General features: G+C 41.8%; 113 protein-coding genes and 1 other RNA gene (2 of these 114 cut by a window edge). 77 read left to right on the top strand and 37 right to left on the bottom strand.

The annotated features are described in order from the left end of the window. Window positions 1–418, bottom strand: partial view of a DeoR/GlpR family DNA-binding transcription regulator gene (locus AB1A65_RS08980; protein ID WP_366588017.1) — the 5' portion only. It extends 329 nt beyond the left edge of the window; the window shows 418 of its 747 coding nt (coding positions 1–418); it begins with the start codon at window positions 416–418; its stop codon lies beyond the left edge, outside the window. A 197-nt stretch (window positions 419–615) separates the two neighbouring features. On the opposite strand from AB1A65_RS08980, the gene AB1A65_RS08975 reads away from it, so the two are divergent. From AB1A65_RS08975 to AB1A65_RS08940, 8 genes are all read left to right on the top strand, one after another. Then, window positions 616–3,579 (top strand): SusC/RagA family TonB-linked outer membrane protein, encoded by a 2,964-nt coding sequence (locus tag AB1A65_RS08975; RefSeq protein ID WP_366588015.1) that lies wholly within the window; start codon window positions 616–618, stop codon window positions 3,577–3,579. A 16-nt stretch (window positions 3,580–3,595) separates the two neighbouring features. Then, window positions 3,596–4,927, top strand: a complete 1,332-nt coding sequence (locus AB1A65_RS08970; protein ID WP_366588013.1) for a hypothetical protein — start codon at window positions 3,596–3,598, stop codon at window positions 4,925–4,927. Window positions 4,928–5,016: 89 nt separating this feature from the next. After that, the gene (locus AB1A65_RS08965) at window positions 5,017–6,501 is read left to right on the top strand and encodes a family 10 glycosylhydrolase (RefSeq protein WP_366588011.1); all 1,485 of its coding nucleotides are present in this window, start codon (window positions 5,017–5,019) and stop codon (window positions 6,499–6,501) included. A 6-nt stretch (window positions 6,502–6,507) separates the two neighbouring features. After that, on the top strand, window positions 6,508–6,990 hold the full coding sequence (locus AB1A65_RS08960) for a hypothetical protein (RefSeq protein ID WP_366588008.1): 483 nt from the start codon (window positions 6,508–6,510) through the stop codon (window positions 6,988–6,990). After that, window positions 6,987–8,267 (top strand): MFS transporter, encoded by a 1,281-nt coding sequence (locus AB1A65_RS08955; protein WP_366588006.1) that lies wholly within the window; start codon window positions 6,987–6,989, stop codon window positions 8,265–8,267. The genes AB1A65_RS08960 and AB1A65_RS08955 overlap by 4 nt, the downstream gene beginning before the upstream one ends. Then, a complete protein-coding gene (locus AB1A65_RS08950) occupies window positions 8,260–9,864 on the top strand; it encodes a glycoside hydrolase family 3 protein (protein ID WP_366588004.1) in 1,605 nt (534 codons plus the stop codon). Before AB1A65_RS08955 ends, AB1A65_RS08950 begins: the two co-directional genes overlap by 8 nt. Further along, entirely contained in the window at window positions 9,861–10,526 is a 666-nt protein-coding gene (locus tag AB1A65_RS08945; protein WP_366588002.1) for a class I SAM-dependent methyltransferase, read from the top strand. The genes AB1A65_RS08950 and AB1A65_RS08945 overlap by 4 nt, the downstream gene beginning before the upstream one ends. Next, window positions 10,523–11,611, top strand: coding sequence for an anhydro-N-acetylmuramic acid kinase (locus tag AB1A65_RS08940; RefSeq protein WP_366588000.1), 1,089 nt, complete (start codon window positions 10,523–10,525; stop codon window positions 11,609–11,611). The genes AB1A65_RS08945 and AB1A65_RS08940 overlap by 4 nt, the downstream gene beginning before the upstream one ends. Here the strand turns inward: AB1A65_RS08940 and AB1A65_RS08935 are convergent. The 4 genes from AB1A65_RS08935 to AB1A65_RS08920 all read right to left on the bottom strand — a co-directional run bounded on the left by AB1A65_RS08935 (window position 11,608) and on the right by AB1A65_RS08920 (window position 16,374). Next, window positions 11,608–12,816: a multidrug effflux MFS transporter gene (locus AB1A65_RS08935; protein WP_366587998.1), complete on the bottom strand. Its 1,209-nt coding sequence runs from the start codon at window positions 12,814–12,816 to the stop codon at window positions 11,608–11,610. The two genes, AB1A65_RS08940 and AB1A65_RS08935, sit on opposite strands and share 4 nt — an antisense overlap. Before the next feature lie 76 nt (window positions 12,817–12,892). Then, window positions 12,893–14,434 (bottom strand): acyl-CoA carboxylase subunit beta, encoded by a 1,542-nt coding sequence (locus AB1A65_RS08930; protein WP_366587995.1) that lies wholly within the window; start codon window positions 14,432–14,434, stop codon window positions 12,893–12,895. A gap of 5 nt (window positions 14,435–14,439) precedes the next feature. After that, window positions 14,440–15,882 (bottom strand): acetyl-CoA carboxylase biotin carboxylase subunit, encoded by a 1,443-nt coding sequence (gene accC, locus AB1A65_RS08925; protein ID WP_366587993.1) that lies wholly within the window; start codon window positions 15,880–15,882, stop codon window positions 14,440–14,442. A 6-nt stretch (window positions 15,883–15,888) separates the two neighbouring features. After that, the gene (locus AB1A65_RS08920) at window positions 15,889–16,374 is read right to left on the bottom strand and encodes a biotin/lipoyl-containing protein (RefSeq protein WP_366587991.1); all 486 of its coding nucleotides are present in this window, start codon (window positions 16,372–16,374) and stop codon (window positions 15,889–15,891) included. A gap of 189 nt (window positions 16,375–16,563) precedes the next feature. Between AB1A65_RS08920 and udk the strand changes: the two genes are divergently transcribed. From udk to AB1A65_RS08860, 12 genes are all read left to right on the top strand, one after another. Next, a complete protein-coding gene (gene udk / locus AB1A65_RS08915; protein WP_366587989.1) occupies window positions 16,564–17,172 on the top strand; it encodes a uridine kinase in 609 nt (202 codons plus the stop codon). 2 nt (window positions 17,173–17,174) lie between these two features. After that, window positions 17,175–17,507, top strand: coding sequence for a septum formation initiator family protein (locus AB1A65_RS08910; protein WP_366587986.1), 333 nt, complete (start codon window positions 17,175–17,177; stop codon window positions 17,505–17,507). Next, complete coding sequence (locus tag AB1A65_RS08905) at window positions 17,500–18,897, top strand: methylmalonyl-CoA mutase subunit beta (protein ID WP_366587984.1); 1,398 nt, start codon at window positions 17,500–17,502, stop codon at window positions 18,895–18,897. The genes AB1A65_RS08910 and AB1A65_RS08905 overlap by 8 nt, the downstream gene beginning before the upstream one ends. Continuing rightward, entirely contained in the window at window positions 18,890–20,998 is a 2,109-nt protein-coding gene (scpA, locus tag AB1A65_RS08900; protein ID WP_366587982.1) for a methylmalonyl-CoA mutase, read from the top strand. Before AB1A65_RS08905 ends, scpA begins: the two co-directional genes overlap by 8 nt. Before the next feature lie 135 nt (window positions 20,999–21,133). After that, window positions 21,134–21,907, top strand: a complete 774-nt coding sequence (locus AB1A65_RS08895) for an AAA family ATPase (protein WP_366587980.1) — start codon at window positions 21,134–21,136, stop codon at window positions 21,905–21,907. Beyond that, complete coding sequence (locus AB1A65_RS08890) at window positions 21,908–22,813, top strand: ParB/RepB/Spo0J family partition protein (RefSeq protein WP_366587978.1); 906 nt, start codon at window positions 21,908–21,910, stop codon at window positions 22,811–22,813. It begins immediately after the preceding gene. Further along, a complete protein-coding gene (locus tag AB1A65_RS08885; protein ID WP_366587975.1) occupies window positions 22,806–23,462 on the top strand; it encodes a DUF5683 domain-containing protein in 657 nt (218 codons plus the stop codon). Before AB1A65_RS08890 ends, AB1A65_RS08885 begins: the two co-directional genes overlap by 8 nt. Before the next feature lie 3 nt (window positions 23,463–23,465). Further along, entirely contained in the window at window positions 23,466–24,167 is a 702-nt protein-coding gene (gene dapB / locus AB1A65_RS08880) for a 4-hydroxy-tetrahydrodipicolinate reductase (protein ID WP_366587972.1), read from the top strand. Between the two features lie 48 nt (window positions 24,168–24,215). Then, window positions 24,216–25,961: a signal peptidase I gene (lepB, locus tag AB1A65_RS08875; protein ID WP_366587969.1), complete on the top strand. Its 1,746-nt coding sequence runs from the start codon at window positions 24,216–24,218 to the stop codon at window positions 25,959–25,961. 33 nt (window positions 25,962–25,994) lie between these two features. Further along, complete coding sequence (locus AB1A65_RS08870; RefSeq protein WP_366587967.1) at window positions 25,995–26,354, top strand: four helix bundle protein; 360 nt, start codon at window positions 25,995–25,997, stop codon at window positions 26,352–26,354. Then, on the top strand, window positions 26,338–27,024 hold the full coding sequence (locus tag AB1A65_RS08865; RefSeq protein WP_366588076.1) for a WbqC family protein: 687 nt from the start codon (window positions 26,338–26,340) through the stop codon (window positions 27,022–27,024). The genes AB1A65_RS08870 and AB1A65_RS08865 overlap by 17 nt, the downstream gene beginning before the upstream one ends. Further along, window positions 27,017–27,325: a DUF6122 family protein gene (locus tag AB1A65_RS08860; RefSeq protein ID WP_366587964.1), complete on the top strand. Its 309-nt coding sequence runs from the start codon at window positions 27,017–27,019 to the stop codon at window positions 27,323–27,325. The genes AB1A65_RS08865 and AB1A65_RS08860 overlap by 8 nt, the downstream gene beginning before the upstream one ends. Here the strand turns inward: AB1A65_RS08860 and AB1A65_RS08855 are convergent. The 7 genes from AB1A65_RS08855 to AB1A65_RS08825 form a co-directional block, all read right to left on the bottom strand. Then, a complete protein-coding gene (locus tag AB1A65_RS08855) occupies window positions 27,314–28,255 on the bottom strand; it encodes an endonuclease/exonuclease/phosphatase family protein (RefSeq protein ID WP_366587962.1) in 942 nt (313 codons plus the stop codon). The genes AB1A65_RS08860 and AB1A65_RS08855 overlap by 12 nt on opposite strands. A gap of 108 nt (window positions 28,256–28,363) precedes the next feature. Beyond that, entirely contained in the window at window positions 28,364–29,227 is an 864-nt protein-coding gene (locus AB1A65_RS08850) for a rhomboid family intramembrane serine protease (RefSeq protein WP_366587960.1), read from the bottom strand. Window positions 29,228–29,230: 3 nt separating this feature from the next. Beyond that, window positions 29,231–29,965 carry a rhomboid family intramembrane serine protease gene (locus AB1A65_RS08845; protein ID WP_366587957.1) on the bottom strand — a complete coding sequence of 245 codons (735 nt, stop codon included), beginning with the start codon at window positions 29,963–29,965 and terminating at the stop codon, window positions 29,231–29,233. Further along, complete coding sequence (mutL, locus tag AB1A65_RS08840; protein ID WP_366587954.1) at window positions 29,966–31,816, bottom strand: DNA mismatch repair endonuclease MutL; 1,851 nt, start codon at window positions 31,814–31,816, stop codon at window positions 29,966–29,968. Continuing rightward, complete coding sequence (locus AB1A65_RS08835) at window positions 31,816–32,100, bottom strand: riboflavin synthase subunit beta (protein WP_366587952.1); 285 nt, start codon at window positions 32,098–32,100, stop codon at window positions 31,816–31,818. Before AB1A65_RS08835 ends, mutL begins: the two co-directional genes overlap by 1 nt. Before the next feature lie 240 nt (window positions 32,101–32,340). Next, on the bottom strand, window positions 32,341–32,823 hold the full coding sequence (ribH, locus tag AB1A65_RS08830) for a 6,7-dimethyl-8-ribityllumazine synthase (RefSeq protein ID WP_366587950.1): 483 nt from the start codon (window positions 32,821–32,823) through the stop codon (window positions 32,341–32,343). A 3-nt stretch (window positions 32,824–32,826) separates the two neighbouring features. Next, entirely contained in the window at window positions 32,827–33,588 is a 762-nt protein-coding gene (locus AB1A65_RS08825) for a tetratricopeptide repeat protein (RefSeq protein WP_366587947.1), read from the bottom strand. 126 nt (window positions 33,589–33,714) lie between these two features. Here AB1A65_RS08825 and AB1A65_RS08820 point away from each other — a divergent pair, with 126 nt between their 5' ends. The 4 genes from AB1A65_RS08820 to AB1A65_RS08805 are packed head-to-tail and all read left to right on the top strand — an operon-like array spanning window position 33,715 to window position 36,059. Continuing rightward, a complete protein-coding gene (locus AB1A65_RS08820; protein WP_366587945.1) occupies window positions 33,715–34,794 on the top strand; it encodes a DNA replication/repair protein RecF in 1,080 nt (359 codons plus the stop codon). Between the two features lies 1 nt (window position 34,795). Next, a complete protein-coding gene (locus AB1A65_RS08815) occupies window positions 34,796–35,218 on the top strand; it encodes a hypothetical protein (RefSeq protein WP_366587943.1) in 423 nt (140 codons plus the stop codon). Continuing rightward, on the top strand, window positions 35,218–35,514 hold the full coding sequence (locus AB1A65_RS08810) for a DUF721 domain-containing protein (protein WP_366587940.1): 297 nt from the start codon (window positions 35,218–35,220) through the stop codon (window positions 35,512–35,514). Before AB1A65_RS08815 ends, AB1A65_RS08810 begins: the two co-directional genes overlap by 1 nt. A 20-nt stretch (window positions 35,515–35,534) precedes the next feature. Next, on the top strand, window positions 35,535–36,059 hold the full coding sequence (locus AB1A65_RS08805) for a GNAT family N-acetyltransferase (RefSeq protein ID WP_366587938.1): 525 nt from the start codon (window positions 35,535–35,537) through the stop codon (window positions 36,057–36,059). Between the two features lie 29 nt (window positions 36,060–36,088). On the opposite strand, the gene AB1A65_RS08800 is transcribed toward AB1A65_RS08805, so the two are convergent. Next, the gene (locus tag AB1A65_RS08800; protein WP_207097112.1) at window positions 36,089–36,508 is read right to left on the bottom strand and encodes a nucleoside-diphosphate kinase; all 420 of its coding nucleotides are present in this window, start codon (window positions 36,506–36,508) and stop codon (window positions 36,089–36,091) included. 50 nt (window positions 36,509–36,558) lie between these two features. Next, window positions 36,559–37,572: an alkaline phosphatase D family protein gene (locus AB1A65_RS08795; protein WP_366587935.1), complete on the bottom strand. Its 1,014-nt coding sequence runs from the start codon at window positions 37,570–37,572 to the stop codon at window positions 36,559–36,561. Window positions 37,573–37,648: 76 nt separating this feature from the next. Here AB1A65_RS08795 and AB1A65_RS08790 point away from each other — a divergent pair, with 76 nt between their 5' ends. The 6 genes from AB1A65_RS08790 to AB1A65_RS08765 all read left to right on the top strand — a co-directional run bounded on the left by AB1A65_RS08790 (window position 37,649) and on the right by AB1A65_RS08765 (window position 45,859). Next, window positions 37,649–38,665, top strand: coding sequence for a bifunctional oligoribonuclease/PAP phosphatase NrnA (locus AB1A65_RS08790; protein WP_366587932.1), 1,017 nt, complete (start codon window positions 37,649–37,651; stop codon window positions 38,663–38,665). Continuing rightward, window positions 38,662–39,210, top strand: coding sequence for a gliding motility-associated peptidyl-prolyl isomerase GldI (gldI, locus tag AB1A65_RS08785; RefSeq protein WP_366587930.1), 549 nt, complete (start codon window positions 38,662–38,664; stop codon window positions 39,208–39,210). The genes AB1A65_RS08790 and gldI overlap by 4 nt, the downstream gene beginning before the upstream one ends. Window positions 39,211–39,221: 11 nt before the next feature. Continuing rightward, window positions 39,222–40,328: a peptidylprolyl isomerase gene (locus AB1A65_RS08780; protein WP_366587927.1), complete on the top strand. Its 1,107-nt coding sequence runs from the start codon at window positions 39,222–39,224 to the stop codon at window positions 40,326–40,328. A gap of 71 nt (window positions 40,329–40,399) precedes the next feature. Further along, window positions 40,400–41,464, top strand: a complete 1,065-nt coding sequence (locus AB1A65_RS08775) for a DUF3810 domain-containing protein (RefSeq protein WP_366587925.1) — start codon at window positions 40,400–40,402, stop codon at window positions 41,462–41,464. 63 nt (window positions 41,465–41,527) lie between these two features. Continuing rightward, window positions 41,528–44,467 (top strand): amidohydrolase family protein, encoded by a 2,940-nt coding sequence (locus AB1A65_RS08770; protein WP_366587923.1) that lies wholly within the window; start codon window positions 41,528–41,530, stop codon window positions 44,465–44,467. Between the two features lie 93 nt (window positions 44,468–44,560). Next, complete coding sequence (locus AB1A65_RS08765; protein ID WP_366588074.1) at window positions 44,561–45,859, top strand: amidohydrolase family protein; 1,299 nt, start codon at window positions 44,561–44,563, stop codon at window positions 45,857–45,859. 54 nt (window positions 45,860–45,913) lie between these two features. Here AB1A65_RS08765 and AB1A65_RS08760 read toward each other — a convergent pair whose 3' ends face one another. Continuing rightward, on the bottom strand, window positions 45,914–46,717 hold the full coding sequence (locus tag AB1A65_RS08760; RefSeq protein WP_366587921.1) for a DUF6503 family protein: 804 nt from the start codon (window positions 46,715–46,717) through the stop codon (window positions 45,914–45,916). A 68-nt stretch (window positions 46,718–46,785) separates the two neighbouring features. On the opposite strand from AB1A65_RS08760, the gene AB1A65_RS08755 reads away from it, so the two are divergent. From AB1A65_RS08755 to AB1A65_RS08685, 15 genes are all read left to right on the top strand, one after another. Next, entirely contained in the window at window positions 46,786–47,586 is an 801-nt protein-coding gene (locus AB1A65_RS08755; protein WP_366587919.1) for a TrmH family RNA methyltransferase, read from the top strand. A gap of 3 nt (window positions 47,587–47,589) precedes the next feature. Further along, complete coding sequence (locus AB1A65_RS08750; RefSeq protein ID WP_366587916.1) at window positions 47,590–48,822, top strand: M48 family metallopeptidase; 1,233 nt, start codon at window positions 47,590–47,592, stop codon at window positions 48,820–48,822. 44 nt (window positions 48,823–48,866) lie between these two features. Next, a complete protein-coding gene (locus tag AB1A65_RS08745; protein WP_366587913.1) occupies window positions 48,867–51,071 on the top strand; it encodes a RelA/SpoT family protein in 2,205 nt (734 codons plus the stop codon). 40 nt (window positions 51,072–51,111) lie between these two features. Then, the gene (locus AB1A65_RS08740) at window positions 51,112–51,567 is read left to right on the top strand and encodes a transcriptional repressor (RefSeq protein WP_366587911.1); all 456 of its coding nucleotides are present in this window, start codon (window positions 51,112–51,114) and stop codon (window positions 51,565–51,567) included. Between the two features lie 12 nt (window positions 51,568–51,579). After that, on the top strand, window positions 51,580–52,848 hold the full coding sequence (locus AB1A65_RS08735) for an adenylosuccinate synthase (protein ID WP_366587908.1): 1,269 nt from the start codon (window positions 51,580–51,582) through the stop codon (window positions 52,846–52,848). A gap of 107 nt (window positions 52,849–52,955) precedes the next feature. After that, window positions 52,956–55,070 carry a glycoside hydrolase family 97 protein gene (locus tag AB1A65_RS08730; protein ID WP_366587905.1) on the top strand — a complete coding sequence of 705 codons (2,115 nt, stop codon included), beginning with the start codon at window positions 52,956–52,958 and terminating at the stop codon, window positions 55,068–55,070. Between the two features lie 150 nt (window positions 55,071–55,220). Next, window positions 55,221–56,915: an OstA-like protein gene (locus tag AB1A65_RS08725; protein WP_366587902.1), complete on the top strand. Its 1,695-nt coding sequence runs from the start codon at window positions 55,221–55,223 to the stop codon at window positions 56,913–56,915. Next, window positions 56,916–58,112 carry an aminotransferase class III-fold pyridoxal phosphate-dependent enzyme gene (locus AB1A65_RS08720; protein WP_366587899.1) on the top strand — a complete coding sequence of 399 codons (1,197 nt, stop codon included), beginning with the start codon at window positions 56,916–56,918 and terminating at the stop codon, window positions 58,110–58,112. Between the two features lie 86 nt (window positions 58,113–58,198). Then, window positions 58,199–59,599, top strand: coding sequence for a tetratricopeptide repeat protein (locus AB1A65_RS08715; RefSeq protein ID WP_366587897.1), 1,401 nt, complete (start codon window positions 58,199–58,201; stop codon window positions 59,597–59,599). Window positions 59,600–59,627: 28 nt separating this feature from the next. After that, entirely contained in the window at window positions 59,628–60,545 is a 918-nt protein-coding gene (locus tag AB1A65_RS08710) for a DUF368 domain-containing protein (RefSeq protein ID WP_366587894.1), read from the top strand. 17 nt (window positions 60,546–60,562) lie between these two features. Then, window positions 60,563–61,600 (top strand): DUF368 domain-containing protein, encoded by a 1,038-nt coding sequence (locus tag AB1A65_RS08705; protein ID WP_366587891.1) that lies wholly within the window; start codon window positions 60,563–60,565, stop codon window positions 61,598–61,600. After that, window positions 61,554–62,306 (top strand): shikimate dehydrogenase, encoded by a 753-nt coding sequence (locus tag AB1A65_RS08700; RefSeq protein ID WP_366587888.1) that lies wholly within the window; start codon window positions 61,554–61,556, stop codon window positions 62,304–62,306. Before AB1A65_RS08705 ends, AB1A65_RS08700 begins: the two co-directional genes overlap by 47 nt. A gap of 141 nt (window positions 62,307–62,447) precedes the next feature. Beyond that, entirely contained in the window at window positions 62,448–64,502 is a 2,055-nt protein-coding gene (locus AB1A65_RS08695) for a DUF349 domain-containing protein (RefSeq protein ID WP_366587885.1), read from the top strand. Between the two features lie 74 nt (window positions 64,503–64,576). After that, a complete protein-coding gene (locus AB1A65_RS08690) occupies window positions 64,577–65,206 on the top strand; it encodes a cation transporter (RefSeq protein ID WP_366587881.1) in 630 nt (209 codons plus the stop codon). Window positions 65,207–65,249: 43 nt separating this feature from the next. Then, window positions 65,250–66,074: a class I SAM-dependent methyltransferase gene (locus AB1A65_RS08685; protein WP_366587879.1), complete on the top strand. Its 825-nt coding sequence runs from the start codon at window positions 65,250–65,252 to the stop codon at window positions 66,072–66,074. 3 nt (window positions 66,075–66,077) lie between these two features. Here AB1A65_RS08685 and rny read toward each other — a convergent pair whose 3' ends face one another. The 4 genes from rny to AB1A65_RS08665 form a co-directional block, all read right to left on the bottom strand. Next, window positions 66,078–67,649, bottom strand: a complete 1,572-nt coding sequence (gene rny, locus AB1A65_RS08680) for a ribonuclease Y (protein ID WP_366587877.1) — start codon at window positions 67,647–67,649, stop codon at window positions 66,078–66,080. Between the two features lie 52 nt (window positions 67,650–67,701). Continuing rightward, a non-coding RNA gene (ssrS, locus tag AB1A65_RS08675) (6S RNA) lies at window positions 67,702–67,811 on the bottom strand. 55 nt (window positions 67,812–67,866) lie between these two features. Then, entirely contained in the window at window positions 67,867–68,160 is a 294-nt protein-coding gene (locus AB1A65_RS08670; RefSeq protein ID WP_366587875.1) for a cell division protein ZapA, read from the bottom strand. Window positions 68,161–68,173: 13 nt separating this feature from the next. Then, window positions 68,174–68,464 (bottom strand): hypothetical protein, encoded by a 291-nt coding sequence (locus AB1A65_RS08665; protein ID WP_366587873.1) that lies wholly within the window; start codon window positions 68,462–68,464, stop codon window positions 68,174–68,176. Between the two features lie 168 nt (window positions 68,465–68,632). Between AB1A65_RS08665 and AB1A65_RS08660 the strand changes: the two genes are divergently transcribed. The 3 genes from AB1A65_RS08660 to AB1A65_RS08650 are packed head-to-tail and all read left to right on the top strand — an operon-like array spanning window position 68,633 to window position 73,460. Beyond that, the gene (locus AB1A65_RS08660; RefSeq protein ID WP_366587870.1) at window positions 68,633–70,324 is read left to right on the top strand and encodes a M23 family metallopeptidase; all 1,692 of its coding nucleotides are present in this window, start codon (window positions 68,633–68,635) and stop codon (window positions 70,322–70,324) included. Window positions 70,325–70,328: 4 nt separating this feature from the next. Next, window positions 70,329–72,797, top strand: coding sequence for a carboxypeptidase-like regulatory domain-containing protein (locus AB1A65_RS08655; protein WP_366587868.1), 2,469 nt, complete (start codon window positions 70,329–70,331; stop codon window positions 72,795–72,797). 9 nt (window positions 72,798–72,806) lie between these two features. Then, window positions 72,807–73,460 carry a hypothetical protein gene (locus AB1A65_RS08650; protein ID WP_366587865.1) on the top strand — a complete coding sequence of 218 codons (654 nt, stop codon included), beginning with the start codon at window positions 72,807–72,809 and terminating at the stop codon, window positions 73,458–73,460. 1 nt (window position 73,461) lies between these two features. Here AB1A65_RS08650 and AB1A65_RS08645 read toward each other — a convergent pair whose 3' ends face one another. Further along, on the bottom strand, window positions 73,462–74,610 hold the full coding sequence (locus tag AB1A65_RS08645) for a cysteine desulfurase family protein (RefSeq protein WP_366587862.1): 1,149 nt from the start codon (window positions 74,608–74,610) through the stop codon (window positions 73,462–73,464). A gap of 110 nt (window positions 74,611–74,720) precedes the next feature. On the opposite strand from AB1A65_RS08645, the gene AB1A65_RS08640 reads away from it, so the two are divergent. After that, complete coding sequence (locus AB1A65_RS08640; RefSeq protein WP_366587860.1) at window positions 74,721–75,248, top strand: hypothetical protein; 528 nt, start codon at window positions 74,721–74,723, stop codon at window positions 75,246–75,248. Window positions 75,249–75,250: 2 nt separating this feature from the next. Here AB1A65_RS08640 and AB1A65_RS08635 read toward each other — a convergent pair whose 3' ends face one another. Further along, entirely contained in the window at window positions 75,251–75,793 is a 543-nt protein-coding gene (locus tag AB1A65_RS08635) for a Smr/MutS family protein (protein ID WP_366587857.1), read from the bottom strand. 80 nt (window positions 75,794–75,873) lie between these two features. On the opposite strand from AB1A65_RS08635, the gene AB1A65_RS08630 reads away from it, so the two are divergent. The 4 genes from AB1A65_RS08630 to AB1A65_RS08615 are packed head-to-tail and all read left to right on the top strand — an operon-like array spanning window position 75,874 to window position 77,213. Beyond that, a complete protein-coding gene (locus AB1A65_RS08630; RefSeq protein WP_366587855.1) occupies window positions 75,874–76,194 on the top strand; it encodes a DUF2752 domain-containing protein in 321 nt (106 codons plus the stop codon). Window positions 76,195–76,205: 11 nt separating this feature from the next. Beyond that, window positions 76,206–76,532 (top strand): CCC motif membrane protein, encoded by a 327-nt coding sequence (locus tag AB1A65_RS08625; RefSeq protein WP_366587853.1) that lies wholly within the window; start codon window positions 76,206–76,208, stop codon window positions 76,530–76,532. 14 nt (window positions 76,533–76,546) lie between these two features. Beyond that, complete coding sequence (locus AB1A65_RS08620; protein WP_366587851.1) at window positions 76,547–76,831, top strand: CD225/dispanin family protein; 285 nt, start codon at window positions 76,547–76,549, stop codon at window positions 76,829–76,831. Further along, entirely contained in the window at window positions 76,818–77,213 is a 396-nt protein-coding gene (locus AB1A65_RS08615) for a DUF2752 domain-containing protein (RefSeq protein ID WP_366587848.1), read from the top strand. The genes AB1A65_RS08620 and AB1A65_RS08615 overlap by 14 nt, the downstream gene beginning before the upstream one ends. Here AB1A65_RS08615 and AB1A65_RS08610 read toward each other — a convergent pair. Then, on the bottom strand, window positions 77,210–79,411 hold the full coding sequence (locus tag AB1A65_RS08610; RefSeq protein ID WP_366587846.1) for a RecQ family ATP-dependent DNA helicase: 2,202 nt from the start codon (window positions 79,409–79,411) through the stop codon (window positions 77,210–77,212). The genes AB1A65_RS08615 and AB1A65_RS08610 overlap by 4 nt on opposite strands. A 186-nt stretch (window positions 79,412–79,597) precedes the next feature. Here AB1A65_RS08610 and AB1A65_RS08605 point away from each other — a divergent pair, with 186 nt between their 5' ends. Genes AB1A65_RS08605 through lptB form a run of 4 tightly spaced genes read left to right on the top strand, consistent with a single transcriptional unit; the run spans window position 79,598 to window position 82,543 of the window. Then, on the top strand, window positions 79,598–80,563 hold the full coding sequence (locus AB1A65_RS08605; protein WP_366587843.1) for a KpsF/GutQ family sugar-phosphate isomerase: 966 nt from the start codon (window positions 79,598–79,600) through the stop codon (window positions 80,561–80,563). Then, window positions 80,563–81,405, top strand: coding sequence for a twin-arginine translocase subunit TatC (gene tatC / locus AB1A65_RS08600; RefSeq protein WP_366587841.1), 843 nt, complete (start codon window positions 80,563–80,565; stop codon window positions 81,403–81,405). The genes AB1A65_RS08605 and tatC overlap by 1 nt, the downstream gene beginning before the upstream one ends. Then, window positions 81,392–81,745, top strand: coding sequence for a carboxymuconolactone decarboxylase family protein (locus AB1A65_RS08595; protein ID WP_067033472.1), 354 nt, complete (start codon window positions 81,392–81,394; stop codon window positions 81,743–81,745). The genes tatC and AB1A65_RS08595 overlap by 14 nt, the downstream gene beginning before the upstream one ends. A 57-nt stretch (window positions 81,746–81,802) precedes the next feature. Next, complete coding sequence (lptB, locus tag AB1A65_RS08590) at window positions 81,803–82,543, top strand: LPS export ABC transporter ATP-binding protein (protein WP_207097074.1); 741 nt, start codon at window positions 81,803–81,805, stop codon at window positions 82,541–82,543. Here lptB and AB1A65_RS08585 read toward each other — a convergent pair. Then, on the bottom strand, window positions 82,540–83,271 hold the full coding sequence (locus tag AB1A65_RS08585; protein ID WP_366587839.1) for a CDP-alcohol phosphatidyltransferase family protein: 732 nt from the start codon (window positions 83,269–83,271) through the stop codon (window positions 82,540–82,542). The genes lptB and AB1A65_RS08585 overlap by 4 nt on opposite strands. Window positions 83,272–83,371: 100 nt before the next feature. Here AB1A65_RS08585 and AB1A65_RS08580 point away from each other — a divergent pair, with 100 nt between their 5' ends. From AB1A65_RS08580 to AB1A65_RS08545, 8 genes are all read left to right on the top strand, one after another. Then, the gene (locus tag AB1A65_RS08580; RefSeq protein ID WP_366587836.1) at window positions 83,372–84,535 is read left to right on the top strand and encodes a DUF4105 domain-containing protein; all 1,164 of its coding nucleotides are present in this window, start codon (window positions 83,372–83,374) and stop codon (window positions 84,533–84,535) included. Window positions 84,536–84,558: 23 nt separating this feature from the next. Further along, window positions 84,559–86,430, top strand: coding sequence for an ABC-F family ATP-binding cassette domain-containing protein (locus AB1A65_RS08575; protein ID WP_366587833.1), 1,872 nt, complete (start codon window positions 84,559–84,561; stop codon window positions 86,428–86,430). Window positions 86,431–86,626: 196 nt separating this feature from the next. Further along, window positions 86,627–86,983 (top strand): hypothetical protein, encoded by a 357-nt coding sequence (locus tag AB1A65_RS08570; RefSeq protein WP_366587830.1) that lies wholly within the window; start codon window positions 86,627–86,629, stop codon window positions 86,981–86,983. 16 nt (window positions 86,984–86,999) lie between these two features. Next, window positions 87,000–87,161, top strand: coding sequence for a hypothetical protein (locus AB1A65_RS08565; RefSeq protein ID WP_366587827.1), 162 nt, complete (start codon window positions 87,000–87,002; stop codon window positions 87,159–87,161). Between the two features lie 67 nt (window positions 87,162–87,228). Beyond that, window positions 87,229–87,786 (top strand): cob(I)yrinic acid a,c-diamide adenosyltransferase, encoded by a 558-nt coding sequence (locus AB1A65_RS08560; protein ID WP_366587824.1) that lies wholly within the window; start codon window positions 87,229–87,231, stop codon window positions 87,784–87,786. Between the two features lie 125 nt (window positions 87,787–87,911). Continuing rightward, window positions 87,912–88,136, top strand: coding sequence for a DUF2795 domain-containing protein (locus AB1A65_RS08555; RefSeq protein ID WP_013551418.1), 225 nt, complete (start codon window positions 87,912–87,914; stop codon window positions 88,134–88,136). A 135-nt stretch (window positions 88,137–88,271) separates the two neighbouring features. Then, complete coding sequence (gene secA, locus AB1A65_RS08550) at window positions 88,272–91,634, top strand: preprotein translocase subunit SecA (RefSeq protein WP_366587822.1); 3,363 nt, start codon at window positions 88,272–88,274, stop codon at window positions 91,632–91,634. A 167-nt stretch (window positions 91,635–91,801) separates the two neighbouring features. Continuing rightward, complete coding sequence (locus tag AB1A65_RS08545; protein WP_366587820.1) at window positions 91,802–93,019, top strand: sensor histidine kinase; 1,218 nt, start codon at window positions 91,802–91,804, stop codon at window positions 93,017–93,019. 158 nt (window positions 93,020–93,177) lie between these two features. On the opposite strand, the gene AB1A65_RS08540 is transcribed toward AB1A65_RS08545, so the two are convergent. Continuing rightward, window positions 93,178–93,414 carry a hypothetical protein gene (locus AB1A65_RS08540; RefSeq protein WP_366587818.1) on the bottom strand — a complete coding sequence of 79 codons (237 nt, stop codon included), beginning with the start codon at window positions 93,412–93,414 and terminating at the stop codon, window positions 93,178–93,180. A 406-nt stretch (window positions 93,415–93,820) separates the two neighbouring features. On the opposite strand from AB1A65_RS08540, the gene msrA reads away from it, so the two are divergent. Next, a complete protein-coding gene (gene msrA, locus AB1A65_RS08535; protein ID WP_366587815.1) occupies window positions 93,821–94,513 on the top strand; it encodes a peptide-methionine (S)-S-oxide reductase MsrA in 693 nt (230 codons plus the stop codon). Window positions 94,514–94,612: 99 nt separating this feature from the next. Here the strand turns inward: msrA and AB1A65_RS08530 are convergent, their stop codons facing one another. The 4 genes from AB1A65_RS08530 to AB1A65_RS08515 form a co-directional block, all read right to left on the bottom strand. Then, window positions 94,613–96,055: a hypothetical protein gene (locus AB1A65_RS08530; RefSeq protein WP_366587813.1), complete on the bottom strand. Its 1,443-nt coding sequence runs from the start codon at window positions 96,053–96,055 to the stop codon at window positions 94,613–94,615. Continuing rightward, complete coding sequence (locus AB1A65_RS08525) at window positions 96,027–96,632, bottom strand: hypothetical protein (RefSeq protein WP_366587810.1); 606 nt, start codon at window positions 96,630–96,632, stop codon at window positions 96,027–96,029. The genes AB1A65_RS08530 and AB1A65_RS08525 overlap by 29 nt, the downstream gene beginning before the upstream one ends. Beyond that, on the bottom strand, window positions 96,616–97,158 hold the full coding sequence (locus tag AB1A65_RS08520) for an RNA polymerase sigma factor (RefSeq protein ID WP_366587808.1): 543 nt from the start codon (window positions 97,156–97,158) through the stop codon (window positions 96,616–96,618). The genes AB1A65_RS08525 and AB1A65_RS08520 overlap by 17 nt, the downstream gene beginning before the upstream one ends. A gap of 151 nt (window positions 97,159–97,309) precedes the next feature. After that, on the bottom strand, window positions 97,310–97,735 hold the full coding sequence (locus tag AB1A65_RS08515; protein ID WP_366588072.1) for an Ohr family peroxiredoxin: 426 nt from the start codon (window positions 97,733–97,735) through the stop codon (window positions 97,310–97,312). A gap of 208 nt (window positions 97,736–97,943) precedes the next feature. Between AB1A65_RS08515 and meaB the strand changes: the two genes are divergently transcribed. Genes meaB through AB1A65_RS08500 form a run of 3 tightly spaced genes read left to right on the top strand, consistent with a single transcriptional unit; the run spans window position 97,944 to window position 100,835 of the window. After that, window positions 97,944–98,987 (top strand): methylmalonyl Co-A mutase-associated GTPase MeaB, encoded by a 1,044-nt coding sequence (gene meaB, locus AB1A65_RS08510; protein WP_366587806.1) that lies wholly within the window; start codon window positions 97,944–97,946, stop codon window positions 98,985–98,987. 35 nt (window positions 98,988–99,022) lie between these two features. After that, window positions 99,023–99,985, top strand: coding sequence for a glycosyltransferase family 2 protein (locus AB1A65_RS08505; RefSeq protein ID WP_366587804.1), 963 nt, complete (start codon window positions 99,023–99,025; stop codon window positions 99,983–99,985). Then, window positions 99,978–100,835 carry a lysylphosphatidylglycerol synthase transmembrane domain-containing protein gene (locus AB1A65_RS08500; RefSeq protein WP_366587802.1) on the top strand — a complete coding sequence of 286 codons (858 nt, stop codon included), beginning with the start codon at window positions 99,978–99,980 and terminating at the stop codon, window positions 100,833–100,835. Before AB1A65_RS08505 ends, AB1A65_RS08500 begins: the two co-directional genes overlap by 8 nt. On the opposite strand, the gene AB1A65_RS08495 is transcribed toward AB1A65_RS08500, so the two are convergent. From AB1A65_RS08495 to AB1A65_RS08480, 4 genes are read right to left on the bottom strand one after another with little or no spacing between them, the layout of a single operon-like run. Next, window positions 100,832–102,490: a glycosyltransferase family 39 protein gene (locus AB1A65_RS08495; RefSeq protein ID WP_366587801.1), complete on the bottom strand. Its 1,659-nt coding sequence runs from the start codon at window positions 102,488–102,490 to the stop codon at window positions 100,832–100,834. The genes AB1A65_RS08500 and AB1A65_RS08495 overlap by 4 nt on opposite strands. After that, complete coding sequence (locus AB1A65_RS08490; RefSeq protein WP_366587799.1) at window positions 102,487–103,056, bottom strand: phosphatase PAP2 family protein; 570 nt, start codon at window positions 103,054–103,056, stop codon at window positions 102,487–102,489. The genes AB1A65_RS08495 and AB1A65_RS08490 overlap by 4 nt, the downstream gene beginning before the upstream one ends. After that, window positions 103,056–103,283, bottom strand: coding sequence for a hypothetical protein (locus tag AB1A65_RS08485; protein WP_366587797.1), 228 nt, complete (start codon window positions 103,281–103,283; stop codon window positions 103,056–103,058). Before AB1A65_RS08485 ends, AB1A65_RS08490 begins: the two co-directional genes overlap by 1 nt. A gap of 3 nt (window positions 103,284–103,286) precedes the next feature. Then, window positions 103,287–104,687, bottom strand: a complete 1,401-nt coding sequence (locus tag AB1A65_RS08480; protein WP_366587794.1) for an MATE family efflux transporter — start codon at window positions 104,685–104,687, stop codon at window positions 103,287–103,289. Window positions 104,688–104,978: 291 nt separating this feature from the next. On the opposite strand from AB1A65_RS08480, the gene AB1A65_RS08475 reads away from it, so the two are divergent. Continuing rightward, window positions 104,979–105,371 carry a hypothetical protein gene (locus AB1A65_RS08475; protein ID WP_366587791.1) on the top strand — a complete coding sequence of 131 codons (393 nt, stop codon included), beginning with the start codon at window positions 104,979–104,981 and terminating at the stop codon, window positions 105,369–105,371. A gap of 201 nt (window positions 105,372–105,572) precedes the next feature. Here AB1A65_RS08475 and mazG read toward each other — a convergent pair whose 3' ends face one another. Then, entirely contained in the window at window positions 105,573–106,346 is a 774-nt protein-coding gene (gene mazG, locus AB1A65_RS08470; protein ID WP_366587788.1) for a nucleoside triphosphate pyrophosphohydrolase, read from the bottom strand. Between the two features lie 162 nt (window positions 106,347–106,508). On the opposite strand from mazG, the gene AB1A65_RS08465 reads away from it, so the two are divergent. The 3 genes from AB1A65_RS08465 to AB1A65_RS08455 are packed head-to-tail and all read left to right on the top strand — an operon-like array spanning window position 106,509 to window position 109,644. Then, window positions 106,509–107,384: an alpha/beta hydrolase gene (locus AB1A65_RS08465; RefSeq protein WP_366587785.1), complete on the top strand. Its 876-nt coding sequence runs from the start codon at window positions 106,509–106,511 to the stop codon at window positions 107,382–107,384. Between the two features lie 25 nt (window positions 107,385–107,409). Next, entirely contained in the window at window positions 107,410–108,054 is a 645-nt protein-coding gene (locus AB1A65_RS08460) for a GDSL-type esterase/lipase family protein (protein WP_366587783.1), read from the top strand. A 15-nt stretch (window positions 108,055–108,069) separates the two neighbouring features. Beyond that, window positions 108,070–109,644, top strand: coding sequence for a family 20 glycosylhydrolase (locus AB1A65_RS08455; protein ID WP_366587781.1), 1,575 nt, complete (start codon window positions 108,070–108,072; stop codon window positions 109,642–109,644). On the opposite strand, the gene AB1A65_RS08450 is transcribed toward AB1A65_RS08455, so the two are convergent. The 3 genes from AB1A65_RS08450 to ruvX form a co-directional block, all read right to left on the bottom strand. Beyond that, window positions 109,645–110,088, bottom strand: a complete 444-nt coding sequence (locus AB1A65_RS08450; protein WP_366587778.1) for a DUF5606 domain-containing protein — start codon at window positions 110,086–110,088, stop codon at window positions 109,645–109,647. A gap of 187 nt (window positions 110,089–110,275) precedes the next feature. Beyond that, complete coding sequence (gene def, locus AB1A65_RS08445; protein ID WP_366587775.1) at window positions 110,276–110,866, bottom strand: peptide deformylase; 591 nt, start codon at window positions 110,864–110,866, stop codon at window positions 110,276–110,278. 3 nt (window positions 110,867–110,869) lie between these two features. Further along, on the bottom strand, window positions 110,870–111,280 hold the full coding sequence (ruvX, locus tag AB1A65_RS08440) for a Holliday junction resolvase RuvX (protein WP_366587771.1): 411 nt from the start codon (window positions 111,278–111,280) through the stop codon (window positions 110,870–110,872). Between the two features lie 100 nt (window positions 111,281–111,380). On the opposite strand from ruvX, the gene AB1A65_RS08435 reads away from it, so the two are divergent. Together AB1A65_RS08435 and AB1A65_RS08430 are read left to right on the top strand one after the other, a co-directional pair. Next, a complete protein-coding gene (locus AB1A65_RS08435) occupies window positions 111,381–112,196 on the top strand; it encodes a 2,3,4,5-tetrahydropyridine-2,6-dicarboxylate N-succinyltransferase (protein ID WP_366587769.1) in 816 nt (271 codons plus the stop codon). Window positions 112,197–112,464: 268 nt separating this feature from the next. Next, the gene (locus AB1A65_RS08430; RefSeq protein WP_366587767.1) at window positions 112,465–113,268 is read left to right on the top strand and encodes a glycosyltransferase family 2 protein; all 804 of its coding nucleotides are present in this window, start codon (window positions 112,465–112,467) and stop codon (window positions 113,266–113,268) included. On the opposite strand, the gene AB1A65_RS08425 is transcribed toward AB1A65_RS08430, so the two are convergent. Next, a complete protein-coding gene (locus AB1A65_RS08425) occupies window positions 113,250–114,083 on the bottom strand; it encodes a glycosyltransferase family 2 protein (RefSeq protein ID WP_366587765.1) in 834 nt (277 codons plus the stop codon). The two genes, AB1A65_RS08430 and AB1A65_RS08425, sit on opposite strands and share 19 nt — an antisense overlap. Before the next feature lie 66 nt (window positions 114,084–114,149). Here AB1A65_RS08425 and AB1A65_RS08420 point away from each other — a divergent pair, with 66 nt between their 5' ends. Together AB1A65_RS08420 and AB1A65_RS08415 are read left to right on the top strand one after the other, a co-directional pair. Then, window positions 114,150–114,965, top strand: coding sequence for a zinc-binding alcohol dehydrogenase (locus AB1A65_RS08420; protein WP_366587763.1), 816 nt, complete (start codon window positions 114,150–114,152; stop codon window positions 114,963–114,965). A 3-nt stretch (window positions 114,966–114,968) separates the two neighbouring features. Then, window positions 114,969–115,343 carry the 5' portion of an L-threonylcarbamoyladenylate synthase gene (locus AB1A65_RS08415; protein WP_366587760.1) on the top strand. The gene runs 186 nt beyond the window's last position, so 375 of the gene's 561 nt are visible here — the first part of the coding sequence; the start codon lies at window positions 114,969–114,971; its stop codon lies off the right edge, out of view.

Below are 115,343 nucleotides of genomic sequence, written 5' to 3'. Positions count from 1 at the left end.
CAATGAATATGATTTCAATATTGGGTTTTGGAAGCAGTTGCATGGCAATAGGCAAACTAGGAGTAAAACAGGTTATCTTAAGATAGGGCGGAATCAACCTTGCAATTTCCAAATTTGTGGTTCCACCACTGAGCAACACCACTTGTCCCGCTTTTAAGATGGACACCGCCTTTTCTGCTATTTTTGACTTCTCCTCTAAGGAATAAATCTCCCGATTTACATAGTTATAATGATTGAAGCCCAAAGAAATGGCTCCACCATGAACACGTTTTAACTTGTTGTCATCGTGTAATTCCTTAATATCCCTACGAACTGTATCTGGTGAAACCTTTAAAAGTTCAGCGATATCCGTCAATAAAACCTTGTTATGAATCCGGACCTCGTTTAATATAACCTGATGGCGTTCTTCCTTTAACATGGGAGTCTTGTTTAGTCAAATGTACGTGTAACTCTTCAGTAAATAAATGCAAAAAATCGCTTCAATAAAAGAAATGATTATAAAAAATTGCAAAAAATTGCATCTTTTTCGATTATTTGCATATTTTTGATTACAACGGAACTAGTTCCATAAAATTCGACTAATCAAAATTCATTGCTAACTCAAAATTAAACTTTATGAATGGAAAAATTTTGCGCCAACTACTGCTTCTGGTGTGCATGGTAGTGAGTACCAGCGCATTTTCCCAAAGCCAGTTTACCTTCACTGGGACATTGACCGAAAACGGCAATGGTCTTCCAGTATCAGGAGCTTCAGTTTTTATTGCTGACACTTCTTTCGGTACCATTACCGATTTTGACGGAAATTACAGCTTTACGGCCACTTTACAGCCTGGAGCGTACACACTGACTTTTAGCTCATTGGGCTTTTCAACACAAGAAGTATCCATTGATGTTGGTGGCAGCTCCACCATTACCACAGATGCTGTCCTAAATGAAGACCTCCTGAGCTTGGATGAGGTTGTTATTACAGGTACAGGTGCGGGAGCCAACAAGAGAACACTGGGGAATGCTATTTCAACAGTAAAATCGGAAGATTTGGTGAATAACGGTGCCATTGCCGTAGACCAAGCCATTTCCGGTAAAATCACAGGTGCCCTCGTACAACAAAACTCAGGGGATCCTGCTGGGGGTATCAGTATCCGATTAAGGGGGCCAAGTACCGTTTTGGGAAATTCAGACCCACTCTATATTGTTGATGGGATTATTGTAAGTAATTCAAGTAACAGTAATGCCCTTGTGGACCTTGGAGGCAACTCCCAAAACCGTTTGGTAGACTTAAACCCTAACGACATTGAGCGCATCGAGGTCATCAAAGGTGCCGCCGCTGCCGCTATCTACGGGTCCCGTGCAAGTAACGGGGTAGTTCAGATTTTCACCAAAAGAGGCCGTACCGGCGACCCTAAATTCAATTTTTCAACCAATGTACGGGTCAACGAACTTAGAAAGGAAATTGACTACAACACCGTTCCATTGGCATGGGTAGACCCATTTGATCGTAACAATTTGGAAACTGTACCAGTTGAACGCTTCAACTATCAAGACAGTTTCTTTGAGACCGGTTTTGGTATCGAGAACAACCTTTCCGTTTCTGGCGGAAATGACAGAACTTCCTATTACATTTCTGGTTCCTTTCTTGACAATGAAGGAATCATCAAGAACACTGATTTTCAACGAGTAGGATTTAAAACAAATGTTACCCAAAAAGCCTGGGATTGGTTGGAAATCAATGCTGGTTTAAATTTCACGCGTAGCGTTAGCAATGATATTCCAAACGGGGGTATCAACGCTGCCTATGGTGCTATTACTGGCTTTGTGTTCAGTGAAAACTCTATAAATCCAAACCCCGATGAGTCAGGTGTTTATCCTGTAACCTCACTGCTCGTTCCACGAACAAATCCGTTGGAAGCTGTGGATCGTTTTGATTTTGGACAAAAAGTAAACCGTGTCATTACCAGTGTTGGACTTAATGCTGATATTACCAAGAACCTAAAGGCCAGTTACCTATTGGGCCTTGATTTTTACAATCAGTCGGCAACCGCATTTATTCCCATAAACAACACGTCACCAAATGGTGATGGATTTGCAAGAAGGGCAGATATAAACAACTTTCAATATAACAGTGACCTGAACCTCACCTACACTATCCCGATCAACGAGGACATCCAATCCACTACCACTTTGGGAGGTTCTTGGCAATATGAGGAATTTGACAGGGTTGGAATTGAGGCCGATGGTTTGGCTCCTGTTGTTGAAGTTGCGACCAATGGAAGTATTTTGGCCCAGGGTGAAACCCGCTCCCAAATATCCTATTGGGGTACCTTTTTACAGCAGTCTTTTAGCTATCGGGATAAACTTTATGTTAACGGAGCTGTACGCTTGGATGGTGCATCGACTTTTGGTGAAGATGAGCGGAACCAATTGTATGCCAAAGCAAGTGTTTCCTACGTAATATCTGAAGAGGATTTTTGGAGAGACACTTTTGGCGATGCCTTTAACACCCTTAAACTAAGAGGATCATGGGGACAAGCAGGTAACCTAACCGCTTTATCCGCATTCCAGAGGTTTACGGTTCTAAACCCATCATCAATCAATGGTTCTCCCAGTTTAATACCAAGTCAGCAACAAGGTGATTTAAATATTGCTCCAGAAAGACAGGAGGAAATTGAATTTGGTTTCGATGCAGGGTTATTGAACAATCGACTGGGTATTGAATTCACCTACTACAAGCAAGACGTTTCAGATTTATTGCTACCTCGTGAACTTGCCCCATCTGCTGGTTTTAATTCTAGAATTGAAAATGTTGGTGACTTGGAAAATAAAGGTATTGAACTCCTTTTAAGAGGTGCACCAATTAAAAGTGATGATTTTTCATGGGATGTTACCGCAACATTTTCAAAAAATGAAAATACAGTGACCAATGTAGCTGGGGGAGGCCAATTTGCTTTGGCCGGAAGCTTTGCTACAAACTATGTAATTGAAGGTGAGCCTCTAGGGGTGTTCTTCCGTCAATTTTACGCCCGTGATCCTGATGGTAGTATTTCTTTGGATGATAACGGATATCCTTTTGCTGGAACCAACGAGGATGGAACGGGATCAAAGGTTATTGGAGATCCCAACCCAGATTGGTTTGGGTCATTGATCAATGAGTTTTCCTATAAAAACTTTAAGCTGAGAGTACAATTGGACGCTGTACAAGGATTCGACATATTCAACTGGAACCGAAGACTACTGGACAATGTTATCTTCGGAGGTGGCTATAACGTAGGCCAAGAGCTTTTGGGTAATCGCCCCAAAGGATTTGGAGGTGCCCAAGCAGGTATTTTTGAAGAATTTGTTGAAGATGGCTCCTTTGTAAAGCTTAGGGAATTGGCACTAAGCTATAACTTTAAGCCACCATTTGATCATATCGACAATGTGCAGTTGAGCCTCGTCGGACGAAATCTTATTTCGTGGGACGACTATAGTGGATGGGACCCTGAAATAAACACACCCGGACAAAGTAACGGTGTGCGTGGATTCGATTTTGCCGGAGTACCCATTCCCAGAACCTACCAATTGGGAATCAATGTAAGTTTCTAAATCAAAAAAAAGTACAATGAAAAACTATATAAAACTATTTAGCGTTTGCATTTCACTTACTTTGGTATTGGTGTCCTGTGAAACGGATTTTGAAAATCCAAATGCAGCTACCCAAGACCAGGTATTTTCCTCAAGGGAAGGAATCTTTGCCGCAGCAGTAGGTATGCAACAACTTTATTCGGATACAGGTCTTCGATGGATTGTGGAGACCCCGGCCATCACAACACGTGAGGGAGGTATTACCACAACTTTTCAAAACATGATAGAATTGGAAGATGGAGGCTCTGTGCTGCCCAATTTCAATTCCAATGTGCAAGGATTATGGTCCTCAATGCTTAGAATCATGAAGATTGCTGAAGATATTGAGGCAAATGCCAATACCATTGAGTTGGAAGCCGGTACACAAAGTGCATTAATAGCGCATGCAAAACTGTTTAAGGCCATGGCTATTGGAAGTCTATCGCAAAATTATGAGCAAGTAATTGTTCAAACCAGCCCTGACAATGATGCGGCCTTCGTTTCAAGAATTGTTGGTTTTGAGACCGCGATCACACTGCTCAACGAAGCTGCAGCAGCAATAGCAGCCAATGCGCCCAGTTCAGAATTCATCAACGGAATTACTCTGGACAACATTGATTTGGAAAACACCATCGCGGCAATGACAGCCCGATATAATCTCTTTGCAGGGAATTACGATGCAGCAATTGCAGCAGCAAGCTCCGTTGACCAAAACGTTACTTCCGTTTTTGCTTACGATTCACAAAACCAAAACCCAATCTGGGCCCGAATCATCCAAAACGATGCCCCCAACTTTAAACCAAGGGACAATTTTGGACTTCCTGCAGAATTTGTATTCGACCCAGCAGACGGTAGATTGGCTTTTTATCTGATTCCGTTGGATGAAACCAACCAAAATGGATTACCTATTGAGGATGTTTCCGGCTTTTTCAATGAAATTACAGAGCCTATCCCGGTGTATTTGCCAGATGAGATGAACCTGATCATAGCAGAAGCTCAAATACGTCGTGGCTCACCAGATTTAGCCGCAGCTACTGACGCGCTCAACGAGGTATTGACCGATAACGATGATCCCTTTGATGTAAACGCAAACGTAGCGGCCTACTCTGGGCCAAATACTGCAGAGGCCTTACTGGATGAGATTTATAAGAATAGACGCGCAGAACTTTTCCTTACAGGGATGAGTTTGGAAGACAGCCGTAGGTTCGGCAGACCTCAACCCAGTGGTGCAGCCATGGACTATGACGAAGAACGCAATAGAAATTTCTATCCATATCCTGATTTGGAGCGAAACAGTAATCCAAATACACCTGATGATCCATCTATTTGATATGGTCATATTTTGAGTTTGTTTGTTAGTTTTAATTTATTTAAGCGAAAGGCCTACTTTTAAAATATGTAGGCCTTTTTTTCAACTCTATGAAAAAACTAGTATACTTATTTCTTTGCCTATCAATAACCAATTGTGCGGTGCACCATATTCCGGAGGAAGAATTTAGAGGGTTCTGGATAGCTACCGTAGTAAACATTGATTGGCCTAAAGACCCCACAGATATTACATCCAAAAAGAAAACGGATTTCATCCAGCTATTGGATTTTTATCAAGAAATGAATTTCAATGCTGCCATAGTCCAAGTACGGACAGCAGGGGATGCCTTTTACGAAACCGATTTGGCACCATGGTCCAGATACCTCACAGGAAAAGAAGGTAAAGCACCAGAGAATTTTGAGAATCCACTCCAATGGATGATCGAGGAGACCCATAAACGCGGCATGGAATTCCATGCATGGTTGAATCCGTATCGTGCCACATTTGATTTGGACACCTTGGCCCTTTCACCAAACCATGATTTTTACCAACACCCAGACTGGATGCTCAAGTACGGCAAAAAATACTATTACAATCCTGGATTGCCCGAGGTCCAAGAAAAGTTTGCCAAAATTGTGGAAGAACTGGTCGTGAATTATGAATTGGACGCCATTCATTTTGATGACTATTTCTATCCCTATAAAATAAAAGGAGAAGTATTTAAGGATTCATTGACGTTTCAAACCTATGGTTTGCCCAATCAGTCCTTGGAAGATTGGCGGCGCAGCAATGTAGATTCGCTTGTAAAAAATGTATACCAAACCATTAAGAAGAATAAACCATGGGTTCAGTTTGGCATCAGTCCATTTGGCGTCTGGAAAAACAAAAGTACCGACCCCGACGGCTCTGACACACGTGCCGGACAAACTACCTATGAAGATCTCTATGCTGACCCTGTGCTTTGGGTCAATGAAGGTTGGTTAGATTATTTGGCGCCCCAAGCCTATTGGAGTATGGACTATCCTCCTGCTTCCCACAAAGCTGTAGGTTCTTGGTGGGCCAATGCTACGCCAAATACGAATCTCTACATCGGAAATGGTACTTACAAAATCAAAAATAACAGTGACAAGGCTTGGAAAAAAAAGAAGGAGATCCCAAAACAGTTGACCTTTGCCAGAAACCAGAAAAACATTGATGGTAATATTTTTTTCAGTGCCAAATCGCTGATTGGTCAGCATGAGAAAGTGGTAAAAACCCTGAAAAAGAAATTTTATCCACTTCCTTCAAAAAACCCATCTACACTGAACAAAGTTTTAAGGGAAATACAACTTCCCGGAATCGAATCGGTTAAAAAACAAGACGAAGTAGTGGAGCTTTGTATCGCACATACTGATTCCATTCCCAGATTCCTGAATTACTATCAACTTAACGGTAACGAAAAACAACTCATTGGAAAGAACTATATTTCTGAAAGTCAAAATTCGGGTTGCTTTCAGCTCAAATTGACCAAAAAACAACGAAGAAATAAGGTGGTCATTTCCATATCCGATGCCTTTGGCAATGAAAGCGAATTGTTGCCTTTGAACTTAAAATAAATCAACATGCAAGACATGCTCGTAAGGCTTTTTGACCTTCCGGATATTTCAGAAAAGGAAAAGGAGCTGCTGGAATCTGAAAAAGTGGTATTCAGAAGACCTATTCCACCCGAAAAAAGTATTGTTGTCGGCTGGGTTAAAAAGCACTTTAGCATTAACTGGGCAGACGAGACTGAAGCAGCCTTTAGTTCGCTTCCTGTAAACTGTTTTGTGGCCCAACGTGGGCAGACCTTGCTCGGTTTTGCATGTTTTGAGTCCACTGCGAAGAACTTTTTTGGCCCAACAGGGGTCATTACGGAAGAACGCGGCAAGGACATTGGAAAAGTACTTTTGGTGAAATCGCTTGTCGCACTCCGCGAAATGGGCTATGCCTACGCCATCATCGGAGGGGTTGGTCCAACCCACTATTACGAAAAAGCAGTCAATGCAAGGGTAATAGCAAATTCCGAAAAAAGTATTTATCAGAACCTTTTAAAACATAATGGATGAACGTAGCGCCTAAGGACAAAAATGCATGGCTTTGGATTCCCTTCCTCTATTTTACCCAAGGAATCCCTTATATTTTGGTTGTGACCGTATCCGTGATCATGTACAAACGTTTGGGTATTGGCAATGCTGAAATTGGACTATATACCAGCTGGCTGTATCTACCTTGGGTGCTAAAACCACTTTGGAGCCCTCTTGTGGATTTGAATGGCACCAAAAGGACTTGGTTTTTGGTGATGCAACTCATAATCTCATTGGCATTTTTGGGCATAGGTCTTTTCCTTCCCTCCAATTCATTCTTTATCATCACTTTAGCCTTCTTTTGGATGGCCGCCTTTGCTTCTGCCACCAATGACATCGCTTCGGATGGCTACTATATGTTGGGCCTCACCCAAAAAAAACAATCCTTTTTTATAGGGGTTCGAAGCACCTTTTACCGGTTGGCAATGGTTACCGGGCAAGGGCTTTTAGTCATTTTTGCTGGATTTTTGGAGAATAAATACGGAGACAACACCAAAGCTTGGTCGTTGACTATGATCAGTGCGTCAGCTCTTATGTTCATATTGACCATTGCCAATTTTTTTAGCACGCCCAAGTTTGAAAACACAAAAGTTGAGCCCGCCGAGAAGCCCGAAGGGTTTTTAGAGGTTTTTGCATCCTTTTTTAAGAAAAATCAAATTGGAATTGCGCTGTTGTTCATCCTCACCTATCGATTGGGTGAATCACAGTTGGTAAAAATGGCCTCGCCTTTCCTATTGGATAAGTTGGAAGTTGGCGGCTTGGAATATTCCACAGAAGCTGTGGGCACCATCTATGGCACAGTTGGCATTATCATGCTATCCCTTGGCGGAATTGTTGGGGGTATTCTGATTTCCCGGGATGGATTGAAAAAATGGATGTTGCCCATGTTGTTGGCACTTAACCTACCCAATGCCCTGTATGCCATTTTAGCCGTAACCCAAACAACCAGCATCTACGCGGTGGTGGGAACCGTGGTTCTGGAGCAATTTGGCTATGGGTTCGGATTTACTGCCTTTTTAATGTACCTCATCTTTGTGGCCGAAGGCATCTCAAAAACTTCGCACTACGCCATTGCAACCGGGTTTATGGCCTTGGGCATGATGCTTCCGGGAATGGTAAGTGGTTACATTCAGGAGTGGTTGGGGTACGATGGTTTCTTCATCTGGGTGGTAATAGCTGCCATTCCCGCCTTTTTAGTGCTCAAATTCTTAAAGTATCCTGCCGATTACGGCAAAAAAACCATTGAATCAAATGTATAAAGAAATACCTCCATATTCCATCGCAAATCAACAACTGAGCATCCAACAAAAAGTGGGGCAATTGTTCATGTTGGCCGTGTTCATTAATGATACCGAAGAGGCCGTCCAGGAAATGGAACAAATTATCCAGAAACACCATATTGGCGCATTGTGCTTTTTTCATAGCAGGGCCAGTGCAGCCACCAATTTTGAAGGCAAGAAAGCAGTTCTCCATAATGAGAAAAGCTATGACCGTCTCAAAGATCTCATCGCCCGCTATCAAAACGCTGTAAAATATCCTTTGCTGATAGCCATGGATGCCGAATGGGGACTTGCCATGCGCATTGAAAACACCCCTCAATACCCCTATGCCATTACGTTAGGGGCTATCCAAAACAATGACGAACTCATTTTTGAGGTGGGACAACAAATTGGCTTGGATTGCAGGGAAGCAGGCATCCATTGGAATCTTGCTCCTGTGGTGGACATCAACAGTAATCCTGAAAACCCAGTAATTGGTTATCGTTCGTTTGGCGATGACAAAGTACAGGTTTGTGCCAAGGCTGAAGCGTATGTTAAGGGAATGAAAAGCGCAGGAATCCTTAATTCCATCAAACATTTTCCAGGACATGGTGACACCGCCACCGATTCCCATTTGGGACTTCCTGTCATTGATAAATCTCTGGCAGAACTAAAGGAAAATGAACTATTCCCATTTCAAGAATTGATTCAAAAAGGAGTTGACTCCGTAATGGTGGGGCATTTATTGTTACCCCAGTTGGATGACAAAGAACCTTCCACAACTTCCTTCAAAATCATTACAGAATTACTTCGCAAGGAAATGAGGTTTGAAGGCGTAATCATCTCGGATGCGTTGAACATGCATGCCGTTTCCAGAAAATATCCAGAAAAAGGGAAATTGGAGGCCACCGTTTTTGCTGCAGGAATGGACATGCTGTGTTTTAGCGAAAATCCACTTGAAGGCATTGAAATGATATCGAATACTGCTTCCGAAAACCGGATTGAGGAAAGCTTCAAACGGATTTGGCAGCTTAAGGAGAATGTTTTTGTAAAGGAAAAGAACGTCCAACGCAATAGCACTGAAAATGCCTCCCAATTAAACAGGGTGCTTGCCCAAAATACCATTACAGAGCTGTATACCAGTTCCGAACTGGTGCAACAAATAAAGAATTCTTCTTTCTTGAATCTTTCGTTGGCTGTAGAGGAAAAAAATATCTTTTCAAAACATTTAGAGGAAGCTTATGGTCAGAAGAAATGGGAATTGACCACCCATTTGTCAACTGTGAAAAAGAAACTCAACACACATCAAAATGTGGTTCTTGCTCTTTTTCCACCTGCGGTAAAGCCTAAGAATCAGTTTGGTTTTGATGCTGAACTATTGGCCTTCATTCAACAATTGATTACAGAAAAAAATGTATTGATTTACCTTTTTGGGAACCCTTACGTATTGGATATTTTGAAGTTGACATCCAGTTCCAATGTGGTGGAGGTCTATCAAGATTATGTGGAATTCCAAGAGGAAGCTTTTTTGCATTTTAAAGGAGCATCCATAGCTCAAGGTAGACTTCCCATCAAACTTAAATTCGCTCAGCTATGAAAAAAGAAATCATCACTTCTTGGGAGAAAAATGCATCGGAATGGATCAAAACGGTACAAAGCAATGCCATTCCTTCACGAAAATTTACAAATCCAGCTATTTTGGAGACCCTAAAAACCTTGGAAGGCCAAAAAATAGTCGATGTGGGCTGCGGTGAAGGCTGGTTGACCCGCGAAATGGGAAAAATGGGTTGGGAAGCCACAGGGGTTGATGCCATTGAAACCCTAATCCAAGAAGCGAAAAACAAAGGTCATGAGGCCTATCATGTGCTTACGTTTGAAGCTATTGTAGCAGGCACACCCATCCCCAATGGCCCCTTTGATGCAGCCATATTCAATTTTTGCCTCTATTTAAAAGAAGACTTGGTTCCACTACTAGAGAATACCTTGAAGCATATTTCCAAAAAAGGAAGCATCATCATACAAACCTTACATCCGTACTTTTTGATTCAAAATGAATTGGCGTACCAAAGTCAATGGTTGTCCGACTCATGGAAAGGACTTCCGGGGAACTTTGAGGACGGGCATTCGTGGTATGCAAGAACCCTTGAAGATTGGATCACCGAGCTGAATTGTATAGAAGGAATCCAATTTTCCTTAAAAGAAATTGTGAACGATGCAAAAAAGCCAGTTTCCTTACTCATTAAGATTACTAAACTATGAACACGAGCATATATAAAGTACTGGGACTCATGTCCGGCACCTCTTTAGATGGACTGGATATGGCCTATTGTCATATTTGGGAAGAGACAAATGGATGGAAATTCACCATTGAACAAACTAAAGAGATTCCCTATTCCGAGGAGATGCGCGAATACCTCAAAAATGCCATTTACTTGTCCGAAGAAGACCACGCCCAACTCCATGAAGATTATGGGAAATGGCTGGGGGAACAAGCGGAGGCTTTTATAGAGGAAAGTAATATTGAAGTTGACTTCATTGCCAGCCATGGACATACCTCCCACCACAGACCGGAAGATGGGGTTACTTTCCAATTGGGCTATGGTCAGATTTTGTCCAATATTTCCGGTAAACAAGTAGTGTGCGACTTTAGGACAAAAGATGTTGGTTTGGGTGGACAAGGGGCACCCTTGGTCCCCATCGGTGACCGGCTTTTGTTCCATGACTATGATTTCTGCCTGAATTTAGGGGGCATCAGCAATATTTCTTTTGAAAAAGAGGGTAAACGAATTGCTTACGATATTGGAATGGCCAATATGCCCCTGAATTACATTACCCATAAAATGGGTATGGATTATGATGAAAACGGAAAACTGGCCCGAAGTGGAAAATTGGATGAACCGTTGCTAAAAAAACTCAATAGTCTTGACTATTATCGCCTACCCTACCCCAAATCTACAGGGTATGAATGGTTTACCTCCAAAATTATCCCATTAATTGAAGCCTCAGAAAGTTCGGAAACCGACCTTTTGCATACGTTTATCCACCACAATTGCGAGCAGATTGCTTTGCAAGTACATAAACATACCAATCAACCAAAAAACAAATTACTGGTCACCGGCGGTGGCGCTCTCAACCAATTTTTCATCGATACCCTCCAAGAAAAACTAGGGGCAAACATAGAAGTAGTCGTCCCAAGCAAAATCTTGGTTGCCTACAAAGAAGCTCTTGTTTTTGCGCTTATGGGGGTTCTACGGCTGAAAGGCACCACCAATGTGTTGAGCTCCGTTACGGGAGCAAGGGAAGACTCTTGCAGTGGTGAAGTTTTCTTTCCCGAAACCTCCTAAACTGTCGCCAAACGTTTAGGTCTTTTTACCATCGTAAAAATAAGAAGCGAAGCTAGACCACAAATACCCAATCCTACAAAAAGGGGCCAAACACTGTGCTCTACAAATTCTCCAATAAAAGTTGCAATTGGAATGGCCACTATTGTTGAAACGCATCCGTTAATGGCTGCCCCGATTCCAGCAATATGACCTATGGGTTCCATGGCAATGGAACGGAAATTCCCCCACATAAAACCCAAACAAAAGAATTGTGCCGATAGAAAGGGCACCAATACATAAATGCTGGGGTTTGGCGAATTCAAGAACATAACAGTATACATCAACCCAATGATGGTAAATGCCAAAGTGGCCATCCAAGACAGTCTCCGCATGCCAAAGCGCATTACCAAAGTTCCGTTTAAAAATGTGGAGAGACCAATGGAAATGGCCAATCCCGCAAAAATATAGGGAAAGGTTTCTTTTAAGCTATAGATATCTTCAAAAATATGTTGGGCCGAACTTAAATAGACCAAGAAAGCACCTGTGACCAACCCTGAGATAACAGTAAAGGCTACCGTTTCCCTGTACTTCATAAATTCCTTAAGTCCATCGATGAACACATGACTTGAAAAAGGAATTTTGTGTTCGGGCCGCAAGGTTTCCGATTGTCTTTGCCAAAACCAAATCGCAACAATAAGGGCGATAATAAGCTGGACATAAAAAATGGCCTGCCATCCAAAAGCATCCAAAATGACCTTTCCAATGGCGGGGGCCACTACGGGCACCAAAATAAAGAAGGCTACCACAAAAGACATAACCTTGGCCATATAGTCGCCTACATACGTATCACGAATAATGGAAATAGCCATGGTCCTAGGAGCGGAAAGTCCAATTCCTTGCAGGATTCTTCCAACAATCATAATCGCTAATGACGGAGCAAACAAACAGATAATACTTCCTATCAAAAACAGGCCAAAACCCGAATAAACAATGGGTTTTCTTCCATAGGAATCGGAAAGAGGGCCAAAAAACAACTGCCCTAGCCCTAGTCCCAGAAAAATCATGGTCACCAGCATTTGGTTATCGGTAGAATCCAAGCTATTTATGGCAATGCCTATATTGGAAATTGCAGGTAAAATTGCATCAATGGCCAGTGCTACAATGGACATCAAAGCAGCCATTAATGCGATAAATTCAAAGTTGGGCTTCTGATTTTCTTTTTGCATGGTGCAAAATTAGACATACCCCATGGATTGGTGAAGCTTTTAAGAAAGTATTAGTGTTATGTTTTTGGTACGTAGTTTACAACGGAATATTCCCATGCTTCCGCTTCGGTGGGTCCACCTTTTTCTTTTCCAACATGGCGAAGGCTTTGAGCAATTTTCGTCGGGTGTTTTTTGGTAGAATCACCTCATCGATAAACCCGCGTTCTGCAGCACGATACGGGTTGGCGAACTTTTCCGCGTACTCGGCTTCTTTTTCCTTCAATTTGGCATCCGGGTCTTCCGAAGCGGCAATTTCCCGCCTAAAAATGATTTCACTAGCTCCTTTGGCTCCCATCACAGCGATTTCAGCCGAAGGCCAAGCAAAATTGAAATCGGCCCCTATGTGTTTGGAATTCATTACATCATATGCACCGCCATAGGCTTTTCGGGTGATGACGGTAACCCGTGGCACTGTCGCTTCACTTAGCGCATACAACAATTTAGCACCTTGCATAATAATGCCACTCCATTCTTGGTCCGTTCCGGGCAAGAATCCAGGTACATCCACCAAGACCAACAAGGGAATATTGAAAGCATCGCAAAAACGGGTGAAACGGGCTGCTTTTCGAGAACTATTCACATCCAAAACCCCTGCTAGGAACATAGGTTGATTGGCTATAACACCAATACTGCGCCCCCCCAATCGGGCGAAGCCCACAATGATATTTTCAGCATAATCTTTGTGGATTTCGTAGAAGGAGTCCAAATCGATAATCCCGTTGATCACTTCATACATATCATACGGTTTATTGGGATTATCCGGGACAATATTGGACAGCTCATCCCGAAGTTCCTCTCCCAACTCATAGTCTAGAAGTGGTGGCAACTCTGTACTATTCTGGGGCAAGTACGTCATTAATTTTTTGATATCATCCAAACAAGCCGCATCATTGGACGAAGTTTTATGAGCCACCCCCGATTTAACGGCATGTGCACTGGCACCCCCCAATTCCTCCGAGGTCACCTCTTCGTTGGTCACTGTCTTTACCACATTGGGACCCGTCACAAACATATAACTGGCCTCCTCCACCATGATAATAAAATCCGTCATGGCCGGAGAATACACTGCTCCTCCAGCACAAGGTCCCATAACTGCAGATATTTGCGGAATCACACCCGAAGCTTGCACATTTCGGTGAAAAATATCGGCATATCCTCCCAAGGACCGCACACCTTCCTGAATTCGTGCACCGCCAGAATCGTTCAATCCAATGATAGGCGCACCCACTTTCACCGCCAAATCCATCACCTTGCAGATCTTTTCAGCATGGGTTTCGGATAAAGCACCGCCAAAAACCGTGAAATCTTGGGCATATACATATACCAATCTACCATTAATGGTTCCATATCCGGTGACCACACCATCCCCATAATAAACTTCCTTGTCCATACCAAAATCAGTGGTACGGTGGGTCACCAAAATGCCCATTTCCTCAAAAGAGCCTTCGTCCAACAAATAATAGATGCGCTCCCTTGCCGTAAGTTTTTTCTTTTGGTGCTGTTTTTCTATGCGCTTTTCCCCACCACCCAAACGGGCCAGGGCCATTTTCTCTTCCAGTGCTTTTATTTTGGGGTCCATTGAGCTCAATTTATAGGAATTTGTAGTGTTTTCTTGTCTTCAAAATATTGAAATAGGGCAGCCAGTGCAGCAATTTCAGCTTCCTTGGTATTCTTTTGATGGATTATTTCCGGAGAATAATGCTCTTTTACAAAATGGGTGTCAAAATTCCCTGAACGGAAGGCTTCGTGGGCAAAGACAAAACTTCCAAAGGGCAATGTGGTCTGAACGCCCTTCACCTTATAATCCTGAATAGCTTCCAGCATCAACTCCATGGCCTCTTCCCGGGTTTTACCATAGGTAATCAGTTTGGAAAGCATGGGGTCATAGTAAATGGGAATGTCCATGCCTTCCCTAAAGCCATTATCCACCCGAATTCCATCGCCCTCAGGCAATTCATAGGTCTCCAAAATGCCTACGCTGGGTAGAAAATCATTCAAAGGGTCTTCTGCATACACCCGAAGCTCCAAGGCGTGTCCATGAATTTTTAAATCCTCTTGTTTCATGGGAAGTGCTTCGCCACGGGCCACTTTTATCTGTAATTCCACCAAATCCACCCCAGTGATCAATTCAGTAACTGGATGTTCCACCTGTAAACGGGTATTCATTTCCAGAAAATAGAAATTAAGGTCGGCATCAATTAAAAACTCCACGGTACCGGCACCCACATAATCACAGGCTTTGGCTACCTTGGTAGCGGCTACGCCCATTTTCTCCCGAAGCTCAGGGGTAAGAACCGATGATGGTGCTTCTTCCACCACCTTTTGGTGGCGTCTTTGGATGCTGCATTCCCGTTCAAAAAAATGGAGCACATTGCCATGGGTATCGGCCATGACCTGTACCTCAATGTGTCGTGGAGAGGTCACATATTTTTCCACAAAAACAGAGCCATCGCCAAAGGCGGACGTAGCTTCACTAATGGCCCGTTTCATCCCCGATTCCAAATCCTTTTCTTTCTCAACAATCCGCATTCCCTTTCCACCTCCACCGGCCGAAGCTTTTATCAAAATTGGATAACCGACGTTCTTGGCAATTTTTTTGGCTTCGGAGACATCGCTTATGGCCTCATCCACACCCGGTACCATAGGGATGTCGTACTTCTTTACGGCCTCCTTTGCCGCCAATTTGCTCCCCATAATCCGGATGGCCTTGGATTTAGGCCCAATGAAAATTAGACCACTTTTTTCAACAGCTTCGGCAAAATCAGCATTCTCACTCAGAAAACCGTAGCCTGGGTGAATCCCATCTGCCTTTAGTTTTTTGGCCACATCTATAATTTTGTCTCCTTTTAAATAGGATTGATTGGATGGTGCCGGGCCAATACACACAGCTTCATCAGCAAAAAGTACATGGGGTGCATTTCGGTCCACTTCAGAAAAAACCGCAACGGTACGAATACCCATTTTTTTGGCAGTTTTCATAACACGAAGCGCTATTTCACCCCGATTGGCGATGACTATTTTTTTCATGGGATATTATTCAAATTCTATCAAAAGTTGCTTTTTGTCCACGGCATCACCTTGGTTTACGGCAATTTTCTTGATGACACCGTTTCTGGGGGAGGTAATACTATTTTCCATTTTCATGGCCTCCAAGACCAAGAGTTGCTCATCTTCCTTGACTTCTTGGCCTTCTTCCACAGAAATATCCAAAATTAACCCCGGCATGGGGGCTGCAATGGAATCGATATTCTTGGCCCCATTGATGGCAAATCCCATTTTTTGGATCAAATCATCCAATGGAGTATGGATGGAAACTTCATGTTCATTCCCATTGACATTGACCGTGTACAGTCCCCTGGTAAAATCCGAAGAAACTATTTTAACGTGATACGATATGTCCTCCTTTAAAATATGAAAACTGTCCTTTTTAGACTTTATGATGTCCAATTGGGAAACATCGCCATTGGAAAGAGGAAAGTCGAAATTACCATCAATCTTGACTGTGTATGAATCGTCCATAAAAAAATGTCATGGGTTACCTAGCTAAATATAAGATTAAGATCAAACCCACACAAAGCTACCGCCATTAACTTTCGGGGTTTACGATAACCGACATGCATTTTATAGAAAATAAGCCTGAACTATGTAAAAACATAGGTTGATGACAAATCTTATCAAATGCTTACTTTTGAAATTAAAATAATATAAATGCTTATCATAGGGATAGCGGGGGGCACTGGATGTGGGAAAACCACGGTTGTCAACCAAATTGTGGACCAATTGCCGGAGAACGAAGTAGGTGTAATCTCCCAAGATTCCTATTATAATGATCTTTCTCATTTGACGAGGGAGGAACGCGGGAAAATAAATTTTGACCACCCTAATTCTATTGATTTTGACCTGTTGATCTCGCATTTAAAGCAATTACGACAAGGGAAAACGGTGGATATTCCGGTCTATTCGTTTGTTGAAGAAACCCGCTTGGAAGAGACCATCCCTACGCCTCCACGGAAGGTAATGATCGTAGAGGGCATTTTGGTACTGAGCAATCCACAGTTGCGGGATATGTTCGATATTAAAATTTATGTGCATGCGGATTCGGATGAACGATTGATACGACGATTGCAACGTGATATTCGCGAACGGGGCCACGATTTGGAAAAAGTACTGACCCGTTACCAGACCGCGGTAAAACCCATGCACCAGCAATTCATTGAACCGTCAAAGGAATTTGCGGACATCATTATCCCCAACAACCATTACAACACGGTGGCCGTGGATATGGTTAGGACCATTATCAACAATAAATTGGTGTAAGTATGGGGCTAAAGGAATTGCGACAAAAAAAATGGTTTAAGCTCATGACCAATATGTACATTTTGGTATTGACCATTTTTGTGATTTGGATGGCTTTTTTTGATACGAATTCACTGTTGATTCATTTGGAACTCAGACGCGAAATAAAGAAACTGGAGGAACAGAAAGAATTCCTGAAGGGTGAGATTGAAAAAGATAAGAAGGTATTGGAAACCTTATCGGATAAAGAAGAGCTTGAAAAGTTTGCCCGGGAAAAATATTATATGAAAAAGGAAAAAGAAGAAATTTTCTTGATTGAATATGAAGACAGCTTAAAAAACAAGGAAGATGAGTAACGTCGGTTTGTCTGATGAATTCCCCCCGATTTCTGCAAAACAGTGGAAGCAAAAGATTCAATTTGACCTGAAAGGTGCAGATTATAACGACACTTTGGTCTGGGAATCCTTGGAGGGCATCAACGTAAAACCGTTTTACCATTCCGAGGATTTAGAGGGATTAAAAACCTTCCATCTTCCTAAAAATCATAGTTGGCATATTGCACAGACCCTTTATGCCGGAGATGCCAACAAAGCCAATACCAAAGCTTTGGAAATCCTGGAAAAAGGGGTGGAAAGTTTGGTTTTCACGGTTCCGAATGAAACTATTGATTTTGCCACCTTGTTGAAGGGCATTGATTTGGAAGACACTCCCATTCATTTTAATTTTCAGTTTTTGGCCGCGGGACCCATCAAAAAATTGATGACCTATCTTGGGGACAATGCGGTCCAAGTTTACCTGAACATTGATATTATTGGAAACCTCGCCCGAAGCGGAAATTGGTTTCATAGTTTGGATAAAGATCATGCCATTTTGGAAGAAATCCAATCCGTAACATCAAAAAAAACAGGTATTAAGGCCATTAGAGTTGATTTATCCCTTTATCAAAATGCTGGGGCCAATATGGTGCAGCAATTGGCCTATGGGTTGGCCCATGCCAACGAATATTTGAATCATTTAAGCAATGTCATCCCGAGCGCAGTCGAGGGACATTTCCCAATCACTTTTAAAGTAGCTGTTGGCGGCAACTATTTCTTTGAAATAGCCAAGCTCAGGGCACTGCGCTGGCTATGGAACAGTATAGCAAAAGCATATGGTGTTGAAAGCGATTACCACATTATGGCCTTGCCCTCAAAACGGAACAAAACGCTTTACGATTACAATGTGAACCTGCTTAGGACCACTTCGGAAAGTATGTCTGCCGTTTTGGGTGGGGCCGATACCATTTGCAATCTCCCTTACGATGCTATTTACCATAAGGACAACGACTTTGGGGAACGCATAGCAAGAAATCAATTGTTACTGCTGAAGGAAGAAAGTTATTTTAAGACGGCTGCCCAAGCTTCCGAAGGAACCTATTACATTGAATCCCTCACCGAGCAATTGGCCGAAAAAGCATTGACTCTTTTCAAACAGATTGAAAAATCAGGTGGTTTTTTGGATGCGTTGAAAAAAGGAACCATTCATCAAAAAATCAAGGAAAGTGCTGCCAAGGAACAACAATGGTTTGATGAGTCTCAGCTCGTTCTCGTCGGAACCAACAAGTACCAAAACAAGCAAGACCGTATGAAGGAAAATCTGGAACTGTATCCTTTTGTAAAGACTCAGCCCAGAAAAACCTTGATGGAGCCCATAATCGAAAAACGATTGGCAGAAACCCTTGAACAAAAACGATTGAACGATGAGTAGAAAAGACCTTCAACAGTTGGAATTGAGTTCAGAGTTCAGAGTTCAGGGTTCAGAGTCGGATAATACTCATAACTCAAAACTCAAAACTCCTAACTTTACTCATTCAGATTTTGCTGCAGGTATCTCTCCATTCCTACGTGGCCCCTACTCCACCATGTACGTTCGCAGACCTTGGACTATCCGTCAATATGCGGGATTCTCCACCGCGGAGGAAAGCAACGCCTTTTACCGAAGAAATCTGGAGGCAGGCCAAAAAGGACTTTCCGTAGCCTTTGACCTCCCCACCCATCGCGGATATGATTCTGATAATGAACGCGTTGTTGGCGATGTCGGCAAAGCCGGAGTTGCTATCGATTCTGTTGAGGATATGAAAATTTTGTTCGATGGCATTCCCTTGGATAAAATGTCCGTTTCCATGACCATGAACGGGGCCGTTATTCCCATTATGGCCTTTTACATTGTGGCCGCCCAAGAGCAAGGTGTTTCCATGGAACAACTCTCGGGAACCATTCAAAATGATATTTTAAAGGAGTTTATGGTGCGGAACACCTATATCTATCCTCCTACTCCATCCATGCAATTAGTGGCCGATATTTTTGAGTTTGCCAGTCAAAATATGCCCAGATTCAATAGCATTAGTATTTCTGGGTACCACATGCACGAGGCAGGCGCCCCTGCCGCCATGGAATTGGCTTATACTTTGGCCGATGGGATTGAATACATTCGCACGGGAATCAAAGCGGGGTTAAAAATAGATGAATTTGCCCCGCGACTCTCCTTTTTCTGGGGCATTGGTATGAATCATTTCACAGAAATTGCCAAAATGCGGGCCGGTCGGATGCTTTGGGCAAAATTGGTAAAGCAATTCAATCCCAAAAATGAAAAATCAATCATGCTCCGTACGCACAGTCAGACCAGTGGCTGGAGCTTGACCGAACAAGACCCCTTCAACAATGTGGCTCGAACCACCATTGAGGCCATGGCAGCAGCTTTTGGTGGCACGCAGAGTCTCCATACCAATGCGTTGGATGAGGCCATTGCTTTACCCACAGATTTCTCAGCGCGGATTGCTCGGAACACCCAAATTTATTTACAGCAAGAAACCCACATTACCCGTACCGTTGATCCTTGGGCCGGAAGCCACGTAGTGGAAAAACTTACCCAAGAAATCGCGGAAGAAGCTTGGAAATTGATTGAGGAGGTGGATAAATTAGGGGGAATGACCCAAGCCATTGAAAAAGGGATTCCCAAAATGCGGATTGAAGAAGCCGCCGCCAAAAAACAGGCTCGCATCGATAGTGGTCAAGATGTGATTGTGGGTGTGAACAAATATCGATTGGAGCATGAAGATGAGCTTCAAATATTGGAAGTGGACAATGCAAAAGTCCGCCAACAACAAATGGCTCGACTAGAGAAAATTAAATCCACCCGTAATGCATCCGAGGTAGAAAAAGCCCTGGAAGCCATCCGTATCGCATCCAAAAAAGCCACTCAAAACCAAACCGACCGCGGAAATTTGTTAGCTTTAGCGGTACAAGCGGCCAAAGCTCGTGCTACATTGGGTGAAATCAGCGATGCCATGGAGAGTGCTTTCGGACGATACAAAGCTAAAATTCAATCCTTTACCGGCGTGTATTCCAAAGAAATCAAAGACGATAAAAGTTTTGCAAAGGCCCGAAAAATGGCCGATGAATTCGCATTGCAAGAAGGTCGAAGACCTCGAATCATGGTGGCCAAAATGGGCCAGGATGGGCATGACCGCGGTGCAAAAGTCGTCGCTACCGGCTATGCGGACCTTGGTTTTGACGTGGATATCGGTCCGTTGTTCCAAACTCCATCCGAAGTAGCCAAACAAGCCGTGGAAAATGACGTGCACATTCTAGGTATTTCATCCTTGGCCGGGGGGCATAAAACCTTGGTTCCCGAAGTAGTTCAAGAACTCAAAAAACTAGGAAGGGAAGACATCATGGTCATTGTAGGTGGTGTTATTCCAAAACAGGATTATAAGCATCTTTTGGACAAGGGTGCAGTGTCCGTTTTTGGACCCGGAACAAAAATCAGCGATGCTGCCCTAGAAATCTTAACGATTTTAATGGATTAATCGCCCATAACGATCTCATAAATATAACTTTAACTTTCTTTAACGCAGATTGCCCCAGTTATTCACCCCCTGTTAACAAAATACATTTTATAGCATCTCAAATAATCGTATTTTTAGCACCTAACTTACTATGAAATGGGCAAGATTATTGCTATTGCAAACCAAAAGGGCGGTGTGGGCAAAACAACCACTACGGTAAACCTTGCTGCTTCCCTTGGTGTTTTGGAAAAGAAAGTGTTGCTGATTGACGCCGACCCCCAGGCAAATGCCACATCCGGTTTAGGTATTGATGTGGATTCTGTGGAACATGGAACCTATCAGCTTTTGGAGCACACTATGCGTGTGGAGGATGTCATCATCCAAACCGATTCCCCAAATGTGGATTTGGTCCCGGCACATATAGACCTTGTGGCCATTGAGATTGAATTGGTGGACAAGGACAACAGGGAGTATATGATGAAGGAAGCCCTCAAAAATTTGGGTGATCGATATGATTTTGTCCTTATTGACTGTGCCCCATCTTTGGGATTGCTCACTTTGAACGCCCTAACCGCGGCAGATTCGGTGATGATTCCCATTCAATGTGAATATTTTGCGCTTGAAGGACTTGGTAAATTATTGAATACCGTAAAAAGCGTACAAAAGATACACAACAACGATCTAGATATTGAAGGTATGTTGTTGACGATGTACGATTCCAGGTTGAGACTATCCAACCAAGTTGTGGAAGAAGTAAAGAAACACTTTGCCAATATGGTGTTCGACACCATTATCCAACGAAATGTTAGGCTGAGTGAAGCACCAAGTTATGGCGAAAGCATCATAAAATACGATGCGAGCAGCAAAGGGGCCTCCAATTACCTTAACTTGGCCAATGAAATTTTAAAGAAAAACAAGGAGAAAGTTTAGATGGCGAAAGCAACAAAAAAACAGGCTTTGGGAAGAGGCCTGTCCGCTCTATTGAAAGATCCTGAGAACGATATTCAATCTGTTTCGGACAAAAATGCGGACAAGGTCATAGGTAATGTTGTGGAATTGGAAATTGATTCCATTGAGATGAATCCGTTTCAGCCCCGTTCCAATTTTAACGATGAAGCCTTGGAAGAATTGGCCAGTTCCATCCGGGAATTGGGCATTATTCAACCCATTACCGTTCGTAAGCTCGATTTCAACAAGTTTCAGTTGGTATCCGGGGAACGAAGGTACCGTGCCTCCAGATTGGTGGGTTTGGAAACCATACCGGCCTACATCCGAATTGCCAATGACCAAGAGTCCTTGGAAATGGCTTTGGTGGAAAACATTCAACGTCAGGATTTAGATCCCATTGAAATTGCTCTTTCCTACCAACGATTGATTGACGAAATCCAAATCACACAAGAAAAATTGAGCGACCGCGTAGGTAAAAAACGCTCCACGATCACAAATTACCTCCGACTATTAAAATTGGACCCCATCATCCAAACCGGAATGCGGGATGGTTTCATCAGCATGGGACATGGACGGGCCCTTATCAACATAGACAAAAAGAAGGAGCAAATCGCCGTTTATGAGAAGGTGGTTTCCGATGGTCTTTCCGTTCGTGAAACGGAACAACTGGTTAAATCCTTGAAGGAGCCCAAGGGTGCATCCGGAGCTTCCAAAAAGGAATTAAAAAAAGTACCCAGCTTTGCGACCAAGGGAGCTGACGTGCTGAAAGAACATCTTTCCACCAAGGTGGACATTACCGCTTCCGCAAGTGGAAAAGGTAAGATTGTGATTCCATTCCACTCTGAAGAAGAATTCCAGCGTATCAAAAAACTATTGACAGGTGAATAAAAACCTTCTTTTGTTGTTCTTTTTCTTGTTGTTTCTTCAAACTGGTTTTTCCCAAGAGGAGGAGAAAAAAGAAGAGGAGGTGCAACCCCAACCCACGGCTGTTGATTCCTTGGCTCAAAATCTTGAGGATAAAGGTATTACCGTACAGGAGGTCACCTATGAAAAAAAACGCATCAACCCATTGGCACCCAGCAAAGCGGCTTTTTACTCTGCGATTCTTCCCGGATTGGGTCAAGTCTACAACAAGCGCTACTGGAAAGCTCCAATAGTCTGGGGAGCAATAGGTACGGGAATCTATGTTTATTCCATAAACAATACAAACTACAGAAGTGCCCGAAATGCCTTCAAAAGAAGACTTGCGGGTTTTGAGGATGACGAATTTTTTGATATCAATGGAGATGGAAACGGTCCTGATGTTTCTGATGAAGCATTGCAAGATGCCCAAGAACGTACGCAACGGGATAGAGATTTGGCCTTGGTAATCACCATTGCCCTGTATGCCTTGAATATTATTGATGCCAATGTGGATGCGCATCTTAAACAATACAATGTGGATGATAATCTAGCGGTGGACTTTAAGCCATACTTGGATTTGAATCCTGTGACTAACCAGCCCAACTATGGAATGGCTCTGGTCGTAAAATTTTAGAATATGAGGATAGGTCTGTTCGGTTATGGCAAAATGGGTAGAATGATTGCCGAAATTGCACAAAGCAGGGGACATAAAATTGTTGCAAAAGTAGATGTTGGCACGCCTGATATTGACTACGCCTCCATGGATGTGGCCATTGATTTCAGTACGCCAGACTCAGCTTTCGATAACATTACGGGGTGTTTTAAAAATGGAGTCCCCGTAATTTGCGGTACCACAGGATGGTTAGATCAATATAATGAAGCCGTGGAACACTGTAATAAAAACAAGAGTGCATTTATTTACGCTTCAAACTTTAGTTTGGGGGTAAATATTTTTTTTGAGCTGAATGCACATCTAGCCAAAATGATGTCCAAATTGGAACAGTATAAAGTTTCTATGGAAGAAATCCATCACACCCAAAAACTGGATGCCCCCAGCGGAACGGCCATCACTCTGGCAGAAGGAATCATTACTAACACAGCATATACCGAATGGCAACTTGAAAAATCCGGTGATAAAATCATACCTATTACCTCAAAACGAGAAGGAATGGTTCCTGGAACACACAGTATTTGCTATGAAAGCAATGTGGATAGTATTGAAATAAAACACACGGCACACAACCGGGAAGGTTTTGCTTTGGGGGCGGTCATAGCCGCCGAATGGATTCTGGGAAAAACAGGGGTTTTCTCCATGAAGGATGTGTTAAACCTAAGCTAAAAAACGTAACAACAATTTAGGCGGACAGTCTAACTAAGAAACTTACACATGAGCGGCACACAATGGATCATTTTTATCTTGATCATTCAAGTCATCCATTTTCTAGGGACTTGGAAGCTTTATATCAAAGCAGGACGAAAAGCATGGGAAGCGGCAATTCCAATTTATAATGGTGTTGTTTTAATGAAAATCATCAATCGCCCTTGGTGGTGGGTCATTTTGTTATTCATCCCCATCATCAATTTATTGATGATTCCCGTAGTATGGGTGGAGACCATCCGAAGTTTTGGAAAAAACACTCTATTGGATACATGGTTGGTGATTCTTACCCTAGGACTTTATATTTATTACATCAACTATGCGGAAGATGTAACCTATATTGAAGACCGAAGTCTAAAGCCACGTACAGGATTGGGAGAGTGGGTCAGTTCCATTGTCTTTGCCATAGTAGCGGCGACCCTTGTTCACACCTATTTCATTCAACCGTATGTGATTCCCACAGGTTCCTTGGAACGCACGCTTAGAGTTGGGGATTTCCTTTTTGTGAGCAAGTTTCACTATGGGGCCCGTGTTCCAATCACCACTTTGGCTGCGCCCATGGTACACGATACGCTTCCTGTTTTAAAAACAAGATCATATTTGGCCGATGTAAACCCGGAGACCCATAAAACTTCCTGGATCAACAAGTTGCAATTGCCCTATATGCGTTTGCCCGGCTTTGAGCGTGTGAAGAAGAATGATATTGTAGTTTTCAGTCTTCCTTCCGACACACTCTACCAGTTCTTCAAGGCAGAAAAAGCAGTGAAAAAACCGATTGATAAAAAATCGAACTACGTTAAACGCTGTGTAGGCACACCCGGGGATTCTTTGGCGGTGATTGATGGCTATGTGCATATTAATGGCACCCGATTGAAATTGTCTGACCGTGCCAAACCCATGTATGATTATGAAATTTACGCTAAAAACGGAGTTTCAAGCCGGTTTTTGGAAGAGGTGGAAGCTTCGGATTATTTAAGGACTTATATTTCCGGTCCGCTGAACCAAAATCAATACAATGCTCTAACCCCTTATGTTCTGGGGGCCAACAGAACCCAAGATGGGAAGATTGAACTTATCGCAAATGAGGATGGTATCCCTATTGATGTTATCCGTCAATTGAGACTTTCCCTAACCGAGGAAAAGCCACGTTCAAGAATGGCCAATATGACTGATGAAATGGTGTTGCGGCTCCGGGAAAACCCAGCGATTGATTCTGTTGTTAAGACCGAAGAGCCCAAAGGCAGGTATGGCGGTGCGTTCCCGCAAAAACCGAATCTTTACCCTTGGAATAATGACAATTTTGGCCCAATTTATATTCCGGAAGCTGGCGCTACGGTTGAAATCAACTCCAAAACAATTCCGCTTTACAAAAAAATTATTCGCGATTACGAGCATAATGATGTAAAAGTGAGCGGTCAGAAGGTGTTCATTAATGGCGAAGAAGCCAATTCCTATACCTTTAAACAGGATTATTATTGGATGATGGGCGATAATAGAGACCACTCTGAGGACAGTAGAACATGGGGCTACGTGCCTGCCGACCACATCGTTGGAAAACCAGTCTTTCTTTGGATGAGTTTCGATAATTTTACTGAAGGTATTGCCAATTGGAGGCCACGTTGGGAAAGGGTCTTTACCACCGTTGGTGGAAGTGGAGAACCAGTGTCTTATCGTTGGTATTTTGTTGCATTGATTGCGGGTTGGTTTGTGTTCGACTTTTTCAGAAAACGAAGAAAGAATAAAGAAAATGGTTAATTTGTTCATCTGTTTATCTGAACAACTTAACCTATGTACACCTATTCTTTTGAAAAACTTGAAGTATGGAAAGAATCCAAAGATTTTACTAAAGAAATCTATAATGTAACATCTACCTTTCCAGATGATGAAAAATTTGGGTTGACTTCTCAAATGCGAAGAGCAGCAGTTTCAATCTGTTCCAACATTGCAGAAGGTTCAGCTCGGAAGACCAATAAGGATAAAGCGCATTTTACCACAATTTCTTTTGGTTCTTCGGTTGAAGTGCTAAATCAGTTAATTTTAGCACTTGAATTAGACTTCATTGCAATGGATACTTATCAAAATCTCAGGAAGCAATTGGAAAGCATAACAAACAAACTCAATTCCTTGAGAAATCACCAAACCAAGTAAGCAACTGATAACCACCATCATAATCGAATCAACAAATCAACAAATACTAGTCCATCCCTGCTATTTTCCAAGTATTGCCACCTTCGCCGCATTGGTGCAAGAAGATGTGATTTGGGAAGCTAATGACAATTTTCAAAAGCAAACCTATCGCAATCGATGTTATATCTGCACAGATAAGGGCAAGCACATGCTCAATATTCCCATAAAACATGTGGGAGGCGCTGAAGGTCGCCAAAAATACACAGATGTTGAACTGGACAATACCTATAATTGGAAGAAGATACATTGGCGTACCTTGGAAACAGCCTATAGGACCTCACCTTTCTTTGAGTTTTATGAAGATGACATAAGACCCTTATATGAGGGAAACGACGATTCACTATTTGAGTATAACCTGAAAACCATACATACCATAGCCGATTGTCTGGGAATTGAATTTCCAACGGAAAAGACCTCCAGATATGAGCCTGAACCAGGGAACTATTTTGACGCGCGATTTTTGGTCGAGGCCAAAAAAGAAGCTCCCTTAAAAATTGAGCCCTATACCCAGGTTTTTGGGGAACGCCATGGTTTTATACCTAATCTAAGTGTTTTGGACCTTTTGTTCAATGAAGGTCCCAACACGCTTTCCTACTTGAAAAGTCAGTCTTTAGATTTTTTGGATGTATAGACACCTCCTACATTACGGAATCCATTTTTTGGTTCCCATCCTCATTGCTTTTTTCTTTTTTAAAGAAAACAGAATAAAAATTGCGCTTATTCTCTTGATGGGAATCGTAATCGATGTAGATCACTTTTGGGCCAATCCTTTGTTTGACCCAAATCGGTGTAGTATCGGTTTTCACCCATTGCATTCGTACTGGGCTATTTTGTTGTATTGCATTCTACCCTTTTTTAAAGTAACCCGAATTGTTGGGCTGGCAATGATTATACATATCATTGCGGATATGACGGATTGCCTACTGCTTTGAAGAAAGTCGTAAAGTGGCCATGACAGGATAGTGATCGGATAATTTTTCGTTGAAGTTTTTATGGGCGACTACTTCAAAATCGGAATCAGCAAAAATATAATCAATACGCAAAGGAAATCCCAAAAGATCATATGTTCTTCCAAAACCAGAACCTTTTTCCATGTAGGTGTCGTTCATGTCTCCTTTAATTATATGGTAAATATTGGAGTACTGTGTGTTATTGAAGTCTCCCACCACAATTTTCTTATGAGAGGTTTGCGCCATACTTTTCCTTATTAAGTTGGCTTGTTCATATTGTTTGAGCATTACCCTCCTTGACTTGGAAAATAATATTGAAGATTCCTCATTTTTGATGGTATTCAACCCAGGAACAATCCGAAATGATTGGAGATGGACATTATAAACCCTAACAGTATCCATACCTATCAAAATATCTGAATAAATCGCATTATTAAAGCTTTTGGGGAAACTTAGGGAATCTATTTTAATGATTGGGAACTTGGAATAAACAGACTGGATTACTTTTCCTTTGTGTTTTCCATAAATAAAATCCACGTATTTGTATTTGTACTGAGACAGGGCATTGTTACGCTTCATTACATAATATGTTTCCTGAAAACACACAATGTCCGGGTTCTTTTCGGTAACAAAGTCGTAGATAAGACTATCTATATTTTCGACATCCAATTGTTTGAGTTCATTAAAGCTCCTTGCATTGAAGCTCATAATTGTAAAAGAGTCATCATCATTGGTTTTCTCCTCTTTTCCTGAAAATCTATAAAAAGATCCCAATACCACATACCATAAAACCAATAAAACACCTGATAGTAAAAAATGTCTTTTTTTTCTTAGAGACCAATAGACCACAAAAACCAGATTCAAAACAACCAAAAACTGAGCAACCAAGCTGATGACTGACAATGAGGGCACCCAATTTGTTGGAATGAAAGGTACCAACAGTGCAAGTAAAAGTAACAGAGCAAAGACACCGTTCAGAAAAAAAATAATTTTATCGACAAATGATAGCTTTTTCACAAATCAATCTTCCTTACCTGCTTTGAACAAATAATCCTTTTCCTCTTTGGACAGACTCTCATAACCCGACTTACTAATCTTGTCCAAAATGGCATCTATTTTTCGCTGATGGGCCTCCTTATCGTAATCGGATGCGCCCTTCTTTGCTGCATTTTTTTTGTATACGGTTTTTAAGGGTGCTTTTTTCTCTTTGGGTTTAAAGAGTTGAACTATGCCGTCCCAGAGTTTGCTGAATCCTGAACCAATATCCCTTCCATTCAGTAATTGTCTGGCATAAATGTACCCCAAAAAAGCGCCGCCCAAGTGTGCTAACCTTCCTCCTATATTTCCACCATACGGAATCTGAATCAAGTCGACCAAAACAAAAAATGCCCCTACATACCATAACTTCACATTAAAAAATATGATTCTAACCTCTTGATTGGGAATGTAGGCACAAATGAAAATGAGTACGGCGGTAACCCCGGCAGAAGCACCAATCAAAGCTGTATTTGTATTCAATAGGGTTGGAAATACATTATAGCTAAGAAGGAATACCAACCCACCAATGATGACCCCTAAAAAGTAGACATTTATGAATCGCTGCGCATCAAAAAGATTGAGGAAAATCCTTCCTGTAAAATAGAGCATAAGCATGTTCCAAAAAATATGCCCCAGCCCTCCGTGAAAAAAGGAATAGGTGACCAAGGACCAAGGCTGGCCAAAAAAATCCATGAAACCCTTGGGCAAATGGAACCATTGTGACACGGAATAGCCCAGTAGAGCCAAGGAAAGACCATCCAAAATAAAAACAAGTACGTTGATGGCTATCAGCTTTTCAGCGATGTTCATCCTTGCGATATAATATTGTATTCCTCCACTCGCCATAGATCAATCCCAACGATTATTGTTAAACTGGTTTTTCTTCCAATACCACATCATTATGAACCCAATTAAGGCACCTCCAATATGTGCAAAGTGTGCGACACCGGTATTTACATTGCTGATACCGAAGATTAAATCCCCGGCAATCAATAAGGGTACAAAATATTTGGCCTTGATAGGCACAGGCAGAAATATCAGCATGAGTTTGGCTTCAGAATAGACAAAGGCAAAGGCTACCAAAACCCCATAAATAGCTCCAGAAGCGCCAACTGCCGGTGTATTAAAGGCGGTGAGCATACTGTCAACAGTATTTCTGGGAACAACATTGTACCAATCAGGACTATATTGGCCACTGGAAATAATATCCATCACTTGGGCCTTTGCTACACCTGCACTTTCCAAAGCATTTAAACCTTCGCTAAAAAAATAATAGTTCACCCCGGTATGAAGCATAGCTGAACCCAATCCCGCCGAAAAGTAAAAGAAAAGGAACTTATTCCTTCCCCACATTCGTTCCAATGGGGTTCCAAAAGCCCATAATGCATACATGTTGAACAAAATATGCATCAATCCACCATGCATGAACATGTGGCTAACTATTTGCCACCATTCAAAATTGGCATTCTTGGGAAACCAAAGTGCTAACCATTGAAACAATTGATCCCCATATAATTGTGTGGCAAAAAACAAGATCACATTGATGATCAGCAGGTGTTTTACTGCCTCGGTCATTCTACCCATCTAGCTAAATTTTTTATCGATATCTCCTTCAGAGATAATGGTATATGTCAATTTTTGAAACGGACTCAACGTGGGTTCCTTGCAAGCGAACAAATTGTTCACCAACGCCTGTTGCGATTCTTGATCCAGAAATTCTCCAGTGCGTACCGCCAAGTTCTTGGACAGCACCTTGGCCAATACTTCGGCCTGAGAAAGGGAACCCTCCATAAACCCCTCTTTGTAATCCGCTATCAAGCGATCCAATACCGTGCCAATTCCACTTTCGGGAACCACCGGCGGAACGCCTGTCACTTTTACCGTTTCTTCCTCCAAACTTTCAAAGGCAAAACCAATGTTTGTCAGGCTATCCTTGATTTCTTTTAAGATGCCCAACTCCTGTTTGTTGAAAGTGAGTTCCAAAGGAAACAAAAGTTGCTGGCTCACGCCTTCTTTTACGGTGATTTCTCCCAAAAATTTTTCAAAAAGGATACGTTCATGCGCCCTTTTTTGATGAATCACCAACATTCCAGATTTCACAGTGCTCACCACATACTTACGTCGCAATTGAAAAGTGGCGGCCAAATGCTCTTCTGCCAAATGGTCCTCTTCATAAATGGTCCCCTGGATTTCTCCTTCGGATTCGATGGCCACACTACTGAATTCCTCAATATCCACATCCTTTTCAAGGCCTTCGTATAATCCTTCCCAGCCTTTACTGCTCTTTTTTTGGAAACTGCCTCCACTACTCCTTCCCGTTGAAGAATCCTGAAATGGATTAAAGGTTGGGTCTACCGTAACCTTGGGCAGCGTTGCCCCTTTTTCTTTGTAGGCATAGGGTGTATCCAAATTGGGGTCATGATTAAAATCCAAGACTGGAGCCACGTTAAACTGACCCAAACTGTGTTTTATGGTTGACCGAAGAATGGCATACAGTGTATTTTCATCATCAAATTTGACCTCGGTCTTTGTGGGGTGAATGTTGATATCGATGGAAGACGGGTCCACTTCCAAATACAAAAAGTAGCCCGGGTACATATCCTGTTTGATGAGCCCTTCAAAAGCTGCTACCACCGCATGATGCAAATATGGGCTCTTGATAAATCGGTTGTTGGCAAAGAAAAACTGCTCTCCCCTGCTCTTTTTAGCAAACTCGGGCTTACAGATGAATCCCGAAATCCGCACCACCTCGGTTTCCTCATTTACAGGAACCAAACGACTTTCCATTTTACTTCCAAAAATATGGGCAATTCGTTGTCGGTGCTTGCCCTTGGGCAAGTTGAAAATCTCAGAACCATTATTGTAAAAATGAAATTCGATGTTGGGATGCACCAAGGCCACCCGATGGAACTCATCCGTGATATGACGAAGCTCCACTTGATTTGACTTCAAAAAATTACGTCGCGCTGGAATATTAAAAAAAAGATTCTTTACCGAAATGGAGGTGCCGACTGGAGTTGCCACAACCTCTTGCGAAACAATTTTGCTTCCTTCAATCTTTAAGTGTGTCCCAACTTCTTTGGATTCGGTTCGGGTCTGCATATCCACATGGGCAATGGCTGCAATGGAAGCCAAGGCCTCGCCCCGAAATCCTTTGGTCTGCAAATTGAACAGATCCTGGGCAGAGGATATTTTGGAGGTGGCATGTCGTTCAAAAGACAAACGGGCATCCGTTTCACTCATACCAATACCATCATCCACAACCTGAATCAATGCCTTACCACCATCTTTAACTATCAATTTAATGCTTGTAGACCCAGCATCGATGGCATTCTCCAATAATTCCTTAACAACAGAGGCTGGCCGCTGTACCACCTCCCCTGCTGCAATCTGATTAGCAACATGGTCCGGTAAAAGTTTAATAATGTCGGCCATTATGGATTCAGGAATATCGATAAATCAAAGTCGATCACAAAAAGGAACAACAGGACCAAAATGGCCACGATGATGAGAAAACGAAGTTTCAGGTTTTTGTCCCCCTCCACTTTAAGGTCATCCATGGCAGAGGTAACCTTGTTTTTGAGTCCCCGTTTTGTATTTGCGGTACTTCTGAATTTATCTAGTTTGTGTTCTATTTTAAAAGGATTGCCCTCACCCTTGTAATAGCGTGGTGAATAATTGAACGACTTATTTTTCCTGAGCTTCAGCGGGTTTCGCATGATATCCTTTTCCGTGTAACTTCAAAGGTACTTAAAATAGAAAAAAGGGGTAAAGCCCTACTGCCAAAAAATGTTAACAGCGGACAAGTTCAAGTGCAAGTTTCAAGTGCAAGAGTCAAGAAATAAGAACAGACACTAGATAGACTAGCTCTTATTCTTGGGCAGTAGAAATATTGAACTGTTGGTTTTTTTTGAGCTTTGCTCTTCCTTTGAACTTGAGCTTGAAACTTGAACTTGAGGTTACTTCCCCAACACGGCCATTTGAATGGCCGCGATAGCAGCTTCTGTTCCTTTATTGCCATGCTTACCTCCACTGCGGTCCTTGGCCTGTTGCATAGTGTCATCCGTCAGGACACAGAAAATTACGGGAACATCATAGGCTACATTCAAGTCTTTGATGCCTTGAGCTGTAGCACTGCAGACAAAATCAAAATGACTGGTCTCCCCACGGATTACACTGCCAATGGCAATTACTGCATCCACTTTTTGGGTCGTAATCATCTTTTTGCTTCCGAAGGTGAGTTCAAAGCTTCCAGGCACATCCCATTTTAGGATATTTTCTGCCCTGGCACCACAATCAATTAAGGCATCAAAAGCACCTTTGGCGAGAGCCGAAGTAATTTCAGTGTTCCATTCAGAAACAACAATCCCAAATCGAAGGTCCTTCGCATTTGGGATTTTAGTCTTATCGTACGTTGATAAATTCTTGTTCTCGGTGGCCATAATTTAATTTTGGGCCATTCCAATAAGGCCGTCAATACCAATACCCTCAGGGGATTTTGGATATTCCTCCTTGATACGTTCAAAATATCCCAAAGCCTTCTCCTTCTGATTCATTTCCATGGCAATAACACCTGCTTTATATAAGAATCTTGGTGTAGTGAACTCATTATCACTATGTGCAATTGCCTTTTCATAGTAATCCAAAGCATCTTCAGGCTGGTTCAATTGTGCAAATGCATCACCGATGCCTCCTTTTGCCATGGCACCCATGATAGCATCATCGGATGAGAAATTCTCTAAATGGGAAACAGCCTCTCCATATTGCTGAAGGTTTAAATAAGTCATTCCAGCAGAATATTCAGCTAAATTAGCGGCTTTGGTGCCACTGTATTCTTCGATGATATCCAAAAATCCGTATTTTCCCTCTGCACCGTTCAAGGCCAAAGTAAACAAGGAGTCCTTGGCAGTTTCACTCGCCAAAGCCTGATCAAAATATTGTTGTGGATAGTACAATTCATTGGCTGCTTGGGCCTCTTTAGGCTTTTGTATGAATTGGTGGTAGGCCAAAAAAGCCAAAACCCCAACAGCTACAGCCCCAATTACCCCTAAAATATAGTTTTGGTTCTTCTGAACCCATGCTTCGGTCTTGGAAGCACTTTCATCAAGGGTATTGAATACTTCAGCCGTTGTGCTGTCATGTTCTTCAACTTGAGCCTCTTCAGCCTTATTTTTTGGCTTAAAGCCTCTCTTCTTGTATGTTGCCATGCGTCATTTAATTGGTCGCGCAAAAATAAAGTTTTTATCCAAAACCAAAAGGCAATTTATTCGTTATTTTTGGAATCTTTAATTGGTTCCCAAACCCTAAAAATCCATTTGTTCCACTAACTTTTTATGTTTTTAAGACATTTATCTTTAGTCAATTACAAAAATTTTGATTCCAAATCGCTGGATTTTGACCCAGTCATCAACTGTCTTGTGGGCGATAATGGTGTGGGGAAGACCAACATTTTGGATGCTATTTACCACCTCTGTTTTGGCAAGAGTTATTTTAATCCGGTGTCCACTCATAACATAAAACACGATACGGATTTTTTTGTGGTTGAAGGTGAATTTGAGAAGGAAGGGCGTACCGAAAAAATACTCTGCTCCTTTAAAAAAGGCACAAAAAAAGTCATTAAACGCAACGGTAAGACCTATGAAAAATTCTCAGAGCACATCGGGTTTTTGCCGTTGGTCATCATCTCGCCTTCGGACCGGGATCTCATTCTTGAGGGAAGTGACACGCGACGAAAATTTATGGATGGTGTTATTTCGCAGTCGGACAAAGCGTATTTGCAGACCCTCATTAAATACAACAAAGTGTTGGTACAGCGGAATTCGCTATTGAAGTATTTTGTGGCCAACCACACCTTTGACCCCAACACGCTTGCAATCTATAACGAGCAACTGCATCAGCTTGGAACAGAAATCCATAAAAAAAGAACAGCTTTTATTTCCTCTTTTATTTCGATTTTTCAAGAACAGTACGCCCATATTTCGGATAAAAACGAAGAAATCATGCTTGCGTATGACAGTCAACTTTCCGAAGGAAGCCTACTGAAACTTTTAGAAAGCAACATCGACAAGGACAGGGCGCTGCAATATACTTCGGTGGGCATCCATAAAGACGATTTGAACTTTACCATAGCGGGACATCCTATTAAAAAATTCGGTAGTCAGGGGCAGCAAAAATCATTTTTGATTGCATTGAAACTGGCCCAGTTCCATTTTATTAAAGAACTGGCCAGCACCACACCAATTTTACTGTTGGATGACATTTTTGACAAGCTGGACGAGAGTCGGGTATCACACATTGTTGGACTGGTTAAAAATGAGAATTTCGGACAGATTTTTATAAGCGACACCCATGCCGAGCGCACGGAAAATGTTGTTAAAACCATTCACCAGAGCTATAAAATTTTTACCTTGTAGTATGTCTCGAATTCTTCCTTTTTTCCTGATTTTGATGATGTTGGGCTGCAAAAAAAACACGGTTACCGAGGCGGACCTTCATTATTTGAACGGCTATTGGGAAATTGATGAGGTCGTTTTTCCGGACGGTAGCGTAAAAGAATATGGAATGAACCCCAGCATCGATTTTATACAATTAAAGGAAAACAAAGGCTACAGAAAAAAGATGCAGCCAAAATTTGATGGCAGCTACGCGACTTCAAACGATACCGAGAATTTCTCGATTGAGGAAGTGAGCAACGGTTTTGCCATGCACTACCAAAACAATCTTAGTGATTGGAAGGAAACTCTGGTGGAACTGGATTCCACTTCGTTCGCTGTGGTCAACCAAGAAGGCGTCACCTATTTCTACAAACGATTTGAACCCATTAAAATCCCCCAATAATGGCAAAGCGACAGAATTCAAATTTACCCTTGAGCGAAGCGTTGAACGAGTTTATCAAAGAAAATAAGCTCCAAAAGGGCATGGACAAGGTGGATGCGCGGGAAGCTTGGGCCAATTTGATGGGAAATGGGGTTAACAACTACACCACAGGTGTGGAGCTTAAAAATGATACACTTTTTGTGTCGTTATCCTCTTCCGTTCTTCGTGAAGAATTGAGTCTGGGCAAAACCAAAATCATTGCCATGATCAATGAGGAATTGGGAAGGGAATTGGTGAAGAAACTGGTACTGCGGTAAATGAACCAATACTAAAAGTCGTGAAAACCATTCTAGAAACCGAACGACTGCTTATACTGGAAGCCAGCCATAACGATGCCGATTTCATTCTACAATTGCTAAACAGTCCAAGCTGGCTTAAATTCATCGGTGACAAGGGGGTAACAACCAAGAAACAGGCCCTGACCTATATTGATGAGAGTTTAATCGATTCCTATAATAAGAATGGCTTTGGACTTTATAAACTTTGTTTGAAATCGTCTTTGATTCCTGTTGGGCTCTGTGGATTTTTGCAACGCGATTATTTAAATCATCCGGATATTGGTTTTGCCTTGCTTCCCGAATTTGAAGGACAAGGATTGATGTTGGAAGCATGTCATGTCCTAATGAACCATGCTGAGTCCACTCTTAAATTCGAATGTGTTATGGCCATTGTACTGCCAATAAATGACAAATCTTGCCGATTATTGGAAAAAATTGGATTGCGTAACGTAGGAACCATTACGTCAAAAACAGGAGGTGAGAAATTGCTATTGTTCTCCAATAAAAAAAGCCACTCAAATTGAGCGGCTTTCCCTTTAATTTTCATTTTCAATTAAAATACTTCCCTTCCTGAAAAATGGAAAGCACCTTCTATGGCTGCATTGTCATCGCTATCAGAACCGTGAACGGCATTCTCTGCGATGTCATTTGCGTATAGTTTACGGATGGTACCTTCGGCAGCTTCAGCTGGATTGGTAGCACCGATCAATGCGCGAAAATCATCAACGGCATTGTCCTTTTCCAATATGGCTGCCACAATGGGGCCACGGGTCATAAATTCAACCAACTCTCCAAAAAATGGACGCTCTTTGTGGATGCCATAAAATTCCTCTGCATCTCTTTTGCTCAACTGCGTGTACTTCATGGCCACAATCTTAAAGCCAGCAGCTGTTATTTTTTCCAAAATCGCACCAATGTACCCGTTCTCAACAGCATCGGGCTTAATCATGGTAAACGTTCTATTTCCAGTCATTTACTTTAAATTTTGCGCAAAAGTACGCTTTTTCAAATAACGGGCAAGGCTTAATAGGTCTGTTTTAATTCTTGCAAAACCACGTCATTGTCACCCATTATCCTGAAATCAACTTCTCTATTTCTTAAATCTAAGGTTATTATTCCGTAACTCTTGCCGGATATTACCTCTCCAACCCGATACCGATTAGGCTCCCCACTAAAGCTGAAATACGAATGGGTAAGCCCACTGCTGGTAAAGTCAATCAATGGATATGTCATTCCGGAAAGTGTCTTTTTAGAGAACTCGGAAATATGTCGGTCTCCAGACAAAATAATCACCCCTTTTGCCTTGGAATCCACAATCATGTTTTCGAGTTTTTCCACTTCTTTTGGAAAATTGCCCCAAGTTTCAAACCCATGTTCCCTTGATAAAAACTGAATACTGGACATGATAAGATTGAAATCAGCATCAGAAGTTTTCAATTCGTTTTGCAGCCATTTCCACTGCGCTTCACCAAGGACGGTGGCATCACTGTCCAAATTGGGTTGGTATCGTCGGTCTGGGTCTTCATCCTTCACCAATTCACTTCGGAAATAGCGGGTGTCCAAAATCAAAACTTTCACTTTACCCTCTGGGGTCTCATAATTATGGGAGGTATAAACGCCTTCTTGATTTCGTCGCTGGCTATCTTTGGAAACCCCCATAAAATCCAAAAACACCTGTTGGCTTTCTGCCTTAATGGCAAAATTAGACCCACCATCGTTGACACCAAAGTCATGATCATCCCAAGTACCGATGATGGGAATTTCTGCCTTCAAAGCAGCATATCCTGCCACGGTATCCTGCATAGCGTATATGGTTCTTAACCTTTCCACATCATCCGTATCGGCGTAGACAATATCGCCGCCCCAAATCCAAACATCTGGGTTTTCTGCTAGAATATCATCCCAAAACAGATTGGATTCCTGTGACATATTACACGAACCAAAAGCCACGACAAAAGTGGAATCCTTTGGATTTTCCTTCTTTTTGCATCCAGAAAGAAGCACAAGGGCACATAATGGAACAGAAAAAATCTTCATTACTTTAAACTTCACAAAAAACAAAAATAGGGCATCAGGAGTTACCTCTATATTATATTATTGTATATTTGGCCGCATGAATTTAGCGGATATCACGACAGTTAAGTCGATTCTTTCCCAGCCTCAAAAAATCGTTATTGTACCCCATAAAAACCCCGATGGTGATGCCATGGGCGCTTGCTTGGGTCTTTGTGGTTTTCTGAAGGGAATGGGGCAAACCGCTCATGTGGTCTCGCCCAATGATTATCCCAAATTCTTGAAATGGATGCCCGGCAATGATGAGGTTGTGAATTTTGAATGGCAGCCTCAAGAAGCCTACGCACTTTTGGATGAGGCTACGGTTATTTTTACGTTGGACTTTAATGATCTATCTAGAATTGGGTCCATGGAAGCTGCTTTAAAAGACAGAGATGCAGATTTCATCATGATCGACCATCACCAACAGCCCAGTGACTACGCGAAAGTGACGTATTCTGATGTCACCATGAGTTCTACCTGTGAGATGATCTATAATTTTATTGAATTTTTGGGTCAAACCAACAGCATCACTGCTGATATTGCCACCAATCTCTACACGGGTATTATGACAGATACGGGTTCGTTTAAATATCGTTCCACTTCAAGTAATACCCATCGCATTGTTGCCAATCTTATTGACAAAGGTGCTGACAACATGGAAATCCATCGTCAAGTTTTTGACACAAATTCACCCTCTCGCCTCCATTTGTTAGGAGTGGCCCTTAGCAATATGGTCATTCTACCAGAATACAGAACGGCCTACATTACGTTGACACAAGAGGAATTGGACCAATACGATTTTAAAAAAGGTGACACAGAAGGGTTCGTAAACTATGGTTTAACGCTGGAAGGCATTATTTTTGCCCTAATTTTTATTGAAAACAAGGAAGAGGGCATTATCAAAATTTCATTGCGTTCTGTTGGGGATTTCTCTGTTAATCAATTTGCACGCGAACATTTTGATGGTGGTGGACATGACAACGCCGCGGGCGGAAAAAGTGATCTTTCCATGCAGGAAACCATTGACCGTTTCAATGAAATCCTGAAAAACTATAAAAGTGAGTTGAATCCATGAGACCCATCTTGATTCTTTTATTCGCACTGCTGTGTTTGAGCTGTGGAGGCCCAGAACCTCGCCGACCCATAGAAGTAAAATCTGGAAGTTTTTTCAAGGAATCTGTGGAACGGAACAAAGCGTTATTGGCCAAAGAGGAAAAGCTGATTCAGGAATTGATTGCCAAGGACACCATCCACGAATATTTAACAAGTCCCAACGGATTTTGGTATTATTTTGAAACCAAAAACGATACCGCCACTTACGCTCCACAAACCAATGACCAAATATTGTTCTCCTACAATGTAATGTCTTTGAACAACGACACCATTTACAGTGCGGAGGAGGTAGGTCCTACATCGCATGTGGTGGATAAACAACAACTTTTTCCGGGACTTCAGAACGCCGTAAAACTGCTCAAGATCAGTGAAAAGGCAACCTTTGTTTTCCCATCTTTACAGGCATATGGCTATCAAGGTGACAATAATGCCGTAGCGCCTCAGACCCCGATAAAATCATCAGTGGAACTTCACACCATTATCATAAATAAAGACAGTATAAATTAAAACGTATAAAAATGAAACAATCCTTATTGCTGATCACATTGTTTTCCATGGTTCTTATTGGATGTAAATCCAGTAAGTATGCCGAATTGGGGGATGGTATCTTTGCCGATATCCAAACCACCAAAGGAGACATTATTGTGAAATTGGAATATGAAAAAACCCCGGTTACCGTAGCAAATTTTGTATCCCTTGCCGAAGGCAATAGTCCTTTTGTAAACGATGAGTATAAAGAAAAGAAGTTCTATGACGGCGTCATGTTTCACCGAGTCATTAAAGACTTCATGATTCAAGGGGGTGATCCATCTGGAACCGGAAGTGGAAATATTGGGTACACTTTTAAAGATGAATTCAACGATTCTTTGTTGCATTCAAAAAAAGGAATGCTTTCCATGGCTAATCGTGGTCCAAAGACCAACACCAGTCAATTCTTTATAACCCACAAGGCTACCCCATGGTTAAATGGCAAGCATACGGTTTTCGGAGAAGTGGTGAAAGGTATGGATGTAGTTGATTCCATTGCCAATGTTGAAACTGCACCAGGCGATAAGCCCAAAGTACCCGTTGTCATGAACAAAGTAGAAATTGTACGCAATGGCAAAGAGGCCAAAAAGTTTGACGCCATACAGATCATGAGCAACTACTTTGAAGAGGCCAAAGCCCAAGAAGCTGCGTTTAAAAAAATGAAGGAAGATTTGGTTGCAGAATTTGCCCAACAAAAAGAGGAAGCCGAAGAAACTCCAACAGGATTGAAAATCTATTCCTTGGTCAAAGGCGAAGGTGAGCAACCCAAAGAAGGACAACAGGTAATGGTCAATTATGCAGGATATTTGTCCAATGGAGACCTATTTGACAGTAACATGCAAGAAGTAGCCGAAAAATTCAATCAATTAAATCCAGCTCGAAGAGATCAGGGTGGTTATGCACCATTTCCTATGGAATATGGTCCTCAAGCTCGATTGATTCCTGGTTTTAAAGAAGGACTCCAAACTATGAAAGTTGGAGATAAGGTTCGACTGTTCATTCCTCCACATTTGGGCTACGGTGCACAGGGCAGTGGACCCATTCCACCAAATTCTGATTTAGTATTTGATTTGGAAATCACCGAGATTCAAGAGTAAACCAAATTGAAAAACCATAGAAAAAGCCGTACTTTTCCGTGCGGCTTTTTTTTATTCTCGTACGCTTAGCAATGGGACGAAAAACCAAGACAATCATAGCCCTCGCCCTACCCCTACAAATCCTTTTGGTAAAATGGATGGGTAGTTACCCCAATTTTGTGGAAGAGTATTATAGCAATGGACTATACCCAACTATTTCAAAAGTGTTGCGGCTACTTTTAGGTTGGATTCCCTTTTCATTTGGGGATTTGCTCTACACCCTCTTGGCTATTTTGGCATTTCGATACATATACAAACACTGGAAATCCATCAGAACAAAGCCATTATTTTTTCTGAAGGACATTGCGGTCGCATTGTCCATTACTTATCTTGCGTTTCATCTGTTGTGGGGGATGAATTATTACAGACAACCCATTACATGGAAGCTGGGCATTGAAAAAGAATACACTTTGGAAGAATTGGTAACCTTCACCGAATATATGGTGGAAAAGACCAATTCCTACCAAATGCAAATTACTGGTGATAGTCTAAACGCTGTGGAAGTTCCCTATTCCCGAAGAGAAATTTTCCAGAAAACCGAAGAAGGGTACATTAAACTGCAAAATGATTATCCCGATTTTGAATACCGTAATCACAGTTTAAAATCATCCATTTACAGTATTCCACTCACGTATATGGGCTACGGAGGGTACTTGAATCCCTTTACCAACGAGGCCCAAGTGAATGGAATTATGCCATTTTTTAGGTTGCCCGCAGTAAGTGGCCATGAGGTGGGACATCAATTAGGCTACTCGGCTGAGGATGCTACAAATTTTATCGGGTTTTTGGTGACTTCCAATAGTGATGACATTTATTTTAAATATTCCGCTTACAATCATGCTTTGGGATATTGCCTTTCTGATTTAGCCCGAAAGGACAAAACTAAATCCAAGGAAATCATAGCACAGTTGAATCCTGGAGTCAAAAAAAACTATCAAGAGTTGCGGAGTTTTTGGGAAAGCTACCAAAATCCAATGGAACCCCTATTCAAGTCGATATTCAATACTTTTTTAAAGGTGAACAATCAGAAAGAGGGAATTCTTAGCTATCACTCCGTGGTTGGACTCATGATCAATCACCATAAAAAAACGGGTTGAGTTCAACTTGTGCAAAACACACGCTTCCGTTACCTTTAGTCCGACTAATTCAATACCGGATATATGAAAATCAAACTAACAGCTCTGCTCCTATTTTTAGGAAGTGCCTCCCTGTTCGCACAGGAGTACTTTCCAAAGAATGATGGAGTCAAAGCCAAAAACAGCAATTACCGGGCATTTACCAATGCCAAAATTTACGTGACCCCTTCAGAGGTCATCCAAAACGGCACTCTTCTCATTCAAAATGGAAAAGTGGTCCAAGTTGGAAAATCAGTCAATATTCCCAAAAATGCCATTGTTGAAGATCTACAAGGAAAATTTATCTACCCTTCATTTATAGATGTTTTTTCTGATTTTGGAGTGAAGAAGCCCGAAAAAGCAGATGCTAAAGGCAGATCTTCCCAATATGAACCCACCAGGGAAGGCTATTATTGGAACGACCATATTATGCCAGAAAATGATGCTATTGCCCAATTTTCCTATGATGCCAAGAAAGCCGAAGAGCTGAGAAAAGTTGGTTTTGGGGTAATGAATGCCCACATTCAAGATGGAATTGCCCGTGGAACTGGAGTTTTGGTTTCACTCAACGACGAAGCCAGTGAAGCGCAGCGTATCCTGGAGGATGAATCAGCCCAGTATTTTTCTTTTGATAAGAGCATTGCAAAAACGCAATCCTATCCCACTTCAATTATGGGTGCCATCGCCTTGATGCGCCAATTATACTATGATTTGGATTGGTACAGCAAGGGTAAAGTGGACACCAAAGACCTTTCTTTGGAAGCCTTGATGGAAAACAAGGGACTTACCCAAATTTTTGCAGCAGGCGATAATGGAAATGTACTACGTGCCGACAAAATTGGGGACCAATTTGGAATACAGTACGCTATTTTGGCGGGAGGTGATGAATACGAGCGTATTCAGGATATAAAAGCTACAAACGCCAAGTTGATTGTGCCCTTAAACTTTCCAGATGCATATGATGTTTCCAATCCTTACGAAGCCCAATATGTTTCCCTAAAAGATATGAGGCATTGGAACTTGGCACCTTCCAACCCAAAAGCACTTGAAGACAATGGGGTTGAATTTTCGTTTACATTGCACAATTTAAAATCGCCTTCCGACCTTAATCCCAAACTACAAAAAGCTATTTTGTATGGACTTTCTAAAACCAAGGCTTTGGAGGCACTCACAACAACTCCAGCTTTAATCCTGGGCAAGTCAAATGAAATTGGTTCCCTAAAGCCCGGCAGTCAGGCCAATTTTTTAGTTGCATCTGGAGACATTTTCGATAAAGGGACCACTCTTTATGAGAACTGGGTACAAGGGTCTAAAAATGTGATTCAATCCAAAGATCAAAAAGATATCCGTGGAGATTATAGCCTCTCCGTTAATGGTCAAACCTTTTCAGTTTCCATAACTGGCGAAATAAGCAAACTAAAAGTTGAGGTCAAAAAAGGAACGGAAAAACTTGAATCTAAAATCGACTACAGTGGAGATTGGTTGAATGTGGCCTTTTCAGAAAATGAGACCACTTCGTATCGTTTAATTGCCCAAGTTATTCCAGCTTCAGAGAATATTTCAGCTACGATAGCACTTTCCAACGGAAGTGAAACCAACGTAAACCTGACCAAAACTGCTGGATATAAGGCTGAACCCACAGAAGCAACTTCCGGAAAACCAAATTTGATGGCGCTTTCCTATCCAAATGTGGGGTATGGCTACAAAACCAAGCCCAAGCCAGAAAATATCCTCTTCAAAAATGCCACTGTTTGGACAGGCACAAGCGTTTTGGAAAACACAGATGTTTTGGTGAAAAATGGAAAAATTTCTAAGGTTGGACAAGGACTCAATGCTGGTGGTGCCACTACTATGGATGCCACGGGCAAGCACCTTACCGCTGGAATCATCGATGAACACTCACATATCGCAGCGATAACCATCAATGAAGCGGGACATAACTCATCTGCTGAAGTTCGGATGAAAGATGCCATTGACCCAGAGGATATGGACATCTATAGAAACTTGGCCGGTGGGGTTACCACTATTCAGCTTTTACACGGTTCAGCCAATCCCATTGGTGGCCGTTCAGCCATTCTACGATTGAAGTGGGGTGAAAATTCGGATGGTTTAATCTTTCCAAATGCACCCAAGTTTATAAAATTTGCATTGGGTGAAAATGTAAAACAATCCAATTGGGGCAGTGTTTCCCGTTTCCCACAAACGCGAATGGGTGTGGAGCAGGTCTATGTGGATTATTTCCAGCGCGCCAAGGAGTATGATGCCAAAAAGAAAAGCGGTCAACCCTTAAGGCATGACGAAGAGATGGAGGTTCTTGCTGAAATCTTAAACGGCGAACGCTTTATTAGTTGTCATTCCTACGTACAAAGTGAAATAAACATGATGATGAAAGTGGCGGAAAAATTCGATTTTACCGTGAACACCTTCACCCATATTTTGGAAGGCTACAAAGTGGCCGATAAAATGGCCGAGCACGGAGTGGGCGGCTCCACTTTCAGTGATTGGTGGGCCTATAAGTTCGAGGTAAACGATGCCATTCCCTACAATGCGGCCATCATGGCCAGCCAAGGAGTTACCGTGGCCATCAACAGTGATGATGCCGAAATGTCCCGCAGATTGAATCAGGAAGCCGGAAAAACCGTAAAATACGGAGGCATGTCCGAAGTGGAAGCTTGGAAGACCGTTACGCTGAATCCTGCGAAACTATTGCATATCGATGACCGCGTAGGAACCGTGGAAGAAGGCAAAGATGCCGATTTAGTCCTTTGGAGCGACCATCCCCTTTCGGTCTATGCCAAAGCCGAGAAAACGCTTATTGAAGGTGCAGTTTATTTCGATTTAGAAAAAGACAAAATACTTCGTGAAACAGTTCAAAAAGAACGAAACCAACTCATTAACATGATGTTGAGCGAAAAGGAAAATGGGGCAAATACCCAAACTCCGGTCCAGAACAAGAAAGAACGATTTGAATGTGAAACCCTTTAATGTAAGATGATGAAATTTTCAGATATAAATTCAAGTAATCATTGTCCCCTTGAGGCCTGTCTGCCGGTTAGACAGGGGACTTTAGGGGTGTTTTTGAGGCATCTAATCTTTGTAGTCTCACTAGTGTTGAGTTTAACAACTTTCGCACAGCAGACGCCTGCTCCACCCCAATCCGAACAAGTTGCCATTTTTGGAGCAACCGCGCACATTGGAAATGGAGAGGTCATTGAAAACTGTACCATCATTTTTGTGGATGGAAAAATCACGGCTGTTGGGGCTGATCTTATGGCGCCAACCATAGGCACCATGATAAATGCCGAAGGAAAACACGTCTATCCCGGATTCATTGCCCCAGCCAAATCATTGGGATTGGTAGAGGTTGATGCGGTACGGGCCAGTAAGGATGAGGATGAAATAGGTGATTTTATTCCTCATGTACGTAGTATTATTGCATATAATGCGGAATCAAAAGTGGTTGAAAGCATGCGTCCAAACGGTGTTTTATTGGGACAGGCAACACCACAGGGTGGAAGAATCTCCGGAACTTCATCCATTGTTCAATTTGATGCTTGGAACTGGGAAGATGCCGCTGTTAAAACCGATGATGGCATACATCTAAACTGGCCGTCACTTTATAGGAAAGGAAATACGTGGCAGGGTGAACCCAATGCTTTTATTCCCAATAAGAAATATGAGGAGCAGGTAGTTGAGGTCAAAACCTTTATGGAGAATGCCAAAGCTTATGGAATGGCGGACCCAAAAGAAACCAATCTACCATATCTGGCCATGCAAGGTCTATTTGATGGTTCGCAACGGCTGTATATTCATGCCGATGGTGAAAAGGAGATGATTGATGCTGTTTCCCTAGCTAAAAAATCAGGAATACAACATACAGTGATTGTGGGTGGATATCGTGCACATAAAATTACCGCATTCCTTAAAGAGCACAGAATTCCCGTTTTGGTCAGCGAAACCCATGCACTAACAAAATTCGATGACGACGATTACGACTTTCCATATAAATTACCCAAGTTGTTGGTGGAAGCAGGGCTGTTGGTAGGTTTGCAGAACGAATCCATGGCCAATTTCCAAACCCGAAATCTTGCTTTTTATGCCGGTCAGGTGGTTGGTCAAGGGATGGATAAAGAGACTGCCTTACAGCTAATAACAGGCAATACCGCTAAGATATTGGGTATTGATGCTGATTACGGCACTCTGGAAGTAGGTAAAAGTGCCACCCTTTTTATTTCGGAGGGTGATGCACTGGATATGCGTACCAACCAGCTCTCTAAGGCTTTTATTGATGGTCGGGATGTTTCGCTGGAAACCCATCAAACCAAACTATGGAAACGATATATGGGTAAATATGAAAGGGAAGTAAAAAGTGAATAAAAAGGAAAGCGGCGTTTTAAAGAACGCCGCTCTTATAATAACTTCCTTTTTCAATTAATTCACTTTTGGTTCAATCACGGTTGCACCCTCTGGCTTAGCATAAAAATTATCCGGTTTTGGTGTGGTACTAATGGAAGCTTCTTCAAAAGAAACCGTACTGCTTGGATCTAAGATATCTCGCCCCTCATAATTGTACCATGTAATGGATTTAGGCAACAAAACTCCATTTAGGTCTTGCCAGTCGTTATAGCGAATCCATTTCACATTATCCGATTTCTCTCCAGTTCTATAGGTGACTGTATAGCCCAACCATGCCATTTGGTGGGTTTCTGGATCAAAATGAATCACGTATTCATCCTTTGAGGAAATCCCAACTCCAGAATTATATCCTATATGGATGCCAGGATAACTTTTCCCTTCAAACACCAAGTCTTCCGTTTCACTGTACACTATGCCATCATCTGCTAGCAAAAATGGCATTCCGTAGAAATAGAACATTAGGTTATGGTAAAAAGCGGGGTCACCCTCGTATTTTTGATTGGGGTCCAAAAGCCAAATATCATTGCCGTCAAATCCCATTGAAAAATTTTCGAAATCTATTCGGTCCTTTCTAGACCAAAGATCCACCGTATGGGTTTCAGGATTCTCTGGTTTGGGTAAAATGTACGTCAAAGTGCGCTGTTGTTTCCATTTTTTAATTCCTCCATGGGCATCAAAAACTTTAGACAAAGCCTCAGGATACTGTGGTTGAGTTTCCACTGTCTTTTCTTGGACCGTCTGTTGGGTTTCTTCTTTTTTAGGGGTAGGTTTACAGGCAGCAATGGCCAATAAGAGTAATAGGGTGGTCGTTCTTTTCATGGTTTATAGTTTGTCACTTGGTCGAAAAGCCCTTTGTTAAATTACAGGAATCTCTATTTTTGATTTGTATGGAAGCCAAAATCATTAGCAGTGTCCAGAATTCCTTGGTCAAGAAAATCCTGTTACTCAAGGACAAATCCAGAGAACGGCGGAAGACCGGACTTTTTGTTGCGGAAGGGCAACGCGAGTTGGAATTGGCCTCGAAAGGCGGATACAATTTTGAAACGCTACTTTATTGTCCTGAGATTTTACCCCAGTTGGATTCACATCTGATTTCCAAAAATGGCAATGCTGAAATAGTCCAGATTTCTAAACAGGTTTACGAAAAAGTAGCTTACAGGGAAACCACAGAAGGTATTTTGGCCATTGGCAAAGCAAAAAAGCATAGCTTGGAAGACATCCGTTTCACAACGAAAACCCCGTTGGTGTTGGTGGCTGAAGCCCCAGAAAAACCGGGAAATGTTGGCGCACTACTAAGAACAGCTGATGCCGCAGCAGTTGATGCGGTCTTGATTGCCAATCCAAAATCTGACCCCTACAACCCTAATATCATCCGGTCCAGTGTGGGCTGCGTGTTTACCAATCAGATTGGAATAGGAAGTACTACAGAGATTATTGATTTTCTGAAAAAATATCACATAAGAATCAATTGTGCAGCGCTAACGGCTTCCAAAAATTATGTGGAGTGTGATTTTACTGGTGCTACCGCACTTGTCGTAGGCACAGAAGCTACTGGATTAAGCCAAGATTGGCTCCATAATTCGGACCAGAACATCATTATACCCATGCAAGGGGAAATCGACTCAATGAACGTTTCCGTATCAGCCGCAATACTTATATTTGAGGCGAAGCGGCAACGCGGATTTTAAGCTATGGAAAGAAATTACTTGTTCTATATCATTTTAATTATTTTGGTGGTACAATATCTGGTTCATCAAGTATTGGAATACCTTAATGCCCAAAAATTCAAATCTACTGTTCCCGCTGAGCTCTCCGATGTTTTTGATGATACGGAATATCAGAAATCACAGGAATACAAGCAAACCAACTATCGCTTTGGTCTACTTTCAGATGGTTTTTCCTTAGTGCTTACGGTCTGCTTTTTATGGTTTGGTGGATTTGAGTGGGTTGATAAAATTGTCCGTTCCATCACTACAGATACCATTCCCATGGCTTTGTTATTTTTTGGAATAATTGCAATGGGCAGTGGGGTGTTGGGACTTCCATTCTCCTACTACAAGACATTTGTGATCGAAGAGCAGTACGGTTTCAACAAAACCACTAAGAAGCTGTTCTTTTTGGATAAAATCAAATCGGGAATTTTGACAGCGGTTCTTGCCGGAGGCATTCTGTCCCTTTTCATTATTTTTTATCAATGGACAGGGGCTCATTTTTGGATATACACATGGATTTTAGTGGCGGTCGTCATTCTCTTTACCAATTTGTTTTATAGTCGATTGATTGTTCCCTTGTTCAATAAACAAACTCCTTTGGATGACGGAAGTCTAAAAAATGCTATTGAGAATTATGCCCAAAAAGTGGGGTTTGAGCTTAAAAATATTTTCGTTATCGACGGTTCCAAACGTTCCACAAAGGCCAATGCTTATTTTTCAGGTTTTGGAAAGGAAAAACGAATTACATTGTATGATACTTTGATCCAAGATTTGAGCGAAGAGGAAATTGTGGCCGTTTTAGCCCACGAGGTTGGGCATTACAAACGGAAGCACATCATTTTTAATTTGACGGTCTCCCTCGCATTGACCGGTTTTACGCTCTACATCCTCTCATTGTTCATCAATAATCCAGAGATTTCACTGGCCATTGGTGTTTCCACACCCAGTTTTCATGCAGGACTGGTGGGTTTTGCGCTCTTGTACAGCCCCATTTCAGAAATAACTGGGCTTGCCATGAACTATCTGTCCCGAAAATTTGAGTTTCAAGCCGACGATTTTGCCAAAAACACCTTTGCGGCCAAGCCATTGGTCACTTCGCTCAAAAAGCTTTCCAAAAACAGTTTAAGCAACCTTACCCCTCACCCTGCCTATGTTTTTGTGCATTACTCACACCCTCCGCTTGTGGAACGCATCAAAAACTTAAAGGCATAATTTTTGTTGTTTACCAATAAAGATTGTGGTAATTTTAATATGCTATGACAGAGGCTGCCATTGAAAAAGAGAACAAGGAGATTGCTAAGCAGTACAAGGAATTGCTTCGCATCAGCTATCAAACCTTGACCGATGAGGACAAGAAGTTGATACGCTCTGCCTTTGATGTGGCCGTAGATGCGCACAAAGACCAAAGGCGAAAATCTGGAGAGGCTTATATTTTCCATCCCATTGCCGTGGCCAAGATTGTAGCTTCCAAAATTGGTTTGGACGCAGTTTCCATTGCCTCTGCCCTACTCCATGATGTTGTTGAGGATACGCCCTACACACTGGATGATATTGAACGCATGTTTGGGGAAACCGTAGCGCGTATTGTGGATGGTCTTACCAAGATAGCCCATTTAAAAAAAGATAAGGATATCAGTCAACAGGCGGAGAATTTCCGCAAGATGTTGCTGACGCTGCACGATGATGTTCGGGTAATCATCATCAAAATTGCCGACCGCTATCACAACATGCTCACTATGGATTCCATGCCAGAGCATAAGCAGGTGAAAATTGCTTCGGAAACACTATACATCTATGCGCCTCTAGCTCACAGAATTGGCCTCTACAACATAAAAACACATTTAGAGGATTTAGCTTTAAAATATACCGAGCCCGATGTCTATTACGACATTCAAGGTAAAATTGAGGATAACGAAGAGGAAAACATCGCCTACATTGAAGCCTTTTCCGACGTCATTCGAAATTCTTTGGATAAGGAAGGCCTCAATTACCAAATTAAGGGGCGGATGAAGTCCATTTTCTCTATCCGAAGGAAAATGAAGGCCCAAAATATTCCTTTCGATGAGGTGTATGACAAATTTGCGATCAGAATTATATACAAATCGGATAGAAAGAATGAAAAGTTTCTTGCATGGAAAATCTACTCCATTGTAACGGATCACTTTACCCCTAACCCTATTCGACTTCGGGATTGGATCACTTCTCCAAAGTCCACAGGATATGAAGCCCTGCACATTACCGTAATGGGGCCCAAGGGAAAATGGGTAGAAGTTCAAATACGAAGTGAGCGAATGCATGAAATTGCCGAAAAAGGCTATGCGGCCCACTTTAAATACAAACATGGCGACCAAAAAGAACAGGGTATTGAAGAATGGTTGAATCGATTGCAAGAAGCTCTGGAAGGTGCCAACGGTAATGCGGTTGATTTTGTGGAAGAGTTCAAACTTAACCTGTATTCCAAGGAAATCTTCGTCTTCACCCCTAAGGGTGAACTCAAATCCATGCCCAAAGGGGCAACAGCATTGGATTTTGCATTCCACATCCACACCGAAATTGGTATGAAGACCCGTGGTGCCAAGGTCAATGGAAAATTGGTGCCCCTTGGCTCCGAATTGCAAAGTGGCGATCAAGTGGAAATCATCACTTCAGAAACGGCAAAACCCACACAAAGTTGGTTGGATTACGCGCAGACCGCTAGAGCTCGATCAAAAATTAAATCTTCCCTAAAAGAAGAGAAAAAGAGTGTTGCCGAGGAGGGCAAGGAAATCCTTCGAAGAAAACTCAAATCACAAAAAATCAACCTCAACGAGGATACCGTCAACAAATTGGTCACCTATTTTAAATTAAAGACCAGTTTGGACCTGTTCTATCGAGTAGGCATTGGGGTTATCGACAATGAAAAACTCAAGGATTTTGCATCCTCGTACCATAATGCCTTCCTAAATTTCTTTAAAAACCGCATCCGAAGAACACCTGCGCCCAAGGATGTGGATAAGGATGAAATCACCACCAAATATGACATGCTCGTGTTTGGTAAAGAGGAAGAAAAGCTGAATTACAAACTTTCGCAGTGCTGCAATCCCATTCCCGGCGACGATGTTTTTGGTTTTGTGAGTGTGACTGACGGTATTAAGGTGCACAAAAAAAATTGCCCAAACGCCATTTCCCTTCAATCCAACTATGCCTACCGAATCATCAGTGCCAAATGGATAGATTCCACCCAGGAAGAGTTTTCGGTGGATATTCAACTTACAGGAATCGACAACTTAGGATTGGTCAATGATATTACCAACATCATTTCGGACAACATGCACGTGAACATGAGAAACCTAAATTTCACTGCGGATGGAGGGACCTTCAAAGGTAAAATTACCCTTATGGTTAAAAACAATATGATCATAAAAAAATTAATGGACAACTTAAAGCAGGTAGAGGGAATCGACAAAGTAACCAGAATTTAATTTTTAGCTGTACCTTTGTGCATTAGCATAGGTAAAAGCCATGGGAAACAACAAAAATCAGGAAATTGTAAAAAACGTGTTCACCACTTTTCTAGAGGAAAAAGGACATCGCAAGACCCCTGAACGCTACGCCATTTTACAGGAAATTTATGATAGTGACGATCATTTTGATGTGGAATCCCTCTACATTAAAATGAAAACCAAGAATTACCGTGTAAGTCGAGCCACGTTGTACAATACCATTGAACTTTTACTGGAATGCAAGCTGGTTCGAAAGCACCAATTCGGGAAAAACCAGGCCCAGTACGAAAAATCTTATTTTGATCGCCAGCACGACCATGTTATTTTAACAGATACCGGTGAAGTTGTTGAATTTTGCGATCCCCGTATCCAATCCATCAAAAAGACCATTGAAGAGGTTTTTGACATTAAGATCAATAACCATTCATTGTATTTTTACGGGACCAGAAACAAAGAAGAAAACCTAACTGAATAACCAATACATTTCATGGTAGATTTATTGCTTGGACTCCAATGGGGGGACGAAGGAAAAGGAAAAATTGTTGATGTACTAACCAAGGAATACGATATCATAGCCCGATTTCAAGGAGGTCCCAATGCAGGTCATACTTTGGAGTTTGATGGTATAAAACATGTTCTGCACACTATCCCATCTGGAATTTTCCATAAAAACGCCATGAATGTGGTTGGCAATGGTGTGGTCATTGACCCTGTGATTTTTAAAAAGGAGTTGGACAATCTGAACAAATTCAACATTGATTTTGTCTCCAAGCTGCTCATTTCCAGAAAGGCGCACCTAATTCTGCCCACCCACAGATTGTTGGATGCTGCTTCCGAAGCATCAAAAGGAAAAGCCAAAATTGGTTCTACCCTAAAGGGTATAGGCCCAACCTATATGGACAAAACAGGTAGAAATGGAATGCGAGTAGGTGATCTGGAGTTTGACGATTGGAAGAAAAAATATAGAGCATTGGCCGATAAACACGAGGCCATGATTGATTTCTACAATGTGGAACTTGAGTACAATTTGGCCGAATTGGAGGCTGAATTTTGTGAAGGTGTGGAAACCCTTAAAAAACTCACTTTTATTGACAGCGAGGAATACATTTTTAAGGCACAGGCCGAGGGGAAAAAAATTCTTGCAGAAGGTGCCCAAGGTTCCTTGTTGGATATTGACTTTGGAACGTATCCCTTTGTGACTTCCTCAAATACTACCGCCGCTGGTGCGTGCACCGGATTAGGAGTTGCTCCCAATAAAATTGAAAAGGTATTGGGAATCTTCAAGGCGTACACCACTCGCGTAGGAAGCGGTCCCTTCCCTACTGAACTTTTTGACAAAGATGGCGAGACCATGGGTCGCGTAGGGAATGAATTTGGTGCAACTACGGGTAGACCCAGACGCTGCGGCTGGCTGGACTTGGTCGCACTAAAATATGCGGTACAAATCAATGGCGTTACGGAGTTGATGATGATGAAAGCCGATGTTTTGAGCGGATTCAAAACCATCAAAGTTTGTACAGCTTATAAATACAAGGGTGAGGAAATACAACATCTTCCGTATAACATAGAGAGCAAAAACGTAACTCCTGTCTACACCGAAATGAAAGGGTGGGACAAAGACCTTACCCAAATGACCAAGGCTCATGAACTGCCTCCCGAACTCAATGATTATATAGCTTTCTTGGAGCAACAATTGGATGTTCCGGTGAAAATTGTTTCCGTAGGGCCAGACCGATTGCAGACCATACACCGATAATTCCCTGGCATTGTTTCTTTTTTAGTATTTTTAAGAGGATAGAAGCCTCTCTCAATACTGTTGGTTATGCTTCTTTCTGCACAGACTAACTAACTAACAATGCTATCATGAACAAACTACTAGCACTCTTTGGTGTTGCAGGGCTTCTCGTTTCCTGTAACCAACAAGAAACCGTAACGCTTTCAGTAACATCGCCTGGCAAAATCAATACCATCGACTTTCAACTCTCTGCCAATGGAGAGCTTTTTTATCTCATCAGCCATAATGATAAGCAGATTATTGATGCTTCTTCCATGAGCTTTGATTTTAAAAATCAAGAACCTCTAAAGGATAATCTCAAAATCTTAGGTTCAGAAAAAAAAGCAGTCCATAAAACCTGGGAAATGCCATGGGGCGAGCAACGGGAAGTTGTGAATGCTTACAACGAAATGTTGGTTGAGTTAGAAGAGGATAAAGCACCCCATCGTAAGATCAACCTATATTTTAGGGCATATGATGACGGTATTGGTTTTCGATATGAGTTTTTGCCCCAACAAGGTGTAGACAGTTTGGTAATCACAGATGAAAACACTGAATTTCAACTTACAGAGGACTATACGACATGGTGGATTCCCGGGGATTGGGATATTTATGAGCATTTGTACAACACCACAAAAATTTCTGAAATCGATGCCACCACTAAACGGAACAATCCAAATTTAGCACAGACCTATATCCCAGAAAATGCTGTGAACACTCCCGTAACCATGCGGGGTAATGATGGTATCCACCTCAGCTTTCACGAGGCCAATCTTACTGACTATGCGGGTATGACCCTTAAAGTTGACAACAAAAACTTAAAACTGACCAGCGAATTGGTCGGTTCCGATAGATTAGGATATAAAGTGAAGAGGGCACTGCCTTTTAAAACACCCTGGCGCACAATACAAATAGCCGACAAGGCCACAGAACTCATTGATTCAAAACTGATTGTAAACCTAAACGAACCCAACAAGATTGGGGATGTCAGCTGGTTCAAACCTAAGAAATATGTGGGTATTTGGTGGGAAATGCACATCGGCAAATCCACTTGGGATTATGCCGGTTCCCAAGACATGAATACCTTCAGCAAAGATTTAAAGCCTACAGGAAAACATGGTGCCACAACGGAGAATACCAAAAAGTACATCGATTTTGCGGCCAAAAATGGCATAACCGGAGTTTTGGTGGAAGGCTGGAACACTGGTTGGGAACATTGGATTGGCTTTGAGGACCGTGAGGGCGTTTTCGATTTTGTAACCCCTTATCCCGATTACAATTTGGAAGAAATTAATCAATATGCAAAGGACCAAGGGGTAGAAATCATTATGCACCACGAAACCTCTGCGGCACCTCGCACTTATGAGCAACAATTGGACACAGCATATCAACTGATGCACAAATTGGGTATCCACTCTGTGAAAACCGGTTATGTAGGCAAAATCATCCCCAAGGGCGAATACCACCATGGTCAATGGATGGTGAACCATTATCGGAAAGTCTTGGAGACTGGGGCCAAGTATCAAGTGGCCATTAATGCCCATGAGCCCATTAAGGACACTGGAATACGGAGAACCTACCCCAATGCCATAGCTCGGGAAGGCCTTCGTGGACAGGAATTCAATGCTTGGTCCGCTGATGGCGGAAATCCACCAGAACATTTACCCATTGTTGCATTCACCCGTATGTTGGCCGGCCCCATAGACTTTACCCCTGGGGTTTTCGAGATTGGTCTTCCCACTATGGAAGACAACCATATCAGTACAACCCTCGCACAGCAATTGGCTCTGTACGTAGTTGTTTACAGCCCTGTTCAAATGGCCTGTGACCTCCCCGAAAATTATGAAGGTCAACCCGCGTTTCAATTTATCCGGGATGTGGGCGTGGATTGGGACCAAACGGTGGTCTTGAATGGTGAAGTTGGTGACTTTGTCACAATCGCTCGAAAAGAACGGGAAACAGGGGATTGGTTTGTTGGGGGCATCACCGATGAAAATAAAAGAGAGATCAGTATTGATTTTAACTTCTTGGATGAAGGTGTTACCTATGAAGCCGTTATCTATAAAGATGCTGAAGATGCCCATTACAGTACAAATCCAACAGCAATTTCCATTGAAAACATGGAAATAAATAGGGAAACATCGCTTTCTCTATCCTTGGCGGAGGGCGGTGGATTTGCCATCAGTTTAATTCAGAAAAAGTAAGGTATACCATCTACCACTAACAAGTTGCAACAGAATTTGACTCCCTTTGGGAAAAGTGCGTAAAAGAATACGGGCAACCACCCAATTCCCAAACCTTTCTAAAGGGAGTATGCCACTTTGGTTAAAAACCCTACTTTTGGGCAAAATTCCATGGATTTGAAAAGGATTTCTTTTTTCCTTCTGTTCATCACTTTTTTTATGGCCACTGCCCAAGTAGAAACCCAAGGCAGACAAATCAATATTGTCTATGGGGCCAACTTCACCAAAGATGAGGCGCAATTTCCCGGGGCATCCATTTTTCAGAAAGATGATGAGCGGCAGGTGCAATTTGAACATCAAGGAGCCGACCTTTGGTGCGACATCGCTATTTTTTATACCAAAGAGAATCGACTCAAGGCCATAGGCAATATACGCTTGCAACAAGGAGACTCCATTGAGATGAACAGTGGCAAGATGGATTACGATGGAAACACAAAACTGGCAAAGGCTTGGGAAAAGGTATACTTGACCAACGGTCAGATGAGTTTAACAACGGACACTCTCTATTTTGATCGTGAAAAACAGGAATCCTATTACAATTCAGGCGGAAAAGTGGTGGATTCGGCCAATGTACTCACCAGTAAGGTAGGCACCTACTTTATGACTCCAAAAAAGTATCAGTTTCAGCGTAATGTCCATATCGATAATCCTGAGTACACAATAGATTCGGAACAGCTGGATTATTACACAACATCCAAAAATGCGTATATGTACGGTCCTTCCACCATAATTGGGGAAGAGTACAAGATTTATTGTGAGCGTGGCTTTTACGACACAAAAATTGAACAGGGGTACGGTATCAAGAATACCCGCATTGACTACGACAACAAAATCATAAAGGGTGACAGCCTTTATTTTGACAAGCTTACGGAATTTGCGTCGGCAACCAACAATATAAAAATTACGGATACCATCAACAATGGTGTCATCAAAGCTCATTATGCCGAGGTTTTCAAGGCCAAAGATTCCGTTTTTGCCACAAAACGAGCAGTTTCCATCAGTTTGGTGGAGCAGGATTCTCTCTACATGCATGGCGACACCCTTATGGTCACTGGTAAAGAAGATAGTAGAATTTTAAGGGCGTTCCGAAATGCCAAATTTTACAAGACCGATTTGAGCGGAAAGTGCGATTCCATCCACTTTAGTGAAAAAACAGGGATCACCCAATTGATTACGGACCCCATTCTCTGGAATGTGGACAACCAAATTACCGGGGATAGCATCCACCTAATTTCGGACATGGAGACTGAAAAATTGGATTCCCTAAAAGTGATAGAGAATGCCTTCATCATTTCATTGGACACCATAAGTAACGAAGGATATAATCAAGCCAAAGGGAAGAATCTACTCGGAAAGTTCATTGAAAATGAACTGAAAATCATAGACCTGATTCAAAATACGGAGGTCATATACTACGTATACAACGATGATAATGAATTAGTAGGGATAGATAAGACCATTTGTAGCAAGATTAGGCTGCTCATGGCCAATAATGACATTGAGGACATCACCTTTTTTGTAAATCCCGATGGGGATATTTTCCCGGAAACCGAGCTGCCAGTGGATAGCAGAAAATTGAAGGGTTTTGTTTGGCGCGGTGAGGAACGTATCATGAGCAAAGACGAAATTTTTGATGAGGACGATAACAATATTGAATTAGTAACGATTCGGGGAATTGACAACCCCATCGACATTGATGCAGAGGAGAATGAGCGTCAAAATAATGAAAATGACCCCGTTAACACACCAAACACCAAGGCTGTACAGCCCAAAAAGACCCAAGTAAAGAAAGCACAGAGTCCCTAAATGAACAGAGACGACTTTTTCACATATCAAGCCCAGACCACCCCACACCCCTTAGGCTTGGAGATATCCCATGCCAATGGAAGTTATATATACGATACCAAGGGGAAGGCCCATTTAGATTTTGTGGCTGGTGTCTCTGCATGCGGATTGGGGCATAGTCATCCGCGGGTAATCAATGCTATTAAAGAGCAGGTGGACAAATACATGCACGTTATGGTTTATGGTGAATACGTGCAGCAGCCTGCGGTGGAATTCACCAAGCTTTTGGCTTCCCACCTTCCCAAAAATTTGGAGACCACCTATCTGGTCAATTCGGGTACAGAAGCTATGGAAGGGGCCCTAAAATTAGCGAGGCGTTATACAGGTCGTTCCGAAATTATTTCCGCCAAAAATGCCTATCACGGAAATACCATGGGCAGTCTAAGCCTAATGGGATTTGAAGAGCGTAAAAGCGTATTTAGGCCGTTGATTCCTGATGTTCGGTTTATATCCTTCAATATGGAAGCGGATTTGCAAAGGATTACGACAAAAACTGCTGCGGTTGTCCTGGAAACCATTCAAGGTGGTGCCGGATTCATTCTTCCAGAGAATGGATATCTGGAAAAAGTCCGAAAACGTTGTGATGAAGTTGGCGCCCTTCTAATTTTGGATGAAATCCAACCTGGATTTGGCAGGACCGGTAAACTCTTTGCTTTTGAACATTTCAATTGCATCCCTGATATTTTGGTCATCGGAAAAGGCATGGCCTCCGGATTGCCCGTTGGAGCATTTGTAGCTTCCAAAGAAATGATGGCCACGCTTCAAAACAGTCCAAAACTGGGCCATATCACCACATTTGGCGGAAATCCCGTGATAGCGGCTGCCAGTCTGGCAACTTTACAGGAAATCACTGAATCACAGCTCATTGCTGAGACTTTGGAAAAGGAAAAACTGTTCCGTAAGCTTTTGGTACATCCTTTGATTGATGAAATACGAGGAAAAGGATTAATGCTGGCATTGTTGATGAAAAACAAAGAAATTGCGGACCATCTCATACTTACTGCGGCCAAGGAAGGCCTCATACTTTTCTGGTTGCTTTTTGAGCCAAAGGCCGTACGAATATCACCACCATTAACACTTTCCGTGAAAGAAATTGAACAAGGTTGCGACCAAATCATTGCTATTTTAAATCGGTATAAAGCTGCTACTGTTAACTAATTTGTTGATAACATACCCCAAAATGGGACTTAAACACCTAAGCAAAGGGTTAATTTTAAGTCCATAGTTAAACCAAACACGTTCCTATGGCGTTAGATTCTAACGAGTATCCTGACAAATCCATAAGTAAATTTGAGTCCATGCTGAAGACGGATGACGTCTACTTCTTTGATGCAGAGGACTTTGAAGAAATCATACACCATTACCTGAACAACGGCAAAATCTCCTTGGGCAAAAAGGCCATTCAGATTGGTTTGGAACAACACCCCAATTCTCTGGAATTAAAGCTTTTACAGGTAGAGGTATTGACTTTTGAGGACAAATATGAAGCTGCAGAGCGATTATTGGATGAAATTCAGAATATAGATGCCCACAACGAGGAAATCTATATCCAAAGGGCCAATATCCAATCCAAAAAAGATAATCACCAAGAGGCTGTAAATCTGCTTTTGGAGGCCTTGCACATCAGCGAGGATAGCTTTGACATCCATTCTCTTTTGGGCATGGAGTACCTTTTTATGGATGATTACGAAAGGGCAAAGCGTAGCTTTATGCGCTGTGTTGAGTTTGATGACAGCGACTATTCGTCCCTTTACAATGTTGTGTACTGCTTCGAGTTTTTGGAGGATTTTGATGGCGCCATTCTTTACTTAAATGATTACTTGGAACGAAATCCATACTGCGAGGTAGCATGGCATCAACTGGGAAAAATGTACTACGCCATGGATTTATTTCCGGAAGCGCTTACCGCTTTTGATTTTGCTATAATCTCTGATGATTCCTTTATTGGCGCCTACTTTGAAAAAGGAAAGGTACTTGAGAAGTTAGGTCGATACAACGAGGCCATCGAAAATTATGAAACCACCATTTCCATAGAGGATCCTACGTCGCATGCCTTCCTTCGCATAGGAAAATGTCATGAGAAATTGGGCAACTATGACTTGGCCAAATATTATTACTACAACACCGTTCATGAAGACCCCCTTTTGGACAAAGGCTGGTTGGCCATTACCAATTTCCATTACAAATTAAAGGACTACGTAAAAGCACTTTACTACATCAACAAAGCCATAAATATTGATGGGGAGAATCCTTTGTATTGGAAAAAAGCGGCCAAAATCTATTTGGCCATGGATAATTTGGATGAAGCGGATTTTGCCTTTAAACAAGCGGTAGATTTGGGAAACTATGAGCTGGACACTTGGCGAAATTGGGCCGAGGTCTTGAAGAGAATAGGAGATTTTGAATCTACCATCCAAGTCTTGATCCAAGGATTGGAGTTCTACCCAGACAATGCGGTACTCACCTATAAGTTGGCAGGAGTTTACCTAAAAAACAGGGACACCAAGCGGGCCAAGGAAAAATTAACGGAGGCCATGAAATTGGATATTGAAAAATTACAACTGTTCGATGAGGAATTCCCCGAGTTTAGCGAAGTAAAATGGTTACAGACATTGGTTTCCCAAATTAAACGGACTTCTACGTAACTTTGCGTTTCCATACGTACCCGAATCCATGAAAGCACGTCGATTAATTGACTATATTTTTATTACCCTAAAAGGAATGGCCATGGGGGCTGCTGATGTGGTTCCCGGTGTTTCAGGAGGCACCATTGCATTTATTTCGGGTATCTACGAAGAACTTATCACTTCCATCAACAACATTAACCTGTCACTTTTTAAAATCCTAAAAAAAGAAGGACTCAAAGTTGCTTGGGAGAAGGTCAATGGCAATTTCGTGTTGGCCCTGTTCCTCGGAATATTCATAAGTGTGTTATCCTTGGCTAAATTCCTGAGCTGGCTACTCGAAAATAAACCGGTACTCCTCTGGTCCTTTTTCTTTGGATTGGTCTTGGCCAGTATTTTTTTCGTTGGAAAGGAGATTACCAAGTGGACCATTGGCACCGTAGTTGTCTTTATTCTGGGTGCCGCAGTGGCATTTTTCATCACGGAGTTACCACCCAACGAAAATGTAGGCAGTCTTCCCTATCTTTTTCTGTCAGGAGCTTTAGCTGTTTGCGCCATGATACTTCCCGGCATATCCGGTGCTTTTATCTTGGTACTTTTAGGGTCCTATAAAACCATTTTGGATGCTGTCCACGAGCGAGACATCAAGATTGTGCTCATAGTAGCGGCCGGAGCTATTTTTGGCCTTTTGAGCTTCGCCCGATTGCTCAAATGGATGTTCAATCACTACAAAAACATAACGTTGGCATTGCTTACCGGATTCATCCTTGGTTCCTTGAACAAAATATGGCCTTGGAAAGAAGTCTTGGAAACCAAAACATTTGGGGAAAAAACCATAGTAGTGGATGATATGAATGTATTGCCGACAGCCTTTGAAGGGGACAATCAGTTAATCCTTGCCATAATCCTAGCCATGATAGGTTTTTCGCTTATTTTTATCCTGGAAAAAATTGCTTCCAAAAAATAAGAAACCCTATTGGCCACATGCATCAACCAAGATCATTTCTGGATAATTTCTTTTTGGTGATAAAGGGCCTTTGTATGGGTGCGGCCAATAAAGTGCCTGGTGTTTCGGGGGGTATTGTTGCCTTTGTGGGTGGTTTTTATGAAGAATTTATCTACTCCCTGCAAAAACTCAATTCCAAAGCAATAAAACTGCTTTTCAATGGACGATTCAAGAGTTTTTACCAATATACCAATGCTCAATTTTTAATATTGCTCATCTTTGGCATGTTGGTGAGCTATTTCAGCGTTTCCCGAATCCTCGATTATTTTTTGGACCGTAATGAGCTATTTGTTTGGGCCACTTTCTTTGGAATGATTTTGGGCTCTATCTACTACATTGCCAAAGATTATGATTCGTGGAACAAGCGGACCATTCCCTTTGGAATTTTAGGATTGATTATAGGTGTTTCCATCAGCTTTTTGAGTCCTGCCAGAGAAAATGACAATTTGTTCTTTATTTTTTTCTGTGGTATCATCAGTGTTTCTGGAATGACACTCCCGGGGCTTTCAGGTTCGTTTATTCTGATTTTGTTAGGGAATTATGTGCTGCTTTTGGTTGATTCCGTCAACGCTCTGTACGATACCTTTTCCGAAATCTTTTCGGGTGATTTTAGCTTTGTTGAAAATACTGAACGCATACAAACTCTAAAAATCCTGGGTATTTTCACATTGGGCTCCGCTACGGGATTGGTTACTTTCTCACATTTACTGAGCTACGTGCTCAAACATTACAAGGCAACGGCCACAGCTGTTATTTTAGGATTTATAACGGGCTCTTTGGGTGTATTATGGCCCTGGAAACGCACCATGTACAAAATGGACGAAATGGGCAACCCTATTTTGGATTCAAATGGAGATAAAATTGTTCGCAACTATGAGCGCTACTTTCCCGATTTTGGATATGCCGAAACTTGGTGGGCCGTTCTTTTTGTGATTTTGGGAATTTTGGTATTATTGCTACTGGATTGGTATGGGAAAAACAGAAAAGAAAGAAAACAGGTACGGACTGCTCGGTAAAAACATTTCATATTCCTTCTCTCAAGGATATTTTACCAAAAAATTTGAACAACTTGGGTTGAACGACCACAGTTATGAAAACTTTGATATACCCGATATTTCCGAATTTAAATCGGTGTTGGCAGAGGCCAATCTCAAAGGTCTCAACGTTACCATTCCCTATAAGCAGGATGTAATCCCTTTTTTGGATGAACTGGATGCTAAGGCATCCAGAATTGGTGCAGTGAATACCATAAAATTCGTTGACAATGGACTCAAAGGCTTCAATACGGATGCTTATGGATTTAAGGAAGCTCTCCAGAAATTTCTGAAACCCCACCATAAAAAAGCATTGGTTTTGGGGACTGGGGGAGCCTCAAAAGCCATTTGTTTTGTGCTGGATGAATTGGGCATTGACCGTACCTATGTCTCCCGAACTCCACAGAAGAATCAATTTACTTACGGAAATCTCACTAAAGAGATTATGGAAGAATACACCGTAATCATCAATTGTACGCCGCTTGGCACCCATCCCAATATTGACAATAAACCGGATGTACCTTATCAACATATTGGAAATAAGCACCTTCTTTTCGATTTGATCTATAATCCTGAAAAAACTACATTTCTGACTCTTGGTGAAGCCAATGGCGCCACCATTTCAAATGGATTGGAAATGCTGTTGGGGCAAGCTGAAAAGGCTTGGGAAATTTGGAACACCCCTTAAAAACGGCGACCAATATATCATTTTCACCTGTCTGTACATTAAAAATCCAGCACAAAAGAAGATTCAATACTTTTGTTATTAGGTAATTTAGTTGTTAAATTGGCTATAATTATCATCAATCCAAAGGAAAGGAGACTACTAATGCAGGAAAATGATCATAAACTTCAGCAAGCTGAAGGTGGTACTGAGCAAATATCGGACAACACTAAGACTCCATTGGAAGAAAGCCCCATTTCTGAACCAAACGAGTCCGATGCCGCTGTAGCTGAAAATACGGAAGAAACCAAAACAGAAAAAAGCTCACCGCCCGAATCCAAAGATGAGGCGGATAAAGCTTCCACCAAAGACGATTCCAACGAAGCCATTGATGAAATAGATGAGTCCAACGCAGAGGATGCAGAGGATGCCGATAATGAAAAGCGGCATTACATCCCCATGCTGGACTACCATGCCATGTCCATGGAGAATCTTGTGGGTGAACTACAACGATTGGTCAAAAATGAAAAAGTACAGGCCATCCACAAGCATGTGAGCTCCATTAAATATGAGTTCGACCAAAAGTTTCAGGAGTTTTTGGAACACAAAAAAGAAGAGTTTATATCCAAAGGTGGAAACGAAATAGATTTCAGGTATAATTCGGTTGCCAAAAGACAGTTCAATGAAGTGTACAGTGATTATCGTGAAAAACGGGATCATTACTACAAGCAACTGGAACAAAACCTAAAAAGTAACCTTCAGAATCGACTTCATATCATTGAGCAATTGAAAGGGCTCATCGATGTTGAAGAGGATATCAATACCACCTACAAGAATTTTAAGGAGCTTCAAGAAAACTGGAAAAATGCGGGTCCCGTTCCGCGGAGCAGCTATAATGATGTATGGCGGACCTACCACCACCACATGGAAATCTTTTATGATTTCTTGCACTTGAACCGCGAGCTGCGCGATCTGGACTTTAAACATAATCTTGAAGAGAAACAAAAATTGGTGGAGCGTGCCGAAGCCTTGGCCGATGAGCCCGATTTAGGCAAAGCATTCCGAGAACTCCAGACCCTTCATAAAATCTGGAAGGAAGATATAGGCCCCGTGGCCAAAGAACAGCGGGAAGAAATTTGGGAGCGTTTCAGCAATGCTACCAAGGCCATGCACCAACGTAGACAAGAACATTTTCAAGAACTGGAAAAAGTCTACGAGAAGAATCTGGAGAAAAAACAGGAAATCATTGCCGATATTGCCAAAATTGCAGGGAATGTTGCCGATAACCATAGAGGTATTCAACAGCAAATCAAGGAGGTAGAGGCACTACGCGATTCCTTTTTTAAGGCAGGCAAGGTTCCTCAAAAAGTAAATGAAGAAACGTGGGGTTCCTTTAAAGAAGTTGTCCGAAAATTTAATCGGAACAAGAATGCCTTCTATAAAAACCAAAAAAAGGAACAGCACAACAATCTTGAAAAGAAAAGAGAATTGCTGGAGTTGGCCGTGTCCTTGAAAGATAGTGATGATTGGGCTACCGTTACGCCGCAGATGAAACGTATCCAAAGCGATTGGAAGAAAATAGGCCATGTGCCCCGAAAGTACTCTGATAAAATTTGGCATGAGTTCAAGAATGCATGTAACCACTATTTTGACCGTTTGCACGCTGAAAAGAACGACGCCCATAAAGAAGAGTACGAGAATTTTGAAAAAAAGAACAGTTGTCTGGAACGCTTAAAAGCCTTTCAATTAAGCGGCGATAAAAAGAAAGATTTAGCAGCCATCAAAGAATTTTTGGATGAGTGGAAGCAATACGGACGGATTCCGTACAACAAAAAACACATTAATGGCAAGTTCAACAAAATCATTGATGCCCTGTTCAAAAAAGTTGGTGTAAGCAAGCAAGAATCCGAATTGCTCAAATACGGCAACAAGGTTCAAGAACTTGCCAAAACAGAAGACAACCGCGCCATTGGGAACGAAAGGGTCTTTATTCGAAGGAAAATCAACGACAGTAAGTCGGAGATACGTCAATTGGAAAACAATTTGCAGTTCTTCTCGGATGACTCTGAGGACAATCCATTGGTCAAGGAGGTGATCAATAACATCAATAAACAGAAAGAGGCCCTTCAAACATGGAAGGAAAAACTCAAGAAACTGAATATCCTCGAAAACAAGCTGAATCGGGAAGCTGAGGAGGATGACAGCTCTGAAGAAGAATAAACCAACTTCCTTGCCACTTGTGGATTTCCGTTTTCTGTTTTTCTTGAGCTTTTGAAATGTAAATGGATTCCAAAATGACAGCTACCGGAAAATATTATCGAATCGCCTTCGGACTAGCAGTTTTCACCATTATTTACAACATTCTGGAAGGGTTGATTTCCACCTATCTTGGATTTGAAGACGAAAGCTTGGCTCTGTTCGGGTTCGGTGCGGATAGTTTTATTGAGGTCATTTCTGGCCTCGGGATTGCCCATATGATTGTACGCATCCAAAAACGACCCGATAGCAATCGAGATAACTTTGAGCAAACCGCTTTAAGAATCACAGGCTTTGCATTTTACGCTTTGGTAGTGGCCTTGGTAGCTACAAGCCTATACAATATATGGACAGGACACAAGCCACTGACCACATTTTGGGGCGTGGTCATTTCCATAATTTCCATTTTGGTGATGTGGGCTTTAGTCATGGGAAAAAGGAAGGTGGGTAAAGAACTGGACTCTGCCCCTATTCTGGCCGATGCCAATTGTACACTGGTCTGTGTATATATGTCCATAATTCTATTGGTAAGCAGTGGCATCTATGAACTTTGGGGCATTGCCTATATTGATAGTCTTGGTACCCTAGCCCTTTCCTATTTTGCCTTTCACGAGGGAAAAGAGTGTTTTGAAAAAGCCAATAGCGAGAAATATTGCGGCTGTGAGTAAGAGCAAGAAGAATTTCACTACCAATACCAAATAGTAGAGTACAATGAACCATCTTGACCAAAAAGTAGCAGAACATTATCACAAAGACGGCTTGTTTGAAGAAATTTTGACCCGTCTTGAAAAACAAAATCTGGATATAACCCAAATAAAGCGAGAAGATATAGCAAGTGTGGATGAATTTCATGTGCGAGGCGCTACAGTTTCCAAAGAACTGGCGAAAACCATTCCCATTGAAGGTAAAACGATACTTGACATGGGCAGTGGTATTGGAGGGCCATGCCGAATGCTCGCTGACGAATACAACTGTACGGCCACTGGAATTGATTTAAGCCCAGAATTTGTTCGTACGGCCAATGCACTTTCCAAACTGGTGGGATTGGAAGACAAAACCTTTTTTGTGCAGGGAAGTGCCATGGACCTTCCTTTTGAGGACAATTCCTTTGATGTAGTCTGGACACAACATGTTCAAATGAACATTCCTGACAAGAATGCCTTTTATAGTGAAGCTCACAGGGTTTTAAAACCCGGAGGTCATTTTTTGTATTATGACATCTTTCGAAAAAATGATGGAAATGTTTTGTACCCCATGCCATGGGCCTCACAAGAACCCATGAGTTTTCTCATAAAAAATAATGAGATGGCCCAAATTGTTGAAGGCTTAGAGTTGAAATCCATCTCTAAACAAGATCAGACTACAGCAGGGATTGATTTTTTTAAATCATTATTGGCCAAAGTCAAAGCATCTGGACCACCCAAATTAGGGTTAAATGTGCTGATGGGCGACTCCACGATTCCAAAACTCACCAATTTATTGGCCCATTTAGAAAAAGGACTATTGATGCTGGAGAGTGGAGTTTACCAAAAGTAAATCCTACTTGGCCACGTTCACGGAACGGGTCTCACGAATTACAGTAACTTTTACTTGACCGGGGTAGGTCATATCAGTTTGTATTTTTTGTGAAATCTCAAAAGAAAGCTCCGCAGCTTTGTCGTCACTCACCTTTTCACTTTCCACAATCACACGAAGCTCTCTACCTGCCTGAATAGCATACGCTTTTTGAACCCCGTTGAACCCAAAGGCAATATCTTCCAAATCCTTCAGTCTTTGAATGTAGGAATCCAAGACTTGTCTTCTTGCTCCGGGACGTGCACCACTGATAGCATCACATACTTGAACAATGGGTGAAATCAAGGTGGTCATTTCTATTTCATCATGGTGGGCTCCAATGGCATTGCAGACCTCGGCCTTTTCACCATATTTTTGTGCCCATTGCATTCCTAAAATGGCGTGGGGGGTTTCAACCTCAACCTCGGCCATGGGTACTTTTCCAATGTCGTGCAGCAATCCGGCGCGCTTGGCCAATTTTGGATTCAGCCCTAATTCGGCGGCCATAACACCACAGAGTTTAGCCACTTCGCGAGAGTGTTGTAATAAGTTTTGTCCATAAGAGGAGCGATATTTCATTCGTCCCACAGCTTTGATCAATTCTGGATGCAATCCATGGATGCCCAAATCGATGACGGTACGTTTTCCGATTTCGGCAATCTCCTCATTGATTTGTTTTTCGGTCTTTTTTACAATTTCTTCAATTCGCGCAGGATGGATTCGCCCATCGGTCACCAAGCGGTGCAAGGAAAGTCGGGCCACTTCCCTTCGAACTGAATCAAAACAAGAAAGAATAATGGCTTCTGGGGTATCATCTACAATAATCTCAACACCAGTGGCAGATTCAATGGCGCGAATGTTTCGTCCTTCGCGACCAATGATACGTCCTTTTACGTCGTCAGATTCCAAATTGAACACGGAAACGCAATTTTCAACAGCTTCTTCGGTTCCGATGCGCTGAATGGTATTAATCACAATCTTGCGTGCCTCCTGCTGAGCGGTGAGCTTTGCTTCCTCCAGCGTGCTCTGCATGTAAGCCATGGCATCTGTTTTTGCCGTTTCTTTCAAAGATTCAAGCAACTGACTCTTGGCATCTTCGGCGGACAGTCCAGATATAACCTCTAATTGTTGTACTTGACTTTTATGTAGTTTTTCAACTTCGGATTGTTTCTTGTCAAGGATTTCACTTTTATAATTGACCTCCTTGATTTGCTGCTCCAACTGATCGTTAAGCTTTTTGTTTTTGGCCAGTTCGCTGCTCACTTGGGACTCTTTATCTCTAGTGCGTTTTTCGGCCTCGCCTATCTTTTTATCCTTATTGATGATAACCTTTTCATGTTCCGCCTTCAGCTCCAAGAATTTTTCCTTGGCTTGAAATATCTTGTCTTTCTTAATGCTCTCCCCTTCCTTCTTTGCTTCATTTATAATGCTCGCTGCTTCTTTTTTGGCATTTGCAATGGTCTTTGTAGCCTTTCCCTTCTCCATCATCTTGGCTATTGCAAATCCTATCGCCAACCCTACAACAGCTGCTACGACAATTACTATGATAGTATCCATGTTGAATTATATTTGGTTATAAAAAAAGCCCACATTGATTGAAGTTTTGTACAAACTCCTAATTACAGGTTTAGGGCTAACAAGCTGCTCAAGGATCCCTATACAGGTAGGGCCTGCTTTTACAACTTAAACTCACCCTTTCTAATTGTTATAGTGTTGAGTTTGTCAAAAAATAATTACCAATGTGGGCAGTAACAATAATTTTATTTAAAAGAACTTATTCCCCGAGTTTGGAATGTACCAAATCGTCCAACGCCTTTAGGCGATCGAAAGCAGCTTTGGCACCTTCCGTGCGGTCTATACCGCCTTGCTCAATTTTAGAGGCAAACTGAAGGGCACACATGGCCAGAACATCCTGTTTGTCCCTAACCGCATAGTTTTGCTCAAATTTTTTAGCCAGATTCTCAATGTTCTTGGCCGCTTTACGCAATCCTTCTTCCTGCTTTGGGTCTATCGTCAACGGATACACCCTGTCAGCAATGGAAAGCTTTATTTTGAGCTTCTCATCCATAATTTCGGTCAGTCTAATCCGCTAATTTGGCTATACAAATATCCAATTCGCGAATCAGTGTATTTATTTTGAGCTTAGCTTCTGTTTTGCTAGTATTACCACCCAGCATTGAGCTTGCCATTTTTAAGGAATTGTACTTTTCTTCCCATTCCAACACGGCGTTCTGCTGAACTTTGTTCTCCTCTTTAGCGAGGTTCAATTCTTCCTTTAACTTGGCATTGGCCTGATGCATCAATTCCATTTTGTGCAGCAGTTTGCTAACCTTGTTCTCCAGAGAATCAACAATCTCAACTAGTTCGCCCATAATTGCAAACATCAATGCGTATGATACAAAGTTAACCATCCTTGGGTAACCTCGCAATAGTTTTCGTATATATTCTTAAAGTCTTGGTTTAAGTTCTGTAACGTATCTTAAATCTCTTTTTACAAATAAAAACATTGGTTATTTTCGTAAACTATAACAGAATTGACTATGCGCCGTACTATTTTTGGAGTTATTTTTTTAATGGTTTTTAAGCTTTCTGCCCAAGAAAAATATCCCCAAGGCGTGTTTCAACCCCCATTGGATATTCCCTTGGTACTGGCCGGCACTTTTGGCGAATTGCGTTCTAATCATTTTCATGCTGGAATGGACATAAAAACCCAGCAAAGGGAAGGGCTGCCCGTTTACGCCATTGCAGACGGGACCGTTACCCGGATAAAAATTTCTCACTGGGGCTACGGTAAGGCGTTGTACGTAGCACACCCCAATGGCTACACTTCGGTGTATGCCCACCTTAGAAAGTTTGGTCCCGAAATAGAGGAGTACATCAAAAAAATACAATACACCAAACAGTCTTATGAAGTAGAGGCTTTTCCCGATTATGGAGAATTAAAAGTGGCAAAGGGCAGTGTCATTGCATACACTGGAAATTCGGGCAGCTCAGCAGGCCCCCATCTCCATTTTGAAATCAGAAGCAGTGTGACCGAAAAACCTACCAACCCCCTGCTCTATGGCTATGATGTTAGGGATGCCACCAATCCAACCCTACTCGGGTTATACGGATATCCGTTGTCCGAAGATGCAGTGGTGAACCAAAGCGCTAAAATGATACAACTCAACTTCACCCGTCAACCCGATGGTTCGTTTTTGGCGGATAAGGTCAATGCGGTAGGGACCATCGGATTCGGAATCAATAGTTTTGACCGTTTGGACATGGCTGCCAATAAAAATGGGGTGTATTCGGTGAAGCAAACGGTGAATGGCAGGGTGTACACCGAATTTGATTTTGAAACATTCTCATTTGGGGAGACCCGCTACATCAATACCCTGATTGATTATGGTTATTTTGGAAAATATAGGGAGCGCATCCAAAAATGTTTTAAGGAGCCTTACAATTACTTGGGCATCTATAAAGAACTCTATAATAATGGTAAAATAGATGTGGAAGAGGGTATGTCCTACTCCGTTGAGATTCTTATCTCGGACATCGCAGGAAACGAAACCAAATTGGTCATTCCCGTGGAGGGTAAGCGGGAAATTCCAAAAATCAAAAAAGAAGAAGCAACAACAGAAAATTTTATCATCGCCAGCAAACCCAATAATTTTGATTTAGGGGCTGCCAAAGTGTATTTTCCTGCCAATACGTTTTATGACGATTTTTATATCAACCTAAAGAAAGGCAAGGACACGGTTACCATCCATGACAATAGCGTGGCAGCACACCGAAACTTTACAATCAGTTTTGACCCCTCGCAATATCCCTTGGAAGAAAGAAAACAATTGTTTATTGCTAGGCTGGACGACCGCCTTAGGCCCTCCTATGCCACCACCTATAAAAGGGATGGGGCCTTTACCACCCGAACCCGGAACCTTGGGGTCTATACCTTGGCAAGGGACAGTGTTGCCCCTACCATAACCCCTAAAAACTTCAAAGAGAAGCAATGGCTGAGCAATTACAGCTATTTGAGCTTGGAGATATCAGACGATTTAAGTGGAATTGACACCTATAGGGCCACATTGAATGGAAAATGGATTCTAATGGAGTACGAGCCAAAGACCAATACCATCACTTATAATTTTGATGATAATATCGTAGATGAAGCACAATGCGAGCTTGAAGTCATCGTTACAGACAATGTAGGCAACAGCAGTACTTTTACCAGTACCTTTTTTAGAAAATAACCTATTGATCCAGTCAAAGCCCATAAACCTTTTCATTTTACTGCTGTGGGCTACCGTTCTTCAGGGTCAGACCGCGACCGTTCTGGGAACCATTCTAGATGAAAACAACGAACCCATCGCCAACGTCAATATTTCTTCAGAGAATTTGGGTACGGTTTCGGATGAAAATGGCAATTATGTTCTGGAACTTGTGGCCGATGTCCCCAACACCATCACCTTTTCCCATATTGGCCATGCCGATGTGGTCTTACAAAACTTGATATTGACCACGAACGAAACCTTTGAGTTCAATCCGGTGATGAAAACGGATGCCATTCAAATTGCGGGTGTGGATGTTTCGGCAACTGGAAGAAAAAGCGTTGACGGGATTACCACGATCCCTCCAGAAATAGCCCGAAAAATTCCAGGAGCCAATGCAGGAGTGGAAAACATTTTAAAGTTGTTGCCAGGGGTATCCTTCAACAATGAGTTGAGTACCCAATACAATGTCCGTGGTGGCAATTTTGATGAAAACTTGGTGTATGTCAATGGTATTGAAGTTTATCGTTCATTTCTGATTCGGTCAGCCCAGCAGGAAGGGTTGAGTTTTGTGAACAGTGACTTGATTTCCGACTTACAAATCTCAGCAGGAGGGTTTCAAGCCAAATATGGTGACAAACTATCCTCGGTTTTGGACATTACCTACAAGACCCCTACCTCATTTGAGTTGCGGGCAGATGGAAGTTTGCTAGGTGCCAGTGGAAGCTTGGAAACCATTTCCAAGAACAAAAAGTTTACGAGCATTTCTGGTGTACGGTACCGAAATAATGGCCTTTTCTTAAACAGTTTGCAGACCCAGGGTAATTTCAACCCGCGGTTTTTAGACATTCAAAGTCATCTCACCTACCGGTTTTCAGAAAAGTTCCATCTTAATTTTCTTCGGACATTCTCCATTAACGATTACACCAATGAGCCGTTGACGCGTCAAACTAATTTTGGCACCTTGAATGATCCAAGGGCACTTTTGGTCTTCTATCAAGGACGGGAACGAAACAAATACACCAACACATTGGGTGCGTTAAAGGCCGATTTATTTCCCAACGACCATACAAAGCTTGAGTTCATCGCATCAACCTACCATACCCAAGAACAAGAATATTCTGATGTAATTGCCTCTTATGAGCTGGGAGAAGTAGATACCAATCTTGCCAGTGAAACCTTGGGCGAAGTGGTTAACCCACGGGGTATCGGTTCACAATTCAACCGCGCAAGAAACCAATTGGACGCTTTAATTTTCAATGTTTCCCATAGGGGCAAAGTTGCCAAAAAGGGAAAGGTATTGGAATGGGGGGTAAAATTCACCCATGAGGATATCAATGATCGCTTTCGCGAATCTGAATTCATCGACTCGGCCGGTTATATCATCCATCCACCAAATTCAGAATTGGTAAACAATCAGCCGGAAGAACCCTTTACCGGGGATATTTTACCCTATGAAAGTGTTCAAGCCATCAACGATGCCCAAACCAATAGATTATCCGGTTTTTTGCAATATGCCAAGCACACCAAATGGGGCGAACACGATATCTATTTTAATTTGGGAATGAGGACGCACCATTGGGTGTTAAAAGGAGATGGGTTTGAGAAAAATGCCCAAACCCTATTTAGTCCAAGGGGACAATTTTCCATTAAACCCAACTGGAAAAATGATATGCTGTTCCGTTTGGCCATTGGAAGTTACCAACAACCCCCATTTTACAGGGAACTCCGCGATAGCAATGGTAACATCAACCCGAATGTAGAGGCGCAAAAATCCACTCATTATGTATTGGGAAGCGAATATAGTTTTACGCTTTGGGACAGGCCGTTTACGCTTATCAGCGAAGCGTATTACAAAGATATGACGAATGTGAATCCTTATACCGTTGAAGATGTCCGTATTCGGTATGCCGCCCAAAACAACGCCACGGCCTATGCGCTTGGTTTTGATTTTAGATTAACCGGGGCTTTTGTGCCCGGCACACAGTCATGGGTTAGCTTGGGCTACCTTAAAACAGAGGAAAATTGGGACAATCGAGGAAATATTTCAAGACCAACCGACCAACGTTTTAAGTTTGCCGTACTTTTTCAGGATTATGTGCCCAGCATACCCAACGTTAGGCTTTACCTAAACCTAGTATACAACACAGGGGTACCAGGCGGAAGTCCCAATTACGCAGACCCCTATAATTTTCAGAATAGATTAAGAGATTATAGAAGGGCCGATATGGGAATTTCCTATATTTTTGCAGACGAAAAAAATAAACACCCCAAAGGACATTGGCTCCACAGGTTCAAGGAATTCAGTGTTGGTTTTGAAATTTTTAATATGTTCAACAACCAGAATTCCATTACCAATACATGGGTGCGGGATGTAGATACCCAAACCCAGTTTGCCGTGCCCAACTTTTTAACAGGGCGTATTCTTAATGTAAAGTTTGGAGTGCGTTTTTAAATAATATCCATGAAGAAAGTCGTTTCCATGATTGTGTTTTTGACCGTTGCCTTGGCATCGGCCCAGAAGAACATTTATGAGAACAGAAAATTTGATGAGCTTACGGATGAGCATGAAGTGTTGGCCATTATGCCCTTTATTGCCCATTTGGAACTGAAAGAGGTGGTTGACCGTGATGAGTTGAGGGTATTGGCCGAACGCGAAGGATACGCCGTTCAGAACGCATTGGAAACTTATTTCTCAAAGCGGAAGAAGCGGAAAAAGTTCAATGTGGACTTCCAGAACATCGTAAACACCAATGCCATTCTGGCCCAAAACAATATCACCTACGACAATATCGATATCCACACCACCCAAGAGTTGTGCAAGATTCTTGATGTTGACGGAATCATCAGTGGGAACCTCAACCTGAACATTCTACTTTCTGAAGGTGTTCCTACAGACTTCAACCTACTCGATTATTTTAGTGGGGATGCCAACTACGGGCGAATTGGTGTGAAAATCAGTGATGGTGAAACGGGAAAATTGCTGTGGAAATACGAAAACGAAATCTCCAAAAAAACCGGCAAAAACACCAATGAACTCATCGATAAAATGATGAAAACGGCTTCCCGTAAATTTCCCTACGACAAGGAGAAAAAACGAAAGAACAAGGACGGATAATTTAGCTTTCGGCAAATTCCTTGAGCACCTGAACGGTATAGTCCAGTTCTTCCTTGGTATTGTACATGGAGAATGAGAAGCGTAAAGAAGGTTTTTCCAACTCCTCTTCTGGTAGGATTTCCGTAAGCACATGAGATCCCAAATTGCTTCCGGATTGACATGCACTTCCTTTGGAACAGGCAATGCCCTTCATATCTAAATGAAATAAGAGCATCAATCCTTTTTGCTTATCAAAAGGTAATCGCACATTGACCAACGTATAGGTGCTTTTCTCTAAATCCGCAGAAAGTCCATTGAAAACCGCATCTGGAATTTCTTGCTTTACCTTTTCGATGAAATAGTGCTTCAATTCCTTAATAGTTTTAATCTCTTCATCCAGATGTTCATAAGCTTGTACAAAAGCTTCCTCCAATCCAACAATATTATGGAAAGGTTCCGTACCAGCCCTAAAACCACGCTCTTGAGAGCCTCCAAAAATCAGGGGTTTCAAACCAGAGTTTTTACGGATAAAAGCAAACCCAATACCTTTTGGACCATGAAATTTGTGTGCAGCCGCCGTCATAAAATCTACCGGTACGGTTTGTACATCCCAAGGGTAATGTCCAATGGATTGTACCGTATCTGAATGAAAAAGTGCTCCATGTTCATGACATAGCTTTCCAATGGATTTAATATCGATGATATTCCCTATCTCATTGTTCACATGCATTAAACTGACCAGTTTTTTGGAATCATCTTGGGTCAACAAGGTTTGCAAATGATTCAAGTCAGGGTTTCCATCTGCATCCAGCCCCACAAACTTGAGCGAAATGCCATATTCCTTTTCCAATTCTTCTGCCGTATGCAGCACGGCATGGTGTTCAATTTTGGAAGTAATCAAGGTTTTCACACCCAAATCACGAACCGCACAACGTAAAATCATGTTGTCCGCCTCGGTTCCACCGGAGGTGAAAATAATTTCTGATGGTTGTGCATTCAAGGTTTTGGCAATGGTTTTTCTTGCTTTTTCCACTGCGGTCTTTGCCGATCTTCCAAAACTATGGGTAGATGATGGATTTCCGTAGTACACGGCCAGGGCCTCTTGCATTTTTGCAATGACTTCATCCCTTACCTGTGTGGTTGCCGCATTATCCAGATACACTTTTTGCATGGGCTGCAGTTGTTTTTTGAGGGTTCAAAAATACGGGAAATAAAGTTAATTTCTTTTAAAGTATTCATCTGGATTGGGCTATTAAATTGGAATTGCTTTAAATTTGGCGCATGGGAAAATATTTCTTTTTGTCCCTCTTGGCAGGGATACTGTTTTCTTGCAGTGATGGCGACCTACAAATTGAGACTATTGATTTTGATAGCGTTGCCATTCAGTTTTGCACGGCACCACAAACGAGCGTGAAAAATATTATGTTCAAAATAAATGATGACGAGGCCCTAATTTTAGAGCTTCAAAGTGGCGTATTGAATAAGGGTGTCGTTGGAGAAACGATTATCACTGAAAGTTCAGTTCCCAGTCAATCGCAAGTTACGTACCGAATTTTTTCTGATGCTGTCACCAAAAATTACTTCTGTGATGCCATCCCTACTACCGAACCTACGGTGGTGGATGAAATTGAAGCCGAGGATGGCACCGTAATCATTCAAACTGTTGCCAACGAAGACAATACCGAGTTTGTGCATACCATTCAGTTGAGTGGGATTTCCTTTGTGACGGATACGGATGAACGGATTACCGACCTTACCATTAGTGAGTTTGGCGAGGTGACCACCGCCGTACCCGCACCAGCGGAATAGAACTACCCATTCTGAAAAATATAGACCTCCGTAGCACCCAATCCATATTTTTGGTACTCGGCATCATAAAACTTCAGGTTGTCATACTTATTAAAAAGGTAACAGAGCTCTTCTTTTAGGATTCCTTCTCCCACACCATGAATAAAAATAACTTTTTGGATGCGTTTTTCAATGGCGAAGTCTAATTGTCGCTTGGCCGTTTCAAGTTGAATGTTGAGCATATCAAAATTACTGAGGCCTTTGCTGGATTTCACCAATTGGTGAATGTGCAGGTCCACCTCCATTTTAGGAGCATTACGTTCTTTTGGCTTTAGGGTAGGCGCTTTCCTTTTCTTGGGTTGTTCCTTTTCTTTTTTCACCTGAATCACTTCATAATTGGAGACTTTTATCCCTTTTTCCACCTTCACCAATTCCTTTATTGGATAGCTTAGGGGAAAGCCTTCTGAGGTCAACAATGTGGCCCTATCCCCTTCAATGGATTCCACCCGGCCAGAAATGGCTTCGTCCAATACCTCTACTTTATCACCAACCGCAATTTTGCCCATACATCAATCTCAACTAAAAAAATCTTGAAAAGTTAATCCCATAAACAAAAATAATAGTATTTTTCTTCTCAGTTACAGTGATGATGTACCTACAACCAACCATTTTTTTATTCAATCTAAAGGATTATATGCTCCCTTGCCTCAACAAAAAGTTATTTGGGCTGGAGTGTCCTGGTTGCGGTATGCAGCGTTCGGTACACTTGCTTTTTCAGGGTGATTTTGTGGGAGCTTTTAAGATGTATCCTGCTATTTATCCCATTTTAATTTTATTGGCCTTCTTGGTTTCCAACATTTTTGTGAAGTACAAATTTGCGGACCAAATAAAATTGATTCTCATGCTCACCACAGCTACGGCCATATTAGTGAGCTATCTATTAAAAATGAACAACCTTTTTAATTAAAAACTTAAATTATGGAACAACAAAAACTCCCTAACGCAACGCTGATACTTGTCTTTGGTATCATCTCCATTGTTACATGTTGCTGCTATGGGGTCTTAGGGCTAATTTTTGGAATTATCGCACTGGTCCTTGCCAATAAAGCTATGAAACTTTATGCGGAAAACCCCGAAATATATGAAGGCCTCCAGAATGTAAAGACCGGTAGAATCTTGGCCATAATTGGTATTGTGCTCAATGTAATATACCTCATACTGAACATCATTTTAATTACAACCTTTGGGTGGGAAAACATGCAAGATCCTGAAAGGATACGTGAAATTCTAGAGCAATATCAATAAATACTATAAACCACATGGAAAACAACCAAAACATGCCGCCAAAGCCAAACAACTATATGGTTTTGGCCATTTTAAGTACCATTTTCTGCTGCATCGCTACGGGAATAGCCAGTATCATTTACGCTTCCAAAGTAAATGAACATTATGCAAGGGGTGAATATGCAGAAGCAGAAAGCGCATCAAAAAACGCGAAGATGTGGGCCCTAATCGGGTTAGGTGCTGCTGCGTTGATATGGATTGTCTATTTTGCCATCTTTGGCTTTGCACTCTTGGGCGGTCTAGCAAATGCCAACTATTAAAAAATCGGTATTGCTCATAGGATTGGGAGTATTGTCAGTTTTGGCAATACTCCTTTATTTTTCCTTTAATCCCGAAAAAGGGCTGTTCTTTCCGAAGTGTCCTTCCTATCAATATTTAGGGATTTATTGCTCTGGATGTGGAAGCCAACGGGCCATTCATGACTTGCTCCATTTTCGTTTTGGGGAAGCCATTAGTCACAATTTACTTTTGATACCTGCGCTTTTTGTGCTTGTACAACATGGACTTGTAAAGGTCAAGGTACTCAAAACCAAAAGTTTCTTGAATTACAGATATGCACCCATCATCGTATTGATCATCGTGCTGCTCTTTATGTTCCTTCGGAACTTAAAAATGTATCCGTTTGAATATTTGGCCCCTTAATTGGCCACTTCGCTAATGAATTTTAGGCGGTATAGCCTTAGTTCCTCATCTTCATAATCGCCCTCAAACTCTTCAACCGCATCTGAAATGGAATCGGTGTCTGCTTCCAAAAAATAGTCGTGGATTTCCTCTTGCTGGTCCTCATCCAAAATCTCATCAATCCAATACCCAATATTGAGTTTTGTGCCACTGAATACAATCTGTTCCATTTCTTTGATAAGTTCGGGCAGCTCCAATCCCTTTGCCGAAGCAATATCGTCCAACGGCAGTTTTCTGTCCACGCTTTGGATCACATAGAGTTTTAAAGCCGAATTGGCCCCCGTGCTCTTTACCACAAGGTCATCAGGGCGGACGATGTCATTCTCATCCACATATTGCGCAATTAGACTAATGAAGGGTTTCCCATATTTTTTGGCCTTTCCTTCCCCAACACCTTGAATATTGAGAAGTTCATCCATGGTGATGGGATACTTGAGTGACATATCCTCCAAAGAAGGGTCCTGAAATACTACAAATGGTGGCACCCCCAATTTTTTAGCTTCCCTTTTGCGAAGGTCTTTGAGCAATTTGAGTAAGTTTTCGTCTGCCACAGCCCCACCAGACTTACCCGCAGTTACCACGGCATCTGTGCCTTCTTGAGTATACTCGTGGTCCTTCGTCATCTGGAAGGATTCTGGATTTTTGAGAAAGTCCTCTCCAGCTTTGGTCAGATGAAGGATGCCATAACGCTCAATCTCTTTTTTCAGCAGTCCAGCCACCAAAACCTGCCTGGTCAAGGCCATCCAATACATTTTATCCTTCCCTGCACCACTACCAAAAAATTCTTTTTCATCGGTTTTATGGGAAGATATCATGGCGTTGGTCTTACCTACCAAAATGCGGACAATTTCCTTGGTCTTGAATTTCTCATTGGTATCACGCACAACACTCAATAGTTTCACTACCTCATCCTTGGCCTCTTCTTTGGGCTTTGGATTTCGAGAATTATCATCCATATCGGCACCTTCACCATTGACTGCGTCAAAGTCTTCTCCAAAATAATGGAGAATGAACTTTCTACGGGAAATGGAAGTCTCGGCATAGGCCACAATTTCCTGCAATAGTGCATTACCAATTTCTTGCTCGGCCACGGGTTTACCGGACATGAACTTTTCCAGCTTTTCCACATCTTTATAGGCATAGAAGGCCAAACAATGTCCCTCGCCCCCGTCTCTTCCGGCACGACCTGTTTCTTGATAATAACTTTCAATGCTCTTGGGAATATCATGATGGATAACAAAACGAACATCCGGTTTGTCAATACCCATACCAAAAGCAATGGTAGCCACAACAACGTCCACTTCTTCCATCAAGAACATATCCTGATACTTTGATCGGGTTTTCGCATCAAAACCGGCGTGGTAAGGCACGGCACTAATCCCATTGACTTGAAGTACTTGGGCCAATTCCTCCACCCGTTTTCGGCTTAAGCAATAAATAATGCCTGATTTCCCTTGATTCTGTTTTACAAAACGAATAATATCGGCATCCACATTCTGGGTCTTGGGTCTTACCTCGTAGAACAAATTAGGTCGATTAAAGGATGCCTTAAACACCTTGGCGTCCGTCATGCCCAAATTCTTAATGATGTCCTCCTGAACTTTTGGGGTAGCCGTTGCAGTAAGTCCAATAATGGGAATGTCATCTCCCAATCTATTGATAATACCTTTAAGGTTTCGATATTCCGGCCTAAAATCATGTCCCCATTCCGAGATACAGTGTGCTTCATCCACCGCCACAAAAGAAAGGGTGACATTTCGCAAAAACTCCACATTTTCCTCTTTGGTGAGGGATTCAGGGGCCACATACAAAAGTTTAGTGACACCGTTGGCCACGTCTTCCTTCACTTGCCTTACCTCGGTCTTGGTTAGGGAAGAATTCAACACATGGGCTATACCTGTCTGTTCGGAGATGCCCCGAATGGCATCCACCTGATTCTTCATTAAGGCAATTAAAGGAGAGACCACAATGGCCGTACCTTCTTTCATAATGGCCGGTAGCTGGTAACAAAGGGATTTTCCACCTCCGGTGGGCATTATTACAAATGTATCTTTATTGTCAAGTATATTCTGAATTACTTTTTCCTGTAGCCCTTTAAACTTTGAGAAACCAAAATATTTTTTCAGGGAAGCATGTAAATCGGTATCCGTCAAACTCATTTCCGCATTTTTCAATTTATTGTAAGCCACCTCCAAAGGTAGTTGAAGCTCATATTTTTTACATCAATCAAAAGTAGGAAGTATTCTATCTTCCATAATAGTACATAAAAGATAGTTTGATTAGTTTTGTAATCTTAAATATAAGACATTCTTTTAGGAATACAATTAGATAATCTGTTTATTACCTTGAACGACGCCAAGTCTATTTTATCCATCGCCAAAAGAACCCTTGAGATTGAAAGCAAGGCCATCTTCAACTTGATTGACCAGCTTGACGACCAATTTGCCCATGCTGTACAATATATATTGGAATGTAAGGGAAGAGTTGTGGTTTCGGGTGTTGGAAAAAGTGCCATTGTGGCCTCAAAAATTGTAGCTACCCTAAACTCCACTGGAACACCCGCCTCTTTTATGCATGCTGCGGATGCAATTCACGGTGATTTGGGAACCATTCAGGAAAACGACGTGGTGGTATGCCTTTCCAAAAGTGGCAATACCGCAGAGATAAAAGCATTGCTTCCACTGATAAAAATTGCCAAAAACAAATTGATCGGGATTACCGGAAACATGGACTCCATTTTGGCAAAACAGGCCGATTTTGTCCTGAGTACTTTTGTGGAAAAGGAGGCATGCCCCAATGATCTTGCACCAACTACCAGTACTTCGGCGCAGATGGCCATGGGTGATGCCCTTGCCATATGTCTGTTGGAATTAAGAGGTTTCAGTAGTGCTGATTTTGCCAAATACCACCCCGGCGGGGCATTGGGCAAAAAACTATATTTACGGGTGGCGGACATTGTGGTAAACAATCAGAAACCGCAGGTGGATGTCAATACAAGCGTTAAGGAGGTTATTGTAGAGATTTCTGAAAAAATGTTGGGCGTAACCGCCGTGATGAAAGAAGGAAAAGTGGTAGGTGTGGTCACCGATGGGGATATCCGTAGAATGCTAAGTAAATACGATAACATCAGTGGACTGACCGCGCAGGATATTATGACCTCCAATCCAAAAAAAGTTGACGTGGACACCTTGGCTGTAAAAGCATTAAAAAAACTCCAGGAAAGTGGAATTTCACAGCTGTTGGCATTTGAGAATGGAAACTATGCTGGTGTGGTCCACATCCATAACCTTATAAATGAGGGAATCCTATAATGGCAAAAAAGAATAAGAAAAATCCAGATGAAATGTCCTTTTTGGACCATTTGGAAGAATTACGGTGGCATTTAATTCGGTCTACTTTGGCAATAGTCATTATTGCCTGCGTTGCATTTGTAATGAAAGACTTTGTCTTTGGGATTATTTTTGGCCCAAAGAGCATGGATTTCCCCACCTATCGCTTCTTTTGCAACATTGCAACTTCTTTTGGGATTGATTCCGAGTTTTGCGGTGATGAGCTTCCGTTTACCATACAGAGCAGGTTGATGGCCGGTCAGTTTTCGGCCCACATCTGGACCTCAATCTGGGCAGGTGTAATCATTGGTTTTCCTTACATTTTGTGGGAAATATGGCGATTCATAAGTCCAGGTCTTTACGAAAAGGAACGAAAATATTCCAGGGGATTTATTTTCACTGCTTCCTTGTTGTTTTTCCTTGGAGTGCTCTTCGGATACTATGTGGTTGCCCCCCTATCCATCAACTTTTTGGGCACATACCAAGTCAGTGATGTAGTAAACAATGAGATTGACCTAGCTTCTTATATTGGCACTGTGCGTGCGGCGGTTATTGCCTGTGGAATTATGTTTGAATTGCCCATTGTCATTTTCTTCCTGACCAAAGTGGGATTGGTCACCCCAGAAATTCTCAGAAAGTATCGGAAGATTGCATTAGTAATTGTTTTGATTCTCTCTGCAATCATTACCCCACCAGATATTACCAGTCAGATTGTGGTGGCCATTCCAGTACTGATTCTATACCAAATAAGCATCTACATTTCCAAAATAGTAGTGAAACGAGAGGCTAAAAAAGAAAAAGAGAGAAAAAATGCCAAACCATAAAGTAGACGAATTCAATGCGTATCGTTCTAAAATGAACGAGAAACTGTTAGCTGACAACAATAAGCTCATTAAACGCATTTTCAATTTGGACACCAACGCCTATATGGCAGGAGCCCTGGACGTAAAAACCAAGGAACTTTTAGGATTGGTTGCTTCAGCAGTACTCCGCTGTGACGACTGCGTAAAATACCATCTGGAAAGCTCCAAAAAGGCAGGCGCCAATAAAGAGGAGGTCATGGAAACTTTGGGCATCGCTACTTTGGTGGGCGGTACCATTGTGGTTCCCCATCTACGCCGAGCCTATGAATTTTGGGAAGCCTTGGAAGAAAACGAAGCTTAAAAAAATCCCAAAGACCCTTTTGTTGAAGGAGAATATGTTTAGTTTTGGCAAATTCCTATGAAGCTACGCGCAGAAAATATCATGAAGGCCTACCGCGGCCGAAAAGTTGTTAAGGGTATATCGCTTGAGGTCAATCAAGGAGAAATTGTAGGGCTTTTGGGTCCAAACGGTGCCGGAAAAACCACCTCATTTTATATGATTGTGGGGCTGATAAAGCCCAATGGGGGTAACATCTATTTGGACAAGATGGACATTACTTCTTTCCCCATGTACAAAAGAGCACAGAACGGTATTGGCTATTTAGCACAGGAGGCTTCCGTTTTTCGTAAGTTGAGTATTGAAAAAAACATTCTCAGTGTCCTCCAGTTGACCAATTTGAGTAAGAAAGAGCAACACATGAAAATGGAATCGCTCATTGACGAGTTTGGTCTGGGACATATTCGTAAGAACCGGGGCGATTTATTATCCGGTGGGGAACGACGTCGTACCGAAATTGCCCGTGCCCTTGCCACCGACCCTAAATTCATACTATTGGATGAGCCTTTTGCAGGTGTCGACCCTGTTGCCGTGGAGGATATTCAGCGTATTGTGGCCCAACTAAAGAACAAAAACATCGGTATTTTAATCACCGACCACAACGTACAGGAAACCTTGGCCATTACCGAACGCTCCTATTTAATGTTTGAAGGTGGAATCCTAAAAGCTGGCGTTCCAGAGGAACTGGCGGTGGATGAAATGGTCCGTAAAGTGTATTTGGGGCAAAACTTCGAGCTCCGTAAAAAGAAGTTGGATTTTTAATCTCCTTTTCTGGCAAGAATCAGTAAAGATGCCAATACATAGAATACGATAATCAAGGGTATGGCCAAAAACTTTAAGGTCAATAGCATCACCAAGCTTCCAATCAAAAACAAATACTTGACCCCATTATCCTTAAAACTCCAATTCTTGAATTTTAAAGCGAAAAGTTCAATGGAAGAATTCAGTAAATAGGCACTAACCACCGTTAAGCCCATCAAAAACCATTGATTAAGAATTATATTGCTCAACACTTCATTGTTGTGGTACAGCAAAATCAAAGGCAGTGAAAGAATCAATAGTGCATTGGCCGGTGTAGGCAATCCCCTGAACGAAGAAACCTGATTTTCATCCACATTGAACTTGGCCAATCGGTATGCAGAAGCAAGTGTAATCAAGAATCCAAAAAACGGTAGTACGGTCATTTCATCATCATGTCCAAAAAAGCCGAGGTTCCATCCGCCCCGTTCGGCCATATTTAACAATTGAAACATAACAATACCGGGCACCAATCCACTGGTAATCACATCGGCCAAAGAATCCAATTGAAGTCCAACTTCACTTTTTACATTCAGGGCACGTGCGGCCAATCCATCAAAAAAATCAAAAAATATTCCAATAAAAACAAAGAGTGCCGCCAATTCCAAATGATTGAGCACCGCAAAAACAGTGGCAATGCATCCACTCAAAACATTGACCAAGGTTAGCAAATTGGGAATATAGGACTTCATAAAGTTCGGTTTCCGTAAAAATAAGAGAAAAAACAAACTGTTGACTTTTGATATTCGGCTGCATTGTATTTATTCTGATATTTGCGAGACAACAATAAAAATGAGACAAAGGCTTTTCCTAATCATACTCTTGGTTGGATCTTGGGCATTTTCCCAAGCACCACAACTTTCAGAGAAATCCCAAATAAGTCTTCTCACATGTGCAGCTGGTGATGAATTATATTATGCCTTTGGACACAGTGCGTTTCGCGTTCAGGATCCCGTTTTGGGAGTCGATGTTGTCTACAACTACGGAACCTTTGATTTTAACCAACCCAATTTCTACCTCAATTTTGTTAAAGGTCGAATGATCTATTCGCTCTCACGTAGAAGTTTTGATGATTTCCTTTTTGAGTATGAGTTGGAAAAAAGATGGGTCAAAGAACAAATTTTTGACCTAACCCTAGAAGAAAGAAACCAGATGCTCGCTTTCTTTGAAGAAAATTACCTGCCTCAAAATCGAGATTATCTATACGACCCGTTATTGAACAATTGCTCCAGCATTACAGGAACCATTTTAAAACAACAATATGGGGATACCATTGTTTTTGAAGATTCCCATTTGGAAGAACGCTATAGTTTTAGGCAACTGGTAAGGCAGTTTCTTGATACCAATTCATGGTCAATGTTTGGTATTGATTTAGCCTTCGGGTCTAAAGTAGACAGAACCGCAACCGTGCGAGAACACATGTTCCTACCCTATTACGCCATGGTTCAAATACGGCATACCACAAAAGACGGAAAACCTTTGTTGAAACGAGAGCGGACCATCTTGGATTATGCTGAGCATACAAAACAGCATTTTTTCCCCCTTACACCACTGTTCTGGTTTATATTACTCTTGATTTTTACAGGTATTGTCACCTATTTCGATTACAAACACAAGGTAAGAAGTCGATGGTTGGACTTTTCGCTGTTTCTCATCACAGGTTTGATTGGAATATTTTTGCTGTTTCTCTGGTTGGCCACCGACCATACCTCTACCCCCAACAACTTTAATGTATTATGGGCCTTTCCGCTCAATGCCATTGTGGCTTTCATCTTGGTGTTTGAGGACAAGTTACCTGATTGGTCTCCGAAATACATGTACGCTATGTTGGGCCTTATAGGATTGATGCTGGTGCTGTGGATATTCCACGTACAGATTTTTTCACTCGTAGTGATTCCCTTACTTTTGACCTTGGCCATCAGATACGTTTATCTAATTCTATATTCCAAATTGTAGAATTGGCAATTAATTGATTACCCATGAACTTACTTACGGTAGAAAACATATCGAAATCCTATGGGGAATTGGTGCTATTTTCCAATATTTCCTTCGGAATAAATAAAGACCAAAAAATTGCATTGATTGCCAAAAATGGAAGCGGTAAGACCTCCATTCTCAACATCATGTCGGGTAAGGACGCCTCGGAAACAGGTCAGGTAACCGTTAGAAAGGACACCAAAGTAGCTTTTTTGGAACAAGAACCCAACCTGAATCCCAACCTCACCATTGAAGAAACCATTTTCACTACCGACAATGAAATCCTAAAAGTGATTGCCGCCTATGAAAAGGCCATGGAAAACCCTGAGGACACGAACCGTTACCAAAAAGCTTTCGAGGCGATGGAACGGCACAACGCCTGGGATTTTGAAACCCAATACAAGCAAATCCTGTTCAAATTGCAACTGACCAAGCTAGATGCCAAGGTCAACACCCTTTCTGGGGGACAGAAAAAACGTTTGGCCTTGGCCAATGTGCTCCTAAATAAACCCGATTTGCTTATCATGGACGAGCCCACCAACCATTTAGACTTGGAAATGATCGAATGGCTTGAAGCGTATTTTTCCAAGGAGAATATTACGCTCTTTATGGTGACGCACGATCGTTATTTTCTAGACCGGGTCTGTAATGAGATCATAGAACTGGACAACAATCAGTTGTACACGTACAAAGGCAACTATTCGTATTATTTGCAAGAAAAAGATGCTCGAATGGAACGCGAAGCCGTTGAGCAGCACAAATCCAAACAATTGTACAAAAAGGAATTGGATTGGATGCGCAGACAGCCCAAGGCACGTACCACCAAATCCAAATCCCGAATTGATGATTTCACTGAAATCAAAAAGAGGGCACACCAACGCCGAAAAGACCACCAAGTAGAGCTGGAACTGAACATGGAGCGGTTGGGGAGTAAGATTTTGGAGCTCCACAACATCTCCAAATCCTATGATGACAAAGTGATTCTCAACAAGTTTGACTACAATTTTAACAAAGGGGAGCGTGTGGGCATCATTGGAAAAAATGGTACTGGAAAATCCACTTTTTTGAATATACTTACCCAACGCGAAGCTGTGGACGGCGGAAAAGTGGTAGTGGGTGATACCCTAAAATTTGGATACTATACCCAAAAGGGTATTCCTGCAAAAGAAGGCCAAAAGGTCATTGATGTCATTCGCGAGTTTGGGGATTACATTCCACTAAAAAAAGGAAAGCAAATTTCAGCTCAGCAATTGTTGGAACGCTTTCTGTTTGACCGAAAAAAGCAGTACGACTTTGTTGAAAAACTCAGTGGTGGAGAACGAAAACGACTTTACCTCTGTACCGTTCTTATTCAAAACCCTAACTTTTTGATTCTGGATGAGCCCACCAACGATTTGGATATTGTGACCCTAAATGTCTTAGAAAGCTTTTTGTTGGATTTCCCAGGATGTTTGATTGTGGTATCACACGACCGGTATTTTATGGATAAAATTGTAGATCACTTGTTTGTTTTTAAAGGAGATGGAGTGATAGAGGATTTCCCCGGTAACTACACCGATTATCGGGTTTATGAGAACAGCAAAGTCATGGAAGAGCGGGAAAATAAAACCACTTCTACGGAAAAAACCGAAAACAATTGGCGGGATACCAGCGGGGGTAAACTCTCCTATTTGGAACAAAAAGAGTACAAACAGTTGGAAAAGGATATTCAGAAATTGGAAGAAAAGAAAGCTGAACTTCAAAACAAATTTATGAATCCAGAATTGGATGGCGATGCTATTGCCCAACTATCCATCGATCTCAAAGAAGTGGAGAACGGCATAGAGGAGAAAACCGAACGCTGGTTTGAACTTTCTGCTATTTTAGAGGGATAAATTGTCCCCTTGAGGCCTGCCTGCCGCAGGCAGGGGACTTTAGGGGTGTTTTATGTATTTTAAACTGATTGCTTATCTCAAATTTCTCCTCAAATCCACCAATGAGCATGGGGTACACTCCCCTTTTGTATTTAATTTTGTAACAAAATGTTTGTATTCAAAACAAAGCCTGCACCGCAATAAGACTATCAATGTTTTGCTGAATAGCCTTAGTTTCTTCAATTATAAAAATGTTGAAATTGAGAATTCCGAAGAGATTGAAAAACTTGTAAAAACCACTTTTCCAGACATCTCTGTTGATACTGTACCGATAGACATACTGTACACCGACGCGATGGATGTTTCGAAATTCGTTGAACTACTTTCTAAAGGCAAATTCCATAACGATAGCATGGTTTTAATCTGCGGGATACATCAAGATAGAGAAAAACAAAACGAATGGGAAAATTTGGTTGTTTTACCCCATATCACCGTTAGTATTGACATGTTCCATTGCGGTGCCATTTTCATCCGCCAGGAACAGGAGAAGGAACATTTCACCATTCGGATTTAAAAAAGTATTTTTAAGTATGGAAAGTGCAACAACAGACAACACCATTTGGTATGTCCTCGTAGTTTTGGGGCTTATTTATTTGATTATTTTATTCCGAAATAAAAAAGCTACCCGTCGTAGAAAATCCCGTAGATTCATGGAAGGCAAACGTATGCATGACAGGGACAATGAACAATAAACAATTTACAATGGGCAGTAAACAATAAACAATGAGTAATTGTTAATTGCTAATTGATTACTGAAAAATGAAGATTTACACCAAAACTGGAGATAAAGGTACCACGGCATTGTTCACAGGGACAAGGGTACCCAAACATCACATCCGTATTGAGAGCTATGGCACCATTGATGAACTTAATTCGTTTTTGGGATTGCTTCGTGATCAAAAGATGGATACCCATACCAAAGAAATATTGATGTTGATTCAGGACAAACTGTTCACTGTGGGCTCCATTTTGGCCACCGAACCTAAAAGAGACCATCGGCTCAAGATTCCGCGGATTAGTGAGGATGACATCGAACTTTTGGAAAAAGAAATGGATCTAATGAACGAAAGCCTTCCAGAAATGACACATTTTATCCTACCTGGCGGACATACCACCGTGTCATACTGTCATATTGCCAGAACCGTTTGTCGTCGTGCAGAGCGCATGATCTCATATTTAAACGAAAATGAGCCTGTTCCAGCTTCGTTACTGTCCTACATCAACCGCCTATCCGATTATTTGTTTGTATTGGCACGAAAGTTGTCAAACGACTTAAAAGCCCAAGAAGTCAAGTGGATTCCAAAGGAGAAGGACTAAAAAAATCGCTTTTTTACCGCAATTGTTTTGTCAACTCCAAAATAATTTTTAATTAATACTGTTTTTACTTGACTAATTGAGTTTAAAAATTATTTTTGCAAAAAATTTAAAATCAAACCGTTACTATGTACTGGACATTAGAACTAGCCTCATATTTAAGTGATGCGCCTTGGCCAGCCACCAAAGACGAACTGATAGATTACGCAATCCGTACCGGAGCACCATTGGAAGTTGTGGAAAACCTCCAATCCATGGAAGAAGAGGGCGGCGAGATATATGAGTCCATTGAGGAAATATGGCCCGACTATCCTACCGAAGAAGACTATCTTTGGAATGAGGATGAATATTAATTTCGGAAAACACAAAGCACGTTAAAAAGTCTCTTTTGAGGCTTTTTTTTATGTAATTTTGACAGCCCAGCAAAAGAATTCCACCTTATTCTCATCAATGGAACAGCTTTTGCCATTCTAACGAAAAGACATTTCATGAGTTTGATTAATTCCGTACTGAAGGTTTTTGTAGGAGATAAATCAGAAAAGGACGTTAAGGCCCTACAACCTTTGGTAAAAGAGATAAAATCCTTTGAGCAAGCACTCGAAGGATTGAGCCACGATGAACTAAGACAGAAAACCGTTTCCTTCAAAGCCCAGATTGCCGAAGATTGCAAAGAAATCAATGATAAGATTGCAGCACTGGAGCACGAAGTGGAAAACTCCAATGACATAGACCGCAATGAAGAAATCTATTCTGAAATAGACAAGCTCAACGAAGAAGCCTACCAAATTTCAGAAAAGACCCTCAATACTATACTTCCCGAAGCCTTTGCGGTGGTAAAAGAAACCGCCAAACGCTTTGCGGCCAATGAAACCCTTACAGTTACTGCCACGGAGTTTGACCGTGCTATTTCAGGAACCAAGGATTACGTCAACTTGGATAACGATAAGGCCATTTGGAATAATTCCTGGGATGCCGCAGGGAAGGAAGTCACTTGGGATATGGTTCATTATGATGTGCAGTTGATCGGTGGTATATGTCTCCACCAAGGAAAAATTGCCGAGATGCAAACGGGTGAGGGTAAAACATTGGTGGCTACGCTCCCACTCTATTTGAACGCATTGGCCGGAAAAGGAGCCCATTTGGTGACCGTGAACGATTACTTGGCCAAAAGGGACAGTGCATGGATGGCTCCCATTTTTGAATTCCACGGACTTTCGGTGGATTGTATTGATAAGCACCAACCCAATTCTGATGGACGAAGAGCTGCTTATAATGCCGATATTACCTACGGTACCAATAACGAATTTGGTTTTGATTACCTGCGTGATAACATGGCACACACCCCAGGCGATTTGGTGCAACGCCCGCATCATTATGCTATTGTGGATGAGGTGGATTCCGTATTGATCGATGATGCCCGTACCCCTTTGATCATATCCGGTCCCGTTCCAGAAGGTGACCGACACGAATTCAACGAGCTCAAACCAAAGGTTTCGGATATCGTTCAAAAGCAAAGACAACATTTAACGGGTGTGTTGGCAGAGGCAAAAAAACTTATCGCTGCAGGAGACACCAAAGAAGGAGGGTTCCTCTTGCTTCGGGTACACCGTGGACTACCTAAAAACAAGGCACTCATTAAATTTTTGAGTGAAGAGGGGGTAAAACAGTTGTTGCAGAAAACGGAAAACTTCTACATGCAAGACAACAATCGGGAAATGCCCAAGGTAGATGCCGATTTGTTGTTTGTGATTGATGAGAAGAACAACCAGATAGAATTGACCGATAAAGGTGTTGATTATATTTCCAGGGATCAAGACAAGGATTTCTTTGTGATGCCCGATATTGGCAGTGAAATCGCCAAGATTGAAAATCAAGACCTTGAAATTGAAAAAGAAGCCGAACTAAAGGAAGAACTGTTCAAGGATTTTGCTGTAAAAAGTGAGCGCATCCACACTATGACCCAATTGTTGAAGGCCTACACCCTCTTTGAAAAAGATGTGGAATATGTGGTCATGGACAATAAGGTGATGATCGTGGACGAGCAGACGGGCCGTATCATGGACGGTAGACGCTATTCAGATGGATTGCATCAAGCTATTGAAGCGAAGGAAAACGTGAAGATTGAGGCCATGACCCAGACCTTTGCCACCATCACCCTACAGAACTACTTTAGAATGTACAACAAGCTTGCGGGAATGACAGGTACAGCTGTTACCGAAGCAGGTGAGTTCTGGGAAATCTACAAGTTGGATGTGATGGAAATTCCAACCAATAGGCCTATTGCCAGAGATGACCGACACGATTTGATCTATAAGACCAAACGTGAAAAATACAACGCCATCATAGATGAAGTTACCAAACTCTCCCAATCAGGTCGACCAGTATTGATTGGTACAACCTCGGTAGAGATTTCAGAATTGCTATCCAAATTGTTGAGCGTTCGTAAGGTGCCCCACAATGTATTGAACGCCAAATTGCACAAAAAGGAAGCTGATATTGTTGCTGAAGCGGGTAAATCTGGTATTGTGACCATTGCCACCAACATGGCCGGTAGGGGTACCGACATTAAATTGAGTCCAGAAGTGAAAAAAGCAGGTGGTTTGGCCATTGTGGGCACAGAACGACATGATTCACGCCGTGTGGATAGACAGTTACGTGGTCGTTCTGGACGACAAGGTGACCCAGGAAGTTCGCAGTTCTATGTTTCCTTGGAAGACAACCTGATGCGGTTGTTCGGCTCAGACCGAGTGGCCAAAATGATGGACCGTATGGGCTTGGAAGAAGGCGAGGTCATTCAACATTCCATGATGACCAAATCCATTGAGCGGGCCCAGAAAAAAGTTGAGGAGAACAACTTTGGTATCCGTAAACGTTTGTTGGAATATGATGATGTAATGAACGCCCAAAGGGAAGTCATCTATAAACGAAGAAAGCATGCTCTGCAAGGAGAACGACTTAAAGTGGACATCGCCAACATGATCTACGATACGTGTGAGGTCATTGCTGAGACCAACAAAATGGCAGATGACTTCAAGAATTTTGAGTTTGAACTTATTAAATACTTCTCCATTACCTCGCCCATCAGTGAAGAAGAGTTCAAAAAAATGAGCTTCCAACAAATCGCCAACAAAATCAATGATGAGGCCTACGATTACTACAAACAGAAAATGGAGCGTAGTGCCACCGTGGCGTTTCAGGTCATCAAAAAGGTATATGAGGATCAAACCAATAAGTTTGAACGTATTGTGGTGCCCTTTACCGATGGCATAAAGACCCTTAATGTAGTCACCAATCTGGAGAAAGCCTACAATACTAATGGCAAACAGTTGATAACGGACTTTGAAAAAAACATTACACTGGCCATCATTGATGATTCTTGGAAGACCCATTTGCGTAAAATGGATGAATTAAAGCAATCCGTCCAGTTAGCCGTCCATGAACAAAAGGACCCACTATTGATTTACAAGTTCGAGGCTTTTGAACTTTTCAAGGAGATGATTGACAAAGTGAACAAAGAAGTGATTTCGTTCCTGTTCAAGGGTGAATTGCCTTCAGAAAACACCAATCAAATCCAAGAGGCAAGAAGCGTTCGAAGACCCAAGGAAAATTTGAAGACATCTAAGGAGGAGATTCCAAATAGTGACGAGTTGGCCGCACAGAACAGAGCAGCAGGACAAACCCAGCGCCAACGACCTCAGGTTACGGAAACCATAGTTCGTGAAAAACCAAAAATTGGTAGAAACGATCGTGTTACCATCAAAAATGTCATGTCTGGGGAGAGCAAAACCTGCAAGTACAAACAAGCAGAACCCCTAATTGACAAAGGTGAATGGGTGCTTGTTGAGGACTAATTCCCTTGAATTCAAGAAATGCATGCGGCAGCTAATTATAGCTGCCGCTTTTGATTATATCAAAAAACATATTTAGATTTACATCCGAAACACCCCGTAATAAGCTACTTTTACTACTCCATTTTTCAACCTTTAGTGTAGTAGAGCAGAACAATCAAGCGCAGTATATGAAGGCTCCTGTCAAGGATAAACAACTTTTGCAAGACAAAATCGATTTGATACTAAAGGTTAACTATAGCTCTTCTTTATTTGCGTTCATTTTGGGCCTCATCTGCCTGTTTTTTTTAAACATTGAAGGTATTATTCCGTATGCCTGTTTTAGTTTTGCCATCTTAAACCTAGTAAATACACTACTTTATAAGCAGCACGAGAATTTAATATTCACGTATAATCTCACCTCAATCCTCGCCATGATCGGGGCAACCATTGTTACCGTATATAGTGGTGGCATACAGAGTCCTTTCGTTTTTGTTCTGGCCATTGTGGTCTTTGCCGGGTACGTGACAACAAGGGTCTTTGGCCAACTCTATCTCATCGTTAACCTCTCTGTACTTGCCATTTTGTTTTTATACGATACTGGTGATTTCCGGATTTCTGAGAACACTATTCCTTTGGAATCCCAAAGTTGGTTTGCATTTTTGAGCGCTGTTTTTGCCGTGTATTTATTGGGAGGTGTTTTTGGAAAAAATCTATTGAGGGCACATCATAAGTTGTACAAATCCAGAAATGAGATTCAGGAACGTATAGAGGAAAAGGAAATACTTTTGAAAGAAGTACATCACAGGGTTAAAAATAATCTACAGACCGTTTCCAGCTTGTTGAGCCTGCAATCCAGGGCCATTGCTGATGAAAAAATCAGCAATATCATAAAAAGTAGTCAAAATAGGGTGGTTTCCATGGCCATGGTCCATGAAATGCTGTACAAACGGGATGATTACCTTTCCAAAGTAGAGTTGCAGCCCTATGTAAAAGAATTGTGTGATTATTTGGTGCGTTCAGTTAAGGGGAACACCAACAGTGTAAAGGTAGATTTGGATATTGACGACTACAAACTCAGTATAGATACGGTAATCCCTTTGGGGCTCATTATAAATGAAACCATCACAAATGCCTTAAAATATGGTATTTCGGAAGGACAGGGTGGAGAAATACATGTTTCATTGCATAAATTGCCCAATAACCGATATGAAATGTATCTGGGTGATAATGGCGTTGGATATTCCGAGGATATCAACCCAAGAACCTCCAATTCCCTTGGTTTAAAATTGATTTATAACCTGGCCCGTCAACTACGCGGCACCATAACAAGGGACTACGAAAAAAAGGGTACCTATTACCGTATTGAATTCGAAGAAGTCATAGAAGAGTTCAATTCTGTAGATTAGTTCCACTTACAAACTTTCTGGCTTGCCAAAAGCCGATTTCAAAAACCTTGGGAAGAATTACGTAAATTTTCTGGTGCGCATCGAAAAGATCAGCGACGCAACAACAAAAGCCAAACTTAGGAAAAGTGCAAAAGGTAGTAACAGCCCCATTATCATGATTAAGCCAATTTTGCTTTGTTTCTTTTTGTAGTGAAAGAAAGTTCTTTTTTAACCCTAGAGTTTTTGAATTTGTACAATCTGGTCATTTTTCTGTCCTTCTTGATTTCCTTCTCAATTGCAATATTCAACTCCACATCAGCAGTATTGGTTTCAACCTTTACCTCTTTAGAAATATCTTGAGCCATGGCCATTGTTCCGAAAAATGTTACTGCGATGATGGTTAAAATTGTTTTCATGATTTGGGTTTTATTTACAATGTAAAGCTACCCTCAGATGCCCTCAGATTGGGAGATATATCGGCCAAATCCACTTTTCTGTCGGTGGAAATGCTCCGCTCAGGATTAAGTGCATTTTATCCTCGATGAACGTTTTTGGGTCCAAATACAGCATGGCGACGACATGTGCATTTCATCGATCATTGAAATGACCGTTCATCTGTAACTTACTGATATAAAGCTTGGTATTTGTAGGAAAAAGAGTACCATAAGTAAGAATTAGTTGTAGTAATTCATTGCATATTATCCTTCAAAATACTTTTCGGATTACTGGTCAGCCTACTCTGTTTTCATTCCGATTAACAAAATTTAACAGCATTTCAAGTAATTGTTGCTAACTTCTTCCCACTAAACAAAAAACGCTAAAATGAAAATTGTGGGAATTCCATTTTTACTACTATTGCTTTTCACCTCTTACGGGTGTCAATCCAAAGACAAATCCAAAAATCAAGAGCTTGTACAACAAGAGCACCTGGAAGCGCCAAAAAAAGAATCGCTCACCGCATCCCAACTGCAGGAATATGAAACCGCCTATTTTGCCAGTGGGTGCTTTTGGTGCGTAGAGGCTATTTTTGAAAGCGTAAAGGGAGTAAAAGAAGTATACTCCGGATATTCCGGTGGAACCGAAAAAAATCCAACATATGAGCAAGTTTCCTATGGTAGGACTACCCATGCCGAAGCTGTAGAAGTTTATTATGACCCTAAAGTGGTTTCATTCACCCAATTGGTACAGGTGTTCTTTGGTTCCCACGACCCAACCACCCTAAACCGACAAGGACCTGATAGAGGACCACAATACCGTTCCATAGCATTTTATAAAAATGAGGATGAGAAAAAAATCATAACCAACTACATGGCCAAGTTAAAAGAAGAAATGGTTTATGACAGACCCATTGTTACTGAAGTAAAAAAATTCGATACATTTTATATGGCCGAAGAGTACCATCAGGATTACGAAAGAAACAATCCGAACAATTCCTATATCAGAAACGTTTCCATCCCCAGATTGAACCGGTTTAAAGCCAATTTTCAATCGTACCTTAAAGAGGACACGCATTAAGGATATCAGTAAGAAAAAGTGTTGTAATTATTTGCTGACCAAGGATTTGGTCATAGGAAAGAAGTAGGCGTTTAGTTTGGGACAAGAGTGCAAGGCCTATTACTCCTTTAAGACCACCTCACTGTACTTGGAATTGATGGTAATGGATTTACCATTCTTATCGGCCATATGATAGCCTTTATGCACATTGGTGTTGAAATTTTTTGACGTTCCTATGGATATACTCTTGGGATAAGTAAATTCTGATGAGGTCTCATTGACATAGATTTTAAAGGGAACGTTGGGCACCTTGCAGTCCACTTCACCATTTTCTACCGTTATATCAATGTTGGAAAACCCTTCGGCTACGGAACCGATGTTCAGCGCCCCCAGACTACTGGTCACCAAAATATTATCTGCTAACCTTCCAATGACCACGTTGGAAGAGACCGAATTCAATTTCAGTTCTTTTACTTCTTTAAGATTTACCTCCTCCGAATAATCCGTTTTTAACTGTCCGTAATTCCATTGTTGCACCACAACGGGCGAATATGAGGCCTGGATGCTGGTTTTATCGCCATCAATGGTAGAAGCATGCAAGCTTGCGTATGACAAGCTTGCATTGATGTTCTTTGTATTGGCAGCCAATTTTACCTCACCATGCCGTACATCCATTTTTAGTTTGACGCTCTTGGGCATTTTAATCTTGATGCGCTTTTTTACTTTGTATTTCTTTCCCTCACCATCATCCGATGAGAAATAAAACACATTGGGCTCACCATTATTAATACTGATAACATGTCGTCTCACTTCTGCCTGCTGCTTCCTAACTTCCTCTCGCTGCTTTCGCATCTCTTCACGGGCTTCTTTACGTAGTTCCTGTTGTTCTTCAATCATCTCCTTGCGTTCTTCCATAAGTTCTTTCCGGTCCTCTTCAATATGCTTTCTATTTTCGGCATGTTCCTTGGCCACTTCCGCCATGGTTTCGCTCCACTCCTTAAAACGCTCTTTATACTCTTTATCAAAATTTTTGTCGAAGTCCTTTTTCCATTCCTTCAAATATTTGTCGCCGTCCTTTTTGTATGCATCATAATCAAAATCCATGTGTGGCATTGGAGGCATGGGCGGCATAGGAGGCAAATTTGGCATCACAATGATTTCTGGAAGCTCTGGGATTTCAGGGATTTCTGGAATTACAAAATCAAAATCCGGCATATCAAAATCATAGACAAAAGAAGCGTTACCCCCCCAAAAAGTCTCCCCTGTAGTGCGGATGGTAATTTCCTTGCTATTTCCTTTGATGGCCACCTGATCTTTCTCAAAATAGGATTTGATCTCCTCATCGGTAGCACCTTCCAACTCCACCACAGCGGTAACAACTACTTGGTCTTTGTCCCAAGTTTCAAACTCAATGTCCGCATAACTTGTATTAATGTCGATGACGGCATCTTTCTCCACATTGAAGGTTTCCGTGTAGGTTTTTGATTTCTCCTGCGCCTGACAGACCATTCCTGTCAGCACCAAGAGAAACCCACTAAATAATATTCGATGATTCCTGTTCATTTTTTGATGATTTTAATTGGTTTAACTTTGATTTCAATTTTTGTAGCAGTTGCAAGCGCAACTGTAGATTTTTAACCAGTGCCCCAATGGTTTGGTCATTGGGTCCCATTTCATTCAATTCTTTGTTCAATCGATTATATTCCCTATCCAATTCGGCCAATCGTTCCATATAACTGTCCATAACCTCCTTATTATTGGCATCAATTTCCAAATCGGACAACTCAAGATTGATGTTGGTTAGGTAATAATTCTCTACCTTCTTTAAATCCGGCGAAAGGTCTCCCAAAGAAATGCCCTCATATCCACCTTTGTCATTATTCGTTTCCACAACTTGGGAATCAGTGGTTTTTACATCACCCTCCTTGCTTGAAAAATAGTAGAAGGTTATCCCCAGAGCAACCACAACCGATGCTGCTATCTGCCACCAAACAGCATACCTTTCCTTCTCCTTAGTAGGTTCCTCCGATGGTATCTTTTCATCCAACTTGGATAGGAACCGGGCCTCATGCCCCTTTTTCATTGCGTAGGTCTTTTCCTCCCGTTCCTCCGTGAACATTTTTCTAAGATCCCGTGCCATACGTTTTTTCTTTTAATGATTCCTTTAATTGTAGCTTGCCCCGTAACAATCTCGTGCGCGAAGCCGCTTCCGTTATTTTCAATATTTGGGCTATCTCACCGTGGTCATACCCCTCCACCAGAAAAAGTTGAACCACATACCTATATTTATCAGGCAGCTCTTCAATGGTCTTTTTAACCTCTTCCAAGGAAATACCTTCATCAACATGCCAATCGGCCTCATCGGTAATGTGCAAATAGCTCTCGTTCAATTCCACCGTTCTTTGATTTTTTGATTTTAAAAAATCGATGCTCCCGTTCACCACAATCCGTTTTAGCCAAGCTCCGAAAGTTACTTCGCCCTGGAACTGTTCAATTCGTTGAAATGCCTTAATAAATGATTCCTGAACCACATCCTCCGCATCGTTTGAATTTTTCAAAAACCGCATGGCAACACCAAACATACCATCACAATATTGACGATACAGTTTTAACTGCGCCTCTCGGTCGTTGCGCTTACATTTTTCTACCAGTTCAATTTGAAACACGGTCAGTTTGCTGTTTTGGTTCGTAGTGGTTCTCCTTAAAGACGACGAAAAAAATGGAACGTTTCAGAATTTTGGATTTTAGATTGATTTTTAACAAAAAAATCCCGTTGATACATCAACGGGATTCTATTTTTCAAGGTGTTAGCTGAATTTATTCGTCCATCAACAAATTTAAATGCACCGTAATATTATCCCGAGTAGCCTTGCTATACGGACATATTTCGTGCGCAGCATTGATTATTTTTTCACCCATTTTTTTATCTACTGTGGGTAAATACGTGTCCAACGTGGCCTCTAAGAAAAACCCTTCTTCTTCCTTATTAAACGCTATCGTCGCTGTTACGTTAAAATCCCCAAGGTCATCCACTCCATGTTCCTTGGCCACAACCTCCAACGCACCCGCAAAGCAAGTGGAATAGGCAGCAGCAAAAAGTTCTTCCGGATTTGTGGATTTTGGGTCGGGTTTTCCTTTGGAATTGGGCATGCTGATATCAAAATCGAGAACACCGTCCTCACTTTGCACATGTCCTGCCCTTCCTCCTGTATTTGTGGCTTTTGCTTCAAAAATTGTCTTCATCATCTAATGTTTATAAGGTTCAAAATGTACCGGTTGACCAAAATCAACCATACCTAAGATGTAAAATACCATTTTGATTCTGGAACACCACCAAATCTGCTATTAAATTTTTGTGAAATGAAAAAACAGGACAAGACTGCTTGAATCCTCCTATACCATAACCCACAAAAACTTTATACCTTAGTGGTTAATCCGATGACCGTTACCCTTGGCAACCAAAAAAACGACACCACCTGATACTGTTTCCAAAATAAAGGCACTTCGTAAACAGGAAATTTCCGTTGAAGCCCTTACCGAAGGCATTTTTAACAATGACAAAGCCCTGTTGGCCAAGGCGATTACCCTATTGGAAAGTACCAAAGTCGAACATTATGAAAAGGCCAATGCTGTAATTGAAAAATGCCTATCCGTACCCAACAACAGTATTCGATTGGGAATTACCGGGGTCCCTGGGGTGGGAAAAAGTTCCTTTATTGAAACCTTGGGCACCACATTGACTTCCATGGGTAAAAAGGTGGCGGTTTTAGCGGTGGACCCTACCAGTTCCTTGAGCAAGGGCAGTATTTTGGGTGATAAAACCCGCATGCAGACCCTTTCCAAAGATTCCAATGCGTTTATTCGGCCTTCCCCTTCGGGGAATTCTTTGGGTGGTGTGGCCCAAAAGACACGGGAGAGTATTATGCTATGTGAAGCAGCGGGCTATGATGTGATTTTGGTGGAAACCGTGGGCGTGGGCCAGAGCGAAATTGCCGTGCATAGTATGGTGGATTTCTTTTTATTACTGAAACTTTCCGGTGCAGGGGATGAACTTCAAGGCATTAAACGGGGCATTATGGAAATGGCCGATGCTATCGCTATCAATAAGGCTGATGGTTCCAATCTGGAACGGGCCAAGCTGGCCGAAACTGAATTTTCAAGAGCGCTACATCTTTATCCGCCCAAAAAAAATGGGTGGGTTCCTAAAGTGATGCGCTGTTCAGCCACTGAGAATACTGGAATTAAGGAAATTTGGGAGTTGGTAAAACAATTCGTCACTCAAAACAAAGAAAATGGCCATTTTGAACAAAACCGAAAGACCCAAAACAAAAACTGGTTCCTTCAGACGGTTGATGAACATTTAAAGCAGTTTTTCCACCAAAAGGAGTCCTTCAAAAAGGAACAGGCTAAGATGCTCTCCGCTATCGAAAAAAATGAAATCTCCCCTTTTTATGCCGCTAAACTCCTCTTAGACAAAATCACCAAGGAACTTTAAATAAAAGCAATAAATTTGCACAGATCAATATCCGAATGAGCACTGTTACCGATTCCCTCCTATCCATAGTGGTTCCTTTGTACAATGAAGAGGACAACGTGGTCCTGTTGACCCAAAAGATTCATGAAAGTCTTGATGGGTACAACTATCAAATTGTATATGTGGACGACTTTTCTACGGATAAAACACGTCAGCGGGTCAAGAAAATGGATGATGACAAAGTCCATTTGATTGAATTGAAAAAGAACTACGGCCAAAGTTTGGCACTTGCCGCTGGACTTGATTATGCCGAGGGGGAATATATCATCACCATGGACGGCGATTTGCAAAATGATCCTTCGGATATTCCTCAAATGCTACAATACGCCGTAAGCGGAGAATATGATGTGGTCACAGGTATCCGTCAGAAGAGAAAGGATTCCTTGGTCAAAAAAATACCGTCCAAAATTGCCAATTTCTTGGTGCGAAGAGTGACCAAGTTGGACATTAAGGACAATGGTTGCGCCCTCAAGGTTTTCACTAAGGATATTGCCAAGGGTTTGAATCTTTATGGCGAAATGCACCGTTTCATTACACTTTTGGCTTACTTGGAAGGTGGACAAATCAAACAGGTGCCCGTAAAACACCATGCCCGCCATGCCGGGGTTTCCAAATATGGTCTGGAGCGGGTCTTTAAGGTAGTGGCCGATATGATGTTGCTGCTCTTTATCCGAAAGTATTTCCAGCGACCCATTCACCTATTTGGGATTTTTGGGGTGCTTTTGATTATTCTTGGCATCTTCATCAACATTTATCTGTTGATTGTGAAGCTTGGTTTTGGCGAGGACATCGGAAGTCGACCCTTACTTATTTTTGGGATGATGTTCATTTTGGGGGGTATTCAACTGTTCACTATTGGTATTGTAATGGAACTGCTTATCCGAACCTACTACGAATCTCAGCAGAAAAGGCCTTATCGCATCAAAAAAATTACTGTAGGAGACGGAAAAGATGCGTAAAAGGCTCATCACAGCGCTAAAATTCATCATCAGTGCAGCTCTGATCTACTTTATCTTCACCAAAATAGATCTACAAGACGTTTTACAGACGTTGCGGAAAAGCGACCCCCTTTATCTGATTCTGGCCCTAGTTTTCTTTGTACTTTCCAAAGGCTTGGCCGCACTCCGCCTGAACCTGTATTTTCATCAAATTGGGGCGAAAATCACCCAAATAAGCAATCTAAAGTTGTATTTGCAGGGGATGTTCTACAACCTTTTTCTACCGGGAGGGATTGGCGGCGATGCGTACAAAGGATACGTCATCCAAAAAGAATACCAGACAGGCACCAAAAAGGTAGTTTCCGTATTGCTTTTGGACCGTTTAAGTGGGATGTTACTGCTTTTTCTTTACGCCTGTGTTTTGGCACTGATTTCAACTAATCCATTTTTCAATGGACTTTTGGGGTTAGTTCTTTTGGCTATTCCGCTTAGCCTCATTGTTTTCTGGTGGATGAACTGGAAGTTCTTTTCCTATACCCTTCCCATTTTTTGGAAATCCGTTGGGTATTCAGCATTGGTGCAATTGGCACAATTGATATGCGTTCTCTTTATTCTGCAGTCCCTTTCCATAACTTTAGACGTCATTGAATACCTCTTTGTGTTTTTAATTTCCTCAATTGTTTCCGTGGTTCCACTGACCATTGGTGGTATTGGAAGCAGGGAAGTGACCTTCTTATATGGTGCAAAATGGCTGGGGTTGGATGCCAGCACCTCCATCGGCATAAGTTTTACCTTTTTCTTGATTACGGCTTTAATTTCTCTTATGGGGATTGTCTATCATTTCAGAAAACCTAGACTGGAAACCATCTAATCCAGTTGTACCAAGTGTACTTGTTCCAATTTCTTTTGACGGGTATTGGGGTTTAAGAACTTGATCTGTAATCGGGTGATTCTAAATTGATCCACGGTGATTTGTTCGTGCCAGTGGTACCCATTGTTGACAAGTTGTTCTAATTCTTGATCGGTAGCATAAATCCAGATGCCACTCTGATTCTCCAAATCGGAAACAGGGAGAATTTCTATGGGTTTTTGGTTATAAAAGTCCAAGGCCCATGTATGCCGCTCCGAAATTTTAAAGATTTTATCTACTGGAATCTGATGTTCTACTACTTTTTCAGCCATGGTGGAGCCGCCTTGGTATTGTAGCAATCGTGGATAAAAATGGGTGTTCAAAAGCCCGTTCAATAACAACGAACTGCAAACGGATATGGTTATAATCCGCAGATACAGCGCTTCCCGTTTCAAACAGAAATAGGTTATTACTCCAAGTATGGCAACCAACACAAAATAGCCGTGGTAATATTTGAATTTGAAAACGTAAAAACACACTAAAGCGGTAAAAACGAAGACCAGACTCAATATAAAATACTGGAAAACCAAAATTACCCTGGCCACTCTCCGCTTATCCTTTTCTTGTAAATGGAAGAGATAGGACGCTGAAAGAATGGCATACAACGGAATAAGAATATTCATGTAATGGGGTAACTTAAACTGAGCGAAGCTTATCAGTCCAAACAGAATGGTGATACCTCCCAAAGTCAAAAATTCCATTTTTTGATTGTATGCAAATTTCTGCTTCCAAAAAGTCCTCAATCGGGTCCAGTAAGCGATCAATGCCAGAACGGTCCATGGTAGAAAGACCCATAAAAAGGTGTGGAAAAAGAAAAAGAAGTCGCTACTGTTCTTTCCTACCCCTTCGCCGCTCATCCGTTCAAAACTTTGTTCCCAAAAAATAAAGAAGATCCCGCTTCGGTGGTCTTTACCTCGAATTACCTTCTCCGGATGTAAATCAAACTGAAGATAATAGGCATACAACATGGGCGCAATGGTGATTCCAAAGACCAACAGAGCAATAAGAACCTTCCAACTGAGCAACCGTTTCCATTTTTGGGTGTAGGCCAGATGGCAGAGCAATGAAACCCCAATGACCACTAAGGCAATCTGTCCTTTGGTGGAAAAGGCCATTCCCGCTCCAAATGCCCCCAAAACAAGATGTTTCAATGAATTTTTTTCAACATAAGCCGCCAATTGCCAAATGGCGAAAATGGCAAATCCGGTTAAAACAGCATCGGTTCGGACATCGATATTGGCGAGCACAATCGTCTGTGCTGTCATAAAAATTAACGAGGCAAAACGACCAACATCCTTGTTGTAGAGCAATTTTCCGAGACCAAAACAGCTGTAAGCCCCCAACAAGGTGGCCAAAATACCGGGAATTCGGTAGGCCCAATCGTGAATACCAAAAATTTTATAAGAAAGCGCAGCCAGCCAATAATGCATGTGGGGTTTATCCAGATACTCTTCTGTTCCCTTGATCAAGGTGAACCAATCATTCTCTTGGACCATACGCATGGCCATGACCGCAAATTGAGCAGAATCGTTTTCAAAAAGGGTCACGAACATTCCAGCGATGTACACCAGAACAATAAGGGCGAGTAAAAACCAGTATCTGGCCGTAGAGATCATGTACCCAATTTTTGGAATGCAAATATAGCCAACTTGGCAAACAACCATCCAAACAAAGCGCCCACTAGGGCGCCCGTCAGCACATCCAACGGATAATGAACCCCAATGTAAATCCGGCTATACGCTACCACGCAGGCCCAAAGTAGTAGGGCAATTCCAATAAACTTAACCTTTCCACGAAATAAAATCGAAAAAAAGACGGCAGGGCCGAATGAATTGGCAGCATGTGCCGAAAAATAACCGTACTGTCCCCCACAATAGCTTTTCACCAAACGCATCACACCACTGACCTCTGGGTCGTGGCAAGGGCGTAACCGCCCAAGTCCGTATTTAAAAAAGTTGGAAAGTTGATCCGTACACGTAATCAATAAGGCGACTGAAACCAAAATAATCCCAGTACGTTTCCAACCGTAAAATTTAATGGAGAGATACAGCAACAGTACATATAGCGGAAACGAACTTTTGGTATTGGTCATGAACATCCAAAAACCATCCCACGATGGGGTGCCGAGTCCGTTTAGGAATAAAAAGAGGTCTTTATCGTGCTGTAGGAGTTGCTCAAGCATTACGCATCATATCTTGAAACCTCTCTATCATAAAATGCCGTTGCAGCTTCAATCAAACTCTCGGTTTCGTCCATTAAGTCCGCTTCATCTTCTTTGGAGAACTCTTCCATCCACTCCACCTCATCATTTTCCAGATTGATAATAAATCGGGGGTATTCGGTATGGACAATGAAAATGGCGTCGGGAAAATCCGTATTATCGGCCAAAAGAAATTTGGGTAGTTCCATAAATTATGCATTGGGTCCCATTAGTTGGGAGTCATGTTCAGTTTTGATGAGTTTCTTGGTCAAATAGTGGAATCGAAGATACAACAATACCGCCGATGCTGTCAACCCCAGTAACAATCCTATCCAAATTCCCGTACTTGAAAAGCTGGTATGCAATCCGAGGTAGTAACATACTGGGAAGCCAATCAACCAATAGGCTACAAAAGTGATAAAAGTGGGTATTTTAACATCTTGCAACCCTCGCAATGCCCCTAGGACCACCACCTGCAATCCATCGGAGATTTGAAAAAACGCAGCGACCAGTAGCAATTTGGACGCAATGATGATCACCTCGGTATTGTCTGCCTGGTTGGCGATGTCATCCACATCCAAATAAATGGTGGGGAACCAATGTCTGCCCAAAAGGAAGAGTATGGCGAAGGCCACTTCCAAAATGAATGTCAAAAAGAAGATGGACTCTGCAATCCGCCGAAGTTCCCTAAAATTTTGCAATCCTTTCTGATTCCCAACCCTAACCATGGCTGCAACACTGAGGCCCATGCCCACCATAAAGGTCATACTGCTCAGGTTTAAGGCAATTTGGTTCGCGGCCTGGGCATTCTTCCCGAGTACCCCGCTCAACCAAATGGCCGCGGTAAAAATGGCCACTTCAAAAAACATCTGCATGGCTGAAGGAAACCCTAAATTGATGATTTTATGCATGACTTTTTTTTCAATCACCTTAAAATTGAAGTTGGTTACGTAGGTCTTAAATTTCTCTTTGCGTTTCAACAAAAACCAAATGTACCCCACCATGATAAAGCGTGAAGCCAAAGTCCCAATGGCCGCGCCGACAATACCCAACTTTGGAAACCCGAAGGAACCAAAAATGAGCAGGTAATTAAGGGTTATATTGACCACATTGGCCAAAATGGTGGCGTACATGGGGTATTTGGTCTGGGACAAGCCCTCAGAAAACTGTTTAAAAGCCTGAAATATGATCAGCGGCACCAAGGAAAAAGCGACCAGTTCCAAATAAGGGATGGCCAATTCCACCACTTCGGGAGGTTGTTCCATGTGTTGCAACAAAGGTTTGCACAACAATATGATGATAAAAAGGGAAACGCCCAATAGGGTGCAAAGTACCAGTCCATGTTTTAGGGCATTTTTGCCATCACCGGGCTTGCCTGCGCCATCCGCCTCGGCCACCAGAGGGGTAATTGCTGTGGAAAAGCCAATCCCCAAGGACATGGCAATAAATACAAAGCTATTGCCCAAAGAAACCGCCGCCAATTCCGCGGTGCCCAATTGCCCTACCATAATATTGTCTGCGAAGGCTACAAACGTATGCCCCAACATCCCCAAAATTACGGGATAGGCCAGCCTAAGGTTGTATGCGAATTCTCTGGTATATTGTTGGAACACTACGGTAACTTAAAGAGCACAAAGATAGCTGGATTGGCAAGATTTAAAATGTGTTTTTTTGATTTCTTTCTGAACGGGTTAACCTTATAAAAACAAGATATGGTCACCTAAAAAGCTTTTGCCATTGGTCAATCGTAAAGGTGTAATCATCAATTCCATCTGGAATTTTTGGTTTAAAAATCCTAACTTCACTTATCGGTCGATATAATTCACTTTGTACTGAGCGCAGTCGAAGTATTAAAAACGAATCATATCTTTTAACGTTGTGTACAATATCCACGAAACACTAAAATGAAAAAAATACTGATTTTAATATTAACTATTTTACCTCTGCCCTTACTCGGGCAACAATTGGAATGTTGCAAATCTGTTGAGGAAGTCGGAAAAGAAATAAATGGATATTGGAAAATGAAAAGTCCAGACAAAAATGAACAGTTAAAGTTTGAATTTAATAATGGAATTGGAAAATTTTGGAGGTATAAGTTTAACGAGAAAAACGATTTAATAGAAACCAAAGAAATTGACCAAAAATTAGAGATTTTTGAAACTAAATCTGGATTTGAAATGGACTGGAGCAACGGAAATAGAATTGGAACTTCAAAAATTAAAGTGTTAAATACGACAACTCTTGTCTTTGTGCGAAGAGACGGAAAAGAAACGGAATATTATAAAATTGCGGAATAAAAATACTGTACACAACACCGGCCATAGTTCATTGCTTCTGACTTTTCTCTCGGAAAGTCCTCGCAAATTTGCTATCTTCGGTTTACAGCGGAAAATCCTTGCGGATTTTCACGCAACGAGACCATAGCCAAACCAATCAGTTCAATACCAAAATTTCACCCGATTTTCTACCCTTTGGTATAAAGATTTATACGCTTTACATCATAGTTGTTTGGCCTCTTCCCAAAAAACATCCATTTCGGCCAAGGTCATTTCTTTTAGGGTTTTGCCAGATTCTTTGGCTTTCCCCTCCAAATATTGAAAGCGTTTGATGAATTTTTTATTGGTGCGTTCCAAAGCATTTTCGGGGTTTATATTCAAAAACCGGGCATAGTTCACCATGGAAAAGAGCACGTCACCAAACTCCGATTCAATTTTATCAGCATTGTTGGATTCCACCTCCACCTGCAACTCGCCCAACTCTTCCTTTAATTTTTCAAAGACCTGCTCGGGGTGTTCCCAATCGAACCCCACGCCGGCCACTTTTTCTTGGATTCGGTTGGCCTTGACCAAAGCGGGCAAGCTGTTGGGCACCCCTTCCAAAACACTTTTCTTGCCTTCTTTTAGCTTGATGTTCTCCCAGTTTTGTTTGACTTCGTTCTCATCCTGCACCTTTACATCGCCATAAATATGTGGGTGTCGGTTGATCAATTTCTCGCAAATTCCGTTGGCAACATCCGCAATATCAAAATCTTGGGTTTCCGAACCAATCTTGGCGTAAAAAACGATATGTAAAAGCAAATCACCCAATTCCTTTTTTACTTCCTCCAAATCATTGTCCAGAATGGCATCACCGAGTTCATAGGTTTCCTCAATGGTTAAATGGCGAAGTGTTTGCATGGTCTGCTTTTTATCCCAGGGGCATTGTTCCCGCAATTCGTCCATGATGTTTAGAAGTCGTTCCACTGCCTTCAGCTGCTCAGATCTAGCGTTCATCTATAAAATTTTATTTAAAAGTACAAAGACCGTAAATAGCATAGGTTGATTTTTTATCCATAGTTATAAAGACTGTGAATCATAGAAAATAACAAAGTAAGGGTAGCGGCATTAACAATAGTGCGGTGGTGAAAATTGTACATTTGAAGAAACACCAATAACATGAAGACACTTTTATTCTTAACATTAGTATGTTGTGGGTTTTTCTTGAATGCACAGGAAATTATAAAACTGCCCAACACTGAAACACCTCCCGTAACTTGGGAAACCGCAGAAAACGAATACTTTTCGAACATCTGGAATACCCAAGTCGTCACCAATGTATCGGAACCCACCATGCAGGTTTTTCGACCCAAAGATGAAATCAATACCGGAACTTCCGTAATTGTAGCGCCTGGGGGTGGATTGTTTGCCCTAAGCATCAACAGTGAGGGCAATGACGTGGCCAAATGGTTGAACGAAAAAGGCATCACCGCTTTTGTTTTGAAATATCGGTTGGTACCCACTGGACAAGATGCAGTGGCAGAAATCGAGAACGATGCTTCCAAAGAACCCGAAAAATTTATGGAACGGGTTACCACGGTGCTTCCCTATTCCATAAAAGATGGACTCAACGCCGTAAAACATGTCCGTGAAAATGCAGATACCTATGGAATCAATCCGAATAAAATAGGATTTATGGGGTTCTCAGCAGGCGGAGCTGTAACGGTTGGTGTGGGCTACAACTATACCGAGGAAAGTAAACCCAATTTTTTGGTGCCTGTGTACTATTGGTCCAGTGTGGTTCCTTTGGAAAAACCCAAGGAAGATGCACCACCCATGTTCTTGGTCTGTGCTTCGGATGATCCTTTGGGATTGGCACCGGGAACCATTGCCCTGTATTCTTCATGGCTTGAAGCTGGAAAAACGGTGGCCCTGCACATGTACAGCAAGGGCGGACATGGGTTTGGAATGCGAAAGCAAGGGTTACCGTCCGATTCGTGGATAGAGCGTTTTTATGACTGGAGCAAAACACAAGATTTGGTCAGTGACTATTAATCCCTATCACAAAAAACACGTCGGCATGAAAAAACTACTCATACTACTCTTATTTCTACCTTATTTCGGAATTACCCAAGCTCCCAATCGTTTTGATGACGAGGTCTTGGAAATCCAAAAAAAGAACGATTCCGTTTGGGATGCGTCAAAGCCCACATTGGTGTTCACAGGCAGTTCCAGTATTCGAATGTGGAAAGATTTACAGGAAAGATTTCCTGACCAACAGATATTAAATACTGGATTCGGTGGTTCTCAATTCTCGGACCTAGAATTGTATTTGGATGAATTAATCCTCAACTACAACCCAATCAAAGTCTTTATATATGAAGGGGACAATGACGTCAGTGCCAAGGTGAGACTAAGAACCATTGTGGATACTTCGGAGCGCATATTGAGTGTTCTTCAACAAAAAAAACAGGGAATGGAGATTGTGCTGATTTCGCCTAAACCCAGCATTTCTAGATGGAAATTAAGAGGAAAGTACAGACGGTTAAACCGAAAACTGAGTCGACTTGCAAAAAAAACCGATGGGGTTGATTTTATTGATGTGTGGTACCCCATGCTCGACAAACGAAAAGTAAAACAGGACATTTTCATTGAAGATGGCCTACATATGAATACCAAAGGCTACGATATCTGGTACGAGGTATTGAAAAACCATGTCAATTAACTAATCAAGAAAACTGTGATCAGAAGAACCTTACTGCTCCTTTCCGTTATTGTTTGCATAGCGGCTTGCCAACCCGAAAAAAAAGAAATCCTATTCCCCAAAACGGACCTAGCAACGGTTCCGCTGATTCCAAAACCCGTAAAAACCGTGGCCACCCACAGTGCCTTCGGATTGGACTCCAATACAGTAATTTACACCACAACACAGGACCCTGCGTTTGAGAAAGTGGGACAATTTCTTTCGGAAAAAATAAAAGGGAAACTAGGGTTGGACCTTGCAGTAAATGCTTCGGATTCCGAGAAATTGGAACGGTTGATCTATATCAATCAATCAGATAGTACGGATTTGGAAACTCCAGAGTCCTATCAATTGTATGTGCAAAAGGACACCATTTTTGTCAATGCCAAAACCGCTGCCGGAGCGTTCCGTGGTATCCAAACGTTGCGACAGCTTATCCCGGAAAAAAGTAATGATACACTTACGGACCATCCGCTGTGGTTAATTCCTACCGGTAAAATTATGGATGCTCCAAAATTTGAATATCGTGGTGCTATGCTGGATGTAGCTCGTCATTTTTTTACTGTTGAGGAGGTGAAAAAGTACATCGATATTCTGGCCTACTACAAGTACAACAGTATTCATTTGCACTTATCTGACGACCAAGGATGGCGCATTGAGATAAAATCGTGGCCCAAGCTCACTGAGGTTGGTGCCAAAACCGAAGTTGGCGGTGGTGAAGGAGGATTTTATACCCAAGATGAGTATAAGGAATTAGTCCAATATGCTGCAGATAGGCACATGACCCTGATTCCTGAAATTGATATGCCGGGTCACAGCAATGCCGCTTCCCTGAGCTATCCGTTTCTCAATGGAAATGGGAAACCACTAAAACCTTACACGGGAACTCGGGTTGGCTTTAGCACTTTTGACGCGAGAAAGGACACTGTCTATAGCTTTTTGGATGATGTTATTGGTGAAATCACAGCCATTACACCTGGTCCTTACTTTCATGCAGGTGGAGACGAAACCCATGCCACCAAAAAGAGCGATTACATCTATTTCGTAGAAAAAGTGGAAGAGCTTGTCCAAAAGCATGGTAAAAAAATGATTGGATGGAACGAGATTGCCCAAGCCAAACTGGACCCCTCCTCCATTGCACAACTTTGGAACGAATCGCATAGTGCCATAAAAGCCGCTGAAAATGGATTGAAAGTGATTCTTTCCCCATCCGAGCGGACTTATGTGGATATGAAATACGATTCCATTTCTGAATATGGACTCACATGGGCAGGGTTTATCCCAGTTGATGTGGCCTATAATTGGAACCCTGAAACCTATGTGGAAGGTTTGCCGCGAGAAAGCATCTTAGGCGTTGAGGCTCCTTTGTGGTCAGAGACCATCAGCAACAGTGCCGAACTGGAATATTTGGCATTTCCACGCGTCATCGGAATTGCAGAATTGGGTTGGTCCCCAGCTGAGCATTGCAATTGGGACGATTACAAGCAGCGCTTGGCCCAACAGGTTCCGTACTTAAATCAAATGGAAATAAACTATTATCCAAGTCCTTTGGTAGACTGGAAGGAAGAATAATTATTCTTCTTCTGCAGAGGCCACGGAAGTAGTTTCTTCCTCAGCATCCTCTTCTGTAACAAAGTCTGAAATATTGTTATCGATGAGGATGTTGTACCATTGGATGATTTTCTTAATATCGCTGCCATACACACGGTCCTCATCATAGTTGGGCAGAATTTCGAAGAAATATTCCTCCAATTCAATTTTTTCCGCCTTGTGGCTGATGCTGGTTTTTTTGCCGTCCTCTTTTTCCTTTATCTTTTGGAAAACTTCACGAAGGGGCACTTCTTCCTCCAAAGTGTAGATGGCTATTTCAGAAAGGACACTGACATTACTTCTTATCCCAACGGTAACTCGTTTTCCGTCCAAAAGGGATTCCCCAACAAAACCACTTCTTGTCTGGGTCAATAATTTGTAAAGTCCGGGCTTACCGCCAATTGATAAAATTTTGTCCAATGCCATTCAAAATAATTTTATGCTTGTTATATTCTAATCGTATCAGTAAGCTTGTTTTGTCTTCTTGAGCGCAGTCGAAAGACTGACAAAACATCTCGACTGCGCTCGATGTGACATCTCTAGCCACTTGCACTATTAAGTATGAACGATTTCTGCGCGCAAAAATATAGTATTCTCGGAAACGCCAGTTTTTTTAACGTCCTTTTTTGATATTGGGGAACCGCATTTTGTAGTCCACTGCGATTTTCCCTTTTGAAATTTTCTCCAGCCTGCTCTTCAATAAGCGTTTTTTTAAAGAAGATAGCTTATCTGTGAACAAAACACCTTGAATGTGGTCATATTCATGTTGAATGACCCTTGCCAATAAGCCATCATAGGTTTCGGTATGAGGATTAAAATTCTCATCCAAGTAGCTAATAGTGATTTCGGGTTTTCTTTTCACATCCTCACGAATATCCGGAATACTCAAACAACCTTCGTTAAAATCCCATGCAGTCCCTACTTCCTCTTCAATTTTAGCATTGATGAAAACCTTTTTGAAACCTTTTAAGGCTTCTTGGTCCTCCTTACTCAATTCCTCATCATCGGAAAAAGGAGTAGTATCCACCAAAAACAAACGAATGGGTAATCCCACCTGGGGGGCGGCCAATCCCACTCCATGGGCATTGTACATGGTCTCCCACATATTGGTGATCAATTCGTCCAATTTTGGATATTCTGAAGTAATATCCTTTGCCATTTTTCGTAAAACGGGGTCCCCGTATGCAATAATGGGTAAAATCATAAACTACATTCTGTTAAGATATGCCTGCAAAATGAGCGTGGCACTTATTTCATCTACTAAGCTTTTATCTCGGCGTTTTTTCTTTTTCACTCCACTGTCTAACATGGACTGGAATGCCATTTTGGAGGTAAACCTTTCGTCTTGGCGCTCCACAGGTATTTTGGGAAACCTCCCAGCCAGTTTTTTTAAAAAAGGTTGAATCAATGCTTCTGATTCCGAGGGTGTATTGTCCATTTGTTTGGGTAACCCCACCACAATTCGTTCCACGGGTTCCTTTTCAAAATAATCTACAAGAAAGGGAATCAAGTTCTTGGTTTCAACCGTGGTCAATCCAGAAGCAATCAATTGAAGTTCATCAGTAACCGCAATTCCAGTTCTTACCTTTCCATAATCCAACGCCAAGATTCTAGCCAAACCAAAATTTTTGGCAAAAATAACCTTAAAAATGTTATGCCCTTAAAATAAGCCCCATTATTCTGACAAGGGGACTATCTTTGTCCAAATTTTAAGTAAAATGACAGATTTACGGGGACTTATTGAAAAAGCCTGGGACAACAGGGAATTGTTAAAAGAAGAAAAGACGCAAACAGCCATAAGAGAAGTAATTGATTTAATTGATAGGGGCGAATTGCGTTGCGCAGAACCCACTGCAGATGGATGGCAAATCAATGAGTGGGTGAAAAAGGGCGTGGTGCTGTATTTCCCCATACAGAAAATGGAAGTATTGGAAGCTGGCATTTTTGAGTATCACGATAAAATTCCGTTGAAAAAAGGGTATCAAGAGAAAGGGGTTCGTGTGGTTCCACATGCCGTTGCCCGGCATGGCGCCTATATTTCCAAAGGAACCATTCTTATGCCCAGCTATGTGAATATTGGCGCTTATGTGGACGAGGGTTCCATGGTGGACACCTGGGCTACCGTAGGTAGTTGTGCCCAAATTGGTAAAAATGTCCACTTGAGCGGAGGTGTTGGTATAGGTGGTGTTCTAGAGCCCTTGCAAGCCGCACCAGTCATTATAGAAGATAATGCCTTCATTGGTTCACGTTGTATTGTGGTTGAAGGTGTACGAGTGGAGAAAGAAGCCGTTTTGGGTGCCAACGTGGTCTTGACGGCCTCTACCAAAATCATTGATGTCACCGGAGATAAGCCGGTAGAATTAAAAGGTAGAGTTCCGGCCAGGTCTGTGGTCATTCCTGGAAGCTATACCAAAAAGTTCGCCGCAGGGGAATATCAAGTGCCCTGTGCTTTAATCATTGGAAAACGCAAGGAAAGTACGGACAAGAAAACTTCTTTAAACAATGCTTTAAGGGAACATGATGTTGCCGTATAAGCCTATTGTTTAGAAGTTTACCAATAGTCTTTTTAAAATCCATTCGCATTTACTGGTTTTTGGTCTATTTTTTTCATCAAAAAAAGCAACCAATCTTAATCATACTACTCTATTCAGTGTAACAACGTCCTTTATTTTTTCAATTTTAACATGAAAAAAGTAGGGATTTGACATTTTTGATTGTTGTAAGAAAAATAAGCGGCTAAACAATTTTTGCCCTGTTTTTTTGTTATAGTTTTGTAAAACCAAACCGCGTACCCAATAAATTATGGCTGGATTGAGCACCCCAAAGCAAAAAATATCAGCACTCATTATCACCTACAATGAAATGGGTTACATTGAAAAATGTATAGATTCTGTTTCATTTGCAGATGAGATCATCGTTGTTGATTCCTATAGCACGGATGGCACTTATGAGTATTTAATGAATCATCCCAAGGTAAAAGTGATTCAAAATCCTTTTGAGAATTTTACGGCTCAAAAGTCCTTCACTTTAAAGCAAGCTTCAAACGATTGGATTCTATTTTTGGATGCTGATGAGGTGGTGAGCAAAGCGCTGCAAATGGAAATTGTGGAGACTATCAACAATCCAAATGCCTGCGAAGCCTATTGGTTCTACCGCAAATTCATGTTCAAAAATAGCACCTTGAATTTTAGTGGTTGGCAAACAGATAAGAACCACCGACTTTTCAGGAAAAGTAAAGCACACTTTACAGACAGGAAGATTGTTCATGAAACTTTGGAAGTGGATGGCAAATCTTGTATTCTTAAAGAAAAGCTTACCCATTATTGCTACAAAAACTACGAGGATTATAAGGGTAAAATGCTCCGATATGGCCAACTCAAGGCCAAAGAAGATTTCTACAAGGAAAAGCATTTTAATTACGTATTGATGTTGATAAAGCCTTTGTGGAAATTTTTCAACCACTATATTTTAAGACTTGGCATTTTAGATGGCAAAAAAGGAGTTACCATTTGTTATTTGAATGCCTTGGGCGTTTTGGAACGATACAGAGAGCTAAAGCGCTTGGAAAAGAAAAATGAGCTTGCTTATTATTTGGTAATGCCATAGTGGGTCCAGACCACTTTACCGGACCTAGTCTCCTTTCTGATAGCCTGATTCTTTGCAATGGATTCTGGGGTTTTGTATCCTCTTTTGTGGTCTAAATGCACACAAACAGCGCTATAACGCAATTGTTTTGATTTAATTCCAAAATTGAACAAACGTTCACCCAACTCCCGATCCTGACCGCCATACTGCATCCGCTCATCAAAACCGTTTACATTTAAAATGTCCTTTTTCCAGCCCGAGGAATTATGACCGTTCCAACTGGCATTGGTAGGGGTAAATGTGTTTAAAAGCTTGGATATAAACCCACTGGCGGTAAGTTTGTTGTTCTTAAAGGTCTTTGGAACCCCTTTTTCCTTGAGCCAATGGATGTTAAAGCAATTCTGCTTTTCAATATCTTCCAAGGTAATCAATTTGGAAATGTTCATAGGGAGCATGTAGTATCCCCCAGAAATAAAATAGCCCTGTTCCTTATTGATATAGTGTACTTCAACAAAATCCTCCCGGGGAATACAATCCCCATCGGTCATGATAATGTACTCCGCATTACAGGCTTCCACAGCCTTATTGAGAATTCTTGATTTTTGAAAACCGTCATCTTCCTGCCAAACGTGAACTATAGGGTAAAACACCTCTTTGGACATTTTCTCCAACAGCTCCTTGGTCTTGGGGCCAGACCCATCGTCTGCGACCACAACCTCAAAATCCCTGAATATCTGACAATTAAATCCCCATAGCACCTTCTTCAACCATTCCTCGGCATTGTAGGTGCTAACAATTACAGATATCTTGGGTGTTTCCCGTTCGTTCTGGTTCATCTTGGCAAAAATAGAAATATTAAATGTTATCGCATATCCTTATTTTAGCTTATCCAAAATTCTACAATGAAGGTCAAAGAAATTCCGGTTTCACTATTCAATCAAACGCGACTTACTTGGCAATCACACAAAAAAATGGGGATGGGAAAAGAAGTCATCCCTGTTATCGTCTCTTTGGCCTCCATTCCATCTCGGCTAAGAATCGTTCATATTACCATACGAAGCATCCTCGACCAAACTGTGCTGCCCGAAAAAATAATCCTATGGCTCCATCAGGATTTAGAGAAACGTATTCCCAAAAAACTCTCTGAATTGACAGGAGATAGGTTTTCCATCAAGTTTACCAGCTATTCCAGTTCACACAGAAAACTGGTGGAGCCTCTTCAAATATTCCCCAACATGGTAATCATTACCTGTGACGACGATATGATATATCGCAAAAATTGGCTGTCAAATTTGTACAGGGCCCATTTAGACACCCCTAATTGTATCATCGGAAATCAAACCCGATGTATCAGCTATGATGCTAAAAACAAATTGCTTCCCTACAAAGACTGGAGCTCTGGAACCAATTCATGTCCCAACCCCCATACCGTGCTTCCCATAGGCGCTGGAGGAACCCTTTACCCACCAAATGTGTTGGATAATAGAGTTTTGGACCAAGAACTTTTTCTAAAATTAACTCCAAAAGCAGACGACCTATGGTTTAAAGCTATGGGTTTATTAAAAGGAACACTATCTATAAAATCCAAATACCACACAAAAGAACCAATTCCTATTTGGGGATCGCAAAAGGTCTCGTTGAAAAAATCCAATATTGAAGGAGACAAAAATAGAACCCAGTGGCAGGCCCTGACCGATTATTTTAAACTTAAATTTTAGCCCTTGACCGAAGAAATCAACAATTGCATTAAAGAATTAAAGGCCGGAAACCTAATCCTCTACCCTACTGATACGGTTTGGGGTATTGGCTGTGACGCTACCAATCCAGAGGCCGTTAAAAAAGTGTACGCCTTAAAAAAACGAGAGGATACCAAAGCACTCATCTGTTTGGTAGCGCACCAAGCCATGTTGGAACGCCACGTAAAAGAAGTGCCGGAAGTGGCTTACGACATCATGGATTTAGCCACCAAACCCACCACCATTGTTTTTGATGCACCTAAGGACGTGGCCCAAAATCTAATTGCTGAAGACAATACGCTGGCCATTCGGGTGGCATCGGACAAATTCTGCCAGTACCTCATCAACAAATTTGGAAAA

This window comes from Allomuricauda sp. ANG21 (assembly GCF_040705235.1).
GTDB classification, from domain to species: Bacteria; Bacteroidota; Bacteroidia; order Flavobacteriales; family Flavobacteriaceae; genus Flagellimonas; species Flagellimonas marina.
This window is presented reverse-complemented; position numbering and strand designations above follow the sequence as displayed.

Coding starts and splice junctions, on each gene's coding strand:
- AB1A65_RS08425 (WP_366587765.1), bottom strand. CDS start 114,083: ATGAACCAGAACGAACGGGAAACACCCAAGATATCTGTAATTGTTAGC.
- AB1A65_RS08580 (WP_366587836.1), top strand. CDS start 83,372: ATGAGACAAAGGCTTTTCCTAATCATACTCTTGGTTGGATCTTGGGCA.
- AB1A65_RS08820 (WP_366587945.1), top strand. CDS start 33,715: ATGTTTTTAAGACATTTATCTTTAGTCAATTACAAAAATTTTGATTCC.
- AB1A65_RS08825 (WP_366587947.1), bottom strand. CDS start 33,588: ATGGCAACATACAAGAAGAGAGGCTTTAAGCCAAAAAATAAGGCTGAA.
- AB1A65_RS08850 (WP_366587960.1), bottom strand. CDS start 29,227: ATGGCGAGTGGAGGAATACAATATTATATCGCAAGGATGAACATCGCT.
- AB1A65_RS08930 (WP_366587995.1), bottom strand. CDS start 14,434: ATGGACCCCAAAATAAAAGCACTGGAAGAGAAAATGGCCCTGGCCCGT.
- AB1A65_RS08870 (WP_366587967.1), top strand. CDS start 25,995: ATGTACACCTATTCTTTTGAAAAACTTGAAGTATGGAAAGAATCCAAA.
- AB1A65_RS08735 (WP_366587908.1), top strand. CDS start 51,580: ATGGTAGATTTATTGCTTGGACTCCAATGGGGGGACGAAGGAAAAGGA.
- AB1A65_RS08650 (WP_366587865.1), top strand. CDS start 72,807: ATGAAGAAAGTCGTTTCCATGATTGTGTTTTTGACCGTTGCCTTGGCA.
- AB1A65_RS08595 (WP_067033472.1), top strand. CDS start 81,392: ATGCCAAACCATAAAGTAGACGAATTCAATGCGTATCGTTCTAAAATG.
- dapB (WP_366587972.1), top strand. CDS start 23,466: ATGAGGATAGGTCTGTTCGGTTATGGCAAAATGGGTAGAATGATTGCC.
- tatC (WP_366587841.1), top strand. CDS start 80,563: ATGGCAAAAAAGAATAAGAAAAATCCAGATGAAATGTCCTTTTTGGAC.
- AB1A65_RS08430 (WP_366587767.1), top strand. CDS start 112,465: ATGGCTGGATTGAGCACCCCAAAGCAAAAAATATCAGCACTCATTATC.
- AB1A65_RS08505 (WP_366587804.1), top strand. CDS start 99,023: ATGAGCACTGTTACCGATTCCCTCCTATCCATAGTGGTTCCTTTGTAC.
- AB1A65_RS08740 (WP_366587911.1), top strand. CDS start 51,112: ATGGGAAACAACAAAAATCAGGAAATTGTAAAAAACGTGTTCACCACT.
- def (WP_366587775.1), bottom strand. CDS start 110,866: ATGATTTTACCCATTATTGCATACGGGGACCCCGTTTTACGAAAAATG.
- AB1A65_RS08970 (WP_366588013.1), top strand. CDS start 3,596: ATGAAAAACTATATAAAACTATTTAGCGTTTGCATTTCACTTACTTTG.
- AB1A65_RS08845 (WP_366587957.1), bottom strand. CDS start 29,965: ATGGGTAGAATGACCGAGGCAGTAAAACACCTGCTGATCATCAATGTG.
- ribH (WP_366587950.1), bottom strand. CDS start 32,823: ATGGCCACCGAGAACAAGAATTTATCAACGTACGATAAGACTAAAATC.
- scpA (WP_366587982.1), top strand. CDS start 18,890: ATGAGTAGAAAAGACCTTCAACAGTTGGAATTGAGTTCAGAGTTCAGA.
- AB1A65_RS08450 (WP_366587778.1), bottom strand. CDS start 110,088: ATGGCATTGGACAAAATTTTATCAATTGGCGGTAAGCCCGGACTTTAC.
- AB1A65_RS08955 (WP_366588006.1), top strand. CDS start 6,987: ATGAACGTAGCGCCTAAGGACAAAAATGCATGGCTTTGGATTCCCTTC.
- AB1A65_RS08660 (WP_366587870.1), top strand. CDS start 68,633: ATGCGCCGTACTATTTTTGGAGTTATTTTTTTAATGGTTTTTAAGCTT.
- AB1A65_RS08965 (WP_366588011.1), top strand. CDS start 5,017: ATGAAAAAACTAGTATACTTATTTCTTTGCCTATCAATAACCAATTGT.
- AB1A65_RS08435 (WP_366587769.1), top strand. CDS start 111,381: ATGACAGATTTACGGGGACTTATTGAAAAAGCCTGGGACAACAGGGAA.
- AB1A65_RS08890 (WP_366587978.1), top strand. CDS start 21,908: ATGGCGAAAGCAACAAAAAAACAGGCTTTGGGAAGAGGCCTGTCCGCT.
- AB1A65_RS08575 (WP_366587833.1), top strand. CDS start 84,559: ATGAACTTACTTACGGTAGAAAACATATCGAAATCCTATGGGGAATTG.
- gldI (WP_366587930.1), top strand. CDS start 38,662: ATGAGACCCATCTTGATTCTTTTATTCGCACTGCTGTGTTTGAGCTGT.
- udk (WP_366587989.1), top strand. CDS start 16,564: ATGCTTATCATAGGGATAGCGGGGGGCACTGGATGTGGGAAAACCACG.
- AB1A65_RS08755 (WP_366587919.1), top strand. CDS start 46,786: ATGGAAGCCAAAATCATTAGCAGTGTCCAGAATTCCTTGGTCAAGAAA.
- accC (WP_366587993.1), bottom strand. CDS start 15,882: ATGAAAAAAATAGTCATCGCCAATCGGGGTGAAATAGCGCTTCGTGTT.
- AB1A65_RS08690 (WP_366587881.1), top strand. CDS start 64,577: ATGACAGCTACCGGAAAATATTATCGAATCGCCTTCGGACTAGCAGTT.
- AB1A65_RS08800 (WP_207097112.1), bottom strand. CDS start 36,508: ATGACTGGAAATAGAACGTTTACCATGATTAAGCCCGATGCTGTTGAG.
- AB1A65_RS08895 (WP_366587980.1), top strand. CDS start 21,134: ATGGGCAAGATTATTGCTATTGCAAACCAAAAGGGCGGTGTGGGCAAA.
- AB1A65_RS08835 (WP_366587952.1), bottom strand. CDS start 32,100: ATGCGAAACCCGCTGAAGCTCAGGAAAAATAAGTCGTTCAATTATTCA.
- AB1A65_RS08725 (WP_366587902.1), top strand. CDS start 55,221: ATGGATTTGAAAAGGATTTCTTTTTTCCTTCTGTTCATCACTTTTTTT.
- AB1A65_RS08460 (WP_366587783.1), top strand. CDS start 107,410: ATGAAAAAACTACTCATACTACTCTTATTTCTACCTTATTTCGGAATT.
- AB1A65_RS08695 (WP_366587885.1), top strand. CDS start 62,448: ATGCAGGAAAATGATCATAAACTTCAGCAAGCTGAAGGTGGTACTGAG.
- AB1A65_RS08530 (WP_366587813.1), bottom strand. CDS start 96,055: ATGAACAGGAATCATCGAATATTATTTAGTGGGTTTCTCTTGGTGCTG.
- AB1A65_RS08860 (WP_366587964.1), top strand. CDS start 27,017: ATGTATAGACACCTCCTACATTACGGAATCCATTTTTTGGTTCCCATC.
- lptB (WP_207097074.1), top strand. CDS start 81,803: ATGAAGCTACGCGCAGAAAATATCATGAAGGCCTACCGCGGCCGAAAA.
- rny (WP_366587877.1), bottom strand. CDS start 67,649: ATGGATACTATCATAGTAATTGTCGTAGCAGCTGTTGTAGGGTTGGCG.
- AB1A65_RS08545 (WP_366587820.1), top strand. CDS start 91,802: ATGAAGGCTCCTGTCAAGGATAAACAACTTTTGCAAGACAAAATCGAT.
- AB1A65_RS08560 (WP_366587824.1), top strand. CDS start 87,229: ATGAAGATTTACACCAAAACTGGAGATAAAGGTACCACGGCATTGTTC.
- AB1A65_RS08940 (WP_366588000.1), top strand. CDS start 10,523: ATGAACACGAGCATATATAAAGTACTGGGACTCATGTCCGGCACCTCT.
- AB1A65_RS08565 (WP_366587827.1), top strand. CDS start 87,000: ATGGAAAGTGCAACAACAGACAACACCATTTGGTATGTCCTCGTAGTT.
- AB1A65_RS08770 (WP_366587923.1), top strand. CDS start 41,528: ATGAAAATCAAACTAACAGCTCTGCTCCTATTTTTAGGAAGTGCCTCC.
- AB1A65_RS08760 (WP_366587921.1), bottom strand. CDS start 46,717: ATGAAAAGAACGACCACCCTATTACTCTTATTGGCCATTGCTGCCTGT.
- AB1A65_RS08750 (WP_366587916.1), top strand. CDS start 47,590: ATGGAAAGAAATTACTTGTTCTATATCATTTTAATTATTTTGGTGGTA.
- AB1A65_RS08945 (WP_366588002.1), top strand. CDS start 9,861: ATGAAAAAAGAAATCATCACTTCTTGGGAGAAAAATGCATCGGAATGG.
- AB1A65_RS08950 (WP_366588004.1), top strand. CDS start 8,260: ATGTATAAAGAAATACCTCCATATTCCATCGCAAATCAACAACTGAGC.
- AB1A65_RS08610 (WP_366587846.1), bottom strand. CDS start 79,411: ATGAGTTTGACGGATACCGATTTACATGCTTCCCTGAAAAAATATTTT.
- AB1A65_RS08795 (WP_366587935.1), bottom strand. CDS start 37,572: ATGAAGATTTTTTCTGTTCCATTATGTGCCCTTGTGCTTCTTTCTGGA.
- AB1A65_RS08730 (WP_366587905.1), top strand. CDS start 52,956: ATGAACAAACTACTAGCACTCTTTGGTGTTGCAGGGCTTCTCGTTTCC.
- AB1A65_RS08720 (WP_366587899.1), top strand. CDS start 56,916: ATGAACAGAGACGACTTTTTCACATATCAAGCCCAGACCACCCCACAC.
- AB1A65_RS08625 (WP_366587853.1), top strand. CDS start 76,206: ATGGAACAACAAAAACTCCCTAACGCAACGCTGATACTTGTCTTTGGT.
- AB1A65_RS08485 (WP_366587797.1), bottom strand. CDS start 103,283: ATGGAACTACCCAAATTTCTTTTGGCCGATAATACGGATTTTCCCGAC.
- AB1A65_RS08490 (WP_366587799.1), bottom strand. CDS start 103,056: ATGCTTGAGCAACTCCTACAGCACGATAAAGACCTCTTTTTATTCCTA.
- lepB (WP_366587969.1), top strand. CDS start 24,216: ATGAGCGGCACACAATGGATCATTTTTATCTTGATCATTCAAGTCATC.
- AB1A65_RS08645 (WP_366587862.1), bottom strand. CDS start 74,610: ATGCAAAAAGTGTATCTGGATAATGCGGCAACCACACAGGTAAGGGAT.
- AB1A65_RS08910 (WP_366587986.1), top strand. CDS start 17,175: ATGGGGCTAAAGGAATTGCGACAAAAAAAATGGTTTAAGCTCATGACC.
- AB1A65_RS08705 (WP_366587891.1), top strand. CDS start 60,563: ATGCATCAACCAAGATCATTTCTGGATAATTTCTTTTTGGTGATAAAG.
- AB1A65_RS08975 (WP_366588015.1), top strand. CDS start 616: ATGAATGGAAAAATTTTGCGCCAACTACTGCTTCTGGTGTGCATGGTA.
- AB1A65_RS08525 (WP_366587810.1), bottom strand. CDS start 96,632: ATGGCACGGGATCTTAGAAAAATGTTCACGGAGGAACGGGAGGAAAAG.
- AB1A65_RS08500 (WP_366587802.1), top strand. CDS start 99,978: ATGCGTAAAAGGCTCATCACAGCGCTAAAATTCATCATCAGTGCAGCT.
- AB1A65_RS08635 (WP_366587857.1), bottom strand. CDS start 75,793: ATGGGCAAAATTGCGGTTGGTGATAAAGTAGAGGTATTGGACGAAGCC.
- AB1A65_RS08935 (WP_366587998.1), bottom strand. CDS start 12,816: ATGCAAAAAGAAAATCAGAAGCCCAACTTTGAATTTATCGCATTAATG.
- AB1A65_RS08665 (WP_366587873.1), bottom strand. CDS start 68,464: ATGGGCGAACTAGTTGAGATTGTTGATTCTCTGGAGAACAAGGTTAGC.
- AB1A65_RS08920 (WP_366587991.1), bottom strand. CDS start 16,374: ATGGACGATTCATACACAGTCAAGATTGATGGTAATTTCGACTTTCCT.
- AB1A65_RS08780 (WP_366587927.1), top strand. CDS start 39,222: ATGAAACAATCCTTATTGCTGATCACATTGTTTTCCATGGTTCTTATT.
- AB1A65_RS08495 (WP_366587801.1), bottom strand. CDS start 102,490: ATGATCTCTACGGCCAGATACTGGTTTTTACTCGCCCTTATTGTTCTG.
- AB1A65_RS08420 (WP_366587763.1), top strand. CDS start 114,150: ATGAAGGTCAAAGAAATTCCGGTTTCACTATTCAATCAAACGCGACTT.
- AB1A65_RS08640 (WP_366587860.1), top strand. CDS start 74,721: ATGGGAAAATATTTCTTTTTGTCCCTCTTGGCAGGGATACTGTTTTCT.
- AB1A65_RS08630 (WP_366587855.1), top strand. CDS start 75,874: ATGATGTACCTACAACCAACCATTTTTTTATTCAATCTAAAGGATTAT.
- AB1A65_RS08715 (WP_366587897.1), top strand. CDS start 58,199: ATGGCGTTAGATTCTAACGAGTATCCTGACAAATCCATAAGTAAATTT.
- msrA (WP_366587815.1), top strand. CDS start 93,821: ATGAAAATTGTGGGAATTCCATTTTTACTACTATTGCTTTTCACCTCT.
- AB1A65_RS08685 (WP_366587879.1), top strand. CDS start 65,250: ATGAACCATCTTGACCAAAAAGTAGCAGAACATTATCACAAAGACGGC.
- AB1A65_RS08555 (WP_013551418.1), top strand. CDS start 87,912: ATGTACTGGACATTAGAACTAGCCTCATATTTAAGTGATGCGCCTTGG.
- AB1A65_RS08465 (WP_366587785.1), top strand. CDS start 106,509: ATGAAGACACTTTTATTCTTAACATTAGTATGTTGTGGGTTTTTCTTG.
- AB1A65_RS08745 (WP_366587913.1), top strand. CDS start 48,867: ATGACAGAGGCTGCCATTGAAAAAGAGAACAAGGAGATTGCTAAGCAG.
- AB1A65_RS08585 (WP_366587839.1), bottom strand. CDS start 83,271: ATGAAGTCCTATATTCCCAATTTGCTAACCTTGGTCAATGTTTTGAGT.
- mutL (WP_366587954.1), bottom strand. CDS start 31,816: ATGGCCGACATTATTAAACTTTTACCGGACCATGTTGCTAATCAGATT.
- AB1A65_RS08905 (WP_366587984.1), top strand. CDS start 17,500: ATGAGTAACGTCGGTTTGTCTGATGAATTCCCCCCGATTTCTGCAAAA.
- AB1A65_RS08815 (WP_366587943.1), top strand. CDS start 34,796: ATGTCTCGAATTCTTCCTTTTTTCCTGATTTTGATGATGTTGGGCTGC.
- AB1A65_RS08790 (WP_366587932.1), top strand. CDS start 37,649: ATGAATTTAGCGGATATCACGACAGTTAAGTCGATTCTTTCCCAGCCT.
- AB1A65_RS08475 (WP_366587791.1), top strand. CDS start 104,979: ATGAAAAAAATACTGATTTTAATATTAACTATTTTACCTCTGCCCTTA.
- AB1A65_RS08775 (WP_366587925.1), top strand. CDS start 40,400: ATGGGACGAAAAACCAAGACAATCATAGCCCTCGCCCTACCCCTACAA.
- AB1A65_RS08540 (WP_366587818.1), bottom strand. CDS start 93,414: ATGAAAACAATTTTAACCATCATCGCAGTAACATTTTTCGGAACAATG.
- AB1A65_RS08810 (WP_366587940.1), top strand. CDS start 35,218: ATGGCAAAGCGACAGAATTCAAATTTACCCTTGAGCGAAGCGTTGAAC.
- mazG (WP_366587788.1), bottom strand. CDS start 106,346: ATGAACGCTAGATCTGAGCAGCTGAAGGCAGTGGAACGACTTCTAAAC.
- AB1A65_RS08710 (WP_366587894.1), top strand. CDS start 59,628: ATGAAAGCACGTCGATTAATTGACTATATTTTTATTACCCTAAAAGGA.
- AB1A65_RS08670 (WP_366587875.1), bottom strand. CDS start 68,160: ATGGATGAGAAGCTCAAAATAAAGCTTTCCATTGCTGACAGGGTGTAT.
- AB1A65_RS08615 (WP_366587848.1), top strand. CDS start 76,818: ATGCCAACTATTAAAAAATCGGTATTGCTCATAGGATTGGGAGTATTG.
- secA (WP_366587822.1), top strand. CDS start 88,272: ATGAGTTTGATTAATTCCGTACTGAAGGTTTTTGTAGGAGATAAATCA.
- AB1A65_RS08620 (WP_366587851.1), top strand. CDS start 76,547: ATGGAAAACAACCAAAACATGCCGCCAAAGCCAAACAACTATATGGTT.
- AB1A65_RS08700 (WP_366587888.1), top strand. CDS start 61,554: ATGGGAAAAACAGAAAAGAAAGAAAACAGGTACGGACTGCTCGGTAAA.
- AB1A65_RS08960 (WP_366588008.1), top strand. CDS start 6,508: ATGCAAGACATGCTCGTAAGGCTTTTTGACCTTCCGGATATTTCAGAA.
- AB1A65_RS08515 (WP_366588072.1), bottom strand. CDS start 97,735: ATGAAGACAATTTTTGAAGCAAAAGCCACAAATACAGGAGGAAGGGCA.